This is a genomic window from Bradyrhizobium jicamae (assembly GCF_018130215.1).
In the GTDB taxonomy this organism is placed as follows: Bacteria; Pseudomonadota; Alphaproteobacteria; order Rhizobiales; family Xanthobacteraceae; genus Bradyrhizobium; species Bradyrhizobium jicamae_A.
Map to the genome: position 1 here is coordinate 113,880 of NZ_JAFCKQ010000002.1, position 113,662 is coordinate 227,541.

104 protein-coding genes, 2 pseudogenes and 1 riboswitch (2 of these 107 only partly in view) are annotated in these 113,662 nt (G+C 65.4%); of the genes and pseudogenes, 62 read left to right on the forward strand and 44 right to left on the reverse strand.

Translation table 11 applies throughout. The annotated features are described in order from the left end of the window. The 6 genes from JQ586_RS03575 to JQ586_RS03600 all read right to left on the reverse strand — a co-directional run. On the reverse strand, window positions 1–1,487 hold the 5' portion of the coding sequence (locus JQ586_RS03575) for an ABC transporter permease (RefSeq protein WP_212393117.1). Its footprint begins 724 nt before the window's first position; the window shows 1,487 of its 2,211 coding nt (coding positions 1–1,487); the start codon lies at window positions 1,485–1,487; its stop codon lies beyond the left edge, outside the window. Beyond that, window positions 1,480–2,262, reverse strand: coding sequence for an ABC transporter ATP-binding protein (locus JQ586_RS03580; RefSeq protein WP_212393118.1), 783 nt, complete (start codon window positions 2,260–2,262; stop codon window positions 1,480–1,482). Before JQ586_RS03580 ends, JQ586_RS03575 begins: the two co-directional genes overlap by 8 nt. Beyond that, entirely contained in the window at window positions 2,255–3,340 is a 1,086-nt protein-coding gene (locus tag JQ586_RS03585) for a branched-chain amino acid ABC transporter permease (RefSeq protein WP_212393119.1), read from the reverse strand. Before JQ586_RS03585 ends, JQ586_RS03580 begins: the two co-directional genes overlap by 8 nt. A gap of 1 nt (window position 3,341) precedes the next feature. After that, window positions 3,342–4,352: a branched-chain amino acid ABC transporter permease gene (locus JQ586_RS03590; protein WP_212393120.1), complete on the reverse strand. Its 1,011-nt coding sequence runs from the start codon at window positions 4,350–4,352 to the stop codon at window positions 3,342–3,344. A gap of 115 nt (window positions 4,353–4,467) precedes the next feature. Beyond that, window positions 4,468–5,295, reverse strand: a complete 828-nt coding sequence (locus JQ586_RS03595) for an AraC family transcriptional regulator (protein ID WP_212393121.1) — start codon at window positions 5,293–5,295, stop codon at window positions 4,468–4,470. 136 nt (window positions 5,296–5,431) lie between these two features. Further along, window positions 5,432–6,682, reverse strand: a complete 1,251-nt coding sequence (locus tag JQ586_RS03600; RefSeq protein ID WP_212393122.1) for an ABC transporter substrate-binding protein — start codon at window positions 6,680–6,682, stop codon at window positions 5,432–5,434. A gap of 344 nt (window positions 6,683–7,026) precedes the next feature. Here JQ586_RS03600 and JQ586_RS03605 point away from each other — a divergent pair, with 344 nt between their 5' ends. Continuing rightward, entirely contained in the window at window positions 7,027–8,121 is a 1,095-nt protein-coding gene (locus JQ586_RS03605) for a lactonase family protein (RefSeq protein ID WP_409410958.1), read from the forward strand. 542 nt (window positions 8,122–8,663) lie between these two features. Here the strand turns inward: JQ586_RS03605 and JQ586_RS03610 are convergent. Then, window positions 8,664–10,973: a TonB-dependent siderophore receptor gene (locus tag JQ586_RS03610; protein WP_212393123.1), complete on the reverse strand. Its 2,310-nt coding sequence runs from the start codon at window positions 10,971–10,973 to the stop codon at window positions 8,664–8,666. A 237-nt stretch (window positions 10,974–11,210) separates the two neighbouring features. Beyond that, a riboswitch (cobalamin riboswitch) is annotated at window positions 11,211–11,410 on the reverse strand. A gap of 183 nt (window positions 11,411–11,593) precedes the next feature. On the opposite strand from JQ586_RS03610, the gene JQ586_RS03615 reads away from it, so the two are divergent. After that, window positions 11,594–12,175 (forward strand): hypothetical protein, encoded by a 582-nt coding sequence (locus JQ586_RS03615; protein ID WP_212393124.1) that lies wholly within the window; start codon window positions 11,594–11,596, stop codon window positions 12,173–12,175. Here the strand turns inward: JQ586_RS03615 and JQ586_RS03620 are convergent. Continuing rightward, window positions 12,172–12,630, reverse strand: coding sequence for a thiolase C-terminal domain-containing protein (locus JQ586_RS03620; protein WP_212393125.1), 459 nt, complete (start codon window positions 12,628–12,630; stop codon window positions 12,172–12,174). The genes JQ586_RS03615 and JQ586_RS03620 overlap by 4 nt on opposite strands. On the opposite strand from JQ586_RS03620, the gene JQ586_RS03625 reads away from it, so the two are divergent. Then, window positions 12,620–13,261: a nitronate monooxygenase gene (locus tag JQ586_RS03625; RefSeq protein ID WP_212393126.1), complete on the forward strand. Its 642-nt coding sequence runs from the start codon at window positions 12,620–12,622 to the stop codon at window positions 13,259–13,261. The genes JQ586_RS03620 and JQ586_RS03625 overlap by 11 nt on opposite strands. 227 nt (window positions 13,262–13,488) lie before the next feature. Here JQ586_RS03625 and JQ586_RS03630 read toward each other — a convergent pair whose 3' ends face one another. From JQ586_RS03630 to tuf, 5 genes are all read right to left on the reverse strand, one after another. Then, entirely contained in the window at window positions 13,489–14,280 is a 792-nt protein-coding gene (locus JQ586_RS03630; RefSeq protein ID WP_409410955.1) for an ABC transporter ATP-binding protein, read from the reverse strand. Then, on the reverse strand, window positions 14,225–16,321 hold the full coding sequence (locus tag JQ586_RS03635) for an ABC transporter permease subunit (RefSeq protein ID WP_212393127.1): 2,097 nt from the start codon (window positions 16,319–16,321) through the stop codon (window positions 14,225–14,227). Before JQ586_RS03635 ends, JQ586_RS03630 begins: the two co-directional genes overlap by 56 nt. Window positions 16,322–16,330: 9 nt before the next feature. Next, window positions 16,331–17,260, reverse strand: a complete 930-nt coding sequence (locus tag JQ586_RS03640) for a branched-chain amino acid ABC transporter permease (protein ID WP_212393128.1) — start codon at window positions 17,258–17,260, stop codon at window positions 16,331–16,333. A gap of 37 nt (window positions 17,261–17,297) precedes the next feature. Then, window positions 17,298–18,545 (reverse strand): branched-chain amino acid ABC transporter substrate-binding protein, encoded by a 1,248-nt coding sequence (locus tag JQ586_RS03645; protein ID WP_212393129.1) that lies wholly within the window; start codon window positions 18,543–18,545, stop codon window positions 17,298–17,300. A 341-nt stretch (window positions 18,546–18,886) separates the two neighbouring features. Further along, window positions 18,887–20,092 carry an elongation factor Tu gene (gene tuf, locus JQ586_RS03650; RefSeq protein WP_212393130.1) on the reverse strand — a complete coding sequence of 402 codons (1,206 nt, stop codon included), beginning with the start codon at window positions 20,090–20,092 and terminating at the stop codon, window positions 18,887–18,889. 450 nt (window positions 20,093–20,542) lie between these two features. Between tuf and JQ586_RS03655 the strand changes: the two genes are divergently transcribed. The 6 genes from JQ586_RS03655 to JQ586_RS03680 all read left to right on the forward strand — a co-directional run bounded on the left by JQ586_RS03655 (window position 20,543) and on the right by JQ586_RS03680 (window position 25,726). After that, window positions 20,543–21,988: an FAD-binding oxidoreductase gene (locus JQ586_RS03655; protein WP_249147251.1), complete on the forward strand. Its 1,446-nt coding sequence runs from the start codon at window positions 20,543–20,545 to the stop codon at window positions 21,986–21,988. A gap of 10 nt (window positions 21,989–21,998) precedes the next feature. Continuing rightward, the gene (locus tag JQ586_RS03660; protein WP_249147252.1) at window positions 21,999–22,409 is read left to right on the forward strand and encodes a DUF4383 domain-containing protein; all 411 of its coding nucleotides are present in this window, start codon (window positions 21,999–22,001) and stop codon (window positions 22,407–22,409) included. Beyond that, window positions 22,406–23,503 carry a hypothetical protein gene (locus JQ586_RS03665; protein WP_212393133.1) on the forward strand — a complete coding sequence of 366 codons (1,098 nt, stop codon included), beginning with the start codon at window positions 22,406–22,408 and terminating at the stop codon, window positions 23,501–23,503. Before JQ586_RS03660 ends, JQ586_RS03665 begins: the two co-directional genes overlap by 4 nt. A gap of 67 nt (window positions 23,504–23,570) precedes the next feature. Further along, entirely contained in the window at window positions 23,571–23,780 is a 210-nt protein-coding gene (locus JQ586_RS03670) for a hypothetical protein (protein WP_249147253.1), read from the forward strand. Further along, window positions 23,777–24,775, forward strand: a complete 999-nt coding sequence (locus tag JQ586_RS03675) for an alpha/beta fold hydrolase (RefSeq protein ID WP_212393135.1) — start codon at window positions 23,777–23,779, stop codon at window positions 24,773–24,775. The genes JQ586_RS03670 and JQ586_RS03675 overlap by 4 nt, the downstream gene beginning before the upstream one ends. A 141-nt stretch (window positions 24,776–24,916) precedes the next feature. Continuing rightward, window positions 24,917–25,726 (forward strand): MgtC/SapB family protein, encoded by an 810-nt coding sequence (locus JQ586_RS03680; RefSeq protein ID WP_212393136.1) that lies wholly within the window; start codon window positions 24,917–24,919, stop codon window positions 25,724–25,726. A 56-nt stretch (window positions 25,727–25,782) separates the two neighbouring features. On the opposite strand, the gene JQ586_RS03685 is transcribed toward JQ586_RS03680, so the two are convergent. Next, window positions 25,783–26,472, reverse strand: coding sequence for a BLUF domain-containing protein (locus JQ586_RS03685; RefSeq protein ID WP_212393137.1), 690 nt, complete (start codon window positions 26,470–26,472; stop codon window positions 25,783–25,785). Between JQ586_RS03685 and JQ586_RS03690 the strand changes: the two genes are divergently transcribed. Next, a complete protein-coding gene (locus JQ586_RS03690) occupies window positions 26,453–27,049 on the forward strand; it encodes a hypothetical protein (protein ID WP_212393138.1) in 597 nt (198 codons plus the stop codon). The genes JQ586_RS03685 and JQ586_RS03690 overlap by 20 nt on opposite strands. Window positions 27,050–27,059: 10 nt before the next feature. Here the strand turns inward: JQ586_RS03690 and JQ586_RS03695 are convergent, their stop codons facing one another. The 4 genes from JQ586_RS03695 to JQ586_RS03710 form a co-directional block, all read right to left on the reverse strand. After that, window positions 27,060–27,734 carry an RraA family protein gene (locus JQ586_RS03695; RefSeq protein ID WP_212393139.1) on the reverse strand — a complete coding sequence of 225 codons (675 nt, stop codon included), beginning with the start codon at window positions 27,732–27,734 and terminating at the stop codon, window positions 27,060–27,062. A 33-nt stretch (window positions 27,735–27,767) separates the two neighbouring features. After that, complete coding sequence (locus JQ586_RS03700) at window positions 27,768–28,793, reverse strand: amidohydrolase family protein (RefSeq protein ID WP_212393140.1); 1,026 nt, start codon at window positions 28,791–28,793, stop codon at window positions 27,768–27,770. After that, on the reverse strand, window positions 28,790–30,124 hold the full coding sequence (locus tag JQ586_RS03705; protein ID WP_249147254.1) for an MFS transporter: 1,335 nt from the start codon (window positions 30,122–30,124) through the stop codon (window positions 28,790–28,792). Before JQ586_RS03705 ends, JQ586_RS03700 begins: the two co-directional genes overlap by 4 nt. Before the next feature lie 61 nt (window positions 30,125–30,185). Beyond that, window positions 30,186–31,169: a hydroxyacid dehydrogenase gene (locus JQ586_RS03710; protein WP_212393141.1), complete on the reverse strand. Its 984-nt coding sequence runs from the start codon at window positions 31,167–31,169 to the stop codon at window positions 30,186–30,188. 195 nt (window positions 31,170–31,364) lie between these two features. On the opposite strand from JQ586_RS03710, the gene JQ586_RS03715 reads away from it, so the two are divergent. Both JQ586_RS03715 and JQ586_RS03720 read left to right on the forward strand, forming a co-directional pair. Then, on the forward strand, window positions 31,365–32,318 hold the full coding sequence (locus tag JQ586_RS03715; RefSeq protein WP_212393142.1) for a LysR substrate-binding domain-containing protein: 954 nt from the start codon (window positions 31,365–31,367) through the stop codon (window positions 32,316–32,318). Between the two features lie 246 nt (window positions 32,319–32,564). Then, on the forward strand, window positions 32,565–32,915 hold the full coding sequence (locus JQ586_RS03720; protein WP_212393143.1) for a hypothetical protein: 351 nt from the start codon (window positions 32,565–32,567) through the stop codon (window positions 32,913–32,915). A gap of 20 nt (window positions 32,916–32,935) precedes the next feature. Here JQ586_RS03720 and JQ586_RS03725 read toward each other — a convergent pair whose 3' ends face one another. Both JQ586_RS03725 and JQ586_RS03730 read right to left on the reverse strand, forming a co-directional pair. Then, window positions 32,936–33,646 carry a type 1 glutamine amidotransferase gene (locus JQ586_RS03725; protein ID WP_212393144.1) on the reverse strand — a complete coding sequence of 237 codons (711 nt, stop codon included), beginning with the start codon at window positions 33,644–33,646 and terminating at the stop codon, window positions 32,936–32,938. 60 nt (window positions 33,647–33,706) lie between these two features. After that, window positions 33,707–34,702, reverse strand: coding sequence for a hypothetical protein (locus JQ586_RS03730; RefSeq protein ID WP_249147314.1), 996 nt, complete (start codon window positions 34,700–34,702; stop codon window positions 33,707–33,709). A 228-nt stretch (window positions 34,703–34,930) separates the two neighbouring features. On the opposite strand from JQ586_RS03730, the gene JQ586_RS03735 reads away from it, so the two are divergent. After that, a complete protein-coding gene (locus JQ586_RS03735) occupies window positions 34,931–35,491 on the forward strand; it encodes a cytochrome b (RefSeq protein ID WP_212393145.1) in 561 nt (186 codons plus the stop codon). 3 nt (window positions 35,492–35,494) lie between these two features. Here the strand turns inward: JQ586_RS03735 and JQ586_RS03740 are convergent, their stop codons facing one another. Next, a complete protein-coding gene (locus tag JQ586_RS03740; protein ID WP_212393571.1) occupies window positions 35,495–35,983 on the reverse strand; it encodes an Lrp/AsnC family transcriptional regulator in 489 nt (162 codons plus the stop codon). Window positions 35,984–36,109: 126 nt separating this feature from the next. Between JQ586_RS03740 and ald the strand changes: the two genes are divergently transcribed. The 7 genes from ald (at window position 36,110) to JQ586_RS03775 (ending at window position 43,385) form a co-directional block, all read left to right on the forward strand. Then, on the forward strand, window positions 36,110–37,225 hold the full coding sequence (ald, locus tag JQ586_RS03745) for an alanine dehydrogenase (RefSeq protein ID WP_212393146.1): 1,116 nt from the start codon (window positions 36,110–36,112) through the stop codon (window positions 37,223–37,225). A gap of 258 nt (window positions 37,226–37,483) precedes the next feature. Next, complete coding sequence (gene leuC / locus JQ586_RS03750) at window positions 37,484–38,872, forward strand: 3-isopropylmalate dehydratase large subunit (RefSeq protein WP_409410959.1); 1,389 nt, start codon at window positions 37,484–37,486, stop codon at window positions 38,870–38,872. 2 nt (window positions 38,873–38,874) lie between these two features. Then, on the forward strand, window positions 38,875–39,510 hold the full coding sequence (gene leuD / locus JQ586_RS03755; RefSeq protein ID WP_212393148.1) for a 3-isopropylmalate dehydratase small subunit: 636 nt from the start codon (window positions 38,875–38,877) through the stop codon (window positions 39,508–39,510). Beyond that, window positions 39,507–40,640: a 3-isopropylmalate dehydrogenase gene (gene leuB, locus JQ586_RS03760; protein ID WP_212393149.1), complete on the forward strand. Its 1,134-nt coding sequence runs from the start codon at window positions 39,507–39,509 to the stop codon at window positions 40,638–40,640. Before leuD ends, leuB begins: the two co-directional genes overlap by 4 nt. Beyond that, window positions 40,640–41,686 carry an ABC transporter substrate-binding protein gene (locus tag JQ586_RS03765; protein WP_212393150.1) on the forward strand — a complete coding sequence of 349 codons (1,047 nt, stop codon included), beginning with the start codon at window positions 40,640–40,642 and terminating at the stop codon, window positions 41,684–41,686. The genes leuB and JQ586_RS03765 overlap by 1 nt, the downstream gene beginning before the upstream one ends. Beyond that, entirely contained in the window at window positions 41,683–42,516 is an 834-nt protein-coding gene (locus JQ586_RS03770; protein ID WP_212393151.1) for an ABC transporter ATP-binding protein, read from the forward strand. Before JQ586_RS03765 ends, JQ586_RS03770 begins: the two co-directional genes overlap by 4 nt. Continuing rightward, window positions 42,513–43,385 carry an ABC transporter permease gene (locus JQ586_RS03775; RefSeq protein ID WP_212393152.1) on the forward strand — a complete coding sequence of 291 codons (873 nt, stop codon included), beginning with the start codon at window positions 42,513–42,515 and terminating at the stop codon, window positions 43,383–43,385. The genes JQ586_RS03770 and JQ586_RS03775 overlap by 4 nt, the downstream gene beginning before the upstream one ends. 28 nt (window positions 43,386–43,413) lie before the next feature. On the opposite strand, the gene JQ586_RS03780 is transcribed toward JQ586_RS03775, so the two are convergent. Then, on the reverse strand, window positions 43,414–43,620 hold the full coding sequence (locus JQ586_RS03780) for a hypothetical protein (RefSeq protein WP_212393153.1): 207 nt from the start codon (window positions 43,618–43,620) through the stop codon (window positions 43,414–43,416). Between the two features lie 186 nt (window positions 43,621–43,806). Here JQ586_RS03780 and JQ586_RS03785 point away from each other — a divergent pair, with 186 nt between their 5' ends. Continuing rightward, window positions 43,807–44,049: a hypothetical protein gene (locus tag JQ586_RS03785; RefSeq protein WP_212393154.1), complete on the forward strand. Its 243-nt coding sequence runs from the start codon at window positions 43,807–43,809 to the stop codon at window positions 44,047–44,049. A 106-nt stretch (window positions 44,050–44,155) separates the two neighbouring features. Here JQ586_RS03785 and garD read toward each other — a convergent pair whose 3' ends face one another. The 6 genes from garD to JQ586_RS03815 form a co-directional block, all read right to left on the reverse strand. Continuing rightward, the gene (gene garD, locus JQ586_RS03790; RefSeq protein ID WP_212393155.1) at window positions 44,156–45,697 is read right to left on the reverse strand and encodes a galactarate dehydratase; all 1,542 of its coding nucleotides are present in this window, start codon (window positions 45,695–45,697) and stop codon (window positions 44,156–44,158) included. Between the two features lie 33 nt (window positions 45,698–45,730). Continuing rightward, window positions 45,731–47,179 (reverse strand): aldehyde dehydrogenase family protein, encoded by a 1,449-nt coding sequence (locus JQ586_RS03795; protein ID WP_212393156.1) that lies wholly within the window; start codon window positions 47,177–47,179, stop codon window positions 45,731–45,733. A gap of 22 nt (window positions 47,180–47,201) precedes the next feature. Next, on the reverse strand, window positions 47,202–48,557 hold the full coding sequence (gene gudD / locus JQ586_RS03800) for a glucarate dehydratase (RefSeq protein ID WP_212393157.1): 1,356 nt from the start codon (window positions 48,555–48,557) through the stop codon (window positions 47,202–47,204). A 38-nt stretch (window positions 48,558–48,595) separates the two neighbouring features. Beyond that, window positions 48,596–49,537 carry a 5-dehydro-4-deoxyglucarate dehydratase gene (gene kdgD, locus JQ586_RS03805; RefSeq protein WP_212393158.1) on the reverse strand — a complete coding sequence of 314 codons (942 nt, stop codon included), beginning with the start codon at window positions 49,535–49,537 and terminating at the stop codon, window positions 48,596–48,598. Window positions 49,538–49,666: 129 nt separating this feature from the next. Next, window positions 49,667–50,572 carry a LysR substrate-binding domain-containing protein gene (locus JQ586_RS03810; RefSeq protein ID WP_212393572.1) on the reverse strand — a complete coding sequence of 302 codons (906 nt, stop codon included), beginning with the start codon at window positions 50,570–50,572 and terminating at the stop codon, window positions 49,667–49,669. 123 nt (window positions 50,573–50,695) lie between these two features. Next, on the reverse strand, window positions 50,696–52,033 hold the full coding sequence (locus JQ586_RS03815) for an MFS transporter (protein ID WP_212393159.1): 1,338 nt from the start codon (window positions 52,031–52,033) through the stop codon (window positions 50,696–50,698). A gap of 235 nt (window positions 52,034–52,268) precedes the next feature. On the opposite strand from JQ586_RS03815, the gene JQ586_RS03820 reads away from it, so the two are divergent. From JQ586_RS03820 to JQ586_RS03870, 11 genes are all read left to right on the forward strand, one after another. After that, window positions 52,269–52,904 carry a TetR/AcrR family transcriptional regulator gene (locus JQ586_RS03820; protein ID WP_212393160.1) on the forward strand — a complete coding sequence of 212 codons (636 nt, stop codon included), beginning with the start codon at window positions 52,269–52,271 and terminating at the stop codon, window positions 52,902–52,904. A 175-nt stretch (window positions 52,905–53,079) separates the two neighbouring features. Next, window positions 53,080–53,742: a DUF3313 domain-containing protein gene (locus JQ586_RS03825; protein ID WP_212393161.1), complete on the forward strand. Its 663-nt coding sequence runs from the start codon at window positions 53,080–53,082 to the stop codon at window positions 53,740–53,742. A 64-nt stretch (window positions 53,743–53,806) separates the two neighbouring features. After that, window positions 53,807–54,376 (forward strand): DUF2147 domain-containing protein, encoded by a 570-nt coding sequence (locus tag JQ586_RS03830; RefSeq protein ID WP_212393162.1) that lies wholly within the window; start codon window positions 53,807–53,809, stop codon window positions 54,374–54,376. Between the two features lie 142 nt (window positions 54,377–54,518). Beyond that, the gene (locus JQ586_RS03835) at window positions 54,519–55,544 is read left to right on the forward strand and encodes a histone deacetylase family protein (protein ID WP_212393163.1); all 1,026 of its coding nucleotides are present in this window, start codon (window positions 54,519–54,521) and stop codon (window positions 55,542–55,544) included. 88 nt (window positions 55,545–55,632) lie between these two features. Beyond that, window positions 55,633–56,403: a FadR/GntR family transcriptional regulator gene (locus JQ586_RS03840; RefSeq protein ID WP_212393164.1), complete on the forward strand. Its 771-nt coding sequence runs from the start codon at window positions 55,633–55,635 to the stop codon at window positions 56,401–56,403. Window positions 56,404–56,409: 6 nt separating this feature from the next. Further along, complete coding sequence (locus tag JQ586_RS03845; protein ID WP_409410960.1) at window positions 56,410–57,339, forward strand: Gfo/Idh/MocA family protein; 930 nt, start codon at window positions 56,410–56,412, stop codon at window positions 57,337–57,339. Window positions 57,340–57,341: 2 nt separating this feature from the next. After that, window positions 57,342–58,421 (forward strand): aldose epimerase family protein, encoded by a 1,080-nt coding sequence (locus JQ586_RS03850; RefSeq protein ID WP_212393166.1) that lies wholly within the window; start codon window positions 57,342–57,344, stop codon window positions 58,419–58,421. Between the two features lie 14 nt (window positions 58,422–58,435). Further along, complete coding sequence (locus JQ586_RS03855) at window positions 58,436–59,326, forward strand: SMP-30/gluconolactonase/LRE family protein (protein WP_212393167.1); 891 nt, start codon at window positions 58,436–58,438, stop codon at window positions 59,324–59,326. Between the two features lie 70 nt (window positions 59,327–59,396). Further along, window positions 59,397–60,125: a TetR/AcrR family transcriptional regulator gene (locus tag JQ586_RS03860; RefSeq protein WP_212393168.1), complete on the forward strand. Its 729-nt coding sequence runs from the start codon at window positions 59,397–59,399 to the stop codon at window positions 60,123–60,125. Window positions 60,126–60,160: 35 nt separating this feature from the next. Beyond that, a complete protein-coding gene (locus tag JQ586_RS03865; RefSeq protein ID WP_212393169.1) occupies window positions 60,161–61,027 on the forward strand; it encodes a hypothetical protein in 867 nt (288 codons plus the stop codon). Continuing rightward, a complete protein-coding gene (locus JQ586_RS03870; RefSeq protein WP_212393170.1) occupies window positions 61,027–61,971 on the forward strand; it encodes an NAD(P)-dependent oxidoreductase in 945 nt (314 codons plus the stop codon). Before JQ586_RS03865 ends, JQ586_RS03870 begins: the two co-directional genes overlap by 1 nt. A gap of 14 nt (window positions 61,972–61,985) precedes the next feature. On the opposite strand, the gene JQ586_RS03875 is transcribed toward JQ586_RS03870, so the two are convergent. From JQ586_RS03875 to JQ586_RS03885, 3 genes are read right to left on the reverse strand one after another with little or no spacing between them, the layout of a single operon-like run. Further along, window positions 61,986–63,443 carry an MmgE/PrpD family protein gene (locus tag JQ586_RS03875; protein ID WP_212393171.1) on the reverse strand — a complete coding sequence of 486 codons (1,458 nt, stop codon included), beginning with the start codon at window positions 63,441–63,443 and terminating at the stop codon, window positions 61,986–61,988. A gap of 26 nt (window positions 63,444–63,469) precedes the next feature. After that, on the reverse strand, window positions 63,470–64,495 hold the full coding sequence (locus tag JQ586_RS03880; protein WP_212393172.1) for a PdxA family protein: 1,026 nt from the start codon (window positions 64,493–64,495) through the stop codon (window positions 63,470–63,472). Between the two features lie 20 nt (window positions 64,496–64,515). Continuing rightward, on the reverse strand, window positions 64,516–65,820 hold the full coding sequence (locus JQ586_RS03885) for a cation:dicarboxylate symporter family transporter (protein ID WP_249147255.1): 1,305 nt from the start codon (window positions 65,818–65,820) through the stop codon (window positions 64,516–64,518). A gap of 150 nt (window positions 65,821–65,970) precedes the next feature. Here JQ586_RS03885 and JQ586_RS03890 point away from each other — a divergent pair, with 150 nt between their 5' ends. Next, window positions 65,971–66,936: a LysR family transcriptional regulator gene (locus JQ586_RS03890; protein ID WP_212393174.1), complete on the forward strand. Its 966-nt coding sequence runs from the start codon at window positions 65,971–65,973 to the stop codon at window positions 66,934–66,936. Between the two features lie 95 nt (window positions 66,937–67,031). Beyond that, complete coding sequence (locus tag JQ586_RS03895) at window positions 67,032–67,814, forward strand: SDR family NAD(P)-dependent oxidoreductase (RefSeq protein WP_212393175.1); 783 nt, start codon at window positions 67,032–67,034, stop codon at window positions 67,812–67,814. Between the two features lie 375 nt (window positions 67,815–68,189). Here the strand turns inward: JQ586_RS03895 and JQ586_RS03900 are convergent, their stop codons facing one another. Both JQ586_RS03900 and JQ586_RS03905 read right to left on the reverse strand, forming a co-directional pair. Next, window positions 68,190–69,935: a hypothetical protein gene (locus JQ586_RS03900; RefSeq protein WP_212393176.1), complete on the reverse strand. Its 1,746-nt coding sequence runs from the start codon at window positions 69,933–69,935 to the stop codon at window positions 68,190–68,192. Between the two features lie 165 nt (window positions 69,936–70,100). Next, entirely contained in the window at window positions 70,101–71,102 is a 1,002-nt protein-coding gene (locus tag JQ586_RS03905) for an AraC family transcriptional regulator (RefSeq protein ID WP_212393177.1), read from the reverse strand. A 228-nt stretch (window positions 71,103–71,330) separates the two neighbouring features. On the opposite strand from JQ586_RS03905, the gene JQ586_RS03910 reads away from it, so the two are divergent. The 4 genes from JQ586_RS03910 to JQ586_RS03925 all read left to right on the forward strand — a co-directional run bounded on the left by JQ586_RS03910 (window position 71,331) and on the right by JQ586_RS03925 (window position 76,576). Continuing rightward, window positions 71,331–73,037 carry an adenylate/guanylate cyclase domain-containing protein gene (locus JQ586_RS03910; RefSeq protein WP_212393178.1) on the forward strand — a complete coding sequence of 569 codons (1,707 nt, stop codon included), beginning with the start codon at window positions 71,331–71,333 and terminating at the stop codon, window positions 73,035–73,037. Window positions 73,038–73,040: 3 nt separating this feature from the next. Further along, on the forward strand, window positions 73,041–73,433 hold the full coding sequence (locus JQ586_RS03915) for an STAS/SEC14 domain-containing protein (protein WP_212393179.1): 393 nt from the start codon (window positions 73,041–73,043) through the stop codon (window positions 73,431–73,433). Window positions 73,434–73,658: 225 nt separating this feature from the next. Continuing rightward, complete coding sequence (locus JQ586_RS03920; RefSeq protein WP_312016924.1) at window positions 73,659–75,476, forward strand: sulfatase-like hydrolase/transferase; 1,818 nt, start codon at window positions 73,659–73,661, stop codon at window positions 75,474–75,476. Between the two features lie 38 nt (window positions 75,477–75,514). Beyond that, the gene (locus JQ586_RS03925; RefSeq protein WP_212393180.1) at window positions 75,515–76,576 is read left to right on the forward strand and encodes a transporter; all 1,062 of its coding nucleotides are present in this window, start codon (window positions 75,515–75,517) and stop codon (window positions 76,574–76,576) included. A gap of 93 nt (window positions 76,577–76,669) precedes the next feature. Here JQ586_RS03925 and JQ586_RS03930 read toward each other — a convergent pair whose 3' ends face one another. Further along, window positions 76,670–77,482 (reverse strand): enoyl-CoA hydratase, encoded by an 813-nt coding sequence (locus JQ586_RS03930; protein ID WP_212393181.1) that lies wholly within the window; start codon window positions 77,480–77,482, stop codon window positions 76,670–76,672. A gap of 386 nt (window positions 77,483–77,868) precedes the next feature. Between JQ586_RS03930 and JQ586_RS03935 the strand changes: the two are divergent. Both JQ586_RS03935 and JQ586_RS03940 read left to right on the forward strand, forming a co-directional pair. Next, window positions 77,869–78,521: pseudogene (locus JQ586_RS03935) on the forward strand (PilZ domain-containing protein). A gap of 2 nt (window positions 78,522–78,523) precedes the next feature. Beyond that, on the forward strand, window positions 78,524–78,838 hold the full coding sequence (locus JQ586_RS03940; protein WP_212393182.1) for a PilZ domain-containing protein: 315 nt from the start codon (window positions 78,524–78,526) through the stop codon (window positions 78,836–78,838). A 10-nt stretch (window positions 78,839–78,848) separates the two neighbouring features. Here the strand turns inward: JQ586_RS03940 and JQ586_RS03945 are convergent, their stop codons facing one another. Continuing rightward, complete coding sequence (locus JQ586_RS03945) at window positions 78,849–79,565, reverse strand: hypothetical protein (RefSeq protein WP_212393183.1); 717 nt, start codon at window positions 79,563–79,565, stop codon at window positions 78,849–78,851. A 191-nt stretch (window positions 79,566–79,756) separates the two neighbouring features. On the opposite strand from JQ586_RS03945, the gene JQ586_RS03950 reads away from it, so the two are divergent. From JQ586_RS03950 to JQ586_RS03985, 8 genes are all read left to right on the forward strand, one after another. Further along, on the forward strand, window positions 79,757–80,377 hold the full coding sequence (locus tag JQ586_RS03950; protein WP_212393184.1) for a trans-aconitate 2-methyltransferase: 621 nt from the start codon (window positions 79,757–79,759) through the stop codon (window positions 80,375–80,377). Window positions 80,378–80,392: 15 nt separating this feature from the next. Next, a complete protein-coding gene (locus tag JQ586_RS03955) occupies window positions 80,393–80,803 on the forward strand; it encodes a DOPA 4,5-dioxygenase family protein (protein WP_212393185.1) in 411 nt (136 codons plus the stop codon). 205 nt (window positions 80,804–81,008) lie between these two features. Beyond that, window positions 81,009–83,390, forward strand: a complete 2,382-nt coding sequence (locus JQ586_RS03960) for a bifunctional diguanylate cyclase/phosphodiesterase (protein ID WP_212393186.1) — start codon at window positions 81,009–81,011, stop codon at window positions 83,388–83,390. Between the two features lie 259 nt (window positions 83,391–83,649). Further along, window positions 83,650–84,621 carry a tlde1 domain-containing protein gene (locus JQ586_RS03965; protein WP_312016925.1) on the forward strand — a complete coding sequence of 324 codons (972 nt, stop codon included), beginning with the start codon at window positions 83,650–83,652 and terminating at the stop codon, window positions 84,619–84,621. Window positions 84,622–84,705: 84 nt separating this feature from the next. Continuing rightward, window positions 84,706–87,927 carry a CHAT domain-containing tetratricopeptide repeat protein gene (locus JQ586_RS03970; protein WP_212393188.1) on the forward strand — a complete coding sequence of 1,074 codons (3,222 nt, stop codon included), beginning with the start codon at window positions 84,706–84,708 and terminating at the stop codon, window positions 87,925–87,927. Window positions 87,928–88,748: 821 nt separating this feature from the next. After that, window positions 88,749–89,822 carry an aromatic ring-hydroxylating dioxygenase subunit alpha gene (locus JQ586_RS03975; RefSeq protein ID WP_212393189.1) on the forward strand — a complete coding sequence of 358 codons (1,074 nt, stop codon included), beginning with the start codon at window positions 88,749–88,751 and terminating at the stop codon, window positions 89,820–89,822. 3 nt (window positions 89,823–89,825) lie between these two features. Then, complete coding sequence (locus tag JQ586_RS03980; protein ID WP_212393190.1) at window positions 89,826–90,578, forward strand: GntR family transcriptional regulator; 753 nt, start codon at window positions 89,826–89,828, stop codon at window positions 90,576–90,578. A gap of 12 nt (window positions 90,579–90,590) precedes the next feature. Further along, window positions 90,591–91,571, forward strand: coding sequence for a PDR/VanB family oxidoreductase (locus JQ586_RS03985; protein ID WP_212393191.1), 981 nt, complete (start codon window positions 90,591–90,593; stop codon window positions 91,569–91,571). Between the two features lie 83 nt (window positions 91,572–91,654). Here JQ586_RS03985 and JQ586_RS03990 read toward each other — a convergent pair whose 3' ends face one another. Continuing rightward, a complete protein-coding gene (locus JQ586_RS03990; protein ID WP_212393192.1) occupies window positions 91,655–93,613 on the reverse strand; it encodes a bifunctional diguanylate cyclase/phosphodiesterase in 1,959 nt (652 codons plus the stop codon). Window positions 93,614–93,912: 299 nt separating this feature from the next. Between JQ586_RS03990 and JQ586_RS03995 the strand changes: the two genes are divergently transcribed. The 3 genes from JQ586_RS03995 to JQ586_RS04005 are packed head-to-tail and all read left to right on the forward strand — an operon-like array spanning window position 93,913 to window position 98,168. Further along, complete coding sequence (locus JQ586_RS03995) at window positions 93,913–94,908, forward strand: VOC family protein (protein WP_249147258.1); 996 nt, start codon at window positions 93,913–93,915, stop codon at window positions 94,906–94,908. Window position 94,909: 1 nt separating this feature from the next. Then, window positions 94,910–96,565 (forward strand): bifunctional 3-(3-hydroxy-phenyl)propionate/3-hydroxycinnamic acid hydroxylase, encoded by a 1,656-nt coding sequence (locus tag JQ586_RS04000; protein ID WP_212393194.1) that lies wholly within the window; start codon window positions 94,910–94,912, stop codon window positions 96,563–96,565. Next, a complete protein-coding gene (locus JQ586_RS04005; protein ID WP_212393195.1) occupies window positions 96,558–98,168 on the forward strand; it encodes a GMC family oxidoreductase in 1,611 nt (536 codons plus the stop codon). Before JQ586_RS04000 ends, JQ586_RS04005 begins: the two co-directional genes overlap by 8 nt. 11 nt (window positions 98,169–98,179) lie before the next feature. Here JQ586_RS04005 and hemE read toward each other — a convergent pair whose 3' ends face one another. After that, window positions 98,180–99,226: a uroporphyrinogen decarboxylase gene (hemE, locus tag JQ586_RS04010; RefSeq protein ID WP_212393196.1), complete on the reverse strand. Its 1,047-nt coding sequence runs from the start codon at window positions 99,224–99,226 to the stop codon at window positions 98,180–98,182. 122 nt (window positions 99,227–99,348) lie between these two features. On the opposite strand from hemE, the gene JQ586_RS04015 reads away from it, so the two are divergent. Then, window positions 99,349–99,552 (forward strand): hypothetical protein, encoded by a 204-nt coding sequence (locus JQ586_RS04015; RefSeq protein ID WP_212393197.1) that lies wholly within the window; start codon window positions 99,349–99,351, stop codon window positions 99,550–99,552. Between the two features lie 76 nt (window positions 99,553–99,628). Here JQ586_RS04015 and JQ586_RS04020 read toward each other — a convergent pair whose 3' ends face one another. Continuing rightward, window positions 99,629–100,354: a hypothetical protein gene (locus JQ586_RS04020; RefSeq protein ID WP_312016926.1), complete on the reverse strand. Its 726-nt coding sequence runs from the start codon at window positions 100,352–100,354 to the stop codon at window positions 99,629–99,631. Here JQ586_RS04020 and JQ586_RS04025 point away from each other — a divergent pair. Beyond that, window positions 100,346–100,480 (forward strand): annotated as a pseudogene (locus JQ586_RS04025) (pilus assembly protein); the annotation flags it as partial. The gene JQ586_RS04020 and the pseudogene JQ586_RS04025 sit on opposite strands and share 9 nt — an antisense overlap. A 14-nt stretch (window positions 100,481–100,494) precedes the next feature. On the opposite strand, the gene JQ586_RS04030 reads toward JQ586_RS04025, so the two are convergent. After that, complete coding sequence (locus JQ586_RS04030; RefSeq protein WP_409410956.1) at window positions 100,495–100,692, reverse strand: TadG family pilus assembly protein; 198 nt, start codon at window positions 100,690–100,692, stop codon at window positions 100,495–100,497. A gap of 424 nt (window positions 100,693–101,116) precedes the next feature. Here JQ586_RS04030 and JQ586_RS04035 point away from each other — a divergent pair, with 424 nt between their 5' ends. Continuing rightward, on the forward strand, window positions 101,117–102,004 hold the full coding sequence (locus JQ586_RS04035) for a LysR family transcriptional regulator (RefSeq protein ID WP_249147260.1): 888 nt from the start codon (window positions 101,117–101,119) through the stop codon (window positions 102,002–102,004). 10 nt (window positions 102,005–102,014) lie between these two features. Here JQ586_RS04035 and JQ586_RS04040 read toward each other — a convergent pair whose 3' ends face one another. Both JQ586_RS04040 and JQ586_RS04045 read right to left on the reverse strand, forming a co-directional pair. Further along, window positions 102,015–102,266, reverse strand: coding sequence for a SlyX family protein (locus tag JQ586_RS04040; RefSeq protein ID WP_212393198.1), 252 nt, complete (start codon window positions 102,264–102,266; stop codon window positions 102,015–102,017). Continuing rightward, a complete protein-coding gene (locus JQ586_RS04045; RefSeq protein WP_212393199.1) occupies window positions 102,223–102,975 on the reverse strand; it encodes a rhodanese-related sulfurtransferase in 753 nt (250 codons plus the stop codon). Before JQ586_RS04045 ends, JQ586_RS04040 begins: the two co-directional genes overlap by 44 nt. Before the next feature lie 168 nt (window positions 102,976–103,143). Between JQ586_RS04045 and ggt the strand changes: the two genes are divergently transcribed. From ggt to JQ586_RS04070, 5 genes are all read left to right on the forward strand, one after another. Then, window positions 103,144–104,730, forward strand: coding sequence for a gamma-glutamyltransferase (gene ggt / locus JQ586_RS04050; protein WP_212393200.1), 1,587 nt, complete (start codon window positions 103,144–103,146; stop codon window positions 104,728–104,730). A 33-nt stretch (window positions 104,731–104,763) separates the two neighbouring features. Continuing rightward, window positions 104,764–105,222 carry an FKBP-type peptidyl-prolyl cis-trans isomerase gene (locus tag JQ586_RS04055; protein ID WP_212393201.1) on the forward strand — a complete coding sequence of 153 codons (459 nt, stop codon included), beginning with the start codon at window positions 104,764–104,766 and terminating at the stop codon, window positions 105,220–105,222. A gap of 22 nt (window positions 105,223–105,244) precedes the next feature. Beyond that, complete coding sequence (locus JQ586_RS04060; RefSeq protein ID WP_212393202.1) at window positions 105,245–106,234, forward strand: D-2-hydroxyacid dehydrogenase family protein; 990 nt, start codon at window positions 105,245–105,247, stop codon at window positions 106,232–106,234. 98 nt (window positions 106,235–106,332) lie between these two features. After that, window positions 106,333–106,857 carry a cupin domain-containing protein gene (locus tag JQ586_RS04065; RefSeq protein ID WP_212393203.1) on the forward strand — a complete coding sequence of 175 codons (525 nt, stop codon included), beginning with the start codon at window positions 106,333–106,335 and terminating at the stop codon, window positions 106,855–106,857. Between the two features lie 117 nt (window positions 106,858–106,974). Continuing rightward, the gene (locus JQ586_RS04070; RefSeq protein ID WP_212393204.1) at window positions 106,975–107,712 is read left to right on the forward strand and encodes an enoyl-CoA hydratase/isomerase family protein; all 738 of its coding nucleotides are present in this window, start codon (window positions 106,975–106,977) and stop codon (window positions 107,710–107,712) included. A gap of 125 nt (window positions 107,713–107,837) precedes the next feature. Here the strand turns inward: JQ586_RS04070 and JQ586_RS04075 are convergent, their stop codons facing one another. Further along, complete coding sequence (locus tag JQ586_RS04075) at window positions 107,838–109,364, reverse strand: amidohydrolase family protein (RefSeq protein WP_212393205.1); 1,527 nt, start codon at window positions 109,362–109,364, stop codon at window positions 107,838–107,840. 230 nt (window positions 109,365–109,594) lie between these two features. Between JQ586_RS04075 and JQ586_RS04080 the strand changes: the two genes are divergently transcribed. The 3 genes from JQ586_RS04080 (at window position 109,595) to JQ586_RS04090 (ending at window position 111,734) form a co-directional block, all read left to right on the forward strand. Then, entirely contained in the window at window positions 109,595–110,626 is a 1,032-nt protein-coding gene (locus JQ586_RS04080; RefSeq protein WP_212393206.1) for an alpha/beta hydrolase, read from the forward strand. Window positions 110,627–110,798: 172 nt separating this feature from the next. After that, window positions 110,799–111,230 carry a VOC family protein gene (locus JQ586_RS04085; protein ID WP_212393207.1) on the forward strand — a complete coding sequence of 144 codons (432 nt, stop codon included), beginning with the start codon at window positions 110,799–110,801 and terminating at the stop codon, window positions 111,228–111,230. A 27-nt stretch (window positions 111,231–111,257) separates the two neighbouring features. After that, a complete protein-coding gene (locus JQ586_RS04090) occupies window positions 111,258–111,734 on the forward strand; it encodes a VOC family protein (protein WP_212393208.1) in 477 nt (158 codons plus the stop codon). 104 nt (window positions 111,735–111,838) lie between these two features. On the opposite strand, the gene JQ586_RS04095 is transcribed toward JQ586_RS04090, so the two are convergent. Beyond that, complete coding sequence (locus JQ586_RS04095; protein WP_212393209.1) at window positions 111,839–113,002, reverse strand: hypothetical protein; 1,164 nt, start codon at window positions 113,000–113,002, stop codon at window positions 111,839–111,841. A gap of 1 nt (window position 113,003) precedes the next feature. Then, a protein-coding gene (locus tag JQ586_RS04100) for a FecR domain-containing protein (protein WP_212393210.1) crosses the window boundary here: on the reverse strand, window positions 113,004–113,662 show its 3' portion. 46 nt of this gene lie beyond the right edge of the window; 659 of the gene's 705 nt are visible here — the last part of the coding sequence; the start codon falls outside the window, past its right edge; it ends in the stop codon at window positions 113,004–113,006.

A 113,662-nucleotide genomic window follows, 5' to 3' on the forward strand; every position in this document is an offset into this window, starting at 1 on the left:
GCATCGAGCCTGGCCTTGACCATGCCGACCAGCGCGTTGGCGCCGTTGGCGAGCACCGTGCGCGAGATCGAGTTGAGGCCCTGCACGTCGGTCACCGAATACATCATGGTGATGTCGGCGGGGCCGACATAGGGGCCGACATCGCCCGAGGCGACCGAGGAAATGATGAGTTTCGGCACGCCGACCGGCAGTGCGCGCATGCCGGGCGCGACCAGCGATGCGCCGCCGGAGCCGCCGGCCGAGATGATCCCGGCGACATTGCCCTGGCGGCGCAGCCATCGCTCGAATGCATCCGACATCGCCGTTACCGATGCGCCGCGATCAGTGCCGAACACGGCGGCACCGCCACGTCCGTGGTTCAGCGCGATCTCCTGCGCGGTGACGTCGCAACTCGACGCCTTGCCGGTGGTCGAGACGTCGACCAGCCGCGCGCGCAGGCCGCTCCCCGCAACGATGTCGCGGATGAAGCGCAGCTCCGCGCCCTTGGTGTCGAGCGTGCCGACGACGAGCACGACCGGCGGCCCGGACGTGCGGGCCGGTGTCGGCTCGCGCCGTTGCCGCGTTGCCTCCTCGAGCCGGGTCACACCGGCCGACTGCGTGCGCGCGGCGGCCTCGATCCGGGCGATCGGCACCGGCTGCGACCAGCGCGTCGGCAGCACCGGATTGGAGACGTAGATGCGGACCGGGCCCTTGCGTTCCGGCTGTGGCGCGCCCTCCGTTTTCGGCTTCGCCGGACCGGCCACGCCCTCGGTCTCGTCCGCGCCGTGCATGCCGACGCCGAGCAGGCGCTGCTGCAGGTCGCGATCGGCCGACAGGCGCGCGGACTCGATGATGCGGTTGATGCGGCCGTTGACCATGATGGCAACGTTCTGCGACACCGCCGTGGCCACGCCGATATTCTGCTCGATGACCAGAACCGAGATGTCGCCCTCATCGCCGAGGCGAACCAGCATCTCCTCGACCTGCGCGACAATGACGGGCGCGAGGCCCTCGGTCGGCTCGTCCATGATCAGGAGCTGCGGGTTGGTCAGCAATGCGCGGGAGATCGCGAGCATCTGCTGCTCGCCGCCCGAGAGCTGACTGCCGCCGTGGTTCCTGCGCTCGGCAAGGCGCGGGAAGGTGTCGTAGATGCGCTCGGTGGACCATGCGCCGCGACGCATTCCGGCTGCCAGCTGCAGGTGTTCGTCGACGGTGAGCGACCGCCAGAGGCGTCGGCCCTGCGGTACATAGCCGACGCCGAGCCGCGCGATGCGTGCCGGATTGAGCCGCGTCACCTCTTCGCCGCGGATGCGGATCGAGCCGGCGCTGGCGCGGACGAGACCCATGATCGCCTTGCACAGCGTGGTCTTGCCCATGCCGTTGCGGCCGACCACCGAGAACACGCCTGCCTCGAGCGTCAGGTCGACACCCTGCAAGGCGTGCGAATGCCCGTAATAGACATCGAGGCCCTTCACCTCGAGCGCGGGCACGGTGCGGCGGTCATTCATGGCCGCCTCCGAGATAAAGCTCCTGCACCTCGGGATCGGATTCGATCTCGCGCGGCAGGCCTTCCTTGAAGATGCGGCCGTTGTGCATCATCGTCACGCTCTCGACGACGCGCAGCGCGACGTCCATGTCGTGCTCGATGATGATGTAGCCGATATGCGCCGGCAGCGAGGTCAGGATCTCGATCAGCTCACGCCGCTCGGTCGGCGACAATCCAGCGGCCGGCTCGTCGAACAGGATGAAGCGCGGCGCGCCGGCGAGCGCGAGCGCGATCTCGAGCTGGCGCTGCTGGCCATGCGCCAGCTCGGCGACGCGCTGGTCCTTCACGGTGGTCAGATGCACGGCCTGCACCAGCGTCTCGGTCGCGTGCATCAGCGCATCGTTCTGACCCGGACGCAGGAACGAGAACCGGCCGCGCGATACACCCCGGCAGGCGAGATAGACATTGTCCTGCACGGTGAGGCCGGGAAACAGCGCCGAGATCTGGTAGGTGCGGCGCAGCCCGCGACGGATGCGCTCATAGGGCGGGAACTGGGTGATGTCCTCGCCGAAGAAGCGGATCGTGCCTGACGAGGGCGGGAAGTCGCCGGTGATGCAGTTGAACAGCGTGGTCTTGCCGGCGCCGTTCGAGCCGAGCACCGCGCGCCGCTCGCCGGGCCGCACCGTGATGGTGACGTCGGTGAGCGCCGCGAGTGCGCCGAACAGCCGCGTCACGCCGCGGAGCTCCAGTGCGGCGCCTGCGCCGACCGCGGACAACCGTTGTGCGACGCTATCCATGGCGGCCTCCGCCTGGCCGTGCCCCCGCCGACGCATCGCGGCGGCGCCAGCGCTCCCACAGGCCGATCACGCCGTCCGACGACCAGAACACGATGGCGAGGAAGCCAAGCCCGATCAGGAGGCGGAAGCGATTGCCGTCGAGCCCGACCTTGACCAGAAAATCGAGCGCGAAGGTGCGCAGCAGGACGAAGATGAGGGCGCCGATGAACGGGCCGATCGGCCGGGTGATGCCGCCGACGATGGCGATGATCAGGATGTCGATGCAGGCGCCGACGCTGACCGAGCCGGGCGAGATCTGCCGGTAGTTCCAGACCTGCAGCACGCCGCCGAGCGCGGCGACGAATGAGGCGAAGGCGTAGGCCGCGATGCGGTGCGCGTTGGTGTTGAAGCCGAGCGCGGCCATGCGACGCGCATTGTCGCGCACGCCCTGCAGCGCGAGGCCGAACGGCGCGCGCGAGACGTACTGGACCGCGAAGTAGCAGATCGCGGCGACGCCGAGGATGACGTAGTAGAAGGCAATGTCGGAACGCCAGTCGACGCCCCAGAATTGCGGCGTCGCCACGGTGTTGATGCCTGTGTGGCCGTTGAAGATCGCCCAGTTCTGGTTGGTGAAGTAGTAGAACGCCGCGCCGATCGCCAGCGTGATCATGATGGTGTAGATGCCCTCGGTGCGCACCGCGAGCGCGCCGCCGAGCGTGCCGAACAGCGTCGCCAGCGCCAGCGCCATCGGGGTCGCGAGCCACCACGGCCAGCCGAGGCTGATATTGGTATTGGCGCTGACGCCGAATACCGCGACCATGTAGCCGGCAAAACCCGCGATCGTCAGCTGCATCAGGCTGACCATGCCGCCATAGCCGGCGAGGAACATCAGGCTCAGCGCGATGATGCCGAGGATCAGCGTGGTGCCGAAGATCTCGATCAGGAAGAATCCGTTGGCGATCAGCGGCATGATCACGAGGATCAGCGCCACCAGCCAGGCCACCGGGTTCTGGAATTCCGGCCAGGCGCGGATGAAGGCGCGGCGTGCCGCTGAAGCGGATGCGTCGGGGCGAAGCTGGGTGCTCTGCAGCAACGACATTTCATCGCCTCGCGAGCAGGCCCTGCGGCCGCAGCGCCAGCACCAGCACCATGATCAGGAAGGTGACGACGATGGCGTAGGTCGGGATGTAGACCGAGCCGAGCTGCTCGGCGAGGCCGATGATGACGGCGCCGAGCGCCGCCCCCGGGATCGAGCCCATGCCGCCGACGATCACGACGACGAGGGAGGCGAGCAGGAAGCGGGTATCCTCGCCCGGCGAGAGCGACTGGAAGGTGCCGCCGACCACGCCTGCGATGCCGGCGAGCCCTGCGCCGAGCGCGAACACCAGCACGAACACCAGCTGGATCCGCACGCCGGTGGCGGCCAGGATGTCGCGGTCGTCGACCCCGGCACGCACGATCATGCCGATCCGCGTACGGTTGAGCGCAAGCCACATCGCGATCCCGATCACGACGGAGGCCACGAAGATCACGAGCCGCACCAGCGGATATTGCAGGTAGACCGGCTCGCCCGAGGACTTCACCGCCGTGATCAGCGGCAGAGGCACCGGACCGATCAGCCAGCTCGGGGTCTGCACCTGGTAGAAGTCGCCGCCGAATACCCATAGCATCAGGTCGGCGAACACGATCGACAGCCCGATCGTCACCATGGTCTGACGCAGGTCCTGCCCCTCCATGCGGCGGAACACCACGATCTGCAGGAGCACGCCGAGCAGTGCGACGCCGATGAAGGCGACGATGAAGCTCAGGATCCAGGACCCGGTCCAGGTACTGATGGCGTAGCCGATATAGCCGCCGAACAGATAGAGCGAGCCGTGGGCCAGATTGACGTTGCGCATCAGGCCGAAGATCAGCGTGAAGCCGCTCGCCACGAGGAAATAGAGCCCGCCGAGCGTGATGCCGTTCAGGATCGCGTTGAGGAACACGCGCTTGCGGCCAACGGCGGCTTCCAGTCCGGGTGGCCAGATCGCGAACACCAGCCACAGCAGGACGGCGACCGCGATGATGACGATCAGCGCCCAGACCGGATGGCGTTCGATGAATCGGGTCATCTCCCTCGCGTTCCCTCATGCGCGACCGTCTCAAAGGGCCGCGTTTCGGGCATCCTATCGAGGGCGAAGCGTGCGGATTTGATCGACAGTATCTTTATCGTGCCGCCGGACCCTCCTAGGGCCGCAACACCTTGGCGGCGCGGCGGTAATCGGTCGGGGCCATGCCGACATTGGCGGCGAAGAAACGGGTGAAGCCGCTTTGCGAGGAGAAGCCGAGATCGAAGCCGATATCGGCGATCGGCGCCTCGGTTGCGACCAGCGCATCCAGCGCCTGCTCCATGATCAGCGTGTTCATGTAGAGGTGCGGCGTGACGCCGGTCTGGGTGCGGAACAGCCGGTAGAAATGCGGCCGCGACAGGCCGGCCTCCCGCGCGATCGCATCGAGCTCGATCTCGGCGCCGGGGCTTTCCGACATCAGCTTGATCGACTTGCGCACCCGGAAATCGGTGATCGCGGCCGCCGCGCGCGCCTCCTGCGCCGGTTCGGAGGGCTGCCAGCTTTCCTCGTAGCAGGAATCGATCAGCTGTCGCAGCTCGCAATCGAGGCTGCGCAGCGACGGTGCACCGCACACCAGCGCTGCGGTGCGGCGGATCAGCTTGTCGAGCGCCGCGGTGCGCGGGAAGTAGGTGCGACCGAAGCGCAAACCCTGCGCGTTTGCCGCAGCCGGCGCGAACCACTCGGCGTTGACATAGAGCACGAAGAAGATCGCGCCGTGGTCCATGTCGGACGGCAGGAAGTTGTGCGGCTCCCAGGGGTTGACCGCGACCACGGACGAGTCCTTGAGCAGAAAGCGCTGCTCGGACACGTCGATCTGCGCCGGGGTGCCCCCGACATGAAAAATCAGGTGCCCTTCGCGGTGCGCATGCACGTTGAAGGGCCGGTTCAACTGATAGACCGTCGCGCGACCGAACCGGCCGTGGAAGACGGCAAGCGCCTTGCTCATGCCTTCCCTCCCGCGGGATGTTCTTGTCTTTTCGACCAGCGTTCATCATCCGCGGAAGGAAAGCAAGGGCGAGCAGGCCGCCTTTTGCTACCGCACAGGTCAGCCACGACCGGCTCGCTCGCACTGCAAAAAAGCGTCAGTACTTCTTGCACTCCGGAACGGTGCGGCTGGGCAGCCCGATCTTGGCGAACACCGCCGGATCGTAGCCCAGCGTCTGGTTGACGTTCGGGATCACCTTCACGACCTTGCTGAACAGCGCACCCTTGCCGTCGTCCACCACCTCGGTGACGAAGTTGGTGCCGATCGCCTGCCGGTTGGAGTCCAGCTTGATCTTGCCGTTGGGGGCGTCGATCTCGATTTTCGCCAGCGCATCCTTGAGCTTGGCCTGGTTGTTGGAGAGGTCGCCATTGACCTGGCGGAGCCCCAGGATCAGCGCCATGGTCGAGCCGTAGTAATTGGTCGCGAGCAGCGACGGGCTCGGGAAGCGCTTGTTGGGCGGGAAGGAGTCCTGATAGTCCTTCACGAACTTCTGCCAGCCCGGATCCTCCCAGGTGTCGGCCTGGCCGCTCGCCGCGATCGTGCCGATCAGCGCGTTCTTGGCGTTGCCCTTCGACGACAGGATGGTCTGGTCGATCATGATCGAGCCGCCCATCAGATGCGCCTTGCCGCCGGCCTGCTGGTACTGGTTCAGGAAATTGACGGCATCTGCGCCGCCGAGTCCGAGGTAGATCGCATCGACATCGTCGGGCAGTGCGGCGATGACCGAGGCGAAATCCTTGGTGCCGAGCGGCACCCATTGCCGGTTGGTGACCTGGCCGCCGGCGCCGCAGAACTCGAGCACGAGGCCGAACACCTGGGTGTAGATGAAGGAGTAGTCCTCGCCGACGGTCGCGATCTTGCGGTAGCCCTTGGTCTCATAGGCGTACTTGCCCAGCCCCACCTGCCACTGCGCGCCGTCCATGTTGTAGCGGAAGAAATTCGGCGACGGATCGACATAGGTCGTCTCCTGCGCGCCGGAGGCGGCGTTGACGAACGTCAGTTCGGGATGGGTTTTCGCAAAATTCTTCACCGCGATGCCCTCGTCGCCCGACAACGGCGACAGCAGGATCTGCACCTTGTCCTGCTCGATCAGCTTGCGCACCGCGCGTACCGCGGAATCGGGCGTCGCGTCGGTCGAGGCGATGACGAATTCCAGCTCCTTGTCGCCGACCTTCTTGCCGAGGACGTTGAGCGCGGTCTGGAAGCCGCGGATGCCGTCCTCACCGAGCACCGTGTATGTGCCCTCGAGCGTCGCGGTGACGCCCACCTTGATCTTCTCCTGAGCGAACGCGGTGCCCGATAGCAACAGGCTGCCCAACGCAATCAGTCCCACACTGCCTTTCAACATCGTGCTCCTCCCTGGCGCGTTTTCGCCGGCGTGCGCTTGTGGCGCGGACGTCCGGCTGTTGCGCGCAAGGCTAGCCGATAGCGGGCGGATCGCGGATGGCGTCGCCCTGCGCCGGCTTGACGGGCAGTCTCATTTTGATTGTTGCGCCGCAGCGGGGGCAGCGGCGCTTTGCCGCTGATATTGCCGGCGTTCGCATGGCCGCAGCGATGCTTTCCCGGCATCGATCGATAGCAATTCGGTTTTGGTGCGACCGCGGCTGCCTCGCTATCATCGGTTCGGCAACACAAGCCGGAGGAGGCCCCATGACCGGATCGACCAGGACCGGATCGACCAGGACCGGGTTGATGCGCGCGATCGCCATCGCGCTGCCGCTTGCGTTGACGGCGAACGTGGCCGAGGGAGGAGCGGCGATGGCCGATACGTTCGCCTATGTGGCCAATGCCGATAGCAACGACATCAGCGTGTTTCGTCTCGCGCCCGAGACCGGCGAGATGACGCCGGTGCAGACGGCGCAGCTTGTCGGCGTCGAGAAGACGGGGTCGTCGACCCCGCTCGCGGTGAGCTCGGACCGCCATATCCTGATCGCCGGCGTGCGCTCGCAACCCTATCTTGCGGTCAGCTTTGCGGTCGACCCGAACACCGGCATGCTCAGTCACATCGGCAACGGCCCGCTCGCCGACAGCATGGCGAACATCGCGATGGACCGCACCGGCAAGGTGCTGTTCAGCGCGTCCTATGGCGGCAACAAGGTCGCGGTCAGTCCGATCGAGGCCAACGGCGTGGTCGGCGCGCCGAGGCAGGTGATCCCGACCGGGCTGAACGCCCATGCCATCCTGCCCGATCCCGCCAATCGCTTCGTGTTCGCGACCAATCTCGGCTCCGACCAGGTGCTGAGCTTCAGTTTCGACGCGGCGCGCGGCACGCTCACGGCGAACGATCCGCCCGTCATCAAGGTTCCGGACAAGTCCGGGCCGCGGCACTTCGTGTTTCATCCGACCGGCAAGTTCGTCTATCTGGTCCATGAACTGAACGGCGACGTCGCCGTATTCAGCTATCACGGGCGTGACGGCATCTGGCAGGAGATCCAGCGCATCACGGCGCTGCCGTCCGGCTTCAACGGCAAGCCGTGGGCCGCCGACATCCACCTCACGCCGGACGGGCGTTTCCTTTATGCGTCCGAGCGGGGGTCCAACACGATCGCCGCCTTCAAGGTGGATGCCGCGACCGGGCAATTGACGCCGATCGGAAACGTACCGACCGAGCGGCAGCCGCGCGGCTTCAACATCGATCCGTCCGGGCGTTATCTCGCCGCGGTCGGCGAATTGTCCGACAGCATGACGGTCTACAATATCGATCCGGCGGGCGGCGCATTGACCAAACTGAAATCCTACCCGGTCGGGAAAAAGCCGAACTGGGTCGAGTTCATCAGCCTGCCGTGACGGGCTGCCGTCGCAGGGACGACACGGAATTTGTTGCATGACCCGTGAGCGCACATCCGCATTCTCGCGACATGATTGCCCGAGGCTTGCATCTCGTTTCGCTCTCTGACCTGGCAGAGGGCGCAGGGAAAGCCGGGTGCCGATCGCACCCATGGGCCCGGTGCAACAAAGGTAGCACCGGGGTAGGACCACAGGTGTAACCGGAAACAACCCGGCTTTCCCTGCGCGATGGGTTACTGCTTATACGTGCTCTCCCCGGCGAGACTGGGCTCTTTTGTCACCGCTTTCGCAAAGATGCTTTCGCACGCTTCACGAGAGGACACCTGCCACTAGGGCGTCAGGCCTGCACGATTTCGCCGTCCGCCTTGCGTGCCCTCGTCAGTCGCACGCGCAGCGTCCACCGCATCCCACACCACGTTCGTGACGATCGCGAGCCGCCCCTCATTCGGGTGGGACGGGAAATTCTATACATTGATTTGCCATTGCGATAAACCGAAATATTTTTCACGAGAGGGCTTGTGCCGTCGGGCAAATCAATGATTTCACCACTTTGCCGACGCCGATAGCTCGAACGTTCGCGGCGCACCGAGATAGACCTGATCCGGATAGCCCGGATCGGACCATTGCGCGTAGAGTGCGTTGGTAATGTTGCGGACGCGGAAGGTCACGCGCATCGTCTCCAGCCCCTGCCACCTGAGATCGCGGCCCGGGATGTCGACGAAGGCGTAGAGATCCGCCGTGGTGTAGGGCAGCATGGCCGTGAGGTCGTCCTCGAACAGATAGCGTTGGCCGACGTGACGGACGGAGCCGCCGATCTCGACTGGCCAGCGCCAATCGTTGAACCGGTAGGATGCGCCCGCAGTGATCACGATGGGCGCGACGTTCGAGGGCGTGTTCCCGGTCCAGACGTCGAAATCGCCATAGCGCGATTGCGTCAGGGCAACATTGCCCCAGATCTTGACATTGTCGATGGGGCGGACGGCCGCGGACAGCTCGACGCCCTTCGTGTGGACCTCGCCGGCGAGCGTCGAAACCGCGTTGGTCAGCGCTACGTAGACGTTGTTGCGAACGATGTCGTAGGCCGCAAACGTTGCTTCCGCACGCTTGTCGTCGGAGATCATCTTGAGCCCGGCCTCATAGATACGGGCGCTGGTCAATTCCAGCGACGTCCCCGGTGTCACCGAGAAGATGCCGGCGGCGGCGGGATCGTAGGCCGTCGCATACATGCCGTAGAGCATCAGGCCCTTGATCGGTTCGAAGGTAATGGCGCCCCGGTAGGACACCGGATTCCAGGTCGTGGAGAAGGGCTGACCCGCGGGGATCGAGCCATCGAAATTGACGCCATCGCGCGACAGCGTCAGGTCCTCGACGCGAATGCCACCGATCAGGGACAGCGTCGGCGTGAGCTTGAGCCGGTCCTCGACCGATATCGCGGCGTCGGTAAGATGGCTGTTGCGGACATCCGGCGACTGCACGCCGTAGACGCCGGGAACGGGATTGAGGACGTCCACGGAATCGTCGGGATATGTATTACCGCCTTCCTGCGTGAACGTGATGTCGTTGCGGCTCACGGAGAACTGGGTCGCGAGCCGGTTTTCCATGCCGAAGAACGACGTGTTCCAGATAACGTCGGTGTTGTCGCCGATGACTTGCTGCTTGTGCGTCACGAAGAACCGGTCGCGGTCGATCATCGATGTTGCAGTATCGAACGCGTAGGTCTCGCTGTCATACCAGTGGCGTCGTGCGCCGTAGGCATAGGCCTGGTTCTTGATCGTCACGCTGTCGCTGACGTTCCATTCGAATCCGCCGCGCAGCCACAACTCCTTCGCGCCGACGGAATTGTCCGCGACGTTGTAGTTCGTGTCCACCGTTCGGGAGTCGATGGTGACGGGAGCGATCACGGTGACGCCATCGAAGGTGTTGATCGCCGATCCGGCGACGACGCCGTGGGTCGAGAACGGCCCCGAGAACGTCGTTGTGGTCAACGGCGTGCCCCAATAGGCGTGACCATCGTCCTGCTTGTACTCGATCGCACCGAACACTTTGAAGGACTCGTTGACTCGGTAATTCAACTGTCCCGAGACGTTGCTGAGCTGCTGGTAGTCGCCGTCGATGAAGCTGTTGACCTTCGACGTGCCGATGTCGAAGCGGTAGTCGAGTCCCGGCAGCGTCGTACTGCCACCCGAGCCGAAATGGGTGCGGTAGGTGCCGAGCGAGTCGATCGACGTATCGAGCTGGTTCCTGATCGGCCCGGTAGTCGGCTGGTTGCTGACGTAATTGACGGAACCGCCGATCGCGCCGAGGCCCGACATGATCGATGAGGGTCCTTTGAGGAATTCGATCTGCTGCAGGCTCGACGAATCCATCACGCGAGAGGTGATGTCTTGCGGGCCGATCCAGATCCCGTTGTAGAGCACAGTGACTTCGCTGCCGGTGAAACCGCGCATCGAAAAGCTGCCGAACGCACCTCCCGCGTCGCCCGACAGCACACCGACGGCGCCCTGTGCGGCCTCGGTGGTGGTGCGGTATCCCTGCTCCTGCATCCGTTGCTGGCTGACGACTTCGACGCTTGCCGGCGTTTCATGCACGGTGAGGCCGAGTAGGGTCGCGCTGGCGGCAACGACGCCGCTGTTCAGTGGCGTGCTCGCCGTGACCGGAGCCGGTGCCGGCGTGGGTACCGGCGTTGGCGTACTCTGGTGCGCAGCGCGCCGGGCGCGCTTCGCCGGACCGCGGGTCTCCGCGTTGCGCTGGGCGGTATTGCCCCGTTGCGTCGGCGGGGAGACGACCACCGGGCCGAGCGGTTGCGCACTCTGCGCCCACGCCGGGTCGGATGTCTCGACCACCGCCAGCATGACCCCAAGCGCAATCGCTGAACCGGACAGCCAGCACGATTTGAACGAGATCAACCGTGAGGATGGCGCAGGAATGCGCGCACGAAACGAAACGTTGCCTGAAATGAACACGGTGGTGACCAACGGCGAATAATAAAGCCGTCACGTACATTCACCGCTGAAATCTGCCCTTCGCCCCTGACACGGCAGCTCTCTTCGGCTTTGCAACGCGCTGGAGCACCCCGCCCAATGCGTCAGTACATGACCACGACCGGTAGCAAGGTTTCCTGGCTCGCGGGTTGACGCCTTCGACCACCTTCCCAGGATCACAGTGATCCCAGTGGCTCAATTGTCGTCGGCTCGCCGCTTACAGTTGCGGGGGCAGCTGCGGCATTGTCCGCGAGGACGCACCGCATTCCCTTGAATGGCCTTTCGGCACTACCGGTTTCGAGACTGAACAGAGTTCCCCGGCGAGTCAAGCAAGGTGGTCTGGTCCCGATGCGTGAGGTCACGATATGTGGTACTTTGGCCACGCGACACTTGGCGAGTTCGAGGTCCCCGAGGTTGAGGTGCCAGTGTCTGCAAGCCGGCAGGTATCAATGCTCGCGGCTTGGACAGGATCGCGGCGGAAGGAGAAATTCATGGCTTTCAATATTCTGCCGTCTGCCGGCGGTGTCCGGCTGCGCCCGGTCGAAGCGCGCTACGCGCCGATGTTCTGCTTTGCGCTGTTGACCGCGTCGTGCGCGCTCGCCAGCCTTGTCCTGGCCTGCGCGACGCCCTTCGCTGCGTTCGCTGTCATCGCGGCGGCGGCGCTGCCGTTCCGCACGGCCATCCTGGTGGTCGTCGGAACGTGGCTGGTCAACCAGACCATCGGATTCGGCACGCTGCACTATCCGATCGATGCCCGGACGATCGCCTGGGGTTTTGTGATCGGGACAGCAGCGCTCGCCGCAACCGCGGCGGCATCGGTGGCCTTCCGCCTGCTGCCGCACAATCGCGCGCTGTTATCCTTCTTTCTCGCCTTCGTTTGCGGCTACGCCGCCTATGAGGTCACGCTGCTTGCGGCAACGCCGATGCTGGGTGGAGCAGGGGCGTTTACGCCGGCCATCGTGATGCGTCTTGGACTGCTCGGCGCCGTCTGGCTCGCCGGCCTCGTCGCGGTCTGCGAAATGGTCCGCGTGCTCCATCCATTCGGCCGCGGACGATCGTTGCGGGTGCACTAGCCGCGGCGTTCAGGCAAGTGCACGTAGCAGACGGCGCCCACGCCAACCATATGGGCGAGGCCGATCCGTGCGTCGCGGTGTTGACGGGGGCCGGCTTCGCCGCGTAGTTGCATCGTGATCTCGCCGATCTGGCCGATTCCGGTCGGACCGATCGGGTGCCCCATCGCGATCAGCCCGCCGGAGGGATTGACCGCACATCGTCCGCCGATGTCGAGTGCGCCTTCCTTGAGCATCGCGACGCCATGACCCTCCGGGCAAAGGCCGATGCCTTCGATGTAATGCAACTCCTCGACCGTGAACGCGTCGTGCAGTTCGATGATGTCGAGATCTTCTGGGCTGCGCCTGGCTTCTGCCAGCGCGAGTTCCACGGTCTCGCAGGTCAGCGCGGCATCGAAGCCGGTGCCGGGCGGGTAGACGCGCTCGCCGGCAGCGGCTGTTGCGCCGTTGCACGACATCGGCTGCCTGGTGTTTGCCGACATCGCGTCGTTGCGCCACGCCGAGAAGGCGATCGAAGCGGGCGCCGACGGCCTGATCCTGCTGACCGCAGGCGCCGGGGGCCAAACCGGCTGGGCCAACCCGTTTGCGTTTGTGCGTGCGGTCCGTGCCATGTTCGACGGTCCGATCGTGCTTGCCGGCGGGGTCACCGATGGCGCCTCGCTGGCGGCCGCGCGCGTGCTCGGCTGCGACCTCGCCTATATGGGCACGCGCTTCATCGCCGCGCGCGAGAGCATGGCCAGCGATGCGTATCGTCAGATGCTGGTCGACAGCACGCTCGATGACGTGATGCTCACCAAGGCCTTCACCGGTCTCGACGCCAGCATGTTGCGGCCGTCGATCGTTGCCGCGGGGCTCGATCCTGCCAATCTGGACGAGTCGATGTCCGAAGCTCGTGCCCGGGAAAAGTTTGGCGGCAAGAATCCTGGAGAGGGAGCGCGTCGCTGGATCGAGGTCTGGAGCGCGGGGCACTCCGTCTCGGGCGTCCGCGCAATCGGCGGAGCTGCCGAGCTGGTCGAGGACCTCGCCGAACAATACGAAGCGGCGTTCGCGGGGTGCGTTGCGCAAGCCGCGACACCGAGAAGTTCATGACGACCGCGCCGCGGCACCAGGTTTATTGGCGGACGACCCGGCCGGCGCGTACACGCCATCCGTACTTTACTGAGCAGCCTGCAGGCCCGGCTCGAACACAGTCGAGACAGGGCGCCCGACCGTTCTAGAGCAATTTCGGTTCTGATTGAATCAGAACCGAAGCTCTAGATTCTTATTTTGACGCGTTTTCTTCACGCGAACCGGTATCCACTTCGCTCGAAAACGCTCTACTCCCCGTTGGCGCCAACTGGGGCCGGTTCCGCCTTCATCTCGCCGAGATAGGCCTGCTGCACCATTTCGTTGTCGCGCAGGCTCTGGGCCGAGCCGTGCAGCACCACCTGGCCGGTCTGCAGGACGTAGCCGTAGTTGGCGATCGACAGCGCCATGTTGGCGTTCTGCTCGACCATGAAGATGCTGGTGCCCTGGCGGTTGATCACCTGGATGATGTCGAACACCTGCTCGACGAATGCAGGCGACAGGCCCATCGACGGCTCGTCCATGCACAGCAGCTTCGGGCGCGCCATCAGCGCACGGCCGATGGCGACCATCTGCTGCTCGCCGCCGGACAGCGTGCCGGCCTGTTGCTTGAGGCGCTCCTTGATGCGCGGGAACAGGCCGAACACCCGCTCCTTGTCGGCCTCGATCTCGACCAGATCGTCGCGCGTGAAGGCGCCCATCTCCAGGTTTTCCAGCACGGTCATGCGCGGAAACAGCCGGCGCGCCTCCGGCACCGGCGCAATGCCGCGCTTCACCCGCTGCGCCGTCGGCAGGTCGTTGATGCGCTCACCCGCATAGCTGATCGTGCCGCTCTTCGGCTTCACGATGCCGAGGATCGTCTTCATGGTGGTGGACTTGCCGCACGCATTGCCGCCAAGCAGGCAGACGATCTCGCCCTGGCCCACGCGATAATCGACGTCCTTCAGGACGTGAAGCTCGCCGTAATAGGTGTTGACGTCCTTGAACTCAAGAAGCGGCGGCGGCCGCTGCGACGGCGTCGGTTGTTCGTCCAAGATAGGCACGCAGCACTTCCTTGTTTGAATGGACCTGTTTCGGGGTGCCCTCGGCGATCTTCTCGCCGTGATCGAGCACGATCACCTTGTCCGCGATCTCGTTGACCACGTCGAGCTTGTGCTCGATCAGCAGGATAGTCACGCCACGCTGGCGCAGCTGCCGGATCTGATCCGCCAGTTCCAGCGTTTCCGTCGGATTCATGCCGGCCGTCGGCTCGTCGAGCAGCAGCAGCATGGGCTCCGAGACCAGCGCGCGTGCGATCTCCAGCCGCCGCCGGTTGGCGTAGGACAGCGAGAAGGCGAGGTGCTGCAGGCGTGGCATCAGCCGGTTGCCGAAGATGCGGATTATTTCCAGTGCGCGGGCGCGTGCGGCGGCCTCCTCGCGCTTCACGCGCGGCAGGCGCAGCACGGCGCCGACCGCCCCCGTCGAGGTGCGGGTATGGGCGCCCACCAGCGCATTCTCCAGCAGCGTCATGTGGGGGAACAGGCGCAGGTTCTGGAAGGTGCGCGCGATGCCCTTGTCGGCGATCCGGTGCGGCTTCAATCCGGTGACGTCCTCGCCTGCGAGCAGCACGTGACCGCCGTCCGGCCTGATGAGGCCGGTGATGAGATTGAAGAATGTCGTCTTGCCGGAGCCGTTCGGCCCGATGATGGCGACGATCGCGCCCGGCATGACGTCGAGATCGATGCGGTTCACGGCCTTGATGCCGCCGAACGATTTCGCCAGGCCCTTGATCTCGAGCAGCGGCCTGCCCGGATCAATGGTCCGCCGGTGCAGCGGCGCAAGCCCGGCCTCAACCTCGCTCCGCGACGGCATCGCGTTCTGCTGCTCGTAGGTCAGCGCGGTGACCGCGGTGCGCTCGGGAATGAGCCCCTGGCGGCGATAGAGCATCATCACGACGAGAATGATGCCGAAGATCAGCTCGATCGACTGGACCAGGTCGATCCTTTGCAGGAATTCGATGCCGGTCAGCTTGCCGAGCGCATGGATCCACTGTGTCAGGTCCTGCAGGAACCAGGATTGCAGCAACTGCAGCAGGAGCGCGCCGATCACCACGCCGGCGACGCTGCCGATGCCGCCCAGCACGATCATGACGAGGATCATGACCGAGACCGGGAACATGAACATCTCGGGCGAGGCGGTCTGCAGCTTGGCCACGTAGAACGTGCCCGTCACGCCGGCGAAACCGGCACCGATCGCAAAGGCGAGCAGCTTGAGCCTGGTCCGGTTGACCCCCATCGCCTCGGCGGCGATCTCGTCCTCGCGGATCGCAAGCCAGGCCCGGCCGACGCGCGACTGCTTCAGCCGCGTGCTGATGAAGATCAGCAGGACGATGAGCACCAGCCCGCAATAGTAGTAGGGCGTCGACAACACGCCGAAATCGTAGCCGAAGAATTTCGGCGTGTTGACGCCGCTGAGGCCTTGCGCGCCATTGGTGATGGTCGGTGTGTTGCGCGCCACGATCGGCACGATCTCGCCGAAGCCGAGCGTCACGATGGCAAGGTAATCGCCCTTGAGCCTGAGCGTCGGTGCGCCGAACACGATACCGAAGAAGGCGGCGACCAGGGCAGAGATCGGCAACATCAGCCAGAACGACACGTCGAAATGGACGGTGCCGGCGCCGCCCTCCGCGTTCAGGTGCTGGACCAGTCCGAGCCACTGGAACGGCTCCCAGAAGCTGCTCCACTGCGGCTGGATCTGGTAGGACGACAGCGCGCCGTAGGTATAGGCGCCGATGGCGAAGAACGCCGCATAGCCGAGATCGAGCAGGCCGGCAAAGCCGACCACGATGTTGAGCCCGAGCGCCAGCATGGCATAGGAGAGCGCATTCGCCGCGGCATCGATGTCGCCTTCATTGCCGTCGAGATAGGGGAAGGCGAGCGCCGCAATGAGGATGCCGGTGAGCAGGTAGGGACGGAACTGCTCGCTGGCGACGCGCGCACGGATGGCGGCGAACCGGCCCTGCGGGCGCGCGGTGGTCGGGGCTGCGATGCCGCCTGCGATGTCGCCTGCGATGTCTTGGGCGCGTTCGAGAGGTGAATTCGACACGCCGTCACCCTAGGATCTGGTCGGTGCTGCGCGGCCGAGCAGCCCCGAGGGGCGCAGCACCAGCACGAGCACCAACATTGAAAAGATGATGATGTCGGTCCAGCGCACCGCGATGTACTGGCCGCCCAGCGATTCGATGAGCCCGATCACCACGCCGCCCAGCATCGCCCCCGGGATGTTGCCGATGCCGCCGAGCACCGCCGCGGTGAAAGCCCGCAGGCCGGAGGTATAGCCGATCAGGTAGCTCGTGTAATTGTAGTAGAGCCCGAAGATCAGCCCGGCCGCGCCTGCGAGCGCCGACCCGAGGAAGAAGGTGATGATCACGACCCGGTCGACGTCGATGCCGACCATGCGTGCCGCTTCCTGGTCCTGCGCCATCGCCCGCATCGCCTTGCCCATCTTGGTCCGCCGGACGAAATAGTTCAGTGCGACCATGAGCACGAGCGAGATGGTCCACAGCAGCACCTCGCGCAGGCGCAGCGTGACACCGCCGAAGATCCACGCGGTGTTGGGCATCGGGTTGGAGTAGTTCTTCGAGTCTGCGCCGGCCCCGAGCAGCACGACGTTGTAGAGGATGTAGGACACGCCGATCGTGGTGATCATCGGCGCGGTGCCCGCCACACCGCGCAGAGGCCGTAGCGCGAACCGCTCGATCGCGACGCCGAGAATGCCCGATCCCAGCATCGTGACGACGAACACGGCGATCAGGATGCCGGCCAGCGGCAGCCCGTACAGGACATGCGACTGGCCGGCGAAGCCCATCGCCTCCAGCGTCCACATGGCGATGAACGAGCCCACCATGAAGACGTTGAAGTGCGCGAAGTTGATCAGCTCGATAATGCCGTAGACCATGGTGAAGCCGAGCGCGAGCAGCGAGTACATCGCGCCCAGACTCACACCGTTGATGATCTGCTGCAGCAGGATGTCCCAGTTGCTCATTGCCGGTCCCCTCGATGCGGCATCACGAGCCTCGAGCCTACGACTGCGGCGCAGGTTCGAGATACTTCAACTGGTGCGTGATGTCGTCAGCAGGGTATTTGTCGTCGTGGCGATACTGGAACACGCTGACGGTGCGGTCGAGGATGTCGCCGTTTTCGTCGAACGAAACGGTGCCTTGCAGGGTCTGGACCTTCGAGGCCTGGATCGCGTCGCGGATGTTGGAACGGTTCATCTCCTTGCCGCTCTTCGCCACGGTCTCGACCGCCGCGAGGATGACCTTTGCCGCGTCATAGGCGGTGATCGAATAATCGTCCGGGACCGCCTTGTACTTCTCCTGGAAGGTCTTGACGAAGCCGGCCGCCTCCGGGCTCTCGGTCAAATGCGGACCGGCATTGGTTCCGTACCAGCCCTCGACCGCCGGGAAGCCGCCGCCCTTGAGGAAGCTGCCGCCGGCCACGCCATCGCCGCCGGCCTTGATGATGTTCGGAATGGTCTCCGCCGCCTGCTTGGCGAGCTTGACGCCGGCCTGGGCGACGCCGCCATAGTAGAGCGCGTCCGGATGCAGCGCCTTGATCTTGGTCAGAGCGGTCGTGTAGTCGGCTTCCTTGGGATCGAGCTGGTCGTGGCCGAGCACCTCGAGACCGATCTCCTTCGCCCGTTTTTCGAAGGCATTCGCGAGACCGACGCCATAGGCACCGGAATCGTCGAGGATGTACACAGTCTTCACCTTCAGCTTGGCCTTGAAGTAGTTGGCCATGTTCGGGCCCTGGAAGGCGTCCGTCGTCACGGTCCGGAAGTAGACGGCCTTGCCCTTGGGACGGAACTGGGCGGCCATCTTCGGATCGGTGATGTCGGGATTGGTCGAGGATGGCGTGATGGTCGCCATGTCCGCCTGGCTGAGGATCGGCGACATCGCCTTGCCGCTGCCGCTCATTTCCGGCCCGATATTGGCGACGACCAGGGGATCGGCGACGAGCTTCTTGGTGCTGGTCGCGGCCTGGGCAGGATCATACTGGCCGGCGGTGGCCGTGCCGTCATCGTAGATGACCGGCTCGATCTTGTATCCGGCGATCCCGCCTGCAGCGTTGGCCTCGTCGAAGGCGATCATCGCCCCGTTCTTGATCAGGGTGGCGTCCTCGGCGTCGGCACCCGTGAAGGGCAGGATAATGCCGATCTTCACCACCTTCTGTTCAGCCAATGCGGCGCTTCCACCGGTCGCCGCGATGGCGGCGACCGCAACGGCCCCTGCATTGAAGGCACGGCGTGTATACTGGAACGGTTTCATGGGAGTCTCCTCATCAGGTCGTCAGGTGAGATCAAGTGAGAGCGCCTCGCGCAAAGCCTACATCCGATTTTTTCGTCCGTATATTTGACTTAAGCACCGCATCCGGAGTCAAGGGTTGTGAAAGCAACATTCAGGCCAGCCGCAAAGCGCGGTTGGTTCGCGGATGTGCTGCGATAACGAGATTGAGCAATTTGAGAAGTTGAGAGTTCAAGAACCAGCGGCGCAGCGCTGCCAGACCGGTTTTGTGCAGTGCGCTGAAATATTGGGCGCTGCGAAATGATCGAGGTCACGGCTCGCTGTCGCGAGAAATGGGGGCCTGGCTCTCACCAGGCCCCCATACGTCACTCCACGATCTCGGTCACGACCCCTGCACCGACGGTGCGGTTGCCTTCACGGATCGCAAAGCGCGAACGCGCCTCGAGCGCGATCGCCTTGTTGAGTTCGATCGTGAACTCGGCGCTGTCGCCCGGCATCACCATGTCAGCGCCATCGGCGAGCTGGACGGTGCCGGTGACGTCGGCGGTCCGGAAGTAGAACTGCGGACGATAGTTGGCGAAGAAGGGCGTATGCCGCCCGCCTTCGTCCTTCGTCAGCACATACACTTCCGCCCGGAAGGTCCTGTGCGACGACGCACCGCCCGGGTGCGACAGCACCTGACCCCGCTGCACGGTAGCCTTGTCGATCCCGCGCAGCAGGCAGCCGACATTGTCGCCGGCCTGCCCCTGATCGAGGATCTTCCGGTAGCTCTCGATGCTGGTCACGACCGACTTGCGGGTTTCGCCGAGGCCGACGATCTCGACCTCGTCACCGAGCCTGATCGTGCCGCGCTCGACGAGCCCCGTCACGACCGTGCCGCGACCCGCGATCGACTGGACGCCTTCGATCGGCATCAGGAACGGGCGATCCTTCGGCCGCTCGGGCAGCTCGATATAGCTGTCGAGTGCCTCGAACAGTTTGAGGATCGCCTGATCCGCCAGCGGACCCGTTTCGCCGCGCAGCGCCTGCATCGCGGCGCCGCGCACGACAGGCGCGTTGTCACCGTCGAACTGATATTTCGACAACAGATCGCGCACCTCGATCTCGACGAGATCGACGAGCTCCGGATCATCAGCGACATCGCACTTGTTCAGGAACACCACGATGCGTGGCACGCCGATCTGGCGCGCGAGCAGGATGTGCTCGCGCGTTTGCGGCATCGGACCGTCCACGGCGGAGACGACCAGGATCGCGCCGTCCATCTGCGCCGCGCCCGTGATCATGTTCTTCACATAATCGGCGTGGCCGGGGCAGTCGACATGCGAGTAGTGGCGCGCCGCCGTCGAGAACTCGACGTGGCTCGTCGCAATGGTCAGGATCTTCGAGTCGTCACGCGTACCTTGCGCGGCCGAAGCCTTGGCAACGTCCTGATAGGAGACGAATGCGCCCCAGCCGTGATCGGCTGAAACCTTCGTCATCGCTGCCGTCAGCGTCGTCTTGCCATGATCCACGTGGCCGATCGTGCCAACATTGCAGTTGGGCTTGAGGCGGATGAACTTCTCTTTGGCCATGGGACACCTGTGGTGTTCGAGCTCCCGTGCTGGGTTGCACGACTCGAGGCGCCGCGAGAGCTCGTTCGGCGCCCGGAGCCGCTTCCGCTCCGGGCCGCTTCACGATGTCAGGTGTGACGTGGTGAGGTCAGGTCCAAAGCAGAATAGCGGCGGACGAGGGCATTAGCCCTCCCGTCATCAGCACTGCTGCTCGCTGTGACTGCCGCATGTTGGATACCTGGGTCGCTCGCTCTACCAAAAGAGGCGTGTACATAAGGGCTGGCCGGGCCGTTGGCAAGGGGCCGGGGCGCCCGTCGCGTCGCGCCTCGCGTCGTCCGGCAGATCGGGTGTGACGGACCGCACGGCCATCGTGTCGCGATGGGGATTGCGCTCTCGCGAAGGCGCCCGCGGCTTGGTTCGCCCGACGCTTGTCGACTACAATCACAGGGCGATGATTCTGGGGAAATTCAATTGACGCTATCGAGACGATCCGTCCTCAAGGGCGGACTTGCGGCGGCGGTGGTCTCCGGCGGCGCGCCGGCCCGGGCCGAATTTGCGCCGCGGCCCATCATCAACGACGCCAGTCGGCTGAACCCGACATCGGTGGCGAAGCACATCGCCTTGAAGTCAGCCAGCACCGACGAGGTGGTGAACCGGGTCCGCGAGGAGATCGCCTCCGCGGCGGCGGAAGGGCGTCCCTTTGCGATCGGCACTGCCCGCCACTCCATGGGTGGCCAGTCGATCCCGAAAGATGGTGTGGCGATCACGCTGACGGGCGGGCCGATCGAGATCGATCGCACCAGCATGACCTATCGCGTCGGCGCCGGGATGCGCTGGTTCGAGGTGATCCGCGCGCTCGATGCGCAAGGCTTCTCTCCGGCCGTGATGCAGTCCAACAGCGACTTCGGAGTCGGCTCTACCTTCTGCGTCAACTCGCATGGCTGGCCCACGCGCTATGGCCCGTTCGGGTCGACCGTGCGATCTGCCAGAATCATGCTCGCCGGCGGGCAACTGGTCGAATGTTCGCGCAGCAAGGAGGCTGAGCTGTTCGCGCTGGCGATGGGCGGCTATGGCCTGCTCGGCGCCATCATCGATCTCGAGCTCGACATGGCGCCCAACGCGCTGCTGGAGCCGACCTATGCCCGGATGGATCCGTCGCGCTTCGCCGACGCCTTCATCAATGCGGTCGAGAAGGATCCGGCGGTGCGGATGGCCTATGGCAGGCTCTCGGTCGCGCGCGGGAGCCTGTTCGACGAGGCCTTGATGATCACCTATCGCCCGGCCACCACCCAGCCGTCGCCGCTTCCCGCCGTGGTCGATCACGGCGCGCTCACCGCCTTCTCGCGCGACGTCTACCGGTTCCAGACCGGCCGCGAATGGGCGAAGAATTTGCGCTGGTTCATGGAGGCTTCGGTCAATCCGTCGATTGCGGGAGCTGCGACACGCAACGCCCTGATGGCCGAGCCGGTCGTCAACCTCGCCTCTGGGGATCCCACCCGCACCGATATCCTGCACGAATATTTCGTCCCGCCTGACCGGTTCACCGGCTTTGTCGACCTGTGCCGGCGCATCATTCCGAAGGCCAGGGCCGAATTCCTCAATGTCACGCTGCGCTATGTCGATGCCGATCCCGTCGCGGTGCTGGCTTATGCGCCCGGGAAACGCATCGCGGCGGTGATGTCGTTCGCGCAGGAGATCGGTCCCGAGGGCGAGGTCGACATGATGGGGATGACCGAGGCGCTGATCGAGGGCGTGAAGGATCTCGGCGGCGCGTTCTATCTGCCGTATCGCCTGCATGCACGACGCGACCAGCTTCGCGCGATCTATCCCCGCACCGCGGAGTTCGTCGCCGCTAAGCGCCGGCTCGACCCTTCCCTCGTGTTCCGCAACATGATGTGGGACGCCTATTTCTCGTGAGGACATGCGAATGATCGATCGTTCTCGGCTGGCCGCCTGTCTGCTCGGCGCTGCATTGCTGTTTGCGGCCGCGACCGACTACATCCCGGCCTTCCTGGATTCCGAAGGGCGCGTGTTCGGGCTGTTCCATCTCGACATCTACAAGGACGCGCTGCATCTCGCCTCCGCGCTGTGGGCGTTTGCCGCCGCATTGATCTCGCGTCAGGCCTCGATCTTCTTCCTGCGGGTGTTCGGCGTGCTGTATTTCCTCGACGGCGTGATGGGCGTTTTCACCGGCTCCGGCTATCTCGACCTCAGCATCTTCATCGACGGCATCCGCTCGACCTCGACCTATGTGAAGGTGGCCTCGAGCGTGCCGCATCTGGCGCTCGGCGCGTTCGGCATCCTGACCGGCTTCTCCGCGCGGAGGAGCCTTGCATGAAATGGCTCCGGCGGATCGCGGCCGCCGTTGGCGTGGCCATCCTCCTGTTCGTCGCGTTCTGCGCGGCCGAGATCGGCTACGTCCAGTATGGCTGCACGCCCGACGGTGCTGCGCCGGCGGCGGCGGCCGGCTTCGCCATCGACGATCCCAAATACGCGCGCGCCGAGGGTGACACCTATCTCACCTATCCGGAATGGTACATCGTCTACGCCTATTCCGACCTCGCCGGCGTCACGCGCGCGTCCTCGGAATCGTCGTTCGACTATATCGGGAGCATCAGCGGATTCTGGTCCAGCCTGTGCGGGGCGCGGCGCTCCTCTTCGGCCGCGCGGCCGGCCTCGCAGGACCAGATGCTCACCGACTATATCATCGGCTCGAGCTTCACGGCCGAGATGGCGGTGCAGGGGCTTTATGAACGAACGATCGGCGCGCTCGCCGTCGCCTGGCGCGGGCCCAAGCCTGCCAGGGAGGACGCGTTCAACCAGGCGCTGCTCGACGACTACGCGAAGTTCCTCGAGCAGACGCCGTGGTACCAATATCCATTCTCCGACAAGCTCTCGGCCCTGTGGCACGACGTGCCGTTCGAGCCTTCGCTGCGCGCGATCGAGCGGCGCTTCTCGCTGTCGCTGCAATATGGCGTCAAGTCGCTCTATGCGAAGGCGATTGGGGCGCTCGCGGGCCTGTCGCCCGCCGACCTCGAAATCGGCAGCGTGGTGCTGGCGCCGTCGGCGCAGGCCTTGCCGACCGACAGCCGGATCCGCGTCGTGCGCGAGGTTCATGCCGGCGACGGGCGGCAGGGTGTCCTGATGATCACGCCGCGCTACCGCGAGTTCACCGGCATCATCCGCGAGGTCGGCGGCAAGGGCCTGTCGTTTGGCGAGATCGCCGGCAACACCAGGATCCTGACCACGGTGCTGGTGCCGCCCGGCGGCCTGCCGCAGGTCGCCGGCGCCAAATCCATCTTCGAAACCGACGTGCAGTCGATGCCCGGATGGCGCAGAGTGGGATACGATACCGGGGTCGCGGCCGTGGCGGCGCTTCCCGCCGCGGTCGAGGCGCACGGGGCCAGGTTCGAACATGCCTATGATTACTAGGGCACGTCGCCGTCTGTTTCGCTTTGCCGGTGGTGTTGCCGCTGTCCTTGCCGTCTGGTTTATCGGGATGGCGGCCGCCGCGCTGGTCGTGACGCCGACCGTGGTGGTTGCCTTCGGTGATCCTGGCCAGCTCGCCGGCGTTGACGGCGACCTCCTGGCATCCGGCCGCGGTTTCCTCGCGATGCGGACGGCCGATGACGACACCGTCAAATCGCTTTACCAACATAGCGCATGGCTGGTCTGGCCGGTGCTGACCGCGGGCTGCGGCCGCCGATGATGGGTTTGCTCAGGCGCATCGCGATCGGCGGGGTTGTCTCGCTGGTCGTTGTTGCCGGCATCGTCGCCGCAGGCCTCGGTGCGCTGCGCCTGGCGGCGCATATCAGGGAGACCGAGACCGCGGCCGATGCGGCACCCGCCGACGGCAAGTTCGTCGACAGCGGCCACGGCCGTATCTTCGTGATGGATCCGGGGCCGGCGGGCGGCATTCCGGTCGTGCTGTTTCACGGCACCGCGGCCTGGAGCGGACTGTGGTGGCGGACCACGGCCGCGCTGAAGAACGAAGGATATCGGCCGATCGCGCCGGATCTCCCGCCGTTCGGTTACTCCGAGCGACAGGGCGGCTACACCCGTTCCGAGCAGGCTGCGCGCATCGACGGAATGCTGACGGCGCTCGGCGCCGGCCGAGCGGTCGTCGTCGGTCATTCGTTCGGAGCCGGCGCCGCGCTTGAATATGTGTTGAGGCATCCGGATCGCACCATCGGGCTTGTCCTTGTCGACGCCGCACTCGGTCTGACACAGGCGCCGTCAGACGCGCCTGAGATCCTCGACAATCGCCCCCTGCGCGAGCTGCTCGTCTCGGCGACGGCGACCAATCCGCTGGCGACGCATGTCCTGCTCTCGAAACTGATCTATCGGAAGCAGGCGGCCGACGATGCCACGCTTGATATCCTCAAGGCGCCGATGCGCGTGGCCGGCACGACCTCCCATATCGCAGACTGGCTGCTCTATTTCGCAGGCTCCGACCGCGCGGCGCTGAGTTCGTCGCGCGCCGAGGTCGCCAGGATCGCCGTTCCGGTTGCGATGATCTGGGGTGACCGCGATGACGTGACCCCGCTTGCGCAGGCGAATGATTTTCGCTCGCTGGTCCCGCGTGCGTCGCTCAAGGTGCTCAGCGACGTCGGGCACATTCCGCAGATCGAGGATCCCAACGTCTTCAACGCGGCCCTGATCGCAGCGATCGGCGGGATCGTGGCGGCGGATCGGGCCCGCTGAGCAAGCCCGGCGCGGCGCGAAGGGGCAAAGCTTCGACCCGCTTTCCCGGTCCTGATGCCGGCGGCTCCGGAACAATCCGCGCTGTTCCCGATTGGAACAACGCGGAAAGCGGACCGGGTCGTCGAAGCGAGGGGGAGTGTCATGCCGGGAGAGCCGATCGGCCAGGGATGGCTCCAGCTTGGGGAGCTGGGCCTGGCGTTTGTCCTTTCCGCCATGATCGGTCTGGAGCGCGAGATCCGTCAGAAGAGCGCAGGACTGCGCACCTATACGCTCGTCGGGTTTGCGTCCGCTCTCTTCCTGCTCGTCTCGAAATACGGCTTCACCAATATTCTCGAGGCCAACCGGATCGTGCTGGATCCGTCGCGCATCGCGGCGCAGATCGTCACCGGAATCGGTTTCATCGGCGGCGGCGTCATCTTCGTGCGCAAGGACATCGTCCGCGGCCTGACCACGGCCGCGACCGTCTGGCTGACCTCGGCCGTTGGCATGGCCTGCGGCGTGGGCCTGCCGATTCTCGCGATCGCGGTCACCGCGGGTCATATGTTCATCGTCGCCGTCCTTCCCGCCGTCGAACGCCGGCTTCCCAAATCACGCTGGGCGCCGTCCCGGATTCACGTCACCTATCGCGGCCGACTGGGCGTGCTCCGGCAGGTCCTGACCCTCTGTACGCAGCACGATTTTGTGGTGTCGCGGGTGAACGTCGAGGGCGAGGGGGACCTGAACCGTCACGGCAGGCAATCGGGCGGACAGCAGGCGAGAGGCCACGGCAAGGAATGGGGCGACGAGACCGCGCCGGTCGAGGAAGCCGGCGACGGATCATCAGGCGCCGCCGATGTCGTGACGCTGCTGATGGAAGTGCGCGGGACAAGGTCCATTCCGAAGCTTGCGGCGCGAATCGCGGAAATTCCGGGCGTCGTTGCGGTGCAGGCCGGCGATGCGGAGTCCGAGTGAGATTGCGTGCGGCGGGGAGTTCCGGCCAGCGCGTGCGTGCGCGATACTGAAGATCGTCAGCCCGGGCCGCGAAACGCGGGGCGATCCAGCTCCTGATGCCAAACCAGGTCGGTCATCATTTCGATCAGATCGCAGCCGAGCTCGCCGCCGTCAATCGCCGACGGGTTGACGAGAAGGCCTTCGATCTTCGATGTCCAGACAGGGCCGACTGAAATCCCCGCATAGGCCATCGACCATTCGGAAAAATACCGAACACGGGCCGGCTTGAAACTGAGCAAGGTCACATCCCTGTGGCGCATGTCGCGCTGGATCGCGTCATAGATGGTCTCGACCGCGTTCTTGTCTCCCTCGAGAACCTGGGTGAAACAGCCTTCGCTGAACAGCAGTGCGCCGGTGACGCCGAGCCTTGCGTTCCTGGTCCGCGACGTCAGCAGAATATCGTTGATGATCCGATCCGCCGCGTCGTGGCTGACATGGCTGTTGCTGTGACTGACATAGATGAGGGAGTGCAGATCCTGCGGCATCTTGCACGCCTTTCGAAACAGTGGCTGCGGGTCGCGTGTCAATCCCGTCGAAGATACGCAGCGTGGCAGTCCGCAGGCAATGTCAGGCGCGGGCTCAAGATGTTCCAAAACAACGATAATTGTGGCGCCGCGCAGGGGGCGCCGTACTGGCATTCCGGATATCTGGAGGTTATAATTCGAAGCAGATTTGGCGGCAGGCAGGATGTCTTCTTTCGCACGCAAATATGGTCTCGCCATCGTGATGGCGATGCTTTGTCTCGGCGGGCAGCACGCCTCGGCCCAGTCCGGCCCGGTGAGATACTGGCTCCCCGGCGGGCTGTTCGGCTTCGGCGGTACTCCGCCTTCTTCTACCTACGGCGACTTTCCAGGCTTCGACGCCGGCAACGGCCAGGGTGGCAGCGGCTTCTCCTATCTGAGCAGCAATCTTCCGACCGGCTGGTTTGGCGCCGGCGAGCGCGGTGGTCTCGGTCTGAACGGCGCCTTCGGCAACTACTCGTATGACGGCGCGCAGGTCGGCTACAACTTCAAGGGCGCGGGCGACATGCCCGTCACGTTCTTCGCCGGCTTCGACAGCCTGAGGTACAATCCGCCCGGCGCGGGCGGCCCGCTTGCGCCCTTCAGCTCAAGCTCCAGCGTTCCCGCCGGTTTTGCCGCGCGTGCGGGCCTCGAATTCCGGCCGACGTCGAATGTCACGCTGCAACTCGGAGCCACGTTCGTGCAGTCGGGTTCGGAGCGCATGGACAGCGACATCAATTCGCCGCTGCTGCCCGGCCAGTCCCCGCTGTTCTTCGGCCGCTAAAACGGCAACATCAGTCCTTGTACTCGCAACCCAACCGCTGAAGGGTCTCGTCGACCCAGCGGCGGTCGGGAGTTCCGGCCAGGATCTGCTGGATGGCCTTCTCCTCCGTGGCCTTCTTGGCCTGCGTCAGCTTGCATATCTCCGCAGCCTCCGAATAGGGCACGCACAGCACGCCATCGTCATCGGCGACGATGAGGTCGCCCGGCTCGACGATCATGCCGTCGATCGAGATTGCGCAATTGATCTCGCCGGGGCCGTCCTTGTAGGGGCCGCGATGCGCGACGCCGGCGGCGAACACCGGGAACGATCCGGCGCGGATCGCACCGGCATCGCGGATCGAGCCGTCGATCACGAAGCCCGCGACGCCCTTCTTCTCGGCGAGCGTCGACATGATCTCGCCGATGATGGCGTTGACCAGCACGCCGCCGGCATCGACCACGATCACGTCGCCGGGCTCGGCGAGATCGATCGCCTTGTGCACCATCAGATTGTCGCCCGGCCTGGTCTTGACGGTGAGCGCAGGGCCGCCGAGCCAGCCGCCGGCGTGCATCGGCCGCAGCCGGTTGGTGCCGGCGATCCGAGACATCACGTCGCTGATATTGGCGACGGGCAGGGTGCGGTACTGCGCGACTGTTTCGGGCGGGACTTTCCACTTCGCCTTGTGAATTGCAAATCCTGTGGCCATCGGTTTTCTCCGGGGTTCTGCTTGACCGTGGGTTTACTGCGCGCGGCGGTCGAGATGGGCGTTGAGGCGGGGATAGACGCGGCGCGCGTTGCCTTCAAAGATCTTGGCCTTGTCTGCCGCGCTCAGGGAAAGCGCGTCGATGTAGCGGCGGGTGTCGTCGAAGTGATGGCCGGTCTCCGGATCGATGCCGCGGACCGCGCCGACCATCTCCGACGCGAACAGGATGTTCTCGACCGGGATCACCTTGGTCAGGAGCTCGATGCCGGGCAGGTGATAGACGCAGGTGTCGAAGAACACGTTCTTCAAAAGGAGCTCGTTGAGCGGCGGTCGCTTCATGTCCTGCGCCAGGCCGCGATAGCGGCCCCAGTGATAGGGCACCGCGCCGCCGCCATGCGGGATGACGAAGCGCAGCGTCGGGAAGCGCTTGAACAGATCGGAGGTCAGGAACTGCATGAAGGCGGTGGTGTCGCCGTTCAGGTAATGCGCGCCGGTGCCGTGGAAGCAGGGATTGCAGGACGAGGAGACATGGACCATCGCCGGCACGTCGAGCTCGACCATCTTCTCATACAGCGGGAACCACCATTCGTCGGTCAGGGGCGGATCGCACCAGTAGCCGCCGGCTGGGTCCGGATTGAGGTTGCAGCCGACGAAGCCGAGCTCGTTGACGCAGCGCTCCAGCTCGCCGATGCAGTTGTCCGGCCGCACGCCGGGACTTTGCGGCAGCTGGCAGACCGGAACGAAATTGCCGGGAAACAGGGTGCAGACCCGATGCACGAGGTCGTTGCAGATTTTGGTCCATTCGACACTGGTCGCTTCCTTGCCGACGTGATGCGCCATGCCGGAGGCCCGCGGCGAGAAGATGGTGACGTCGGTGCCACGCTCCTTCTGCAGTTTGAGCTGCGCGCCCTCGACGCTGGCACGGATCTCGTCGTCGGTGATGCCGAGATTGGTGGTGAGCGGGCGCCGCGTCCTGTCGGCGAGGCCGGCAAGCTGCTTGTCGCGGAACACGTGCAGCTTGGATGGTTCGGTGGTGTAATGTCCGTGACAATCGATGATCATGGCTTGGCCTTCTCCATTCGGATGATCTCGACGCGCCCTGCTCCATTATCATGGGATGGGCGTTCGGATTCGCTTGCGGATGGCTCCGTGGCCATCGTTCTGAGATCGATGCCCTGCTGCTCCGGCAGCATAAAAGCAGCACAAAACGCCGCCGCATAGCCGCAGATCGCGCAGAGCGCCATCGCGTCGCCGAGATGCATCCGGGTCGAGAGGATCCCGACGGTCGCGGGCACGATCGAGCCAAGGCCGCGGCCGGCGCTCAGGCCGAAGCCGGCACCGTTGGCGCGGATCGAGGTCGGAAACAATTCGGCGAAGGTCGGCATCAGGCCGGACGCGAGCCCTGCCTGCAGCGCGCCGAGGAAGAAGCCGAGCACGATCGTGATGTTCTGGCCGATCGGCAACTGGGTGTAGGCGGCGACATTGAGCGCCTGGCAGACCAGGAACAGCATGAAGCTCTTGCGGCGGCCGAGGCGGTCGGCAAGCAGACCGAAGGCGATCGGGCCGACGAACGAACCGAAGATGTTGACGCCGAGATAGCCTGCGGCGTGGGCGACGGGCAGATGCAGCCCGGTCTGCAAATAGGTCGGCAGCCAGGTGATCATCACATAGGCGGCGCCGAGCGTGCCCGTGGTGAAGAAGGTCGCGACCAGGGTCTTGAACAGATGCTCGCCGGTGAAGATGGTCCAGAATGCGCTGCCGTCAGACGTCGCGTTACGCGTTCCGGCCTGCTCGGCGAAGATCGCGGATTCCGGCACGAAGCGGCGAACGAAGAAGACGAGCAGTGCCGGCAGCACGCCGATCGCGAAGAAGACCCGCCAGGCCATGTCCTGCGACAGAAAGCCGAAGATCACCGGAAACAGCGCGACCGACAGCGCGTTGCCGACGGCATAGCCGCTCTGGATCGCTGCGGCGACGCGGCCGCGCATGCCTGACGTGACCACCTCGGCCACCAGCACGGCGCCGACCGCGGCCTCGCCGCCATAGCCCATGCCCTGGATGGCGCGCGCGACCAGCATGTACCAGAAGCCGTTGGCGAAGGCGGCGGCAAAGGTCGACAGCGCCACCAGCAGGATGGTGAACTGGAGCACGCGCACCCGGCCGAATCTGTCGGCCGCGATGCCGGCGATCCATCCGCCGATGGCGGTGCCGATCAGCGATGACGAGGCGAGGATGCCCGCGTCCGGGCGCGACAGGCCAAGCGTTGCGATCAGCGCCGGCGTCACCAGCGCGTAGATCGTGGTGTCCATCGAGTCGAGCGCCAGCCCGCCGAAGGCGGCGAAGAAGGTCTTGCGCTCGGTGGCGGTGAGCCTGGACAGCCACCCCAATGTCATGTTCGTCTCTCCCTGGTGTCGCGGCGTTCCTGTTATTGTCGTGCCGGTTCGTTCATGGGGTTCAGGGCGGATCGAGTGCCGCCGGGTTCACCACGTTGGCGCGATCGATGTCGCCTTGCGTCAAAACTGCCGCGATGTTGCGTGCCGCCTCGACACCCATTCGCGTGATCGCCGCGCCGGTCTGGGCCGATATGTGCGGCGTCACGATCAGGTTCGGCGCTTGCAGGATCGGCCGGTCTTTCGCGGGCGGCTCCTCCGCCAGCGTATCGAGACCGGCGCCGGCGAGGTGTCCGCTCTCCAGCGCCGCGCGCAGCGCATCCTCGTCGACAAGCGCACCGCGCGCAGTGTTGATCAGGATGGCGCCCGGCTTCATTGCGGCAATGCGCTCGGCATTGATGATGCCGCGTGTCGCCTCGGTCAGCGGAGCATGCAGGCTCACGATGTCGGAGACGGCGAGCAGTTCATCGAGGTCCTTGGCTTCGCTCGCCAGTGCCGGGTCGATGCGTCCCTTGTCCCGGCCGAGCGCCATCACGGTCATGCCGAGCGCGGTGGCCGTGCGTGCGACATGGCGGGCGATGCGGCCGAAGCCGATCAGGCCGAGCGTGCGGCCACGGACCTCGCGGCCGCGATAGGTCGGGCGTTCCCACGCGCCGGCACGGGTGCGAGCGTCGAGGCTGACGATGTCGCGGCCGAGCGCAAGGATCAGGGCGATCGTATGCTCGGCGACGGCAGGCGCGTTGGCGTCGCCCGCCACCATCACAGGAACGCGCCGCCTCGTCGCGGCCTCGACGTCGACGCTGTCGATCCCGGCGCCGTGCTTGGCGATCACCCGCAGATGCGGATTGCCGGCGATGACGTCAGCCGATATCAGCGGATTGCCGCGCATCAGCACCGCCTGCGTTGGAGCGCCGGCCATTTCGGCTGCGATGCGTTCGGGCGTGATCGTGCCTGGCATCAGCACGACTTCGGCGCCAATGTCCTTCAGGATACTGACGGCTGCGGGGGCGAGGTTGTCGCCGGTGACGAGAACGCGGAACACGGACATCTAGCGCCCGCTCCGATTTCGCATGGCTGATCGGCCCCGAACGCCGCGCCTCACGGCTGCAATCTCTGGCATCTTTCGCGCGTCTCCCCGTGTCGTCCCCTTGGAGGACAGGTCATTTGGCACCAGGATCGGGAAACGATCCGGAGAGGTCAAATACCTGTTTGACCCCTCACTTATAGGGAATCGGAATAAGCGATGGACTACAGGCAGCTTCGCTATTTCATCGCGGTGGCCGAGGAGCTTTCCTTCAGCCGCGCCGCCAGGCGCCTGCATGTCAGCCAGCCGCCGCTGAGCACCCAGATCAAGGCGATGGAGGACGAACTCGGGACGCAGCTTCTGGCGCGGACCCGCCGGGCCGTGGAACTCACCCAGGCCGGCAAGCTGCTGCTCGAGCATGCGCGGCGCGCCGTCGGCGAGCTTGACCTGGCGTCGGAGACGGTGCGGCGTGCGGCCCGCGGCGAGGCCGGCGTGGTCCGTGTCGGCTTCACTGGCTCGGTCCCGATGCTCGACATGTTCGCCGAGCTGTTCCGGACTTTCCGCACGCTCTATCCGAAGGTGCGAATCGAGCTGCGGCACATGTCGACCGCCAAGCAGCTCCAGGCGCTCGCCGACGCCGAGCTCGACGTCGCGATCATGCGCCCGCCGCTCGATTTCAGGGCGGGGGCGGACTTGCAGGTCCACAACATCTGGCACGACCGGATGATGGTGTTCCTGCCGACGCATCATCCGCTGGCCGGCCGGCCCGGGAAATTGAATGTGGCCGATCTCGCGGACTACGAATTCGTCGGCATGGCGGATAGCGGCTGCGGCGCCGGCGATCAGGCCGCGATGCTGTGCCGGCGTGCCGGCTTTGCGCCGCGCATGGTGCAGGAGGCGCATGAGCTGCGCACCGTACTGAGCCTGGTTGCGGCGGGGATCGGGCTCTCGATCCTGCCGTCCTGCTACCAGGATGCCGGCGTAGCCAACGTCGTCGCCAAGCCGCTGGACACGCCGGATGCCGAGAGCCGGCTGCTGGTCGGCATGCGCGCCGCCGACGCCTCGGTGCTGGCACGCCGCTTCGTCGATTGCGCCCTGCAAGTGTCGTCACGGCTGCTGCGGCAACACGCAGGCGATGACGTCACGAGCCCAGGCGTTGCCGCCAGCGGCTGACCCGATTCCGCGGCGACGATCAACCGGAGGCGCACCTTGCCTTCGCGAGCGGCTGCGAAACGGAAACCGCACGCGATACTTTCGTCGACAGTAGTCTCCCGGAATGCAGTTTGGCGCCGCTCTTGCATACCTTGTGCTGAGGTGGCTGGGGCGCTGACTCGTCATGCGATCGTCTGCCGCAGTCGTGCGGCGGGCGTCCAGGCGACGTTGGCACCCGCGGCCGAAGCCAACCGCGGAGACAACACCATGCACGCCATCACGCGTGCGGCATTGCTGCTCGGCACGATGTGGCTGGCATCACCGACGCTGGCGCGTGACGATGGCCGCTACGCCAATTCCCCGCTCAAATCCTGGTTCGAGAGCCTGCACAGCGACTTCGGACCGTGCTGTTCGGACGCCGACGGTTACTTCGTCGCCGATCCGGATTGGGAGTCCGATCATGGGCATTATCGCGTGCATCTCGACGACGAGTGGGTGGTGGTGCCGGATGAGGCCGTGGTGACCGAGCCGAACAAGGTCGGACGAACAATGGTGTGGAAACACTATATCGACGGCCATCCGCGCGTGCGCTGCTTCATGCCGGGCAGCATGAGCTGAGCGGCCGACGCTGTCGCATTTCATCCGCGCCGGCGCGTGAGGAAGCGAGTGATCGCGCCACCTAGTTTGTCGTGGTCGAGCGGGTCGGCGAGCGATGCCCTGGCGGTCGCAACCACCGCATCGGGCGCGACGCCTTCGCGCAGCTCACACAGCGCGTAGCCGAAGTCCGCGTCGAATTCCGGGTGCGGCTGCACCGACAGCGTGGTGCCGTTGGCATAGAGCAATCCGGCATGCGGCGTGAAGTCCGACGACATGATGGTGCGCGCCGATGCCGGCGGCGCGATCACCTGGTCCTGATGCGAGCAGACGACGGCGACTGCCTCGCCCGCGAGCAGCCCATTGTCGGGCGCCAGCCGATACACGTGACGTCCGATGCCCCAGCCCTTGTCCGACTTGCGCACGGTGCCGCCGAGCGCCTGCGCGATCAATTGATGGCCGAAGCAGATGCCGGCCATCGGGATGCTCCCGTCATGGGCGGCGCGCACGAAATCCTCGAGCGGCGCGATCCAGTCGAAATCGTCGTAGACGCCGGCGGCCGAGCCGGTGATCAGGATTGCATCGAGCCCTGCGGGATCCGGAAGCGTCTCGCCATTGGCGAGGCTCACGACGTCGGATTCGACCGACGCATCAGCGGCGCCAATCATCCGCTGAAACATCTCCGGAAAGGTGCCGTGGCGCTCGCGGAGCCGCGGACCGAGGAGGCCGGTTTCGACAATGGTGATGCGGGGCATCGGATACCGTAGTGGATCGGGCCCGAGGCTTTACCCCGAAAGCCCATCCCCGGCAATGGATCAGTTCCGGCGGGCTGGTGCCGTTTCGGCCGTCGCGGTGTGCTGCGCCGGAGATAGCGTGCTGACGATCCCCGGCGTCGTGCTGACGATCCCCGGCGTCGTGCTGACGATCGCCGGCGCCGTACTGACGATCGCCGGCTCGGTGCGGTAGCGCGGCAGTTGATCCTCGAGCGAATAGCCGACGCAGATTGCCAGTGATGACCAGACCGCCATGCTGAAATAGAGCGACATCCAGGCGATCTCTTCCCGCCATTCGGCGATGTCGTGGGTCACGACCCAGCGCGTGCTGACGTCGCGCAGGCCGTCCAGCGGGTGCAGCAGCGTGCCGCCGGCGGCGAGCTCGGCGCGCCAGCGGTTCAGATACATCGGAACGTCGATGGTCATCAGGAAGGCGAGATAGCCCGCGATTCCGACGATGGCGACGATGAAGGCCCAGCGCACCGGACCGGAGAACTCCGGCAACAGCCGGCACAGCGCGATCCCGATCAGGAAGAAGACGACGGCCCAGATCGAGTTCTCGATCGCGTTGCCGAGATAGTGGGTGGTCAGCACAGCGTACCAGGAGAAGCATTCCGCGATCAGGATCAACGGCACGATGATCCAGGCGATGGTCACGGTGGTCTCGGCGCCGGTCATGTTGCCGAGCTGATAGAGGAACATCGCCCATTGCGCGGCGAAGCACATCTCGGCGATCGTCGCGACGGTGCGACCGACGGCGACGCTCGACAGCCAGGTGTCGAACAGGCAGATGCGTTGGACGTCGGCGCGCGGCAGCACCGAGCGGAACGCGCAGCCGAACACATAGGCTGCGCAGAGCAGCAGCATCAGGCCGATGCCGGAGGTGCTGCTCAGGGTGCCCTTGGCCTGCTCGTCGAACTGGCGATACAGCGCGAACCACACCGCGATGTTGGCGCCGCTCACCAAGGTTAACAGGCCCCACCAGCGGACCACCGGATTCGACCAGGCCAGCGAAACCGGCCGTGCCCGCCACTCCATGCTCATTCACCGCTCCGCGTGTAACCGAATTGACATTGGATCGTAGTAATTCTGTCACAAAAGATGGGGGATCACGACTAAAAAATCTGTGTGCGGGGGCGGCGTGGAGGCCGTGTCACATTGGCCGTCCGTCTTCGCGATTGTGATCGAAGCTGATGTTTTGCCCGGTAGGCAGAGAAGGCGCGATCATCTACTCACGGCCTTCGTGAACCCGGCCCGAAGGCGATTGTGACAACGGAAGTGACGACCAGCTACGATCCGTTGTTGCGCAGGATCCATTGGGCGACCGCGATCCTGTTCATCGCCGCGATGCTGATCGGGTTATATTGCGGGCTGCAGGCCCCGGGAACGTCGCCCCGGCGTGAACTGCTTGAAGTGCACAAGTCGCTCGGAGTGTCGTTGTTCTTCCTGGCGATCCTCCGGCTGATGGTGCGGCTTGCGACGTCAGCGCCACAGGGGCCGGGGTCGTTCTCGCCAATGGTGCGGATCGCGGCGCGGCTCAATCACTGGGCGCTCTACGCCATCCTCTTCATCATGCCGGTCACGGGTTACATGTTCTCGTCGGCAGGCGGCTATTCCCTGCGGTATTTCTGGACCTTCAGCTGGCCGCGCCTGTTCGCGCACAATCAAACGGTCGAGCATGCCGGCGAGGTCGCGCACGGCGCGCTCGCCTATCTGGTCTATCTCGCGGTCGCACTGCACATCGCCGCGACGCTCTGGCATGTCGTCGTGAAGAAGGACGAGACGCTGGCGCGGATGTGGCCGCGCGCGAGCCGCAACCCGACCTGATTGTCAGCCGCGCAGCGCGGTTTCCGGAATGGTGCGGCGGACCACCTCGCGCATCGCGAAGCTGGAATGAATGCGGGCGACGCCCGGCATCCGTGACAGATGCTGCTTGTGGATGCGCTCGAAGTCGGCGATGTCGCGGGCAATGACCTGCAGATGATAATCGTCGCTGCCCGACATCAAATGGCACGACACGACATCGGGGCAGCGCGCGATCGCGGCCTCGAAGGCCGCGAGATAATCCTCGCTCTGCTTTTCCAGCGTGATGGTGACCACGACTGTCGTCACCAGGCCAAGCGCGGTCGGCTCGAGATCGGCGCGATAGCCGCGGATGACGCCGGTCTCCTCGAGATGGCGGATCCGCCGGGCGCATGCGGTTGGCGACAGCCCGACCTTCTCGGCGAGCTCGATCTGGCTGGCGCGGGCGTCCGAGACCAGCTCGGCAAGGATTCGCGAGTCGATGCGATCGAGACCGTCCACGCAGCTTTCCTCTATTTTTCTCGCCTTGTGCGAAGGATATGAGCGTAACCGGATGTGGGCAAGACGGAATTCGCTGAGAAACGCCACCTGACGAGGATTAGCCTCGGAGATAGCGGAAGCATTCAATCAAGGGAGCGGACCATGCGCGTCGGGGTGCCGAAGGAGATCAAGGTCGAGGAATATCGCGTCGGACTGACGCCGGCCTCGGTCCGGGAGTATGTGGCGCACGGCCATCAGGTCGTGGTCCAGCAAGGGGCCGGCGAGGGCATCGGCGCCGGCGACGACGCGTACCGGCTGGCCGGCGCTGCGGTCGTCGACACTGCCGAAGAGGTGTTCTCCGTCGGCGACATGATCGTGAAGGTGAAGGAGCCGCAGCCATCCGAATGGACGCGGCTGCGCGAAGGCCAGATCCTCTTTACCTATCTGCATCTCGCCCCCGACGTTCCCCAGACCACGGGGCTGATCGCCTCCGGCTGCACCGCGATCGCCTACGAGACCGTCACCGATGCGCATGGCGGGCTGCCGCTGCTGGCGCCGATGAGCGAGGTCGCCGGCCGGCTTGCGATCGAGGCCGCAGGCGCGGCGCTGCGCAAGTCCGCCGACGGCATGGGCAAGCTGCTCGGCGGCGTTCCGGGCGTGCCGCCGGCGCGGGTTGCGATCATCGGCGGCGGAGTAGTCGGCACGCACGCGGCGCGCATGGCAGCCGGGCTCGGCAGCGAAGTCACGATCCTCGACCGCTCGTTGCCGCGGCTGCGCGTGCTCGATGACATCTTCCTCGGGCGGGTCCGCACCCGCTATGCCACGCTGGAGGCGATCGAGCAGGAGATCGTCGCCGCCGACGTCGTGATCGGTGCCGTGCTGGTGCCCGGCGCCAGCGCGCCAAAGCTGGTCTCGCGGGCGCAGCTTGGCATCATGAAGCGGCGCGCGGTGCTGGTCGATGTCGCGATCGACCAGGGCGGCTGCTTCGAGACCTCGAAGCCGACCACGCACCAGGCCCCGACCTATCTGGTCGACGACATCGTGCACTACTGCGTCGCCAACATGCCGGGCGCGGTGCCCGTCACCTCGAGCCACGCGCTCAACCACGCCACCCTGCCGTTCGGCCTCGCGCTGGCGTCGAAGGGGCTGCGCGCGCTGGTCGAGGACCCGCATCTGCGCGCCGGCCTCAACGTCCATCGCGGCCGCATCACCAACCGCGCCGTCGCCGAGAGCCAGCATCTGTCGGTCGTGATGCCGGAAGAGGCGCTGGCGAGCTGAGCGAGTTTGGACCGGAGTAGTCCGGAACGTTTCAGTAGCCCGGATTGCGCTTCGCTCCATCCGGGCTACTGCTTTTGTCAAGCTGCACAAGCGCAGCCCTCCCGCGATGTCATGTTCGCCACTCCGCTCTGGCGGGGTGGGCGGCGATCGTGATTTGATGCCCCCAAGCGAAGCCGCGTCAAAAGCGGTGATCGGCGGCGAGTGCCGCTGCCGCAAGAACGCAGAGGGAGGACTGTCTTGGAAAAGACCGGTCGTACGATGCTGGCCAAGATCTGGGACCAGCATGTCATTGCCCGCTTGAGCGAAGACACCGATCTCCTGCATGTCGACCGCCATCTGCTGCACGATCTCGGCGGCTCGCGCGGCCTGCTCGACCTCAAGAGCCGTGGCCTCAAGGTCCATAATCCCGAGCTGACCTTTGCGACGCCCGATCACGCCATCTCCACGGCACATGGCCGGGCCGGGACCAGCAAGATCGGGCAGGACCTGCTGGCCGCGCTCCGGGCCGAGACGGCGGCGAGCGGCATCACGATGTTCGATGTCGATCAGCCCGGCCAGGGCATCGTCCATGTGATCGGGCCCGAGCTCGGCTTGAGCCTGCCCGGTGTCACCATCGTCTGCGGCGACAGCCACACCTGCACCCATGGCGGCCTCGGCGCGCTCGCCTTCGGCATCGGGTCGAGCGAGCTCACCCATGTGCTGGCGACGCAGGCGCTGATCCAGCGCCGGCCGAAAACACTGCGCGCGCGGTTCGAGGGCAAACTGCCGCTCGGCGTCACCGCCAAGGACATGATCCTGGCGCTGATCGGCCACATCGGCGCCGCCGGCGGCACCGGTTATGCGGTCGAATATGCCGGCAGCACGATCCGCGATCTTCCGATCGAAGGACGGCTCACGATCTGCAATCTCTCGATCGAACTCGGGGCCAAGATGGGCATGGTGGCGCCCGACGAGACCACGTTTGAATTCCTGCGCGGCCGCCCCTATGCACCGCAGGGCGCGCTGTGGGAGCAGGCGGTCACGGCGTGGCGTCAATTGCCGAGCGATCCGGATGCTGTGTTCGACCGCGAGGTCGTGATCGATGTCGAAAAGATCATTCCGCAGGTGACCTGGGGCATCAGTCCCGAGCATGTCATCGGCGTCGACGGCCGGATTCCCGATCCCGGGGCGGTCGACGATCCCGCACGTCGTGCCGCGATCGAGACGGCGCTGGAGTATATGGGCCTGCAAGCCGGTGCGCCGATCGCGGGCACGCCGGTGGACTGGGTGTTCATCGGCTCCTGCACCAACAGCCGGCTGAGCGACCTGCGCGCCGCGGCCGAAGTGGCGCGTGGCCGCAAGGTCGCCGCCGGTGTCCGCGCCTGGGTGGTACCGGGCTCGGAGACCATCAAGCGCGAGGCTGTCGCCGAAGGGCTCGACAAGATATTCACCGAGGCCGGTTTCGAATGGCGCGAACCCGGCTGCTCGATGTGCCTTGCCGCCAATGGCGAAGTGGTGGCGCCCGGGCAGCGCTCGGTCTCGACCTCGAACCGCAATTTCGTCGGCCGCCAGGGCCCCCGCGCGCGGACGCATCTGGCAAGCCCGGCGAGCGCCGCGGCCTCCGCCATCGCCGGCGCGATCACTGACGTCAGGATGATGGGGCGCTAGGGATGCCGCAACCGTTCAACAAGCTCACCGCGACGGCTGCGCCGATCATGCGCGGCAATATCGATACCGACGTGATCATCCGCATCGAGCGGCTGGTCGGCAATTCCGTGCGCGGCACGCTCGGTAAATGGGCGTTCGGCTCGCTGCGCTATCTTCCCGACGGCTCCGAGAATCCCGATTTCATCCTCAACCGCGAACCATACCGGCAGGCGGAGATCCTGGTCACGGGGCCGAATTTCGGCTGCGGCTCGTCGCGCGAGGGCGCGGTGTGGTCGCTGCAGGAGATGGGCATCCGCGCCGTCATCGGCTCCGGCTTCGGTGACATCTTCTTCGCCAACTGCTTCCAGAACGGAATTTTGCCTGTCGTCGTCGACAAGAGGATCGTCGATTCACTCGCCGCCGATATCGAGGCGACGCAGGGCGCGGGCAAGGTCTCGATCGATCTGGAGACGCAGACCATCGTCTCGCCGTCGGGCCAGCGCCATTCCTTCGAGATCGATCCGCGGCGGCGAGAGGGACTGTTGCAGGGGCTCGACGAGGTCGCGCTGACGCTCATGCGCGATGACGAGATCCGCGCCTTCCAGGCCTCCGACCGCGCGGCGCGCCCCTGGATTCACCTTGCAAGGACATCGGCATGAGCACGCAATCCAACATGATCAAGGTCGCCGTGGTCGGCGGCGAGGGCATCGGTCCCGAGGTTACGGCGCAGTCGCGCCGGGTGCTCGACTGGTTCGCTGCCAAGCGCGGCGCGCCGATGACGCTGCGCGAGGCGCAATATGGGCTGATCCCCTATCTCGCAACCGGCAAGGTGCTGCCGGAAGACACTGCCGAGGCGATGGACGAGGCCGACGCGATCCTGTGGGGCGCGACCGGTGGCCCCGAGACCAAGGAGGTGCCGGCGGCGGCGCGCAAGGCAGGCAGCCTGCTGGGCCTGCGCAGCAAATACGATCTCTACGCCAATTTGCGGCCGATCGTGGCTAGTCCTGCGCTTGCGGCATCTGCGCCGCTCAAGGCGGAGGTGCTCGACGGCGTCGATTTCGTCATCATCCGCGAACTGACCAGCGGCATCTATTTCGGCGAGCCGCGCGGCATCGAGACTTTGCCGGATGGCCAGCGCCGCGGCTTCAACACCGAGCAATACACCACCAACCAGATCCGCCGCGTGGCGCGGTCGGCGTTCGAGCTGGCGCGGACGCGGCGCGGCAAGGTCTGCTCGGTCGACAAGGCCAATGTGCTGGAGACCAGCGTGGTCTGGCGCGAGGAGGTGATCGCGCTGCACAGGGACGAATTCTCCGACGTCGAGCTGACGCATCTCTATGTCGACAATGCCGCGATGCAGATCGTGCGCGAGCCGCGGCAGTTCGACGTGATAGTGACCGGCAACATCTTCGGCGACATCCTGTCCGATTGTGCGGCGATGGCCTCGGGTTCGCTCGGCATGCTGCCGTCGGCCTCGCTCGGCCCGGTCGACCGCTACGGCCGGCGCAAGGCGCTGTACGAGCCGGTGCATGGCAGCGCGCCCGACATCGCGGGGCGCGGCATCGCCAATCCGCTCGGCTCGATCCTGAGCGTGGCGATGATGCTGCGCCTGACATTGAACCGCCCCGATGATGCTGACCTCCTCGAGAAGGCGGTGCAGACCGCGCTCGCCTCGGGCGCGCGGACCGCCGACATTGCCGAGGCCGGCACGAAGAAGCTTTCGACCGTCGAGATGGGCGATGCGGTGCTGAGCGCGCTCGACAGGGTCTCGGCCAGGGAGCACGCGTGATGGCTCGCATCTCCAGGCGTTCGGCATTGACGGTGATCGCCGCGAGCGGCACGGCTCTTGCGAGCAGGCACGCATGGGCCGACGCGATTCCGGGTCGCGTGATCTATCCGGTCGCGGTGCCGGTCTATCAGACGCAATTCGTCGCCGACCGTATCGGCTATTTCAAGGAGGCCGGGCTCGACTGCAAGCTCATCCAGGGTGGCAGCGGCGTGAAGACCCGCGAGATCATAGCATCATCGCAAGGCGATATCGGCATAGGTGACGTCACCCATCCGATGCAACTGACCAATCACGGCCGCGCCGCCCGCATCCTGCTGCCCGTGGATACGAGGTCGAACTCCGTGATGTTCATCCTCCGCAAGGACTTGAAGGACCAGGGCATCAACACGCTGGAGGCGTTTACACAGTGGAAGCGGCCCGACGGCCGCAAGCCGATCGTCTCGGTGTCCTCGCTCGGTGGCACCAACCATGTCTGGTCGTCCTACTACATGGAAGCCATGGGACTCGACGACAAGGTGACCTGGATCGGCACCGGCAATGTCGACACCATGCTGGGATCGCTGAAGTCGAAGCAGGTCGACATCCTCGTCTCTTCGCTGTCGCTGCTCAATGAAGCCCAGCAGCAGGGTTGGGGCGAGCTGCTGTTCGACGGCACCGACGAGACGATCTGGAACAAGTATATCGGCGGCAAGGTACCGGTGACAGCGCACTTCACGCTGCAGGCGACGATCGACAAGGATCCGGCCAAGATGCAAGCCTACGTCACCGCCTTGTGGCGGGCCGCGCAATGGATCAAGGCCCATAAGCCGACCGAGATCTACGACACCATCGAGCCCTATGTCGGCAGCACCTCGCGCGAGGCCAACCTGCTCGAGATATCGGCGATCCAGAAGGTCGCGGACTATGATGGCACGATCGACGCTGCGGGCTTTGCGCGGGGCGAAAAGGTCTGGTTTCGCGAGATGACCGGCATCAAGCCGCTCAAGATCGAGGACGTCGTCAACACGAGCCTCATCGAGGCGGCGCGAAAGGCCTATCCGGGTTGAGCGCGCTCGCGACCAGCGCAGCGCCGCAGCCGCGGCCGCCGGATACAAGGCGGGTCGAGGTCAAAGGGCTGAGCAAGTCGTTCCAGCTCGCGAAGACCACGATCGAGGCGGTCCGCAACGTCTCGTTCGACGTGCGGCGCGGCGAATTCGTCGCGCTGCTGGGGCCGTCGGGCTCGGGCAAGAGCACCGTGCTCAACATGATCGCCTCGCTGATCCGGCCGAGCGGCGGGGACGTCCTGATCGACGGCAAGCGCGTCGTCGCCGGCAAGGCGACGTCCAATGTAGGCTATGTGTTCCAGCGCGACACGCTGTTTCCGTGGCGGAGCATCGCCGACAATATCGGTTATGGGCTGGAACTGGCTGGCGTCGCGGCTCATGAACGGAAGGAGCGTATCGCGGAATGCGTCGCGCAAGCGGGCCTCAAGGGATTCGAAAGCGCTTACCCGTCGGCGCTGTCGGGCGGCATGCGCCAGCGCGTGGCGCTGATGCGGACCCTGATCGTCGAGCCGCAGATCCTCCTGATGGACGAACCGTTCGGCGCGCTCGACACCCACACCAAGATCGACATGCACGAGGTGCTGCTCAGGATCTGGGAGCGCGAGCAGCAGACGGTGCTGTTCGTCACCCACGATCTCGGCGAGGCGCTGACGCTGGCCGACCGTATCATCCTGTTCTCGGCGCGGCCGGGCCGCATCAAGGACATGTTCGAGGTCGACTTCGCGCGGCCCCGTGACGCGGTGAAGGTGCGCGAGACCCCACGCTATGCCGAGCTGTTCCAGCACATCTGGCACTCGCTCGGAGAGGAATTCGTCAAGGGCCGCAGCGCATGAGAGGCTTCAGCACGCTGAACACGGTCGCATGGCAGGCGCTGATCTGCATCGTGGTGCTGTCGGTCTGGCAATGGGGCTACGACCTGCATGGCAGGCTGCCGTGGCTGGTACCGGATTTGCTCGATCCCTACTTCATATCGAAGCCGTCGATGATAGCTGACAATTTCCTGATCCAGAGCTGCCTCACCTCGAAGCTCGGCACCTTCAACGGCTGGCTGAACGGCGACTTCGCAAAATGTCTGGCGCGCAACGAGAACAATCTCTGGGCCGCGACCGCGGTGACGCTGAAGAACACCTTCTTCGGCTTCATCGCGGGCGTGACCTCCGGCTTCGTCGCCGGGCTCGTGCTGGGACGCTCCGACCGCCTGAGTGCGATCTTTCAGCCCTTCATCACCGCGGTGAATTCGATCCCGCGGATCGCGCTGGCGCCGATCATCGTGCTGGCGTTCGGGATCGGCGATATGTCCAAGATCGTGACCTCCTGGATCGTCGTGGTCTTCCTGGTGTTCTTCAACACCTTCGAAGGCGCGCGCTCGATCGACGAGGGGTTCACCAACGCCGCGCGGCTGCTCGGCGCCTCGGAATGGCAGATCACCCGCACGGTGGTGATCCCCTCGACCATGGCCTGGGTGTTCGCCTCGCTGACACCGGCGATCTCGTTCGCGCTGATCGGCGTGATCGTCGGCGAGTTCATCGGCGCCGAACGCGGCATCGGCCGGCTGATCATCGAGTCGGAGGCACGGGGCGAAGCCTCGGGCATGATGGTGGCCGTCGTGGTGCTGATGCTGGTCGGTGTCGTGCTGTCGACGATCATCTGGCGCCTGCAGGCCTATCTGCTGCGCTGGCAACGCCAGAGGAGCACGGACTAAAGCGCGGCGAGTTGAGGTTAAATCGTCATCAGGCGGCGCCTCGGGCGCGCCGCGCCTCCGCAGCGGGAGCGTCGGCGGGTGACGTTTCGCCGTCGAGCCAATCCTGCTCTCGTGCCAATGCACGCCAGGCTGCTTCCATCCGCTTGTAGCGATTGAAGGTCGGCTCGTCGGTGGCGCGTTCGGCAAGCTGCGCGCAATTGTCCGCATTGTCGAGAAAATGCTGCGACTGCTTCATGAGATGTCCTCCTGTTACGGAGGACGTGGGGCAGCAATTCCGGCTATTCAACGCGTGGAACATGAGCATTTCGCCACACACGTGAATGTCCGTTCAGCGGGTTCCCCTGAGCTGCAGCGCAACCTGCGCAGGAACGGTTCGTCGCGTTCGACGTTTTCCACCACTCGCAGAGTGTGGAGGAGAGACATGAAGAAATACCTGTTTGCCGCGGCCATGGTCGGCGCGCTCGCCGCGCCTGCCTTTGCTGATGATGTCGGTGTTCGTGTCGGGCCGGTCGGTGCCGGAGTGACGGTGGGCCAGGCGCCCGAACATCGCGATCGTGACCGCACCGTCATCAAGGAGCGCGAGCCGCATGACCGCACCACGGTGATCAAGAAGCAAGACGATATGGGCAACCGCAGCAAGACCGTCATCCATCACGACGACTGATGGTTGATCGGGACATCTCGCCGAGAACGGCAAAAGCTCGCCGCTGACGATGTCGCGGCGGGCTTTTCTGTTCCGGAATGCCGGCGGCGTGGCGTCGCCTGTGTCTCTAGGTCACCGGCGCAGGATTGAACAGCGTGAGATCGTTGTGGATGCCCCAGCGATCCGACCACGGCCTGGTGCGGCCGCTGGCGACGTCGAGGATCAGGCGGAACAGGTCCCAGCCGGTTTCCTCGATCGTCTTGTCGCCGGTCGCGATGCAACCGGCGTCGAAATCGATCAGGTCCTTCCAGCGCCGCGCCAGCTCGCTGCGGGTCGCGACCTTGATGACGGGCGCGGCCGCAAGGCCATAGGGCGTGCCGCGGCCGGTTGTGAACACCTGCAAGGTCATGCCGGAGGCGAGCTGCAGCGTGCCGCAGATGAAATCGCTGGCGGGCGTCGCCGCAAACAGCATGCCTTTCTGGCGCGCCTTCTCGCCGGGTGACAGCACGCCCGTGATCGGACCGGAGCCCGATTTGACGATCGAGCCCAGCGACTTCTCGACGATGTTGGCGAGCCCGCCCTTCTTGTTGCCAGGCGTCGTGTTGGCGCTGCGATCGGCACCGCCGCGGGCCAGATAGGCATCGTACCACGCCATCTCGCGGATCAGCGCACGGCCGACGTCCTCATTGACCGCGCGGCGGGTCAGGAGCTGGATCGCATCGCGCACTTCGGTCACCTCGGAGAACATCACGGTCGCGCCGGCGCGCACCAGAAGATCCGCGGCGAAGCCGACGGCCGGATTGGCGGTCACACCGGAGAACGCATCGCTGCCGCCGCATTGCAGGCCGATCACGAGATCGGAGGCTGGGCAAGTCTCGCGCGTGCGGGTGTTGAGAACCTTCAGGCGGGCTTCGGCCTGGGTCATGATGGCATCGACGATCGCGCCAAAGCCGTCGAAGGCTTCGTCCTGCATCCGCACGATCGCGTCACTGACGCCTTCCGGCACCAGCCGCTCGGGCGCGAGTTTCTCGCAGCCGAGACCGACGACCAGGATCTCGCCGCCGAAATTCGGGTTGAGCGCGAGGTTCTGAAGGGTCCGGATCGGCACCACCGCGTCGGGCGCCGTAATCGCGACGCCGCAGCCATAGGCGTGCGTCAGCGGCACGACGTCATCGACGTTCGGGTATTTCGGCAGCAGCTCGGCGCGGATGCGCTTCACTGCATATTCCATCGTGCCCTTGACGCATTGCACGGAGGAGGAAATGCCGAGGATGTTCTTGGTGCCCACCGAGCCGTCGGGATTGCGATAGCCCTCGAAGGTAAACCCCTCCAGCGGCGGTAGCGGCGCGGGCACCGCTGTCGCGATCTCGAGCCTGTCGAGCGGTGGCGCTTCCGGCATGCGGATCCGCGCCTCATCGACCCATTCGCCCGCAAGGATCGGCGAAAGAGCCGTGCCGATCACCTCGCCGTAGCGGATGATCGGCGCGCCTTCGGCGATATCTTCCAGCGCGGTCTTGTGGCCCTGCGGCACGAAGGCGCGCAGCGTCAGGCCGCACGGAAATCGGGAGCCGGCGGGCAGGCCGAAATCATTCACGACGATCGCGACATTGTCGCGCGCGTTGAGCCTGATGTAGCGGGGCTGCTCCTTGGCGCCGATCGATTGGTCCATGACGCGTGCTCCTGAGGTTCGCTGCGGTGGGAATCAGCCCGGGAACGTGTAGGCCGTCTTCACCGTCGTATAGAACTCGCGGGCGTAGGCGCCCTGTTCGCGTGCGCCGTAGCTCGAGCCTTTGCGGCCGCCGAACGGCACGTGATAGTCGACGCCGGCGGTCGGCAGATTGACCATCACCATGCCGGCCTCGCTGTTGCGCTTGTAATGCGAGGCGTATTTCAGGCTGGTGGTGCAGATGCCGGAGGCGAGGCCGAACTCGGTGTCGTTGGAGATCGCGAGCGCCTCCTCGTAGTCCCTGGCGCGGATCACGCAGGCGACCGGGCCGAAGATCTCCTCGCGGGCGATGCGCATGGTGTTGCTGGCCTCGGTGAACAGCGCGGGCTGCAGGTAGAAGCCGGGCGTCTCGCGGTTCAACAGCTCGCCGCCCCAGTGCAGGCGGGCGCCTTCGTCCTGGCCGATCTTGATGTAGCGGAGGTCCTGGTCGAGCTGGCTCTGGTCGACCACGGGGCCGACATGCACGCCGCTCTTCAACGCGTCGTCGACCGCGAGCCCCTTCATCCGCTCGGTCATCGCCGCGACGAAGCGGTCATGAATGCCCGAGGTGACGATCAGTCGCGAAGAGGCCGTGCAGCGCTGGCCGGTCGAGAAATAGGCGCCGTTGACCGCGACCTCGACGGCGACCTTGAGGTCGGCGTCGTCGAGCACGACCAGCGGGTTCTTGCCGCCCATCTCGAGCTGGAACTTCTTCATGGGATTGGAGAGCACGCAGGCCTGCGCGATCTTGCGGCCTGTCTGTACCGAGCCGGTGAAGGAGATCGCAGCAACATCAGGGTGCTCGAGCAGGGTCTGGCCGACCACCGAGCCGGAGCCAACGACGAGGTTGAAGACGCCGGCCGGAATGCCGGAGCGCGCAATGATCTCGGACAGCGCATGCGCGGAGCCCGGCACCAGCTCGGCCGGCTTGAAGACGACGGTGTTGCCGTAGCAGAGCGCCGGCGCGATTTTCCAGGCCGGGATCGCGATCGGAAAATTCCACGGCGTGATCATGCCGACGACGCCGACCGGTTCGCGGGTGATCTCGACATCGAGGCCGGGACGCACCGACGCGCCCTTTTCGCCGGTCAGCCGCAGCGCCTCACCGGCGAAGAACGCGAAGATCTGCCCGGCGCGCGCGACCTCGCCGATGCCCTCGGGCAGCGTCTTGCCTTCCTCGCGGGCGAGCAGGCGGCCGAGCTCTTCCTTGCGGGAGAGGATTTCAGACGAGATCCTGTTCAGCGCATCGAAGCGCTCCTGCGGCGTCGAGCGCGACCAGGCCGGGAACGCGGCTTTGGCTGCGGCGATCGCCTTCTCGGTCTGCGCCTTGTCGGCCCTGGCATATTCGCCGACGACGTCCTTGGTGTTGGAGGGGTTGATATCCCGCGTGATGCCTGTTCCGTCGACCCATTCGCCGGCGATGAAGTTCTTCTGCAAGACCGTCATTGGTTCTCTCCAACCCTTGTTTTTAACGCACGAGGCAGGGACGCTTGTCGTCGAAGGTCCAGCCGGGGATCAGGAACTGCATGGCGAGCGCGTCGTCGCGGGCGCCGAGCCCATGCTGCCTGTATAGCGCGTTCGCAGCTTCAATGGCACCGCGATCGATCTCGATGCCCAGGCCGGGACGGTCCGGGATCGCGATCTTGCCGCCCCGGATCTGCAATGGCTGTTTGGTCAACGCCTGGCCGTCCTGCCAGATCCAGTGGGTATCGATCGCGGTCACCTTGCCGGGCGCGGCGGCGCCGACATGGGTGAACATCGCGAGCGAGATGTCGAAATGGTTGTTGGAGTGCGAGCCCCAGGTCAGGCCGTTGTCTCGGCAGGTCTGCGCCACCCGCACCGAGCCCTGCATCGTCCAGAAATGCGGGTCGGCGAGCGGAATGTCGACCGCGCCCAGCCGCAGCGCGTGGGAGAGCTGGCGCCAGTCCGTCGCGATCATGTTGGTCGCGGTCGGCAGCCCGGTGGCGCGGCGGAACTCGGCCATGATCTCGCGGCCGGAGAAGCCGGCTTCGGCGCCGCAGGGGTCCTCGGCATAGGCGAGCACGCCATGCATGTTGCTGCACAGGCGGATCGCCTCGTCCAGCGACCAGGCGCCGTTGGGATCGAGGGTGACGCGGGCATTCGGAAAGCGTTTTGCAATTGCGGCGACGGCCTCGATCTCCTGCTCACCGCGCAGCACGCCGCCCTTGAGCTTGAAATCGCTGAAGCCGTAATGCGCCTGCGTGGCCTCGGCGAGCCGCACCACGGCGTCGGGTGTCATCGCCTCCCGGTGACGCAGGTTGAACCAGTCCGGCTTGCCGGTCTCGCCCTCGACATAGGGCAGACTGGTCTTCCTGATGTCGCCGACGAAGAAGAGATAGCCGAGCGTCTCGACGCTGGCGCGCTGCTGGCCTTCGCCGAGCAAGGCTGCAACGGACAGGTTGAGATGCTGGCCGAGCAGGTCGAGCAGCGCGGACTCCACCGCCGTGACCGCGTGAATGGTGACGCGCAGGTCGAACGTCTGCTTGCCGCGGCCAGCGGCGTCGCGGTCGGCGAAGGTGTCGCGCATCGACGCCAGGATGTTGTTGCAGGCCCCGATGGTCTGGCCGACCACGAGGTCGCGGGCGTCCTCCAGCGTCTTCCTGATCTTCTCGCCACCGGGTACCTCGCCGACGCCGGTGTGGCCGGAATTGTCTGTGAGGATGACGAGGTTGCGGGTGAAGAACGGCGCATGCGCGCCGCTCAGGTTGAGGAGCATGCCGTCGCGGCCGGCGACCGGGATCACCTCCATCGCGGTGACGACGGGGGCACCGGAAAAGCCGGCGCGGATCGTGTTCTGAATCATCTGCTCCTCCCTCGGTCTTCGTCTTTTGCCGGCTCGGTCTATTCTGCCGCCTGTTGCGCCGCTGTCAGCGGCAACTTCGCCACCAGTGCCGCGAGCTCGGCCAACTCCTGCTCGGTCAGGTCGGTCAGCGGCGGCCGCACCGGGCCGGAATCGCGGCCGATCACCTTCATGCCGGCCTTGATGATCGAGACCGCATAGCCCTTCTTGCGGTTGCGTATCGCGATCAGTGGCAGGATGAAATCCCTCAGGCCTGCATGGATGGCCTGATGATCGCGCCGGCGCACCGCGGCATAGAAGCTGGTGGCAAATTCCGGCACGAAGTTGAACACGGCTGACGAATAGGTCGTGACGCCCATGTCGAGATAAGGCAGCGCGAAGGTTTCCGCAGTCGGCAGCCCACCGACATAGGTCAGGCGGTCGCCGAGCCTGGTGTAGACCCGGGTCATCAGTTCGATGTCGCCGATGCCGTCCTTGTAGCCGACGAGGTTCGGGCAGCGATCGGCCAGGCGCGCCAGCGTGTCGGGCTGCAGGATGGCGTTGTCGCGGTTGTAGACGATGACGCCGATCTTCACCGAGGCGCACACCGCCTCGACATGGGCAGCGAGGCCGTCCTGCTCGGAATGCGTCAGGTAGGGCGGCAGCAGCAAGAGACCGTCGGCGCCGGCCTTTTCCGCGCCGATCGCGATCTCGCGCGCGATCGCGGTGCCGTAGCCGGTGCCGGCGAGCACGGGCACGCGGCCCCTGGTCTCCTCGACCGCGACCTTCACCACCTGCGGGACCTCCGACGGGGTCAGCGAGAAGAACTCGCCGGTGCCGCCGGCGGCGAACAGGCCGGCGACGTCATGGCCGCACAGCCAGTCCATGTTGCTGCGATAGGTCGCCTCGTCGAAGGAAAGATCCGCCTTGAACGGGGTCACGGGAAAGGAGAGGAGGCCGCCGCCGATCTGCCGGGCCATCTCCTGAGGGGTCATCTTGCTCATGGCGCCACTCCTTGGAAGAGCTGATGGGATCAAGGATGCGCGAGCAGCGCGCGTCCACGGCGCCTTTTCTAGGAAATGGTTCGATGCAGGTCCAAGCCAAACGCGGTATCGAACGATCCAATATCTGCATCAATCGCCGCGGACATAGGGCGCGGCGATCTCCGTTGCGATCTCGATCAGCGACGGCAGCAACTGGTTCTCGTGGTCGCGCCGCCAGACCAGGAACAGCTCGACGGGCGCAGGCCCGCGCAGCTTAAGCGGCTTCAGCCTGACGTCCGCGATCTTCAGGCTCGCGGCCGCTTCCGGCACGATCGATACGCCGAGCCCGGCGCGCACCATCGCGAGGATCGAATGGATCTGGCTGAGATGCTGGACATAGCGCGGCAGCACGTCGGCGCGCGTGAACAGCGCCACCAGCAGATCGTGGAAGTAGCGGCTCTCATAGGGCGAGTACATCACGAAGGGCTGGTCGTCGAAATCCTTGATCGTGAGGGTTTCGGCATTCGCCAGCGGATGCTTCTTCGGCAGCGCTGCGAGCAACGGCTCGGCCACCACACGCCGGCTCGCGAGCTCGGGCCGGGCAATCGGCGGCCGCAGCAGACCGGCATCGATCTGGCCGGTCGCGAGCGCCTCGAACTGGTCGCCGGAGACCATTTCCTTCAGCGAGAAATCGACCTCGGGCAGGCGGGCACGCGCGGCCGCGATCAAATCAGGCAAAAAGCCGTAAGCGGCCGCTGCGGTGAAGCCGATCTTGAGCGAGCCGGTCTTGCCGAGCGCGATGCGCCGCGCGACCTGGGAAGCGGACTCCGCGAGCTTGAGGATGCGCCGCGCTTCGGGCAGGAAGCTGCGCCCCGCAGGGGTCAGCCGCACCGAGCGGCTGGTGCGCTCCAGCAGCGGCGCGTCGATGATGTGCTCGAGGACCTGGATCTGCCGGCTGAGCGGCGGCTGGGTCATGTTGAGTCGCGCCGCGGCGCGGCCGAAGTGCAGCTCCTCGGCCACCGTGACGAAACAGCGGAGCTGGTTCAGGTCGAACATCGATGCCTGCCCGGAATTGATGAGGCGAGGTTTTGTACGTTCTAGCATCGATGCCTCCTGACGGCCAAGAAGACAAAGACGGCGGCCGAAGCCGCCGTTGACCTGTCGTTGCGTGAAGGTGGCTCACGCCGGCTTCAACTGCACTCGCGTGATTTCGCCGACGATGAAGAGGTAGGCGATCGCCGCGACCAGCGCATTGGCGCCGACGAACACCAGAGCACCGTTGAAGGAGCCGGTCGCCGCGAGGATGTAGCCGATCACGATCGGCGTGGTGATGCTGGAGAGGTTGCCGAACATGTTGAACAGTCCGCCGGAGACGCCGCCGGCTTCCTTCGGCGAGGTGTCGGAGACGACGGCCCAGCCGAGCGCACCGATGCCCTTGCCGAAGAAGGCGAGCGCCATGAAGCCGACCACCAGCGCCTGTCCGTCGACATAGTTGCAGCCGATGATCGCCATCGACAGCAGCATGCCGCCGACGATCGGGATCTTGCGCGCCATGGTCAGCGAGCCGGTGCGGCGCAGGATGAAGTCCGAGATCACGCCGCCGAGCACGCCGCCGATGAAGCCACACAACGCCGGCAGCGTCGCGACGAAGCCCGCCTGCAGGATCGAGAGGCCGCGTTCCTTGACGAGATAGACCGGGAACCAGGTCAGGAAGAAATAGGTCAGCGTGTTGATGCAGTACTGGCCGATATAGACGCCGAGCATCATCCGGTTGGAGAGGAGCTGGCGGATGTGGTCCCACCTCGGGCCGCTGTCCCGTGTCTTGGCACCTTTCGCGGCGTCCATGTCGACCAGCGCACCGCCGTCCCTGATGTAGTTGAACTCGGCCTCGTTGATCGCGGGGTGCTGCTTCGGCTCGTAGATCGTCTTGATCCAGGCGATGCCCATGATGAGGCCAAGGCCGCCCATCACATAGAACACGTGGCGCCAGCCATATTCATGCGCGATCCAGCCCATCAGCGGTGCGAAGATCACGGTGGCGAAATACTGCCCGGAATTGAAGAAGGCCGAGGCAGTGCCGCGCTCATTGCCCGGGAACCAGGCCGCCACGATGCGTGCATTGGCCGGGAATGACGGCGCTTCGGCGAAGCCGACCAGGAAACGCAGCCCGAAAAGCAAGATGACGGCCGTTCCCGCGGCCAGGAAGCCGACCAGGCCCTGCATTGCCGTGAAGATCGACCAGATGATGATGCTGATCGCGTAGACCCATTTGGAGCCGAAGCGGTCGAGCAGCCAGCCACCCGGCACCTGCGCGATCACATAGGACCAGCCGAAAGCCGAAAACACGTATCCCATCGCGATCGGGTCGAGATGCAGTTCCTTGGAGAGGGCGGGACCGGCGATCGACAATGTCGCGCGGTCGGCATAGTTCACGGTGGTGACGAGAAACAGCATCGTCACGATCAGGAGCCTGACGCGCGATCTCCGCACGTCGGTGGCCGATACAATTGCGCTCATGGGCGCCTCCTCGAAATTTCCTCGAGGACTGTCCTAGAGAGCGACATGCGAGCGGTCCAAGCCGAACCGTGAATTGATCGATGCCGATTTTGAATTGATCCGGGTTGGATCATACCGCGCGTCCTGGGGCATTCCCGGGAGGCTTGCCGGCAAATCCTGACCATCAAGCCGCTTGACACCGGGTTCCGGTCGCTTCAACGAGCAAGCCTGCCCGCCCGGAGTTCTCGAATCGACAATGGACAATCCTTCCCGGTCAGAACGATCCCGCAACGCGGCGCTGCAGGCCGCGATCACGATCATCTCGCGCGACGGGCCGGGCCGGCTGACGCTCGACGCGATCGCGCGTGAAAGCGGGCTGAGCAAGGGCGGGCTGATGCACCAGTTCCGTACCAAGCAGGCGGTGCTGAAGGCGCTGCTCGAGCAGCAGATGACCCAGTTCGACGAGTTCTCCCGCCGCTACATGGAAAACGCGCGCGCAACCTCCGCGCAGCCTCAACTGGCGACGGAGCTCGCCACCATGCGGGAAGCGACAGTGAAGCCGAATTCGGCGGCGCTGGCTCTGCTCGCGGCGATCGTCGAAGAGCCGAGCCTGATGAACGCGCCCCGCGAGGTCGACGTCGAGCACACCAACGCGATCAAGGCCGAGGCGAGCGACCCGGAGCTGGCGATGCTGCGCTGGGCGGCGGCGAGGGGGCTGTTGCTGACGTCCTTGCTGGGCGTTTCGCCGCTGACCGACGCCGAGCGCGACCGGCTGTTCGCGCGCCTGCTCGACGACAAGCAGTGGGCCGCGCTGGAGCAGCCCGCTGCCGCGCGTGCGGCCAAATCGGCTTCGCCCGCGCGGCCGTCCCGGAAACCACGCGCCCGGACCTGACCCAACCGAGCAATTCGCGGCCCCTCCGTTTCGATCGATTTTTGTACTTTACAAACCGCCTGGTCGGTTTTATTGAATCGTGCATCAGGCCGACCGGGGTCATCGGGGCGACATCTCCGGCGGCGACGGGCCCACAGCACGAGGCTGTCCCGCACGGCCGTCAAAGGAGACTGGAATGGATAGCTCGATCGCGATGCGCGGTCTGGGATTGCTGGCGCTTGGCTCCTTGATGGCAGGCTGCGCCAGCGTCGCGCCGGTGGCGTATTCGGACGTGGCCTCCTCGTCCTACATGGCGCCGGATCCATCCGACACCACGGGCCGCGTACCTTTTCGCTACAACACCCAGGTCGACTGGCGAAGCTACACCAGGGCGATCCTCGATCCCGTCGTGATCTATCGCGGCCGCGATCACCAGTTCGGCGACATGTCCGACAGCGACAAGGCCGAGCTCGCCGCGCACATGCAGACGAGCTTCAGGACGAAGCTTGCCGGCCGCTTCACGATGGTCGACAGCCGCGGCCCGAACACGATTCGGGTCCGGCTGACCCTGACCGGCGCGGTCACCAACACGCCAGTGCTGGGCACGCTGTCGCGGTTCGACATGGCCGGCGCTGTCTACAACGGCGTGCAGGCGGCGCGCGGCGGCGAGGGGACGATGACCGGATCGGTGATCTATGCCGTCGAGATCTTCGACGCATCGACGGGACGCCTGCTCAGCGCTTACGTCACCAAGCAGTACCCGGACGCCTACGACATCAGGGCCAGCATCGGCCCGCTCGCCGCGTCATTCGCCGGGATCGACAAGGGCGCCGAGAGCCTGGCGACGCAGTTCAGGTGAGACTCCTTTTCTTAAAGCGCCGCGAGGCCGAGCGCTTGTGTGAGACAAACGAAGGGTGCAACAGATGAATTTCCTGGTTCGATTGATCCTGCGCGGCATCGTTGCCGTTATCCTGATGAGCACGATCAGCCGCGCCGAGGCGGCGAGCCCCGTCGATCCAAGCGGCACCTGGATGACCGAGGACGGACGCGCGCGCATCAGGCTAGAGCGCTGCGGCGCGGCGCAGCAGCACATCTGCGGCTATATCGTCTGGATGAAGGATCCGCTCGACGAGCGCGGTCAACCGATGCGCGACAGCTCCAATCCGGACGCCTCCAAGCGGGCGCGCAGCGTGCTTGGCCATCAGCTGATCATGGGGCTGAAGCCGACGCCGGAGGGATGGTTCGACGGCGACATCTACAATGCCGAGGACGGCAGGTCCTATTCCGTAATGCTGTGGCGCGATTCCCCGGACCGGTTGAAGCTGAGGGGATGCATGCTGAAGCTGCTCTGCCAGACCCAGACCTGGAAGCAGACCAACGATGTGCTGCCGGGACAACTGGTCGGACTGACCGGCGATCCCGGTGGACCGAGGGCGGACAAGGAATGGGCCAAATTGCCCGTCGCGAAAACGGCGACGGCGGGAGCCAGATAGGCCAGATCGCGAGCAGCTTCCGCATCCTGCTCGATTTGTTGAGGGCATCCCTGTTGCGGCGTAACGGGGCAGGCGAATAACCTGTCGACAATCTGCGCGGTGTGGCTCATCGAGCTAACCCGTCAGCGAACAGGAGATTCCCGTGAAGGCCGTCTACAGCGAAAAGCACCGCAGCCATGATCCGCAATTCTTCCTGGTGCGCGGCGTGGTCAGGCGCACCACCGAGCAACCCGAACGCGCCGATCGCCTGCTCGCGGGATTGAAGGCGGGCAAGCACTCGCTGGTCGAGCCCGCTGCGTTCGGACAGGGGCCGCGCGCTCGCGTGCACAGTCCGGAATATCTGAGCTTCCTTGCAAACGCCTTTGAGGAATGGACCGCGCTCGGCGATTCCGGACCGGAGATGATCGCGAACATCCACCCGGTGCGCAATGCCGCGACCTATCCGACGCACATCGTGGGCAAGCTCGGCTGGCACACCGCCGACACCGCGGCTCCGATCGGGCCGGGCACCTGGGCCGGCGCCTGCGCGTCGAGCGACGTCGCTACGACTGCAGCGCAGATGGTGCTCGACGGCGAGGATGCGGTCTACGCGCTGTGCCGTCCGCCCGGCCATCATGCCTATCGCGATATGGCCGGTGGCTTCTGCTTCCTCAACAACAGCGCGATCGCGGCCGAGCATCTGCGCCAGAAATACGAACGTGTCGCAATCCTCGATGTCGACGTGCATCACGGCAACGGCACGCAGGGCATCTTCTATGAGCGGCCCGATGTCTTCACCGTCTCGATCCACGCCGATCCCTCGTTCTTCTATCCGTTCGTCTGGGGCTACGCACATGAGCGCGGCGCAGGACAAGGACTCGGCGCCAATCTCAATATTCCGTTGCCGCGGGCGACCGGCGACGACGGCTACATGCAGGCGCTCGCGGCTGCGGAGAAGGCGATCCGCGCCTTCGCGCCTGGTGCCCTCGTGGTCGCGCTCGGCCTCGACGCGTCCGAGCACGATCCGCTTGCGGGCCTTGCGGTCACCACCGACGGGTTCCGTCGCATCGGCGAGGGGCTGGTCCGGTTCGGCCTGCCGACCGTACTGGTGCAGGAGGGCGGCTATCTCTCCGATATCCTCGCTGCCAACCTCACGGCGGTGCTGGGCGGATTCGAAGCGGCACGCTAGGCAAAAGTAAGATTATATGACTAGGAATCGGCGCTGACTTGTGGTCATCCTTGCGACGGCATCAGCCGATCAAAGGGGCAGCCGATCGATGAACTCCGGCTTGGTGATCATTCCAACGCCGCGCGCACATTCCAACCACGCCGAGGTCGCGCGCAGCATCGGCGTCGACATCATCGCCGGCCGCTACCCCGAGGGCACGCGGCTGCCGGGCGACGCCGAGCTGACTTCGACATTCGGCGTCTCGCGCCCGGTGCTGCGGGAAAGCATCAAGACCCTCGTCGCCAAGGGCCTGCTGACGACCAAGGCGCGGGTCGGGACCGTCGTGCGCGGGCGCAATGCCTGGAACATGTTCGATGCCGATGTGCTGGCCTGGCATCTCGACGTCGGTATCGACAAGCAGTTCCTGGGCGATCTCGCCGAGATCCGCCTTGCGATCGAACCACGCGCGGCGGCATTGGCCGCCTTGCGCCGGACCGAGGCCGACATCGCCGAGCTGCGTCGTTGCATCGAGATCATGCGGCGCGAGCCCTCCGATTCCGATGCCTTCACCGATGGCGACCTGGCCCTGCATATCGCGGTCGCCAGCGCGTCCGGAAATCCGTTCATGCGCTCGGTCGACGGCGTGATCGAGGCTGCGCTGCGTGCCTCCTTCGTCGTCAGCGCGCCGGTCGATCCGGCCGACCGCGAGCTGGTATTGAGCTGGCACCAGCGGATCGTCGATGCGATCGCCGACGGCCAGGCCGATGAGGCCGCCGCGGCGATGACCGCGGCCATCTTCCACGGCATCCGCCGCCACGGCGCGGCGGTGGTCGATCCTGCCTTGTACGACCCCTCCGCCGCGGGCAAATCCGATACATGAGACCACATCGTGAGTGAATCGCTTCGCATCGCCGTCGTCGGCTTTGGCGAGATCGCGCGCCGGCAGCACGTGCCGGCGATCGCCAGGACGGCGGGTGCAGCCCTCGTCGCCGTTGTCGATCCCGTGACGCAGGCAGGCCTGCCGCACTTCCGCGATCTGCAGGCGCTGTTGCGTGAGGGGCCCGAGATCGACGCGGTCGCGCTGTGCACGCCGCCGCAGGTGCGCCGCGCCCAGGCTGCAATCGCGCTTGCGGCGCGCAAGCACGTCCTTCTGGAAAAGCCGCCGGGCGCTGCCGTCAGCGAAATCACGCCGTTGATCGCGGCCGCGCACAAGGCTGGGCGGACGCTGTTCGCGAGCTGGCATTCGCGCTACGCGCCCGCGGTCGAACCGGCGCGGCATCTGCTGGCCGGCCGCAGGATCACCAAGGTGACGATCATCTGGAAGGAAGACGTGCGTGTCTGGCACCCCGGCCAAGCCTGGATTTTCGAGGCAGGTGGCTTCGGCGTGTTCGATCCCGGCATCAATGCGCTGTCGATCCTGACCCGCATCCTGCCCCAACCGGTGTTCGTCAGGAGAGCGGAGCTCGCCGTTCCGTCCAACCGGGAGGCGCCGATCGCGGCTGAGCTCGAACTCTCCGACGAAGGCGGCGCGCCTGTTCGCGCCGAGTTCGATTTCCGCCAGACCGGCCCGGCGACCTGGGAGATCCTGTGCGAGACCGATGCGGGACCGGTGGCGCTGTTGAGAGGCGGAAGGCAATTGCGGGATGGTGACAGGGTGATCGTCGACGCCGACAAGGATGAATATCCAGCGCTCTATCGCCACTTCCTCGCGCTCACGGCGGACGGCACATCCGACGTCGATCTGGCGCCCTTGCAGCTCGTTGCGGATAGCTTCATGCTGGGGCGTCGGCGCTTCGTCGATGCGTTTGAGGAATGACAATGACGACAGCCGGCATCGATCGTGCGCCCTTCGGCAAATTGCCCGATGGTTCGGAGGTCGAACGGCTGACGCTGCGCGGCGAGCATGGCTTTGCAGCCACGATCATCCCCTTCGGCGCCGCGCTGCAATCGCTGGTGACGCCGGATCGCGGCGGGCATTGCGACGATATCGTGCTCGGCCATGACGACCTCGACGGCTATCTCGCCCAGCGCAAATTCTTCGGTGCCACGATCGGGCGCTTTGCCAACCGGATCGCCGGTGCGCGCTTTGTGATGGATGGGGCGGCGGTGACGCTCGACGCCAACAACGGCCCCAACGCATTGCATGGCGGCGTGCAGGGTTTCGATCGCCAGCTCTGGCGGATCGTCGAGTTCACCGACAGTCCGGGGCCGACGCTGGTGCTCGAGCGCCAGAGTCCGGATGGCGAGGAGGGCTATCCGGGCAATCTCGAGACGCGCGTGACCTATCGCGTGCGCAGCGGAATGGAGCTGTCGGTGACCTTTGAGGCGACGACCGATCGCCCGACCTGCATCAACCTCACCAATCACAGTTTCTTCAATCTCGACGGCGCGCGTTCGGGCACACAGATCGTCGATCACCGGCTCATGATCGCCTCCGATCACTTCCTCGCCGTCGACGCGACGGCAATCCCCCTGCCGGTGCCGCCACGATCGGTCGCGGGCACGCCGTTCGATTTCCGAGAATCAACGGCGATCGGCGCGCGGATCAGGATGGACGACGAGCAGCTTCGCCTCGGCCGCGGCTATGACCACAATTACTGCCTGGCTTCAGGCTCCGGCCTTCGCCTTGCCGCGCGCCTCGACGCACCGCGCAGCGGCCGGGTGATGCAGCTCTTCACCGACCAGCCGGGACTGCAGTTCTATTCGGGAAACTTCCTTGACGGCTCGACATCGGGCAAGGGCGGCCTGCTGTACCGGCAATCGGATGCGCTGTGCCTCGAGCCGCACGCCTGGCCGGATACGCCGAACCGCCCCGACTTCCCGTCGGCACGGCTCGATCCCGGGCAGATCTATCGCCGCACCATCGTCTACCGGTTCTCCACCGATCAGGCATCATGACCTCGGAGCGTCCCATGGATGAAACGGTCGAGGAAGTGCCGGCCTCGGTGCTGTCGACTGAGCGCTGCCATCTCGGCGAGGGGCCGACCTACGATGCCTCGACCGATATCGCCTGGTGGTTCGATATCCGCGAGCGCCGCCTGTTCGAGCATCGCTTCGCGAGCGGCGCGACCATCGTTCACGCGCTGCCGAGAATGGCGAGCGCATTGGCGCGGATCGACGCGGCGCGCCAGCTCGTCCTCGCCGATGACGGGCTCTACGTGCGGCAGGTCGCCGACGGCCGGCTGGAATTGTTCGTGGCGCTGGAGGCCGACAATCCGGTGACGCGCTCCAATGATGCCCGCGTGCATCCGTCGGGCACATTCTGGCTCGGCACCATGGGGCGCGGTGCGGAGAAGGGGGCGGGCTCGATCTATGCGCTGGATCGCGGCCGCATCACGCGGCTCTATCCCGGCATCACCATCCCGAACGCGATCTGCTTCTCGCCTGCGGGAGACATCGGCTATTTCGCGGATACCGCGATCAACGTGCTCTACCGCGTGCCGCTCGATCCGGCCAACGGATTGCCGGTCGGCGAGCCTGCGCCGTTGATCCGGCACCACGGTGTCGGCGGCCTCGACGGTGCCGTCGTCGATGCCGACGGGTTGATCTGGAACGCGCGGTGGGGCGGCGGGTGCGTCGACATCTACGATCCCGCGGGCCGCCGGCTGCGCTCGCTGCGGGTCCCTGCGCGGCAGTCGAGTTGTCCCGCCTTTGTCGGCCGCGACTTCTCGCGCGTGCTGGTCACCTCGGCCTGGCAGGACATGGACGAAGCGCAGCGCGCCGCCGATCCCGAGCATGGCAGGACCTTCCTGCTCGACGCCGCCGCGCGCGGCCGCGCCGAGCCGGACGTCAGATTGTCCTGATGGAGAAGCACCGAGAGGTGCCGCGCCGGCATTGTTGACGCGACCTGATTCCTTGTACGATAGTACAAATATGGTCCGCAAGCCCGCCAAGGCCGACGTGAAGGTCGCCGGCACCCGCAAGCCGAACATGCGCGAGGCGATCCTCGCCGCGGCGGAGGAATTGTTCTCGACCTATGGCTTCAATGCAGTGTCGGTGCGCGACATCGCGCAGGCGGCCGGCGCCAATCCCGGCAGCGTGACCTATCATTTCAAGACCAAGGACGGCCTGCTGCTCGAGATCTATCGCCGGCATTGCGGGCCGATGAACCTGCGCCGCTCCGAGCTGCTGGCGGCCGCGCGCCGCGTGCGCGACCTGCAGGACCGGCTGGAGGCGATCGTGCGCGCCTATGTGCTGCCGGCCTTCACCTCGGGCAGCGATCTCGCCGGTGGTGGCACCCGCTTCACGCGACTGCGTGCGGTGATGTCGGCCGAGGGCAACGAGGTGGTGCGGAAGATCATCGCGCAGACCTTCGATGACACCAGCAACGCCTTCATCGATGCGATCCATGAGAGCCTGCCGCACATCCCGCGCACCGACATCGTGTGGCGCGGCCACTTCCTGCTTGGCGCGCTCTACTACACGCTGGTGACGCCCGAGCGCGTCTCCCGCCTGTCGCGCGGCAGCGCCGACGGGTCAGACGCCGGCCACGCGATCGAGCAGATCGTGCGTGCGACCGTGGCTTCGCTGCAGGCTGCACCGCTCGATCAGGCCGCGCCCGCGCGGCGCAAGACACCCGTCCCGGTCAAGGGCCAGGGCTGAATCAAGGCTGAGATCGCTATCTGGAGCGCGCTGAAATGGACAGGCTTCGGCTGCATACCGTGCTCGGCAATCACAAGCACGTCGAGCGGGTGAAGAGCGGAGCGCTGCGCTCCGATCTGTTCGACCTCGCATTCTCCGAGTTCACGCCGACCAATGCCGCGTTCAAGCCGATGGTGCGCGAGCTCGCCTTCGACGTCTGCGAGATGGCCATCGTGACCTATCTGATGGCAAAGGTGCACGGCAAGCCGCTGCTGCTGCTGCCGGCCGCAATGGTCGGTCGCTTCCAGCACGGCTACGCGCTCTGTCGCGCCAGCGATCCGCTCGCGCCGACCGGTCTCGAAGGCAAGCGGGTTGGCATCCGCTCATTCACGACCACGACGGGAGCGTGGATGCGCGGCATCCTTGCCAACGACTACGGCGTCAGTCTCGAACGGATCAAATGGGTCACGTTCGAGGACGCGCATGTCGCCGAATATGTCGACAGAACCGAGCGGGCTCCGCCGGGCAAGACCATCGTCCAGATGCTCAAGGACGGCGAGCTCGACGCGGTGCTGGGTGAAACGTCCAGCGATCCGATGCTGCAGTCATTGTTCGCCGATCCTGCCGCCGAGGCCGCGCGCTGGTACCAGCGGCACGGTGTCGTGCCGGTCAATCATCTGGTGGTGGTGAAGGAGGCGCTGGCGGCGTCGCGGCCGGACGTGGTGCGCGAGCTGTACGATCTCCTCAAGCGCGGCAAGGCGGACGCCGGTTTGCCTGCTGGTCCCGATCTGCTGCCATTCGGCGTCGAGGCGAACCGGAAGCCGCTCGAGTTCGTTATCGACTATTGCGTCCAGCAGGACCTGATCCCGCGGCGCATCTCCGTCGACGAACTGTTCGACGACACGACACGGGATTTGAACTGATGACAGTCTCCAGCGATCCGAAAAAGTGGCAGGTCGGCCTGGTCGGCTACGGCGAGGTCGGCCGTATCCTGGCCGAAGATCTGCGCAAGCAAGGCATCAAGGTCCTCGGATACGACATCAAGCTCGATCGCGAGCAGGGCAAGCCGCTGCGCGAGCACGCAGCCGGCATTGGCGTCGAGCTGGCGCCAAGCCACGCCGACCTTGCTGCGCGGGCCGACTTCATCGTCTCGGCCGTCACGGCGAGCCAGGCGGTGCCGGTCGCGCAGGCCTGCGCGGCTGCGATCAGGCCGGGCGCCTGGTATCTCGACTTCAACTCGGCGTCACCAGGCGCCAAGCAGCGCGCGGCGGCCGTCATCGATGGCGCCGGCGGCCGCTATGTCGAGGGCGCCGTGATGACCTCGGTGCCGCCGTACCGGATCAAGGTGCCGCTATTGATCGGCGGCCGCGGCGCGCGGGAGCTCGCGCCGCACCTCGTCGCCCTCGGTTTCGCGGCCAGGGTCGCGAGCGACGAACTCGGCGTCTCCTCGGCCGTCAAGATGTGCCGCAGCATCATGATCAAGGGCCTGGAGGCCATGGTCATCGAAAGCTTCACCACGGCGCGCGCCTATGGCGTCGAGGATGCGGTGCTGGCCTCGCTCAGGGAGACATTTCCCGGCATCGACTGGGAGAAGCAGGGCGCCTACTTCTTCCAGCGCGTCATCGAGCACGGCCGGCGCCGCGCGGAGGAGGTGCGCGAGGTCGCGGAGACCGTGCGCGATGCCGGGCTTGCGCCCTGGTCCGCGTCCGGCACCGCCGAACGGCAAGCCTGGATCGCCGATCTCGCCGACGAGGGCGTGTTCGGGATCAGGGGAACGCCTGAGTTCGCCCGCAGCACCGATTGGCGCGTCGAGGCCGACCGGATCCTGGCCCGGCTCGACACGGGATCACGCAAGGCGACGGCGTGACGCCTTCAGGTGTCTCAGGTCGACACCGACATCTTGGCGATCTCGGCCGCGCTCGGCAGGCTTTCGACGTTCCAGCATGCGTCGATGACGCGACGCGCCGCCTCGGCGGAAATGATGCCGTCGGCGAGGTCGGCGAACTTGGTCTCGAGCTGCTTGTCGGTCATCGGAACCTCGACGCTGCCGATGGCGTGCGCAATGTAGCGATGCAACGTGCGTCCGTCCTTCAGCACGATGGTCATGTCGACCTGGGCCGGATCGATGCCCGGCGTGATGACAGGCATCACCTTCGAGCGCAGCGCGACGATGGTCGGATCGGTCACCGCGCGGTCGCTGAATTGTTTTTCGCCACCGGCGCCTTCGACCAGCGCAACCGCGACCGCATGATAGATGCTGAACTTGCCTTCGAGCCCTTCGCGCGGCGTCTTCTTGCCGGTCAGCTCGAGCACCAGCGGATGCACCTTGAGATCGACGCGCTCGATCTGGTCGGCCGTGAGCTTGTTCTCGTTGCGCAGCTGGATCGCGGCGTCGATCGCCGGATGCATCACGATGCCGCAGGCGAACGGCTTGTAGGTGTTGAGCGCGGCCTCGTAGCGCTTGCCGAGATCGCCGAGGATCTCGTTGTAGTCCTGCTTGGTGCTGATCGTGTTGGCCCAGCCGCGCTTGGCCTCGATCATGCTGTCGGAGGAGGTGAAGTTCTTCGACGCGAGCGTCGCGGCGAAGATGCCGTTCGCTGCGGCGCGGCCCGGATTGAAGCTCTTGTTCATCGAGCCGAAGGATTCGCGCAGGCCCACCGGCTGTGACGCGGCGAGACCGATTGCCCACACCATCTGCTGTTCGTTGAGGTTCATGAGCTTGCCGACGGCAGCAGCCGAGCCGAACACGCCGGCGGTGCCGGTGATGTGCCAGCCGACGTCGTAATGATTGGGATAGACGGAGTTGCCGATCCGGCACTCGGTCTCGACTCCCAGCACCAGCGCGTTGAGGAACTCCTTGCCCGACACCGGCTGCATCTCCGACAGCGCGAGGATGGCGGATGCCACCGGTCCGGCCGGATGGATGATCGTCTTCAGATGGGTGTCGTCATAGTCGAAAATATGGCTCGACACGCCGTTGATGAAGGCGGCGTTCATGATGTCGAAGCGTTCGCGGCGCCCGAACAGCGAGGCCTGCGCCGGACCCGAGAACGGCGCGAGCGCCGATACCGCGATGTCGACGGTCTGGTGACGCGATCCGCCGATCGCAACGCCGACCCAGTTCAGCAGCGTGCGGATGCCTTCCTTGCGGACATTGTCCGGCAGGTCCTCGTACTTGGCGTTCACGATGTAGTGCGCGAGCTTGCGCGTCACGTCCTTGGAAGGCGCTGGCTTGGCCGGCTCGGCCGGTGTCTGTGCGAGCGCGGTGGTCGCGGCCGACGCGACGAGGGGAATGGCGGCTGCGGCCTGCAGCAATGATCGGCGGTCGGTGATCGACATGGTGGTTCTCCCGAAATGGAGCGGCGTCAGGCCGCTTGCGATTGTGCGCCCTTCGCCGCCACCAGCTGGGCGGCGAGCCGGATCGCGCTTTCGAGCGCGCCGGTCTTGGCAATGCCCTGGCCGACGATGTCGAACGCGGTGCCGTGCGACGGGGTCGTGAACACGGTCTCGAGCCCGGCTGTCACTGTAACGCCGCGGTTGAAGCCACGGAGCTTGGTCGCGATCTGACCCTGGTCGTGATACATCGCGACCACGCTGTCGAACTCGCCGGCGAAAGCGCGGATATAGACCGTGTCGGCCGGGTAGGGGCCGCTGCAGGCAATGCCCCGCTTGGCCGCCGCCTCGACGGTCGGGCGGATCATCTCGATCTCGTCGCGGCCGAACAGCCCGTTCTCGCCGGCATGCGGATTGAGCGCCGCGACCGCGATGCGCGGCCGGGCGATGCCGGCCTTCTTCATCATCCGGTCGGCGAGCTCGATCGCTTCGGTGATGGTGGCCGGCGTGATCGCCTCGATCGCCTCGCGGAGCGCCTGGTGGCCGGTCACCCGCGACATCCATTGGCCGTCCAGCACGTTCATCTCGGAGAAGTAGCCCTGATGCCCGAGCAGGCTCGCAAACATCTTGTGCTCGTCGGGGAATTTCCAGCCACCATCGAACATCGCGCGCTTGTTCAGGGGCGCAAAGGTGATGGCGTCGACCTCGCCCGCCCTCGCAAAGTCGATGGCGCGCGCCAGGGTTTCCCCGGTAAGCCGCCCGGATTCGGCGCTCACCTTGCCGATCGGGAACTGCGCAGGGTCGGTGTTGGCGAGATCGACCAGCTGCACGGCGCCGCTCTGCCACGCCGCGTCTTTCGGCGAGGTGATCCGCTCGACCTCAAGCTTCACACCCGCATGCACCATGCCCATCTCGAGCACGCGGGCATCGCCGACCACCACCGGGCGGGCGACGTCGGACAGTCTGCCCTCGGCGAGGATGCGCGCGGTCTGCTCGGGGCCGATGCCGGTGCAATCGCCCGGCACCAGCGCGATGGCGGGGAGTATCGTGTCGGTCATGTCTCTCTTCTCGTCTTCGGTTAGGGCGTGGGGGCCACGGATCTGGACCAGGCCTGGGAATCGAATTCGCCGTCCCATTTGGCGACGACAATGGCTGCGACGGCGTTGCCGATCGTGTTGGTGATGGCGCGTGCCAGCGACATGAAACGATCGATGCCGAGCAGCAGCGCCAGCCCTTCGGCGGGCAGGCCCGCAGCGATCACGGTTGCGGCAAGCGCAGCGAACGCGCCGCCGGTGACGCCGGCCGCGCCCTTGCTGGTGAACAGCATGATGGCGAAGATGCCGAGCTGCTGCGCCGGCGGGATGTCGATGCCGTAGACCTGGGCGATGAACATCGTGCTCAGCGGCAGCGTGAGCGCCACGCCGTCGAGGTTGAAGGAATAGCCGGAGGGGATCACGAGGCCGGTCACCGCGCGTCCGACGCCGGCGGCCGGAAGCTTCTCCATCATCCCGGGTATGGCCGTCTCCGAGGATGAGGTGCCGAGCACGACCAGCAGCTCGGTGCGCAGCAGGCGGAGCAGGTCGAGCAGGCTGATATCCACCAGCCGGCACAGCGCGCCGAGACCTACGAAGATGAAGATCGCCATCATCGCCCAGGCGGTACCGACCAGCAGCGCGAGCGCGTAAAGCGTCGCAAGCCCGAACTTGGCCACGGTGAACGCCATCGCGCCGAACGCGCCGATGGGCGCCAGGGCCACCACGACATGGACGACGCTGAACACGAGTTCCGTGATCCGTTCGAGGCCCGCGCGCAGCGCAGCTCCTCGCTCGCCGAGCAGCAGCAAGGCAATGCCGCAGATCAGCGCCAGCACCAGCACTTGCAGCACGTCGCCGCTGGCAAAGGCGCCGACAAAGCTGTCGGGGATCATGTGCTGGAGATAGGCCGACAGCGACCCGACATGGGCCTGGGCGTATTTGGTGACGCTTTCGGCCTGCTGCGCGGTGGCATGCGCGACGCCGGCGCCCGGCCGCACCCAGCGGACCGCGACAAAGCTGAACAGCAGGCAGAGGGTCGTGACCGCCTCGAAATAAACCAGCGCCTTGAGCCCGATCCGCCCGACCGCCTTGATGTCGCCGACCTGGGCAATCCCTGTAACGACGACCAGGAAGATCAGCGGGGTGATCGTCATCTTGACCAGCGAGATGAAGGCGTCCCCGAGCGGCTTGAAATCGGCGGCAACGGCCGGAAACAACGCGCCGGCGATCACGCCGAGCGCGGCGCCAACCGCCACCTGAACATACTGCCGGCGCCAGAGCGGCGTTCGCGCACGCGCATGAGCCGGCGCCGAGACCTGTGGGGAGAGCGGAGCTTCGGCGGCCTGCAAGATCGTAGTCCTCCCGGCGATGACCGCCATGCATCGTGGCTGGTCCGTTCGCGCCATTGGCGTTGAGGCGACTTTGGACCAGTGGCGCCGCGGAGGCTAATGCCGTATCGGCATGATTTGAGGACAAAACGTCATCATGGACCTGACGTCATGGACTTGACCTGGATCGAGGACTTCCTTGCGATCGCCGAGGGCGGCGGGTTTTCCCGTGCGGCCGAGCGCCGTCATGTCACGCAGCCGGCGCTGAGCCGCCGCATCAAGGCGTTCGAGGAGTGGATGGGAACGCCGTTGTTCGAGCGCTCGACCCACACCGTGGTGCTGACCCCGGCCGGCGAGGCGTTTCGGCCCGTGGCGGAAGACGTGTTGCGCCGGGTCTATGGCGGGCGCGACGAGGCGCGCGAAGTGGCGCGGCTGAAGGCCGAGACGGTCTGCTTTGGCGCCACCCACGCGTTGTCGCAGACGTTCTTCCCTGGTTGGATCCGCAGCAATGAAGGCACCAGGGCGAACGCGGCCGTTCAACTGGTGACGGCCAATTTTGCCGGCTGCGAGAAGCTTCTGCTCGAGGCCCAGATCCACTTCCTGCTGGCCCATCATCATCCGTCGATGGCAACCCGGCTCGACGAGGAGCGGTTTCGCCATCTCGAACTCGGCCGGGAGACGCTGCTACCCGTCAGCGCCCCTGCGACAGAGGAGATTGGACGCCGAGGCCGGCGCCGTCCTCAGGCGAGGGCCCGTCACCTGCTTCCCGGTTCGACCGACGCGGCGCTGCCCTTCCTTGCCCATCATCCCGGATCCGGCATCGGGCGCATCGTCACGGCCTTCCTGGCCGGCAAGACGCCGACCGCGCGGCTGGCTCCGAGCTTCTCCGCTCCGACCATGCTGCTGATCGACATGGCGCGCGAGGGGCGCGGCATCACCTGGGCGCCGCTGAGCCTGGTGCAGCGCGACCTTGCCGACGGCCGGCTGTTGCGTGCCGGGGATACGGATTGGGACATCGACATCAGCATCTGCCTGTTTCGATCGCGCGCCCGCTTGACCAAGGCGGCAGAGGCGTTCTGGAGCGCGGTTCAGAAGGGCAAGCGCAGAGACCTATCGCGTGGTGCCGCCGCGCGATAACGCCCTTCGCGACCTGTGAGGGCGAATCCGTCGCGTTCCATGTTGCCGCATGTTGCGCTATTGCTCCGGCAACGTTTTACCCTGGAGGCAGTCCCGTGAAGTTTTCCGGCAAGGTTGTCGCCATCACGGGCGCCGCGCGCGGCATCGGCAGGGCCTGCGCCGAGCGCTTTCTCGCGGATGGCGCCAAGGTCGTCATCTCTGACGTCGATGGGACTGCGCTCGCCAGGGCGGCCGGCGATCTCGGTCATCCCCATCGCCTGCGCGCCGTCGAGGCCGACGTCAGCAGGCGCGCCGATGTCGACCGGATCGTCGCCGCGGCAGCGAAGGAATTCGGCCGGCTCGACGTCATGGTCAACAACGCCGGCGTCGCGCACAACCGCGACTTCCTTGAAATCAGCGAAGCCGAGTTCGACGATGTGATGGGGATCAACCTCAAGGGCGCGTTCTTCGGCGTCCAGGCCGCGGCCCGCCAGATGATCGCGCAGGGCGGAGGGGGCGTCGTCGTCAACATGTCTTCCGTCAACGCCCTGCTCGCGATCCCCTCGCTTGCGACCTACGCGATGTCCAAGGGCGCGATGAAGCAACTCACCTCGGTCGCCGCGGTGGCGCTGGCCCCGCACGGCATCCGCGTCGTCGCGGTCGGGCCCGGCACGATCCTGACCGAAATGGTGGCGACCGCGATCTTCTCCTCGGAGGAGGCGCGGCGCAGCGTGCTGTCGCGGACCCCCGCCGGCCGTTGCGGCGAACCGGGCGAGGTCGCTTCCGTCGTTGCATTCCTCGCCAGTGAGGATGCGTCCTACATCACCGGCCAGACCATCTATCCGGACGGCGGACGGCTGATCCTCAACTATACGGTGCCGGTCGGCGACCGGAACTAGGGCGCTTCCGGGGCGGAGCCTCAACCCGGATCAACCGGGCGTTTCATACCGCGGAGCGTTGGTTCAGTTCAGCAATTCGAGCTTCCGCATTTCCTGCAGGCGGGTCAGGCAATAGTCCCGGTACAGCGCGTTGATGAAATCCCACATGACCGAATCCCCTCGTGGTCCAATGTCGGAAAGCTAGGCCGGGTTTGTTTCCGGCCTGCTTCGTGCGTACCGGAAAATGGTTTCGCCCGGCCAGAGGCGGGCATAAGGCAGGGGGGCATTGCCAGTCTCAGCCCGGCTTACGGTCAAGCCCTGGTGAGCGAGAAGGGATGCGCCGTCAGCCTCCCCCAAACACAGGCGCGGTACGGGGAGAGGCCGAGCTAGTTCGCTTCAATCGGCGCCGCGGCAATCGTCCTTGCCCTGCCCGCGGCCGCACGAGCCGCGGTCATGGGCTTCCTCATTCCGGCCGAAGCCGGTACCCGGCGTGAACGACACGCCGCGGAGCGCCTCGCCAGCCTTGGCGGTGCGCAGCGTGACGAAACTCTCACCGGCCGGCAGCGCGGTGGCGGAAAGCGTGTCGGTGATCATCACGAGTTCGTTCGGATCCGCGCCCTGGTCGCCGCTGCCGCTCACGGTCGAGGTGATTGCCCAGATCGTCGCGCTGCCGTCACGGTTGACGCGGCCCGTGATGTTGCGGAGGCCGTCGGTTGCGGGCACCCATGGCAGCTTGGTTGCAGTGTTGGTGCCCGTCGGATAGTTCTCGATCGTATAGGGCACGCCGAGGCCAAGTCCCGCCTGCAGCGTGTAGGCGAGCGTCCAGGTCGTGCCGTTGAACACCCACTTCTGCAGCCCCGCGCCGGTCTGCGACGCGGCGGCGGTGTAGGTGTTCGACGCGGCATCATACGTTGTCGCGCCATTGCCCTCGTCGGCGACGTAAAGCGTCCTGGCGTCCGCGAACCACACCCCGAACGGGAACGATGTCGCAGTCTTGGCCAGATTGGTCGGGAAGCCGCTCAGCACGCACATGTTGTAAGGCGTGACACCCGCCGTCTGCACTGTCTGCGCGTTGTAGAAGATCGGCGTCGCCGGCAGCGATGCCGAGGCGCTCGGCACGCCCGTGCCGTTCGGGCACGCCTTCGGATTGCCATTGGCCGCGTTTCCGGAGGTGTCGACGAAATAGACGGTGTTGACGCCGTTGCCGCCGCTGCCCTTGGTCATGTAGACGACGTTGTCGAACACGGTCAGGCCGCGGAAGTTGGTGTCCTTGCCGATCTTGTCGATCGGCTGGCCGAGTTCGGTGACATTGAAGCTGCCGACCGGCGTCGGCTGTCCGGGATCAGGCTGCTGGGCGAGCGGCACGTCGGCTTCCGTCACGATCTGGGCGCCCGTGCCGACGATCACGCCGACCGGCTGCGTCTTGCCGCCGTTGCCGGCGTTGCCCGCCGTGTAGAAAACCTTGCCGCCATGCCGGTCGTTCAGGATCGCGGCGCGGCCGTTGTTGCCGCTGTAGGCGTTGGTCTTGGTGAAGTGGAAGTGGCCCTGTTCGTCGACTTCGGCGACCACGCGATAATATGAGCTCGGCACCGGGTTGGTCGGATCGACCACGAACGGCGTGTTGGAGTTGGACACGTCGATCGCGCCGATCGGGGCGAGATAGCCCATGAACGACACCGTGCGGTGATCGAGCGACAGGTTGAGCGAGAGTTCGGATTTCGACGAGAAGCTCGTGACCATCTGGTCGTTGTTCGACGAGATGCCGCGCTCGGAACTGTTCGGCACCTCGAGCGACTGCACGTGGCGACCGTCGAGCTGCAACTCGTCAAGCACGATCCTTGCGGTAAGGCCGAACGAGCCGTCGACGAGGTCGTTGTTGAACACGGTCGGATAGGTGCCGTCCGCCGTGGCGGTCACGCAATTGGGGGACACGCAGTTCGGCGGCAGCTGGGTGACGCCGGGCGTGATGGTCGCGGCGTTGTTGACGAACAGGGCGCGGCTCAACAACAGATGGCCCGGCCCGAAACGAACGTCATCTGCGCGGGCGAAACCGCTGGCGAGCGCGGTGGAGGCGAGCAGCGTGATTGCAACGAGGGGTTTGGACAGCGGACGCCCGACAAGGCGTGATCCGTTGGCGATCATCGTCATTCTCCCAATGTCGAATTTTTTGCAAGGCGAGGCGTGGCGCCGCCCACCATGTCGAGATGCCGGCGCGCGCAATTTGCGGGCGGACTGTTACAGGAATGCGAACGAGATGCGACGACGGTGGATAGCCCCCCGCCTGGTCAACGTCGGGCGCGGGGAGCTTTACGACGCTTCCAGCGAGCGCCGTAGGGTGGCGGAAGGCAGCTCACCGAAAGCTCGCCGGTAGTAGCCGGAGAAATGGCCGAGATTCCCGAAGCCGCATGTATAGGCAACCGTCGTCACCGCCGTCGAGGCGTCGCCCTCTTCGAGCATTCTCCGCGCATGGCCCAGTCGAATCCGCTTGGCAAAATCCATCGGTGAGTAGCCGCGGCTTTTGCTGAACGAATGGAAAAGGGTGCGTGCGCTGACGCCTGTCACCAGCGCAAGGGCCTCGATGGTGAGAGGCTGGTCCCAGTTGGCTTCGATATAGGCTTCGGCCCGATGAACCTGCCACGAGGCTGCCGACTGCGGACGGCGATGGAGGAGGAGACTGTAGTTGCTGTCATTTGCTGTCAGGAACGAGACCATGACCGCTTGCTCCAACTCTGCCAGTCCCAAAGGGTCAAGACCGGACGCCGAGGAATCCAGGCTATCGACCAGGAACATGAACAGTCGCCGGAGGTTTTCGGTCGCCGGGCGGCGGAAATCGGCTTGCTCGGCAAATCTGAGCGGCTCGCGCACGGCCGCGCCCGTCATTGCCTCGAGCTTTGTTGCCAAGGCGTTCGGTCGGACGCTCAGGAGAAGGTGCTCGAACCCGGCGCCATAGTCGAGCCGGACCGCTCCCGAGGGGGAACCGATCAATCCCCTGCCGGCACCGATCTCGACCTCACCGCGACCCGTGGACGCCCTCGCACGGCCGGCGAACGAAAACAGCAACGCATATGAATCGAGATCGGGGATCCTGATCTGCGCGGTTGTCCCGAGCCTGCTGTAGGCGAGCGCAATGCCATCAAGCTGGCACCTGTTGGCGATCACGCGGATGGGCTTTTCCGCGCTGCCGAGTTCGAATTTTGCGCCCGGAAAGAACCGGCCAACCCCTCGTTCGAGCACGCCGAGGTTGCTCGTATTGAGGTGCTGAAATGCCCTCAGCGGAACGGCGTGATACGCCGCCGGATCATAGTCCATCGGACAAACCAGTTCAGGGAAAGCCCCGAGCAAAACTGCTTAAAAATAGAAATGCAGCTTATGGCCTGGCCCTTCAGGTCGTACACCCGGGAAATTACGGAGATTTGGGTCGTCTCCGGGCCGCAGCGATCGCGCTTGCGCGATTTGAGTAGTCAAAGCTTCGCCCGGGCCAGATAGTTGCTCCCGTAACTTCCTCGGTAGATTTCACGGCGCGGCGGTGCGGCGACCATGACCATTCGCAAGAAGATATTTATGCTTGCAGGCATCCTGCTGGCGCTCTTTGCCGCAGTCGTCGGCGTTCTGGCTTTCGTCCAGAAGCTCGACAGCGATCAGCTCGCCAATATTTCACAGTATGAGCTGCCCCTTTCGAGCCTCGTTGCCGAGTTCGATGTCTACACCGACAGGTACGAACTGGAGGTTCTGCGCGCCTTGAGTTCGGCTGGCGGCGACGGGACGGCTCGCGACGCCGCCGCGGCGGCGGCGCGGCAGACTGCTGAAGACCTGCGCGGCGTCATCAAGACGGGTGGGGCGCTGATGTACAAGGCGACCCGGGATCCCGCCTACCAGATCGAGACACGCGTCGAGCTGGCGCGGATGGCGGGCGTCCTCAAGTATATGAGCCGGAGTCTGGAAGACTTCCTCTCCGTCGGAGAGACCACCCTGGCCGCTGTTTCGCAGGGCCGCCTCGACGAGGCGCGCGCCGCGTCGCTCGGGTTTGCGAAGTTTGGTCAAATGTTCGGTCCCGACCTCACGCAAATCCGCCACGAGCTTGCCGAGCTGACGAACGGGTCGACCCGCGCCGTCCTCGCGCGTCAGCGACTGGACACCTACCTGACCTTCGCGGTCTTTCTGGCGGCCTGCGCCATCGGTCTCGGTGTCAGCGCCGTGGGTTCGACCCAGGTCGTCTCCAGCCTTCGTCAGCTCGTCGTCAGCGCCAAGGCGATCGAATCCGGGAAGGTCACGCAGCCGGTGGTGATCCGTACCCGCGACGAGGTGGGCGAGCTGGCGCTTGCCTTCAACCGGATGATCGAGGAGCTGGGCGAGCGGGACCGTCTCAAGGATACGTTCGGCAAATTCCTCGATCCGCGGCTCGTCAGCCGGTTGATTGCCAGCGGTGCCGATCAGGCCGAACGGCGGAGTCTCACGGTCTTCTTCTCGGACATCAAGCAGTTCTCCGGCATCAGCGAGCAGCTGACGGCCAGCAGCGTGGTCAATCTCCTCAACAACTATTTCGGCGCCGTTGCCAACGTCATTCACGATCACCGCGGTGTCATCGACAAGTACATTGGCGACGCCGTCATGGCGTTTTGGGTCCCGCCGTTCTCCACCGGAGACGACCATGCCAGCGATGCCTGCCGCGCCGCACTGGCGCAGCAGCAGGCGATCGCAACGCTGCGTAGCCAGCTGCCCGAGATCACCGGAATGCGGCGCAACGCGCCCGACATCGTGATCCGGATGGGCATCGCAACGGGAGAGGCCGTTGTCGGGACGATCGGATCGGAATCGGCGCGCTCGTACACGGTGATCGGCGATACGGTCAACCTGGCATCACGACTCGAAAGCATCAACAAGGTCTACGGCACGTTGATCCTTGTCAGCGAGGAAACCTACCGGCTGGCACAGATGGCCGTGGAGGCGCGCGAGGTCGATCGGATCATCGTGGCCGGCAAGACGGAGCCGGTCCGGATCTACGAGTTGATGGCACTGGCGGGAGAACTCGAGTCAGCAAGGGCCGAGCTGCGCGACGCTTTTTCCGGCGGGCTTGCTGCATATCGCCGGCAGGACTGGGACTGTGCGCAAACGCAGTTTGAAAGCTGCCTGCGCAACGACCCGGATGATGGACCGACACGCCTGTTTCTCGAACGCATCGCAGTGATGCGAAAGTCGCCGCCTCCGACGGATTGGGACGGCGTCTGGCGACACCTCCACAAATAGCTGATGGCAGCGCAGGTGCCGCGCCCGGAACCGATGATCCTGCACCTGCGAGGCCACGTCCGGATGGTGGATTTTCTTGCGACGGGCGGTCTCGCCGACCAGGCCTCGCCGCCGTTTTCGAGCATCCTGTTCGATTGGTCCGACATCATTTCCTGGAGCTTTCAGCCGCCGACCAAACCGGAGGTTCGGAGCTGGCTGGTGGTTGCGAATTCGATCGACCGGCTCGCCATCGTGCACCACCGCGCCTGGAAACGGCAGGCCGCATGGTTCGCGGCGCTGCTCAGGACAGGAGATTGTCGGGTTCGCTCGTATCACCCGCACGATTACGACCGCGCCCTGGACTGGTTGATGGACGACAACCGGGGAGCCTGTAACCCCGGAGATTGCCGCTCCTGAATGCCGTCGCTTCGGCCGCCTGGGTTTTGCCGCCCCGCTTGCGGTTTTTGAGTAGCGGCGCTCGAGAAGTTCCGTGAAACTCGATCGTCGACGGGAAAACGTCAGGGCGTCGCGTGGACACCGCGGCGAGCTTTGCACAATTTGAGTAGCCGGCCTTGGCCCAGCTTCGATTGAGTTCGATTTGCCGGGGTAGTGAAATCGACGTGAATTGCTGATTCGGTTCGTGTGTCAGGCCTGTTCATCCAAGGATGTAGAATGAATGGCGACAGCAGGAGTAAAGGCAGTTCGAGGCGGGAATTTCTCGGTCTGACCGCCGCATTGGCCGGCGGCGCAGGGGTGGCCAGCTTCGATTCTGCGCTGGGGCAGACAGCACAGGTCCAGGCTCCGGCCGACCAGCCGCGCAAGCGGACCAGCCGCGGCAAACCCAACATCCTCTTCATCTTCACGGACCAGGAGCGCTACACCCAAAAATGGCCGTCGGGCTTGTCGCTGCCGGCCCACGAGCGGTTGCAGAAAACCGGCGTGACGTTTCACGGTCACTATTGCCCGGCCGTGATGTGCACGTCCTCGCGCGCCGTTCTGTTGACCGGTCTGCAGACGCCGGACAACCGGATGTTCGAGAATTGCGACGTGCCATGGGTGAAGAACCTCTCCACCAGGATTCCGACGATCGGGCACATGCTGCGCAAGGCCGGCTACTACACGGCCTACAAGGGGAAATGGCATCTCAACCGCAAGTTCGACAGTGAAGAGCCGGATCGGCTGTTTACCAAGGAGATGGATGAATACGGCTTCTCCGATTACTTCTCTCCCGGCGACATCATTGGTCATACCCTCGGCGGCTACCAGTTCGACCCGCTGATCGCCTCGAGCGCCGTCACCTGGCTGCGGCGCAACGGACGTCCGCTCGCCGACGACGACAAGCCCTGGGCGCTGTTCGTCAGCCTGGTCAATCCGCATGACGTCATGTACTTCAACACCGATCGCCCTGGAGAGAAGGTGCAGGACACCGGGGCACTCATCAAGCATGCGGCGCGCGCTCCCGAGCACCAGCTCTTCAAGGCCACCTGGGACGTCGCGCTGCCAAGGAATATCAACGAGCCCTTCGATGCCCCGGGGCGCCCGAAAGCTCACGGCGAGTTCCTGAAGGTATGGGACTATGTGCTGGGGCATATCCCGCTCGAGGAAGAACGCTGGCGGCGCTTCCACGACTACTACATCAATTGCACCCGCTCGGTTGACGCACACGTCGACCGCATCCTCAACGAACTGGATGCGCTCGGCCTGTCGGACAATACCGTCATCTGCTTCACGTCGGATCACGGTGAGATGGCCGGAGCGCACGGTCTGCACGGCAAGGGCCCGTTTGCCTACGAGGAGACGGTGCATCTGCCATTCTACATGGTTCATCCTGACATCAGGGGCGGACAGGATTGCCGCGCACTGTCGGGGCACATCGATGTGGTGCCGACGCTGCTGTCGATCGCCGGGGTGCCGCCCGAGAAATCGGGCGACATCGCGGGCCGTACCCTGCCCGGCAAGGACATGACCAAGGTGCTGACAAATCCGGGTGCCGCGGACGTCCATGCGCTGCGGGAGGCGATCCTGTTCACCTATAGCGGGCTGGGCGCCAACGACAGCACGCTGTGGCGGGTCGTTTCCGAGGCCCGCGCCGCGGGCAAGAAACCAGCGGTTGCTCTCCTCAAGAACGGCTTCAAGCCCGATATGAAGAAGCGGGGCAGCCTGCGCGCGGCGTTCGACGGGCGCTACAAGTTCACGCGCTATTTTGCTCCGGGAGAGCGCAATCGCCCCTCCAGTCTTGCCGAATTGTACAGGCACAATGACGTAGAACTGTTCGATCTGAAGAACGATCCCGGCGAGATGACCAATCTTGCGGTCGATCAAGCAGCGAACAGCGAGTTGCTCGACGCCATGAGCGACAAGCTCGAGCGCATCATCAAGACCGAGATCGGTGTCGACGATGGGCGGGAAATGCCAAACATACCGCTGGTCGAGTGGACCATCGAGAGAGTCGATTTGTAGGCAAGGCGGTGCTCGAACTGTCAAACGAGGAGTGGGGCATGATCAACGGAAAGGCGAACTGGGACTTGCGGCGCCGGGCGCTCCTCTGTGCGCTCGTCGCGGGCTCAACCGCGCTTGCAGTTTCCCCGGCACGGTCGGACGAGGCCGGCATCAGCGCGTGGCTTCCCGGCACATTCGGATCGATGGCAGCCGTGCCGACGGGGCCGGGATGGTCGGCCGCAACGGTCTATTATCACACCTCGGTCAGCGCGAGCGGCAACGTCGCAGCCTCGCGCGAAATCGAAATCGGAAGGTTCACTCCGACTGCGACCGCATCCCTGTCGGCCAATCTGAACGCCACCGGCGATCTCTTCTTCTTCGCCCCGACCTACACGTTCGCAACGCCGGTGCTGGGGGGACAGGCAGCGGTCGGCTTCACCGGCGTGATGGGGCGCGCCGATTCGAACCTCAATGGCACGCTCGCCGCGACCATCCCGCCGTTCGGCCTGCTCCGGACCGATTCGATCAGCGACTCCGTGACCGGAGTTGGAGACCTGTATCCGATAGCAACCCTGAAGTGGAATCAGGGGGTCAACAACTGGATGGTCTATATGAGCGGCGACGCGCCGGTCGGCACCTATGACCACACGCGGATCATCAATCTCGGGATTGGTCACGGCTCGATCGACGGCGGCGGCGGCTACACCTACTTCAACCCGCAGACCGGGAACGAGTTTTCCGCGGTTGCTGGATTCACCTACAATTTCAAGAACACGGCCACCGACTATCAGAATGGCGTCGACTTCCATCTGGATCTGGCAACGTCGAAGTTCGTGTCAAAGCAGGTCTTTGTCGGGCTCGTCGGCTACGCTTACGAACAACTGAGCGGCGACAGCGGATCGGGCGCGAAGCTCGGCCCGTTCAAGTCGCGCGTCGAGGCGATCGGACCGCAGATCGGCTATGTCTTCCCGATCGGCACGATGCAGGGTGTCATCAACGCGAAGGGCTATTGGGATATCGAAACCGAGAATCGCGCGAAAGGCTGGAATACCTGGCTGACATTTGCCATCACCAATCCGCCACCACCGCCGCCGGCCGCCGCGAAGCTGATCACCAAATAGCAGGATGCGCCACGCTCCGGTGCAGGGCCTCGAGGCAAGGCACGGCCCGTCGAGGTCCGACCTTTCAGGTCCTTGCCGTCGCGCGTCGCGAGATCAGCGCCCCTTGAACTGCGGCTTGCGCTTGTCCATGAAGGCCTGACGGCCTTCGCGAAAATCCTCGCTGTCCATGCAGTCGATGCCGACCTGCCTGATCGCGGCCATGTCGCGGTCACCGGGATCCTTCAGCACCTGGGCGATGGTTATCTTGGCGGCCTTGATCGCGAGCGGCGCGTTGCCGGATATGGTGCGTGCGATCTCCATGGTCGCATCCCACAATTCTGCATCCGGCAGCACGCGGTCGACCAGCCCGATCCGCAGCGCTTCCTCGGAATCGATCCGCATCCCCGTATACATGATCAGCCGCGCCCAGGAGGGGCCGACCAGCGACACCAGATGGCGCAGGCCGTCATAGCCATAGGCGATGCCGAGCCTGGCGGCGGGAATCCCGAACTGGCCGCTCGTGCCGGAGATCCTGATATCCGCGAGCATCGCGACCTGCATGCCGCCGCCGAGGCAGAAGCCGCGGATGCAGGCAATGGTCGGCTTGGGATAGTCGGCGAGCAGGGCGCGCTGGGCCGCGCTTCGCCGTGAATATTGCTCCGAGGCTTCCGCATTGTGCCTGGTCTTCTCGAACTGGCTGATATCGGCACCCGAGACGAAGGCCTTGTCGCCGGCGCCGACCAGGATCACGACCCGGACCCCGGGATCATCACGCAACGCCGTCAACGCCTCGCCGAAGCCTTCCCACATCTCCAGCGACATCGCGTTGCGCTTGTCGGGATTGTTGAAGGTGATGACGCCGACCCCGTCGGTCACGCTTTGCAGGATCTTGCCGTCGGCGAGGGATTTCTGGGGAATGTCGAGCATGCGAGGGTCCGGTTCGATTTTCGAGCGTTGGGCGCAAGTCTAGCGGAAACCGCTGACCAGTCATCCGCAGGAAACGGCGACCTGCCTTTCCGCGAAAGGCAGGCACGAATGCATCCCCGTAGTTGTGCGGTATGAAAAATAAACTTCTGCGCAACGGTTATGCCTTAGAGTTCCGCGGCCCCTCTCCGTGCGGGTTCAGTCTTCATTAGCAATTCACCGGTACAACCGTACGGCACCAGCGCGCCGGGATCGACCGTGCGCCGCATTGTGGCGCAGGCCACGGCATCGCTGCCGGACCGCGTCGGTACGGGCGGCCAGCCGGGCCGGCTAGGAAAGTCAACCATCCAAAACTCGCACGATCAGATCGCGTCCAGTGGGGACTTGCCGTGTCTGTTGAAAGGTTTCTCAAGCAGCGCGCGGTCAGGATCATCGTCGACGGCAGCTACACGCTGCCCAACTGGTATGACCCGGAAGGGCGGCTGCGCACCTTCGCCTGCCGCACCACGCGCGTCTCGCCGTTCCGCATGATCGTCGACGTCCCGGTGGTCGGCAAGATCGGCGACCGCCTGACCGCCTATTTCGAGGAGTTCGGCACGTTCGACGGCTGCATCACCGACACCATGAACGGCAGCTTCCTGTACGAGCTCGAGATGACGCGCGCGATGCGCGAGAAGTTCGCCGACAAGCTGACCTGGATCAGAAGAAGCAGAAGGATCCGAGCCTGCTCGAGGCGCGCGACAATCCGCGTTTCGTGCCATCGGCGCCGCACGCGGTCCTGACGCTGGGGGACGGCAGCATCAGGGGCTGCTTCCTGATCGACCTCTCGCTGTCGGGCGCGGCGGTGTCGTCCGAGGTGCAGCCGCCGATCGGCATGCCGCTCGCGATCGGTGGGTGCATCGGGCGTGTGGTCAGGCACCTGCCCAACGGTTTTGCCATCAAGTTCGTCGACAGCCACCGGCAGGCCGATTTGTTGCGCCTCATCTCGCGCAGGAGCCGGGAGCTTCTGCCGGCATCCGCCGATACCGGGACGGCAGCATAGAAATGGCCAGCCACGAGCGACGACTGTCCCAGCGCGTCCGGTTCGAGCATCCGATGCCGGCGCAGATGATGGCGATCGACGGCACCTGGCGCCGTGAGTGCACCATCGACGATGTCTCGGAGGAAGGTGCGAAGCTGACCGTCGGATCCTCGATCGAGGGATTGCATCTGAAGGAATTCTTCCTGCTGCTCTCGTCGACGGGACTTGCCTATCGGCGCTGCAAGCTGACCTGGGTCAACGGTGACCAGATCGGCGTGACGTTCCTTCGCCGCGGCAAGGCGGCGGCGCGGGCTGCACGCGGCGAGATAATGGTCTAGTTGCTGTCGATCACGCCAGATCGGCCGGATCCTCGGCGGACTGTATTCGTAACGCCGTGTCTGCCGTCGCAGCATCACGTGTTGCGGCCAGCGCGATCTCGCGCCCGAGATTGGTGCATTCGGCCCACAGCAGGAAGAACACCAGCGGCGGCCGCTCGCGTGCGTCGAGCAACTGCCGGCACCGCTCTGCCGCGCCGTCGAGCGCCCACCATTGCCGCGCCACCACCATCACCTTGCGGAAACTGCGCAGGGTGCCGGAGAATTTCTGCGGATCGGCGCCGGAAATGCCGCTGCAATGGTTCAGCCAGTTCAGCGCGGCATAGATCGCGATCCCGTAGTCGTCGATTGCCGTTCCGGTGAAATCAATCACCGTATTCTCGTGCGGCTGCTGGCGCAGAAAGGCGTCGACCATCTCCGCCTGGCGCGCGGGATCGACGAGCAGGGAGGGGTCCTGCCGGGGCACCATCGGGACATAGCGCATGGCCTCGAGCCGCGTATGCTCCCAGATCCCGCGCGCGTCCCCCTTGATGTCGCCCGCCTTGCGCTTGCAGGCCGGATAGACCAGCACGCCATTGTCGGCGAGGTCGAGATAGCGCGGCACCGCCTTGTCGAGGGCCTCGAGCATGGACAGGGGATCGGTCAGGCCGCCGAAACCGAAATCGGCTTCCTGGTCCGACGCAGGCGTCTTGGCAGTCGAATTGGTGCGTGTCCAGCCGAAGGAAGCCATGCGGATGCCTTAGCTCAACCTGGCTTCAGGCTAGATGGAAAATCCCGCAAAGCAAATGCTGCATTTGCGGCCGCAGCGACGCGGCACGCCGCGCGCCCGCGGGGTTGACGCCGAAAATCACTGCTCCTAAGTCACAGGGGACGGCGCCCGGCGCGGATGGTTCGCGTCCGCCTTTTGCTCACAGGCCCCTCATGACCGGTTCCGACCGCCAATCGCATTGGCAGACCGTCTACCTGACCAAGGGTGAGCAGGACGTGAGCTGGTCGCAGGCGGATCCGCAGCCGTCGCTGCGCCTGATCGAATCGGTCGTCGCCGGCCGTGATGCCGCGATCGTCGATATCGGCGGCGGCGCGTCGCGCCTTGTCGACGCGCTGCTGCAGCACGGCTTTGCTGCATTGACGGTGCTCGATCTGTCCGAAGCCGCGCTCGCGAGCGCAAGGGTGCGCGTCGGCGCGGCCGGCGACACGGTGCAGTGGATCGCCGGCGATGCGACGGTCTGGCAGCCGCAGGAGGCCTTCGACGTCTGGCACGATCGCGCGGCGTTCCATTTCCTGGTCGAGGAGCGCGACCGCGCCGCCTATCTCGATCGGCTGCATCGGGGCGTCAGGCCTGGCGGCCACGCCGTCATCGCCACCTTTGCGCTCGACGGTCCGGAGAAATGCAGCGGCCTGCCGGTCGCGCGTTATGATCCCGCGACGCTGAGCCGGACCATCGGCCCGGCCTTCGAACTGATCGCGCACGAGCCGCATCGGCACGTCACGCCATGGGGCGCGACGCAGTCGTTCCAGTTCAGCGTGCTGCGGCGGATATAAAGGAGAGGTGACGAGATGACGGATGCGGCACGGACCATCGGCGAGATCGCGAGCTATCACGCCCATGTCTATTACGACCCCGCCACCAGCCGGGGCGAGGCGGAGCGGCTGCGCAACTGGATCGGTGAACGCTTCCTGGTCACGCTCGGGCGCTGGCATGACGTCAAGGTCGGTCCGCATGACCAGGCCATGTATCAGGTGGCGTTTGCGACCGAACTGTTTCCGACCCTGGTACCCTGGCTGATGCTCAACCATGGCAGCCTGAGTATCCTGGTCCATCCCAACACGACCAATCCGCGCCGCGATCATCACGCCGATCCGCTCTGGATCGGCGTGCCGTTGGCCGTCCATGCCGACAAGCTGCCCGAGGAGGCCGAGGAGGAGCACGCGCCTGCGCCGAACACGGTGCCGACGCTGCGTCCCTGAACGCCCACGCTGCATCGCATCCGGAGAGCTGAGACGCGTTCTCGTCAAGCGAAACGGTATCCCCTTCATCCGTAACGCTTTGACTCGATAAAATTCACGCCAATTTCACTACAACCAAGTCGTTTCAAACTCATCGCGTTTTGCAACGTGAGGTTAAGTCACGGTTCCTACGCTGGCCCGGCAGTTTCATTCGGGGCGTATTGGAATGTTCTTTTCGTTTCGAAGCTGGTCCCTCTGGCGGGTGGTCGGACCTCTGCTCGCGATCGTGCTGCTGCAGGCCAGTCTTGCGGCCGGCAGTCTTCAAGTCATGTCCGCGGTGCGCGCCTATGTGGCGGGCGAGGGGTTCTGGTCGAAGGGACAGAAGGACGCCATCCACTATCTGCAGATCTATGTCAGCACCGGCGCGCCGGAATATCTGCACAAGTTCGACGCCGCGATCGAGGTACCCTTGGCCGATCGCACCGCCCGGCTCGCGCTGGAATCCTCGGGCAATCATGACGCCGTGGCCCGTGCCGGTTTTGCCAGGGCCGGCAATCATGAGGACGACATCGGCGGTCTGATCTGGCTGTTCAAATATTTCCGCAACCTGCACCACGTCGCGGGCGCGGTGACGGCGTGGCGGAATTCGGATGCGCTGCTCGACCAGCTGATCCAGATCCGCCGCGAAGCCGAGAACGACATTGCGCTGCACGATCCGTCCGCTGCGACCATCAGGCACTGGTCGGAACGGATCGGCACGGTCGACGCGGCGCTGAGCAGACTCGCCGTCGATTTCTCCGATCACCTCGGCAAGGCCTCGCGCCAGGTCTCGTCGCTGCTGCTGCTTGTCAACGCCGTGATCGGCGCATGCCTCGCCGGCATCGTTCTGTTCCACACGCGCCGCATGCTGCAACGCCGCTGGCTCGCCGAGACCGCGCTTGCGGTGGAGAAGGAGCGCGCCCAGCTCACGCTGGCCTCGATCGGCGACGCCGTGATCGTGACGACGCCGGACGACCGCGTCAGCTACATGAATCCGGCCGCTCAGCAGCTCATCACGGCAGGGGAGGACGCAACCGACCGGCCGGTGTCGTCGCTGTTCTGCATCGCCGAGCAGCCGGTGCAGGGCTCGTTCCGGTCGATCGAGGCCGACAGCGAAACCCGGGCGCCGCAACGGCTCCTGGTGCGGCCCGACCAGACCAGCGTGCCGGTCTCGGTGGTCGAGACCCCGATCACGCATGTCGGGCAATGGGCCGGCCGCGTCATGATCATCCATGACATGACGGCGGAGCGTCGGCTGGTCGAGGAACTCGCCTGGGCGGCCTCGCATGACGCGCTCACCGGGCTCGCCAACCGGCGCCAGTTCGAGTTCGAGCTTCATACCCTCATGTCGGGCCCGCCGGACACCGACGCCGATCTGATGTTGATCGATCTCGACCAGTTCAAGATCATCAACGACACTTGCGGCCATATGGCCGGCGACCGGCTGCTCAAGCAGGTCGCCAAGCTGCTGGCGGGCGAGGTCGGCAGCAGCGGGCTGGTTGCGCGTCTCGGCGGCGACGAGTTCGGCATTCTGCTGCGCGAGGGCCGCGGCGGCCGGCGCGAAACCGCCTCCGATATCGCGGAGCGGACCCGGGCCGTGGTCGAGCAGACGAGCTTCGTCCATGAAGGGTCGGCTTTCCGGATCAGCACCAGCATCGGTCTCGTCAGGCTCGACGATTGCGCCGGCGTGCAGGACGCGCTGCGCCTTGCCGACGTCGCCTGCTTCCTCGCCAAGGACAAGGGACGCAACCGCGTCCAGGAGCATCGTCCGTCGGATACCGATCTGGCCGTGCGGGTCGCCGAGATGAGCTGGGTCCAGCGCATCCGCAAGGGATTGGAGGAGGAGCGCTTCTGCCTCTACGAGCAGGAAATCCGCCCTGTCAGCGGCCTGCTGAAGGGTCATGAGCGGCGCGAACTGCTGCTGCGGATGCGTGACGAAAGCGGCAGCCTGGTGCCGCCCGGCAGCTTCCTGCCCGCCGCCGAGCGCTACGGGCTGATGCCGCTGATCGACCGCTGGGTGGTGCGCCGCGCTTTCGAGATCATTGCGGAGCGCCAGGGCAGCCTGCGCAAGATCGCCGGCTACGCCATCAATCTCTCCGGAACCACCATCGGCGACGGCGAGTTCGTCGAATTCGTCGCCGGCCTGTTCGCGCAATTCAACGTTTCGCCGACACTCGTCTGCTTCGAGATCACCGAGACCAGTGCGGTCGCCAATTTCGATGAAGCCCAGAAGTTCATCGCGCGGCTTCGCGAGATGGGCTGCAGCTTCTCGCTCGACGATTTCGGCACCGGGATGTCGTCGATCGCCTATCTGAAGCACCTGCCGGTCGACTTCATCAAGATCGACGGCGCGTTCGTGAAGGAAATCCTGCACAGCAAGGTTGATCGCGCGATGGTCGAGATGATCACCAAGACCGCGAAGATCATGCAGAAGCAGGTGGTTGCCGAGTTCGTGGAGAGCGTCGCGATCCTGGACGAGCTGCGCCAGATCGGGGTCGATTACGTCCAGGGCTATGCGATCGGCAAGCCGGTCCCGGTCTTCACCCTGCGGGAAGAGAAGATCGCCTGAAGGGCACGATTCGTCCCGGATCGAGACGCCGGCCGGGCGTTTCCCCCGCCTTGCCACTGATTCTCAAGGATTTTTTCTGCCTGGCCGCCCAAAAAACGTGTCGGTCTCGAATATGCCTTACTCTCGTTCCCTGATATGATGAGTATTCGGTGAATCCCACATGGGCCGGCACAGGCCCTCAAGAACACCGACTTGGGGATGGATGGGTCAACGAACGACGAAAGTTGCCGGGCGCCGGTATAGCCGCGGCGTGTCCTTGGTGGGCAGCACGGTCTTTGCCGTGGGCGCGCTCGCCTTGTCGTCCGGCCTTGCCGCGTGGCTGGTCGGTTTTGACCCCATCGCCTGGCTGCACGGTCCGGCTCTCGCCAACACCTCCGCCGCGCTCACCTTCGACGATCGCTTCGGCTCCCGCTCCACGCTGAGCACGGCGTCGCTCTATTATCCATCGCGCCGCGGTGCCCGTTCGGACCGCGGCGATTTCAATGCCGAGTTCGATCATATCGAGGACGCGCTGGCCGGCCAGTTGCGCGAGACGCAGACCGATCTGCCGAGCCAGTCGCAGCCTGCGGCCGCGACGGCTGAGCCGACCGTCGCCGCGATCCCGATGCCGCGATCACGGCCGGCCGAGGCCAATCTGGCTGCGCGCAACGATCAGCCGGCCTCGCCACCGCCCCCGGTGCAGCAGGCCGACAGCCGGACGTTCCTGCAGAAGATCGCCGACCTGATGCCGGCCAAGCTGCAGCTGGCCTCGCTCGATCCGAATGACGTCGTGCTGTCCGGTCCGAGCCTCGATCTCGGCGCGCTGGGCTATGACAGCACCACCGCGGTCTACGACATCACCGCCCGCATCGTGTACATGCCCGACGGCACCAGGTTCGAGGCGCATTCCGGTCTCGGCAATCTGCTCGACGATCCGGCGCATGTGAGCGCCCGCAATGCCGGCGCGACGCCGCCCGGCATCTACGAGATGAAGCCGCGCGAAAAGCTGTTCCACGGGGTGCCCGCGCTGCGCATGACCCCGATCGAAGGCAGCGACACCTTCGGCCGCGTCGGCCTGCTGGTCCACCCGTACATGCTCGGGCCGAACGGCGATTCCAACGGCTGCATTTCGGTCAAGAACTACGACCGGTTCCTGCAGGCCTATCGCAACGGCACGGTCAAGCGCATCGCCGTCGTGACCAGCGTCAAGGACACGAAGTCGGCCGCGAGCCACTCGCCGTCGAACTCGTAGATCGCGCGTTCCGCGCCGGCGATCGAATCCGCCTTCCCAACAAGCTGACCGTCTGCGAAACATGGTGACCTCCGCGAGGTCGCCGTGAAAGTCGAACGCCGCCGCTTGCGCAGAACCATCGTCACGGCCCTCCTGTTCGGCGCCGTCGGCCTTGCGTGCACTCGACCGGCCGTTGCCGCCAGCGCAATCGATACGCTGGCAGCACAGATGAACGAGGCCGGAAACGCGGGCCGCAACGCGGACGGGCTGAACATCGCCCGGCGCCTGGAAGAGCTGGTGCGGCGCCAGCAGGGCACCGACAACATGAACTTCGCCGGTGTGCTGCACAACGAGGGCATGTTCCTGCATAACCTCGGCCGCTACAAGGAAGCCGCAGATCGCCTCAACGCCGCGCTCGCGATCAAGCTGCACTTTCACGATGCCGCCTCGATCCTGCGGACCTCGAACATCCTGATCAGTTCGTTGATGATGCTCGAGCGGCGATCGGATGCGCTCGCCGCAGGCAGGCAGGCACTGGCGGTCGGCACCGCCGCCTTCGGCCCTGATGATCCCAGGCTGGCCGGTGCACTGGAGTCGATGGGCACGATCGCGCGGGCACAGGAGAACTACGGCGACGCCCGGGACTTTTTCGAACGCGCGCTCGCGATCAAGCAGAGGTCGCCGAACATATCGCCGCCCGAGATCGCGACGGCGCTCGACGATCTCGGCGATCTCTACGGCCTGCAGGGACGTTTCGACGATGGCGAGAAGCTCTTGAAGCAGGGCCTTGCTACGCTCGACCAGGCCTATGGCGCGCAGGCCGCAGGCGCGCCGAACTATCTCAACATCCTGAACGACCTCGGTAACCTCTACAACGACGCTGGCCGCCTGCAGGACGCCGAGGCGACCTTGCGCAAGGCCTATGCGCTCGGACGTGAACGCGCCGGCGAGGACGACCCGAATGTCAGCTCGATGCTGGGCAACCTCGCCAACGTCCTCAACAAGCAGTCGCGCTACGCCGAGGCGGAGGTGCTGTTCAACCGGACGCTGCTCTCGCGGGAAAAGACCTTCGGGCCTGATCATCCGGCCGTGGTCTACGCGCTGAACAATCTCGCCAACAACTATGCCGATCAGGGGCGTGCCGCGGATGCGCTGCCGCTGCAGCAGCGCGTGCTCGCGATCCAGGAGAAGATCGCCGGCCCCGACAGCCCGGATGCCGCCCGCGTCCTGATGGCGATTGCAAGCACCTATAACGAGACCGGCCGTGCGGCCGAGGCGGCGCCGCTCTATCAGCGTGCCCTGCGGATCTTCTCGGAGAAGCTCGGCAGCGACAGCACCTTCACCGCGGACGCGCTGGGCGCGATCGGACGGCAGCAGCTCGATGCGGGACAGTTCGACGCGGCCGGCCAGAGCTTTGCCCGGGCGCTCGCGATTCAGGAGAAGGCGTTCGGCCGGGACCACGCCAGCCTGCTTCCGACGTTGCGTGCCCAGGGCCTGCTGGCGCTCCGGACCGGGGATTACGCAGCCGCCCGCAGTGCGCTCGAGCGCGCGCTGGCGATCGCGCTGGCGAAGCTTGGTCCCGATCATCTGACGACGTCGGCGATCCTGATCAACCTGTCCGACGTGTCGGCCGGCGAGAACAAATGGGCCGAGGCGCTGGCGACGCTTCGACGGGCCGCGGAGCGTCTTGCGGGCCGCGTCGGCAGCGGCGAGGCGACAGGCCTCCTCGTCGATCTCGACGGCCATCTGATCCGGGCGGTCTGGAAGGTCTCCGACGGAAAGCCCGATGATCAGCAGATCAACGAGGCCTTCACCTCGGCGCAACGCCTGCACGAGACCAGCGCAGCCTCCGCGGTCACGTTGATGTCGGCGCGGTTTGCCGCCGGCAATGATGCGGTTGCCGCGGCGGTGCGCCGTCAGCAGGACCTCAAGGCATCGCTCGACAGCCTGGACAAGCGCATCACGACGGAGCTCGGCGCGCCGGATGGCAAGCGCAATGACGGCCTGATCGCGAGCCTGCGCACCGAGAGCGGCGGCGTCCGCAAGTCGCTGGAGGAGACGGCGGCGCGGATCGCGCGCGAGTTTCCGGCCTATGCCGAACTCTCAAGCCCGGTTCCGTTGTCGTTGTCGCAGGTGCAGGCGCTGCTGAAGCCGGACGAGGCGGAGCTGCTGTTCCTTGCGATGAGCGATCGCAGCTTCGTCTTTGCGGTCACCCGGGAGCATGTCGGGATGCGCGCGATCGCGTTGCGCGCCGATGGGCTGGCCGATCGCGTCGCAGGCTTGCGGAGAGGCCTGTTCAATGGCGTGGCGGAGGTTGCGCCGTTCGATCTCGATGCATCCCACGAGCTCTACGCCGCGCTGTTTTCGCCGATATCCGACATCATCGCCGCGAAGCCGAAGCTTTTGATCGTGCCGACGGGCGCGCTGACCAGCCTGCCGTTCCAGGTGCTTGTGACGCGCACGCCCGATCCCGCGACGGGACAATCCGATCGCTACAGATCGGCGGCGTGGCTGATCCGCGACAAGGCGATCGACGTCCTGCCGTCCGTGAGCAGCCTGCGCGCCTTGCGCGTCTATGCCAGGGCCTCGCGCGCCAGCAAGCCGTTCATCGGCTTCGGCGATCCCGTGCTGCAGTTGGACGGCGGCAAGACCAGGATGTCGCGCAATGTCGATCCCTATTCGACCTACTACAAGGGAACCACGGTCGACATCGATATGCTCCGCAAGGGCCTCGCACCCTTGCCGGAGACTGCCGGCGAGCTGCTGGCGGTTGCGCATCAGCTCGGCGCCTCCGATGCCGACGTACGACTCGGCGCGGATGCGACCGTGACCAATGTGAGGCTCGCGCAGCTCGATCAGTACCGGGTGATCGACTTCGCGACCCACGGCCTCGTCGCCGGCGAAGTGAAGGGCTTGAGCGAGCCGGCGTTGGTGCTGACCTTGCCGGCGCGTCCGACCGCCGACGATGACGGGCTGCTGACATCGAGCCGGGTTGCGCGATTGACGCTGGACGCCGACTGGGCGGTGCTGTCGGCCTGCAACACCGCGGCGGGCGACAGGCCCGGCGCAGAAGGTCTGTCCGGGTTGGCCCGCGCGTTCTTCTACGCCGGCGCGCGGGCGTTGCTGGTGTCGCACTGGCCGGTTGATTCCGGTGCGGCGGTGAAGCTCACGACGGGCGCATTCTCCGAACTCGCCCATCATCCGGGGATCGGGCGGGCAGAGGCCCTGCGCCGATCGATGCTGGCCTTGATCAACGATCCATCCGATCCGAGGAATGCCGAGCCCGCACTATGGGCCCCGTTCGTGCTGGTCGGCGAGGGCGGCTAGCTCGTCTCATTCGTCGTTGGCTCATCCGCACCGTGGGCCCCTGGCACTGATTTGCCCGACGGCGCAAGCCTCGATTGCGAAAATATTTCGGTTTATCAGCATACCAAATCAGTGTATAGAATTTCCCGTCTCACCCGCTCGAGGGGCGCTCGCGATCGTCACGAACGTGGTGGTGGGATGCGGTGGACGTTGCGTGCGTGACTGACGAGAGCGCATGAAGCGGACGGCGAAATCGTGCAGGCCTGACGCCCTAGTGGCAGGTGTCTCCCGCGAGATGCGAAAGCATCTTCGCGAGACGGTGACAAAACAGCCCAGTCTCGCCGGGGCGAGCACGTATAAGCCGTAACCCATCGCGCAGGGAAAGCCGGTTGTTTCCGGTTACACCTGTGGTCCTACCCCGGTGCTACCTTTGTTGCACCGGGCCCATGGGTGCGATCGGCACCCGGCTTTCCCTGCGCCCTCTCCCAGAGAAGAGGGCGAAACGAGATGCAAGCCTCGGGCAATCATGTCGCGAGAATGCAGAGCTACGTCCTCATCCACTGCTGTCACGCCCGCGAAGCGATCCAGTAAGCCGCGGCCTATCGGCTCAAGCACAGCCGCCTCTGGAATGCTGGATCGCCCCTTTTTCGGGTGATGCTGAGTTTATCGCGACCGCGCGCCACAAACTCTGCGTCGTCCTGGCGACCAGGACGATGGGAATAACTTGTTTCAAGAGAATGTATACCAAAATGGCCTGATTCGGCCATAAATCGAGGAGTATTGCCAAATCCTAAGCAATATTGTATACAGATAGTATCCAAGAGGATGTCAGGGAGCGCCCGATGCCAAAATCCTTCCCGATGAATGCCTGGTACGCGGCCGGCTGGGATGCCGAGATCAAGCACGCGCTGTTGCCGCGCACGATCTGCGGCAAGCATGTCGTGATGTACCGGACGGGCGACGGCGAGGTGGTGGCGCTGGAGGATGCCTGCTGGCATCGCCTGGTGCCGCTGTCGAAGGGGCGTCTGGATGGCGACACCGTGGTCTGCGGCTATCACGGCCTGAAGTACAATGCGCAGGGTCGCTGCACATTCATGCCCTCGCAGGAGACCATCAACCCGTCGGCCTGCGTGCGCGCGTATCCCGTGGTCGAGCGCCACCGATTCATCTGGCTGTGGATGGGCGATCCCGCGCTCGCTGATCCCGCGCTGGTGCCCGACATGCACTGGAATCACGATCCGGCCTGGGCGGGCGACGGCAAGACCATTCATGTGAAGTGCGACTATCGGCTGGTCGTCGACAACCTCATGGACCTGACGCACGAGACCTTCGTGCACGGCTCCAGCATCGGCAATGATGCGGTCGCCGAAGCGCCGTTCGACGTGACCCACGGCGAGAAGACCGTGACGGTGACGCGCTGGATGAAGGGCATCGAGGCGCCGCCGTTCTGGGCCAAGCAGTTGCAGAAGCCGGGGCCGGTCGACCGCTGGCAGATCATCCGCTTCGAGGCGCCGTGCACGGTCAATATCGACGTGGGGGTCGCGCCGGCCGGATCAGGCGCGCCGGAGGGCGATCGTTCGCAGGGCGTCAACGGCTATGTGCTGAACACCATCACGCCCGAGACCGAAAAGACCTGCCATTACTTCTGGGCCTTCGTGCGCAATCACCGCATCACCGAGCAGCGCCTGACCACGGAAATCCGCGACGGCGTCTCCGGCATCTTCCACGAGGACGAGATCATCCTGGAGGCGCAGCAGCGCGCGATGGACGAGAATCCCGATCGCGTGTTCTACAACCTCAACATCGATGCCGGCGCGATGTGGGCGCGGCGCGTCATCGACCGCATGCTGGCCAGGGAAAATCCCATGCAAAATCCCCCGCAAAACCCGCCGCAGCACCAGCAGGCGGCGGAGTAGGCCATGGGGGAGCGCGAGGCCGATCGCTCCGTGTCGCAGACCGTGCGGGCGCAGCTCGCACTGCGCGACCTGATCCTGTCGGGCGGCCTGCGTCCCGGCGAACGCATCTCGGAATTGCAGGCAGTGGAAACCACCGGCGTGTCGCGCACGCCGGTGCGGATGGCGCTGGTCCGCCTGGAGGAAGAAGGGCTGCTGGAGGCGATCCCTTCGGGCGGGTTCATGGTCAAGGCGTTCTCCGAGCGCGACATCCTTGACTCGATCGAACTGCGCGGCACACTCGAAGGTCTTGCCGCGCGCTTTGCCGCCGAGCGCGGCGTCTCCGCGCGCGATCTCGAACCTCTCAGGGAGTGCCTCAACGAGCTCGACGGCCTGGTGCGCCAGGACCCGATCTCGGTGGAGGCGTTCTCGTCCTATGTCGCGCTCAATGCGCGCTTCCATACCCTGCTGACCGAGCTGTCGCGCAGCCCGCCCCTGATCCGGCAGATCGACCGCGCCTCGGCGCTGCCGTTCGCCTCGCCGAGCGGCTTCGTGATGGCGCAATCCGCGCTGCCCGAAGCGCGCCAGATCCTGCTGATCGCGCAGGATCACCATCGTATCGTGGTCGACGCCATCGAGAACCGCGAAGGCGCGCGAGCCGAGGCGATCATGCGCGAGCACGCCCGCCTTGCCGCGCGCAACCTGCGGCTGGCGCTGCGCAACCGCACCCATCTCGATCTGCTGCCGGCGCTGGCGCTGATCAGGTCGGCGGCCGACTGAGCGGAGAGATTCATGCGCTTCATCGAAACCTGGACGCCGGCAACCATCATCGCCACGCGCGACCTGACATCGGGCATCCGTGAATTCGTCCTGCGTCCGGATGGCTTCACTGCGGAGCCCTATCCGGTCGGCAGCCATATCCAGGTCGGCGTCACGATCGACGGCCGGCCCGAGACGCGCTCCTATTCGCTGGTCGGCGAGATGGACCCGCAAGGCTATCGGATCGCGGTGCGCCGCGCGCCTGACACGCGGGGCGGTTCGCGCTACATGTGGTCGCTGCGGCCGGGCGCCCGTCTCAACATCACGCTGCCGGCGTCGCTGGTCCAGCTCGACTGGACGCGCCGTCATGTCTGCCTCGTTGCCGGCGGCATCGGCATCACCCCGATCGTCGGCGCCGCGCAGGCGCTCGCCCGCCGCAACGCCGACGTCACGCTGCATTATGCGGTGCGGTCGCGCGCTGATGCCGCCTACCTCGATGTGCTCGAGGCCCTGCTCGGTGATCGCCTCACCGTCCATGCCGGCGACGAGGGCCACAGGCTCGATCTCAACGGCGTGTTCGCGACGCTGCCGAAAAATGCGATGACCTTGTTCTGCGGTCCGATCCGGATGCTGGATGCGGCACGGCATGCCTGGGAAGCGGCCGGCCGCCCGATGACCGACCTGCGCTACGAGACCTTCGGATCAAGCGGCCTGCTGCCGACCGATGAATTTCGTGTGCGGCTGAAGGGCGAGGGCGTCGAGTTGGTGATCCCGCGCGACCGCTCGATGCTTGATGTGCTCAGCGAGGCCGGGCACGAGGTGATGAGCGACTGTCGCCGCGGCGAGTGTGGCGTCTGCGCGCTCGACATCGTCGATGTCGACGGCGAGATCGACCATCGCGACGTCTTCTTCAGCGATCACCAGAAGCGGGAGAGCCGCAAGATTTGCGCCTGCGTCTCGCGCGTCCGCGGCACCATCACGGTGGATACCTTGCGCCGTGCCGATGCGGTCTGATTGCCGGAGCATTTTCGAGCGTGAAGAAAACGCGCCAAAAACAATCCGGAGCTTCGTTCAAATCCCGTCGGAATGGAATGGCCCTATGCGGCGTGCACGGATTGCGGCCTGGCGTCGAGCAGGCCGGAAATCTCGCGCGCCGACATCGGCCGGCCGATCAGGTAGCCCTGAACCTCGTCGCAGCTGGTCTGCCTGAGATAGTCGAGCTGGTCGGCGGTTTCGACGCCTTCGGCCACCACGCCGATCTGCAGGTCCTGCGCCAGCGCGATCACCGATTTCACGATCGCGGCGCAATCCGGCTGGGTCAGCATGTCGCGGATGAAGGACTGGTCGATCTTGATGCGGCTGAACGGCAGCTTGCGCAAATAGGTCAGCGAGGAGAAGCCGGTGCCGAAATCGTCGAGCGCGACCGTCACGCCGAGGTCGAGCAGCGCGTTCAGGATCGACGGCGCCGACCCGTATTTCGAGATCAGCATCGATTCGGTGATTTCGATCTCGAGCCGATGCGGCGAGACGTTGGCATCGGCGAGCGCCTGCACGATCGTCTGCAGGATGCTCACGTTGTGAAACTGGACCGCCGAGAAGTTCACGGCGATCCGGATCTGGTCCGGCCAGCGCGACAGCGTCGCGCAGGCACGGCGGATGACCCACTCGCCGAGCTGATGGATCAGCCCGGTTTCCTCGGCGATCGGAATGAACACACTCGGCGGGATCAGGCCGCGGATCGGATGCTGCCAGCGCAGCAGCGCCTCGAAGCCGGTGATGCGGCCTTTGCGGATGTCGAGGAACGGCTGGTAGACGAGGAACAGCTCGTCGGCCTCGATGGCGCGTTCGAGGTCCTGCTGCAGGGCGCGGCGGTCGCGCGCCGATTTGTCGTCATCGGCCTCGAAGAAGCAGATGGTGCCGGGCCCGGATTTCTTCGCCCGGTAGAGCGCGATGTCGACATGCTTGAGCAGGTCATGCGACGTGGTGCCGTCGCGCGGCGCCAGCACGATGCCGATGCAGGTGGTGCCCGCGATCTCGCAGCCGTCGATCACGAACGGGTCCGCAAAGGCCGCGACGAACTTCTCGGCGGTCGCGAGCGCGTCGCCCGGCCTTGCCAGGTTGGACATGACCAGCGCGAACTCATCGCCGCCGATGCGCGCAACATGCTCGGCTGCGCGCGTGCAGCGCTGCAGCCTGGCGGCGACCTGGACCAGGAACTCGTCGCCGGAAGGATGGCCGAACCTGTCGTTCACCTCCTTGAAGCGATCGAGATCGAGCAGAAGCACCGCGAATTCCTCGCCCGACCGGGCGAGCCGCGTCAGGGCGGCTTCGAGCGTCTCGTTGAAGGCGACGCGGTTCGGCAGATGGGTCAGCGGGTCCCGCCGCACCGTCCGTTCGGCTTCGTGCTGGGCGATGACGCGCCGCCTGAACTCGAGAGAGTTGACGAACACGCCGCGCAGCAGCACCGCGCCGTAGACCACGACCAGGACGGCCATCAGGAGATAGACGAAATCGCCGTCCCTGCCGAGGCAGATCGCGGTGCCGATGAAGATCGGCGCGGTGAATGCAATCGCCGCGATCGGTATGGTGGCGAAGGCGAATGCGCCGCCCGCCAGCATTCCGGCGCAGAGGCAGGTGATCACCAATTGACCGCCGCTCGACGCGTTCGCGAAAAAGGCGACCGGGACAATGCCCCAGGCCGCGCCGAGCGCCAGCGCGTTTCGCACCAGGCGGTACATGGTCTGGCGCGATACGAATTGCGGCTTGGCGATGCGCCGTGCGGCTCGCGCCTGCAGGCCGAAGAAGGTTGCTGCGCTGATCACCGCGGCCGCCCAGATCAGGGCGAAGACCCAATCGGGCGATTGCCACAGCGCGACCGCGAGCACCATGGCGTTGCAGGCATTGGCCAGCATGATGCCGACCGAGTAGCCGAGAACCAGCGAGACCTGCTCGGCACGGATGTGGCCTGCGAGCAATTCATCCGTCGGTGGTGCGCCGAAGGCTGCCAGGTCGCCCGCGAACAAGGTCGCGAAATATGATCTCAGATAGTTACGCATCCCAACGCTGCTTGCGCGAACCGGGCCCCCGCACCGGACCCAAGAATTCTCCGCAAACCTTTGACAAATTATGAACTATTGGAATCCGTCGCTTCATGGTCGGGGTGCTGCCGGTTCCCGGCGTCCGGCATCGCTAACAAATCGATACAAATGCCCGGAACCGGCGGCGTGCGGCCGATCCGCCCAATCGATCGACCAGGGCGGCATACTTTGCGACCGGCCACACCCGCTTGATCCCCGGGTGGTTTTTCGCGATGACTGAAGGTTCCCGCGACGAAAAGAAGCCAGAAGGTGCGCGCATGAGCCTCCCGACCACGAACCATGATCCGGGATTTCGCATCACGCGGGCGAGCCACGTCATCCTGACCGTGCGCGACCTGGTCGCGAGCCGGCAATTCTATGAAAGGGTGATCGGCCTGATCCTGACCGCCGAGGAGGACGGCGCACTCTATTTCCGCGGGGTCGAGGAGGCCTGTCATCACAGTCTTGTGCTGCGCAAGGGCAGTGACGCCGGTTGCGCGCGGCTCGGCCTGCGGGTGTTCCAGGAGGCCGATCTCGACCGGTTGAAGGTCTTCTTCGAGGCGCGTGGTTGCCCCGCTGTTTGGGCCGAGGTGCCGCATCAGGGGCGAACGCTGCACGCGGCCGATCCCGCCGGCACGCCACTCGAGTTCTGCGCGATCATGCCGGTGGTGCCGCGCATGATCACCAGATTCACCCGTCACGCCGGCGGCTCGGCGCTGCGGCTCGACCACTATCAGGTGCTGACGCCGGAGGTACGCAAGGCCTGCGAGTTCTACACCGCGGCGGGCTTTCGCCTCAGCGAGTATATTGCCCCCCGCGGGACCTTCGATCTGCGCGGCGTGTTCCTGCAGCGCAAGGGCAATCCCCACGATATCGTGTTCTTCAACGGCGCCGGTCCGCGGCTGCATCACTTCGCGTTTCTCGCGCCTGAAGTCCATCACCTTCTCTCCGCCTGCGATCTCGCTGGTGAACTCGGCTACGGCGCTTCCGTCGAGCGCGGCCCGGGACGACACGGTCCGGGACATGCGATGTATGTCTATATGCGCGATCCCGATGGCCATCGCGTCGAGCTGTTCAATACGCACTACCAGATCATGGATATCGAGAACGAGCCCGTCGGCTGGGACCCGTCCGACCACACGATCTCCTTCCCCTGGGGCCTGCCGGCGCGGCAGGCCTGGTTCGAGGAGGCTACGCCGTTTGCCGGCGTTGCGATCCGCGAGCCGGAGACGAAGCCGAGGCCGCTGACGCTCGAGGCGTATCTTGGGAAGTAGCATGCCCTTGTCCGCCGAGCCCGCGACCCACGATGTGGCGATCGTCGGCCTCGGGCCGGTCGGCGCCATCTTCGCCAATCTGCTCGCGCAGGAAGGCCTGAGCATCGCGGTCGTCGAGCGCGCCGCCGGGATCTACGACAAGCCGCGCGCGATCACGCTCGATCACGAGGCGCTGCGGGTGCTGCAGGCGATCGGGCTCGGCGCGTTCATGGAGCAGGCGATCGCCCCGCACAACGGCTCGCACTATCTCGGCGTCGACGGTGAGCTGATCAAGATCTTCGATCCGATGCCGCCGCCATTCCCGCTCGGCTGGACCCCGAACGTCACCTTCGTGCAGCCGGAGATGGAGCATGCGCTGCGCGACCGGCTCGCCGGTTCCGCGAATGCAGAGCTTGCCCTCGCGGCTACCGGGATGTCGCTGCGTCAGGACGACGACGCGGTGATGCTGACGGCCCGGCGCGAGTCCGGCGAGGAGCTGGTGATCCGTGCGCGCTATCTGGTCGGCTGCGACGGCGCCAACAGCTTCGTGCGCAAGCAGCTGGGCGTTGGACTCGAAGACCTAGCCTTCGACGAGTGGTGGATGGTGGTCGATACGCTGACCAGCGAGCCCGACAAGCGGCCCGCGAAAACCTTTCAATACTGCTGGCCGGGGCGCCCCGGCACCTTCGTGCCCGGCCCGCGCAATCTGCGACGCTGGGAGATCAAGCTGCTGCCGGGCGAGGATCCCGAGGCGGCCGGCGCGCCTGATAATGTCGTGAAGCTGCTCGAGGGCTTCACCGATATCTCCGATCTGACCATCTGGCGTTCGGCGGTCTATCGCTTCCACGCGCTGCTCGGGCAGCGCTGGCGCGACCGCCGCGTGCTGCTGATGGGGGACGCCGTTCACCAGACGCCCCCCTTCCTCGGGCAGGGATTGTGCGCCGGCATCCGCGATGCCGCCAATCTCGCCTGGAAGCTCAGGATGGTGCTGCGCGGCGATGCGGACGATACGCTGCTCGACAGTTACGAGATCGAGCGCAAGCCGCATGTCCGGGCCGTCGTGGCCAGCGCCAAGGAGTTCGGCAAGATCATCGGCGAGCTCGATCCCGTCGCCGCCGCAGCACGTGACGTACGGTTGCGCGCCGACCTCAAGGCAGGCAGGGCGGAAACGATCAGGCAGAAGTTCATCCCGGATCTCGCCTCGGGCCTGATCGCATCGGATGCGAAGCTGGCCGGGCGGCTGTTCGTGCAGCCGCATGTGATGGCGCCGGACGGAAGCATGGGCCGGCTCGACGATCTGCTCAAGCCGGAATTCGCCATCGTCGCGGCAGCCGCAACGCCGATGGCCTGGCTGTCGGATGCGTCTCGTGCCGCCTGGCGGCGTCTCGCCGGCGAGCGCGTCGTCATTACGACGTCGGGCGAGAGCGCGGACGCCGATGGTGTCTTGACCGTCGTCGAGCGTGACGGGCTGTTTGCAGGCTGGATGCGGGACAATGCCGTCGCGGCGGTGATCGTGCGGCCCGACCGTTATGTGTTCGCCGCCGCAGACAGCGCCAACGAGCTGAACATGCTCGTGGAGCAACTGCTCCAGAACCTCAGCGCAGGGCGCCAGTCTTTTCAAGACGTCGCTTTGTCTGTACCACCGGACCAAAGAACATCCGGGGGAAACCGTGAATAATAATGATGCCGCCGAATTCGATTATGTCATCGTCGGCGCCGGCTCGGCCGGGTGCGTGCTGGCCAATCGCCTGAGTGCCGACGGCAAGCATTCGGTGCTGTTGCTCGAGGCCGGACCGAAGGACACCAATATCTGGATCCATGTCCCGCTCGGCTACGGAAAGCTGTTCAAGGAAAAATCCGTCAACTGGATGTACCAGACCGAACCCGAGCCCGGCCTGAACGGGCGGCAGGTGTTCCAGCCGCGCGGAAAGGTGCTCGGCGGTTCGAGCTCGATCAACGGCCTGCTCTATGTGCGAGGCCAGCACGAGGATTACGACCGCTGGCGCCAGCGCGGCAATGCCGGCTGGGGCTACGACGACGTGTTGCCCTATTTCCGCAAGGCGGAGAACCAGCAGCGCGGCGCCGACAAGTTTCACGGTGCCGATGGACCGCTGCCGGTGTCGGACTGGCGACATCACGATCCGCTCTCGGAAGCCTTCGTCGTCGCGGCTGCGGAGGCCGGCATTCCCACCAATCCCGATTTCAACGGTGCGACCCAGGAGGGCGCCGGCTTCTTCCAGACCACGACGCGGCGCGGCAGGCGTGCCAGCACGGCGCGGTCCTACCTGCGTCCAGCGATGACGCGCGGCAATCTGCGGGTCGAGACCTCGGCGTTGGCGCAGCGCATCCTGTTCGAGGGCAGGCGTGCCCGAGCCGTGCAGTACAAGCGGGAGGGGCAGCTGCGCACTGCAAGGGCACGCAAGGAGATCCTGGTGTCGGGCGGCGCGTACAACTCGCCGCAATTGCTGCAGCTCTCCGGCGTCGGCCCGGCCGATCTCCTGAAGCAGCACGGTATCGAGGTGGTGCTCGATGCGCCCGGCGTCGGCAATGACTTGCAGGACCACATGCAGGTGCGGCTCGTCACGCGCTGCGCGCAATCCGTCACGCTGAACGACATCATCAACCATCCGGTCCGACGCGTCATGGCGGGGCTGCGCTACGCCGCGCTGCGCAAGGGGCCGCTGACGATCGCGGCGGGCACCTCGGGCGCGTTCTTCAAGACCAGTCCGCGGCTGGCATCGCCCGATATCCAGATCCACTTCCTGCCGTTCTCGACCGACAAGATGGGCGAGAAGCTGCACCCGTTCTCGGGCTTCACGGCGTCGGTCTGCCAGTTGCGCCCGGAGAGCCGCGGCTCGCTCAGGATCAGAAGCGCGGATGCGGGCGTGCCGCCCGAGATCCGCATCAACTACCTTGCAACCGAAACCGATCGCCGGGCCTTCATCGACGGCATCCGCATCCTGCGCAAGATTCTCGCCGCGCCGGCCCTGAAGTCCTATGTCGTGGCGGAGGTCGATCCTGGCGCCAAGGTGGTCAGCGACGATGATCTGCTCGAGTTCTGCCGCCGCACCGGCAGCACCGTCTATCACCCGACCTCGACCTGCCGGATGGGCAGTGACGCGCTCGCCGTGGTCGACCAGCGGCTCAAGGTGCGCGGTATCGACGGCTTGCGCGTGGTCGACGCCTCGATCATGCCGGACCTGATGTCAGGCAACACCAACGCGCCGACGATCATGATCGCGGAGAAGGCATCCGACATGATCCTGGAGGATGCGCGGTAGCATGCGAGGCCCTATCCCCGGTGCGCCCTGACCCGCTTCACCATCTGCTCGACATGGGCGATCGGCGTTTCCGGCTGAATGCCATGGCCGAGGTTGAAGATCAGCCGCCCCTTGCCGAAATTGTCCAGCACGTCGTCGACGGCTCGGTCGAGCGCGGCGCCGCCGGCGATCAGCGCCAGCGGATCGAGATTGCCCTGCACGGCGACGCGCGGCTGCACCCGCTCGCGCACCATCGCGGGATCGGCGGCCCAATCGATCGACACGGCGTCGACGCCGGTCTGCTCCACATAATCGGGCAGCATGCCAGCCGCGCCGCGCGGAAAGCCGATGATCCGGGCGTTCGGGACCTGCTTGCGCACGCCGGCGACGATGCGCCGCGCCGGCTCGATCGACCAGCGTGCGAATTCGCGCGGCGGCAGCACTCCGGCCCAGGTGTCGAAGACCTGCAGGCAGTCGGCGCCGGCCCGGAGCTGGCCGACGAGATATTCGATCGAATTCTCCACCAGGACGTCGATGATCCTGCCGAACGCTTGCGGGTGGCGATAGGCGAACAGGCGGGCCGGCGCCTGGTCGGACGTGCCCTGTCCGGCGACCATGTAGGTCGCGACCGTCCACGGAGCGCCGCAGAAGCCGATCAGCGCGACATCAGGTGCGAGCTCGCGCCGGACGCGGCGCAATGCCTCGTAGACCGGCTCGAGCTTGGCAAAATCCGCCCGTGCCGCGAGCGTCGCGACCTGCTCGGGTGTCGCCAGCGGATCGAGCCGCGGGCCTTCGCCGGCCTCGAAGCGCACCGAGCGGCCAAGCGCGTAGGGCATCACCAGAATGTCGGAGAAGATGATCGCGGCGTCGAAGCCGAACCGGCGGATCGGCTGCAGCGTGACTTCGGCGGCGTGGTCGGGCGTGAAGCAGAGCTCGAGGAAGCTGCCGGCCCTTGCGCGCAGCTCGCGATATTCGGGCAGATAGCGGCCGGCCTGCCGCATCATCCACAAGGGTGGAACGGTTTGTCGCCGGCCCGACAGGACCTCGATGAACGGTTTCGATGCGGAGGCCTGTGACACGCGAAAGTTCCTGATCCCGGGCAAAATTTGCAGACCCTGATACACGGTGCGTCGCGACGGGCCAAGGCGGTTCTGGAACCCGCATGCGAACGGGGGCGTTGTTTCCGACAATGGAGGACGACATGGCCGAGAAGTTCAATCCCGCGGCGCATGACAAGCACGCCGAAAAGCCGCGCGAAGCGCAGGCGGCCGACCGTGAGCGCCACACCAGGCTGAAAAAAGGCCTGGAGGACACCTTTCCGGCGTCCGACCCGGTCAGCGTGACGCAGCCTGCACCGTCGAAGCACGATGGCGATCGCGACGGCAAATCGCCTGCGAGAAGGTGACGGCGTGTGCCGCTAACTGCGTTGCGAACCGAGTTCAATCACGCGGCGAAGCGTTCGCCGCGGTCCCGATCGCGGCCTAGTTCACCAGCACCGCGCCGTCGCAGCGGACGCCCATCACCCACGCGTCGGCCTGGCCGATGCCGACGCCCAGCATCGCAAGCACGGATGCGAGCACCTGATCGACCGGGCTGGTTACGCCGTGCAGGATTCCCGCCACCGTTGCACCCAATCCCGGAACCGGAAGCCCGAGCGGGCCGGCATTGACCGTGAGCGAGAGGTCGCCGAGCAGGCTCCCCGTCAGCGATGTGAGAAAATTGGTCGTCGTCACCGTCTTCTTTGCCAGCGACTGAATGTCGCTGTAGCTGAAGGTGACGCCGGTCGGCGCGGTGTTGCCCATGCCGGCATGGGCGAGTCCGGCGACTGTGACGCCACCGACGTTGACCAGCGTGGCCGGTGGCGGATTTGGCTTGGTCGTGAAGTTGGTCATTTCGGCAAGGGTGACGCCGCCGATCCAGGCATCGATGATCCCCGGGGTCACCCCAAGCGTCACCATCGACGTGTTCACGTTCGGGCGGCCGCACGACACCGCGTTGAGGGTCGCGGTGCCCGAGGCGACTTCGACATAAACCGGCAGGTTGATCGTCGAGACAGGGCCGCTGCCGAGAACCTGGATCGACACCAGGATCCTGGTCTGGGCGGTATGCACGCTCGCACCCTGGCTGCCCATCTCCACCCAGCCCGCCAGATACGAGCCGAAGACGACGATGCCGAAGACGAAAGCGAGAAACAGACGATGGTACACGGCGTTCAGCAGCTCGCCGCCGAGGCGGCGCGCTCATCGGTCGCGGGGATAACCGACACCGAACGCAACAGCCTCGCCATGAGCTACGTCGCCGCGAACGCGTCGGCCTATCCACTGCTGGTGCCCCGGCAACCTCACGGTCAGCGATAGCTGCTCTTGCCGGTCAGGTACCGGGCGAAATAGAGCGGCGTCTGGGTGCTCAGTGTGATCCGCGCGGCATTGGCGGCGCCGACAGCCGGAGTCACGAACCTGGATTGCGGCGCGATCCCGGGGTTTGCCGGGTAGGTCCCGAGCTGGACGTTGACCAGCGCGCTGGCCGGATAATTGTTTTGCGTCACCGTCGCGGTGGCGGCATTGGTCGCATTGGTCAGGTTGCTGGCGGCGACGATCGAGGCGAGGTCCGCGGTGCTCTTCGTCTGGTGCGCAACGTTGCGGGCCTTAGATTAAGGAAAACTATGAAAACGGTTCCGCGAATCAGAAGCGGTGATCGACTCGGATGGACGCACCAAGCCTGATGGGGAGCGCAGTGACCTATGAAGTGATCAAGAAATCTGATGCGTTATCCGCAGAACTACGGAGAGCTTGCCGCAAGCAGCCGCTAAATGCGGTCGGTGGTGCACCGTAACACTACGTGGTAATGCACGTCGCAATGCACATGCCGTAAATTGCGGCTAAACCAAAGTGCAACCAAATGTTAGTATAGCTCAATCACATAATATGGAGACCGCAATTGCGTCCCGTGCTGAGATTGGAGGGCTCGCGATGCACCGACCACGTCAATTTTTGAATATTCCGACCGAGATCGTTCGTACGGTTGTTGCCATCGCCGAAACCGGAAGCCTGTCGAAGGCGGGGGAGCGACTTGGCCTCAGCCAGCCGGCGATAAGCTCGCAAGTCAAGCGGCTGCAAAGCCTGGTGGGCGGTGCACTCTTCGTCAGGACCGCGAACGGGACCACAACCACCGAGCTCGGCAAGGTTGCGGTGCAGCAGGCACGGCGTATCCTGGAAGCGAACGATCAATTGCTCCGGCTCGGCGGAAACAATGAAGGGCCGCAACCGCTCCGGATCGGCGTCAGCACCTTGCTCGCTGACGAGCTGATGAAGACCCAGGCCGCCGAAGATCTCACCGATACCTTCATCCACGCCGATCTGTCGCCGACCATCGTCCGCGGACTGATCGACGGCTATATCGACGTCGCCTATGTCTACAGCTTTCCGTTGATCGACACAGAGGATGATGTGACGATCGCGCAGGAAATCGAAGAGCATTCGATGTGGGTCCGGTCACGCGACTTCGTCCTGCGGCCGGGGGCTCCGATCCCTATCCTGGCATGGCCGGGCGATGACTGGATGATCCGTACGCTCACCAAGCACAACATCTCGTACAAGATCGTGTTCCGGTCTCCGAACCACCAGTTGCGGCTCGAGGCGGCGCGGGCCGGCTTCGGCCTGACGGCGATGCCCGAGCGGATGGTGCCCTCGTTCCTTCTTTCGGCGAAGGATTATTATCTGCCTGATCTCCCGACCCACAAGCGCCTGTTGTGCGTGCGTCAAGGCCTGGAAGGGAGCCGCGCGACGGCGCTGGTGCAGCGGCTGTCGACCCTGTTGTTCAAGGGCACAAAGCCGATGCGGCAGGTCGGCAGACTGTAAGCTGCGCCGCTCAATAGTGCGGGGGGCGCTCGCTGGCGGCGCCCGGCGCATGTCGCTCGGCATCCTGAAGGCGCTCGCGCAATTCGGCGACCTGGCGTGTCAGCGCGTCGATCTGCTTCCATTGTGCCGTGATGGTCTGGTTCAACGTCTCGATGGTCTCGTCCTGGTAAGTCAGCCGGACTTCCAGCGCATCGATCCGTTCGCCGAGCCTGGCGACGTCAGTCACGGGCCGCGCCCTCGGATTTGCGCTCACGCAGGCCATGGCCGAGCGCGACACGTTCGTCGAACACAAAGCACTCGCCGCGCCAGCGGCTGTCCTGCTTCGGCGTCTCCTCGAGATATTTCAGGATGCCGCCCTTGAGGTGGTAGACCTCGGCGAAGCCGTGCGCGAGCAGGTAGGCGCTCGCCTTCTCGCAGCGGATTCCACCGGTGCAGAACATCGCGATCTTCCGGTGCCGCAGGGGATCGAGGCGCCGCGCGGCAAACTCCCTGAACTGCCCGAAGCTCGCGATGCTGGGATCGACCGCTCCCTCGAAGGTGCCCATCGCGACCTCGAAGGCGTTGCGGGTGTCGAGCACCAGCGTGTCGGGTGACGCGATCAGCGCGTTCCAGTCGGCAGCGTCGACATAGGTGCCGACCCGCCGTGTCGGGTCGACGGTGGTGTCGCCGAGCGTCACGATCTCCTTCTTCAGCCGCACCTTCAGCCGCTGGAACGGCATCTCCACGGCTTCCGAGAATTTCAGCTCGAGGTTGTCGAGGCGGCCATCGAACAGCGGCCCGTGTCGCAACTCCGCGACGAAGGCGTCGATGCCATCGTCGGTGCCGGCGACCGTGCCGTTGATGCCCTCATGCGCCAGCAGCACGCTGCCCTTGAGGCCAAGTTCAGCGCACCGCGCGCGCAGCGGCTCGCGCAACGCGCGGAAATCCGGCAGCGCGGCGAATTGGTAGAGGGCGGCGACCTTGAGGGGCATGGCCGGGGGTTTATCAGGCCGGCTGGACCTGCGAAACCCCGCGAAGCCATGCGCTATCGGGATGTTTCCTCTGGCATGCCAAGCATTGCCCTGTCAGCGATGAATGTGCCATGTACTCTCACCCGCCCCATCCGCATCAGCACATCACGACCGAGTGAGCACTCAACTATGAGGAATTTCCATTTCGCCGGCCGTTCCACGGTCCATGCCCAGAACGCGATGGTGGCGACCTCGCATCCGGAGGCGGCGCTCGTGGCCATCGAGGTGATGCGCGAGGGCGGCACGGCGGCGGACGCGGCGGTCGCGGCCTGCGCACTGCTCGGCGTCATCGAGCCGCAATCGACCGGCATCGGCGGCGACTGTTTTGCGCTGGTCCAGCCGCGGGGCGAGGGCAAGATCACGGCCTACAACGGTTCGGGCCGCGCGCCGATGGCGGCGACGGTGGATTGGTATCTCGATCACAATATTCGCTCGGTGCCGCTGACCTCGGCGCATGCGGTCAGCATTCCCGGCGCGATCGATGCCTGGGACGTGATCCTGCGGGATCACGGCAGGTTCGGCTTCGATCGGCTGCTGCAGCCTGCGATCAAGGCGGCCGAGGAAGGCTACGTGGTCGCCCCGCGCATCGCCTTCGACTGGAAGAATGGATTCGAGAAGCTGAAGAACGGCACCAACACGGAGCGCTATCTGCTGCCGCACGGGAAGCCGGCCGTGGCCGGTGACGTGATCCGCCAGCCCGAGCTCGGCAAGACGCTGCGCGCGATCGCGAGAGAGGGCCGCGATGCCTTCTACTCCGGCGAGATAGCGGCCGACATGGTCGAGACCTTGCGCCGGATCGGTGGCCTGCACACGCTGGAGGATTTTGCCGCGCATTCGACCGAGGCGACGGCGCCGATCGGCACATTGTACAAGGACCATGACGTCTGGCAGTGCCCGCCGAACGGTCCTGGCATCACCATGCTGGTGATGCTCAACATCCTCTCGCGCTTCGACCTGACCAGGTTCAAGCCGCTCAGCATCGAGCGCTTCCATCTGGAGGCGGAAGCCGCGCGCATCGCCTACATGATGCGCGAGCAGTACATCGGCGATCCCCAGCACGCCCATGTCGACGTCGCCGGCATCCTGTCAAGGGAATTCGCCGACGAGCACGTCAGGAACATCCGGATGGACCGGCTGCTCGATCTGCCCAACGTCGCGCCGCCGATGAACCCGTCGACGGTCTACATCACGGTGGTCGACAAGGACCGCAACGTCTGCTCCTTCATCAACTCGATCGCGCATTCCTTCGGCTCGGCGATCGTCTCCGACAAGAGCGGCATCCTGTTGCAGAACCGCGCCGGCGGTTTCCGTATCCAGCCGGGTCACCCCAATTGCATCGCGCCGGGAAAGCGCCCGCTGCATACCATCATCCCGGCGCTCGTGACCAGGAATGGCCGTGCCGTGATGCCGTTCGGCGTGATGGGCGGGCAGTATCAGCCGGTCGGCCAGACCCATGTCTTGACCAACATCCTCGATTACGGCTGCGACGTGCAGGAAGCGATCGACATGCCGCGCGGCCTGCACTACGAGGGCGTCTACCAGCTCGAGGACAGCGTGCCGGCCGAGATCGTCGAGGGCCTGAAGAAGATCGGCCACAAGACCACCAGTGTGGTCCCGCCGCTCGGTGGCGGCCAGGCGATCTGGATCGACTGGGACAAGGGCACGTTGACCGGCGGCTCCGATCCGCGCAAGGACGGCTGCGCACTGGGTTACTGACCGACCGCCGTCAATCAAGGAGAGAGACCCCATATGCGATCGTCCCGACGCTCGATCATCAAGACCGCCCTGGCCGGCCTCGCCGCCGCCATCTCCACGCCCGCTGTCGTCGGTACGGCAGCGGCCCAAACCGCAGGAAAGCCCATGACCACAGCTTCAGGCCTCCAGATCATCGACGGCAAGGTCGGCACCGGCGCATCGCCGAAGCCCGGCCAGACTTGCGTGATGCACTACACCGGCTGGCTCTACGAGAACGGCCAGAAGGGCAAGAAGTTCGACTCCTCCGTCGATCGCAACGAGCCGTTCGAATTCCCGATCGGCCAGGGCCGCGTGATCAAGGGCTGGGACGAGGGCGTCGCCACCATGAAGGTCGGCGGCAAGCGGACGCTGATCATCCCGCCGAACCTCGGCTATGGCGCGCGCGGCGCCGGCGGCGTGATCCCGCCGAACGCCACGCTGATGTTCGACGTCGAACTGCTGGCGGTGAAGTAACCGCAAAGGGGGAGGCGCAGCCGTGAAGATCTCGATCCTCGACGATTATTTCGACACGCTGCGCACCCTCGATTGCTTCCACAAGCTCGACGGCCATGAGGTCGCGATCTGGAACGACCACGTCCAGGACGTCGAGGCGCTCGCCGAACGGCTGCGCGAAACCGATGCGCTGGTGCTGATCCGCGAGCGGACGCAGATCCGCACCCCGCTGCTCGAACGTCTGCCGAGGCTGAAGCTGATCAGCCAGCGCAGCGTCTATCCGCACATCGACATCGACACATGCACCCGGCTCGGCATCATCGTGTCGTCAGGCCAGCACGCGGATACGCCGTCATACGCCACCGCGGAGTTCACCTGGGGCCTGATCCTCGCGGCGATGCGCGCGATCCCGCAGCAGATGGCGGCGCTGAAGGCCGGCAAGTGGCAGATCGGTGTCGGCCACACCCTGCGCGGCAAGACGCTCGGCATCTACGGCTATGGCCGCATCGGCGCCGTGGTCGCGGGCTACGGCAAGGCGTTCGGCATGAAGGTGCTGGTCTGGGCGCGCGAGGCGGCACTGGAGAAGGCCCGCACCGACGGCTACGAGACGGCAGCCAGCAAGGCGGATTTCTTCGCGCGGTGCGACGTGCTATCGCTGCACATGCGCCTCGTCGACGCCACGCGCGGCATCGTCAAGGCGGAAGACCTCGCGCGCATGAAGGAGACGGCGCTGATCGTCAACACCAGCCGCGCGCCGCTGATCGAACCGGAAGCGCTGGTCGACGCGCTGCGGGCCGGGCGGCCCGGCATGGCCGCGGTCGACGTCTACGAGAAGGAGCCGCTGCGCGACACCTCCGATCCGCTGCTCAACATGGACAACGTCGTCTGCACCCCGCATCTCGGCTACGTTTCGCGCGATGAGTACGAGATCCAGTTCACCGACATCTTCGACCAGATCGTGGCCTATGCCGCTGGTACTCCGATCAATGTGGTCAATCCGGACGTGCTCGCCAAGTCGCGGCCGGGGATCTGACCGGCGCACCGGCCCATGTTGCGGATTTTCCGCTCGCCTGCGCGGGCGCTTTTCGCTAGCGTTCCGGCCACGAAACCTGAACTCCGAAAGCAAGAACGATGAGCGGTTCCCACGATCACACCCACCCACACGACCACGATCATCACCATCATGACGACGAGCGCTGGAAGCACGACGGCGTGCGCGTGATTCCCGGCAGTCAGCTTGATCCGAACGTGCCGTCGACCGCCGGCATGGACCGCAAGGCCGCGATCAATTTCGCACGTGTCGGTGCGCAGAAACTATGGGCGGGCACCGTCAGCATCAAGCCGGATGCCAAGACCGGCGCGCATCATCACGGCCATCTCGAAAGCATCATCTACGTAGTGAAGGGCAAGGCGCGGATGCGCTGGGGCGAGCGGCTGCAGTTCACTGCCGAGGCCGGCCCCGGCGATTTCATCTTCGTGCCGCCCTATGTGCCGCATCAGGAGATCAACGCCAGCCGCGACGAGGTGCTGGAATGCGTGCTGGTGCGCTCCGACGGCGAGGCGGTTGCGATCAATCTCGACATCGAGCCGGTGGAGAAGCCGGAGACCGTGCTGTGGATCGACCCTGTGCACCGGCATCCCGACGAGAAGAAATAGCAAATCCTGCAGCGTCATTCCGGCGCGATGCGGAGCAATCTCACGCAAAGAGCTCGGGATCCCGGGTTCACGCGGTGTGCGCGCACCCGGAATGACCGCGCAAAAGGGGAGGCTTCCATGTCACTCGTTCGCTACGAGAGCGCCGGCCATGTCGCGACCATCACGATGGCGCGCAGCGACAGGCACAATGCGCTCAACAACGCGCTGTGCACCGGGCTGCGCGACGCCTGGCTGCGCTTCCGCGACAGCGATGATCGCGTCGCGGTGCTGGCCTCGTCGGAAGAGCAGTATTTTTCCGTCGGTGCCGACGTCGGTGACCTCCCCGCCAACATGTGGCACGCCGTGCCGGGCCTGGGTGTGGAACTGGACAAGCCGGTGATTGCCGCGACCTCCGGCTGGGTCGTGGGCGGAGCCTTCGTGTTGGTCCAGATGGCCGATCTCTGCGTTGCGTCGGAGACGACGCGGTTCATCTATCCCGAGGGAAAAGTCGGCACCACGGCGGGCGGCGTCTCGTCGGTGATGGCGCGGATGCCGCACAAGATCGCCATGGAATTCTTGCTGGTCGGCGAAGAAATGCGGGCAGATCGGGCCTTCCAGATCGGTTTCGTCAACAAGATCGCGCCGAAAGGCCAACACGTCGCAATGGCGCAGGAGATGGCGGCGAAAATCGCCGGCAACGCGCCGCTGGTGGTCCGCGCGCTGAAGAAGCTCGCCCGCGAGGCGATGCCGAAGGGGCCACTGGAGACGGTCGCCGACGTCCGGCGGCTGCTCGACGAAGTCCGGGACAGCGAAGATCTCAAGGAAGGCGTCAAGGCGTTCAGCGAGAAGCGCAGGCCGAGATTTACGGGGAAATAGAGCCAGAAGCTGCTCTCGCGACAATCGTCATTCCGGGGCGATGCGCGGCATCGAGCCCGGAATCTCGCACAACAATTTCGAGATTCCGGGTTCTCGCTTCGCGAGCCCCGGAATGACGGGTGTGGTTACGCAAACACGCTGTGATCGATCACTTCGTTCGGCACCACGTAACCGTAGCGCGTGTTCGACGGCTCGGCGCCGGCCTTCTCGTACTTCTCCTTCATCATCGCGAAGCGATCGCCCTTCAGCTCCAGCATCGCGCGCTTCGGCTGGATGTTGTAGAGGCGCGCATTGTTGTCGCCGAAGATCGCCGATTTCACCGGTCCGTCGGCCGCGCCGAGCGGCGCATAGCCGAATTTCTTCTGCATCGCCTCGGGGATCTCCAGCCGTCGCAGACCCTCGATCTGCCATTGCGGTGCGCCGGTCCACAGCGCGTCGGTGCCCCAGCAGACGTGATCGACGCCGAGTCCCTTGATCAGGGTGCCCATCAGCGCGGCGCAGACATTGGGTTCGGCGACCAGCGTGGTCGCGAACAGCTGCCCGACATCGCCATAGACATTGTTGACTCCGTATTGCGCGGGGATGTCGGCGAGATCAGAGGTCCAGGCGATGCGGCCGGTGCGTTCGAACTCGTCGAGCGCCACCTTCGGGTTGCCACCGACATGACGATAGGCCGAGTGATAGATGATGAAGTTGAGCTGCGGCCAGTCCTTGGCCGCCTGGCCAACATCGGCGACATCGGCAAAGCCGCGCAGGTTCGGATACTGCTTCTCGATTCCGGGCGGGAACAGGCCCTTGTGGATGCAGACATTCCTGATGCCCGCCTGCACCATCTTCTCGTAACCCTTGTAGGCGACTTTCTCGTCGTCCATGCGCCAGGGATAGCGGCTGATCTCCTTGTGGGTGTTGTCGCCGATCGTGTAGCCCTTGCAGGATTCCGGCTTCAGCGCCAGCGCCGCGTCGAGCTTGCCGAGCCAGCCGGGCTGTCCCGGCGTGAAGATCGCGTGGCAGAACACGCGGCGCGAGCCGGCCTCGTCGTTGATCTTCCGACGGGCGTCGGCCATCTGTTCGTTGGTCAGGAACCAGTCCTGCTCGATATCAGACGGCGCCGACGAGATCAGCGCGATCTTGGTGTCGGAATCGAGAAACATCTCCTTCTTGTAGTTGTTGAATTTGAGGTCCTCTATGGTCTGCTCGTGGTCGTTGAGCTCCCTGTTCCAGCCGGCCTTGCCGACCGCCTTGCGCATCTCGACGAAGCCCATGATGCGGGTGTCGTCGCGCAGGAAATGCGTGTGCATGTCCATGATGAACTGGTCCTTCAGGGAGCTGGCGCGCGCCTCGGCCATCGCCGGTGTCGCAGCCTCCGCCGGCGTAACGTCGAACAGCTCACCGTAGACCTGGTTCATCGCGACAAAGGATGCCGCCATGCCGGCCGCGGTCTGGAAGAATCGTCGGCGGTCGAGGCCCTGTCTGCCGCCGAGATCGTCGGCCATCGCAAGCAGCCGCGCCTCGACCTCGCGCTGACGCTCATTTTGCGGATCAGGATAGAATTCGTCGCTGGAGACGATCTGCGTCGGGATCGGCGTCCGGTACCGGCACAGTTCGGAGGGCATCAAGGCGGCAAGTTCGTCTTCCGTCAGATTGCTGCTCATCATTTGCTCCCGCATTGCGCCGGATGTTTCCGGTCGGACTGCCGCGGAGACTAGGCTCAGACTCCATGCGTCGTCCGCGCTGAACTCCAGCAGCCGCGTTCACAAGATCGTGCAGCCAATTTGTCATTGTGAGATGCCGTCATCATGGGTTCACTCGCGACCGCGCACGCCCACTGCTATGTTCGAACGTGCAAGTCGGACGAAGAATCCGAACCGCAGGGAGGTCCGTCATGACGCATTCCGATCCATCGCGCTCCGACCAGTCGCGCCGCGCCGTCATCAAGGGGCTCGGCATTGCGACCGCGGTCGGTATGCTCGGCGAGGCATCGGCGCAGGCCCCGGCGGCCGTCGCTGCCGAAGGCGAGATCTGGAGCAGCGAGTACTGGGCGAAGAAGGGCGATATTCCCCTGTGGATGTTCCGCAAGCGGGTCGGCGCGCCGAAGCCGGGGGAGCCGGCGCGGCCGGTCGTGTTCTTCGTCCACGGCTCGTCGGTGACGTCGAGGGCGTTCGATCTGACGGTGCCGGGCAAGGGAGAGTATTCGCTGCTCAACGCATTCGCGCGCTTCGGCTTCGACTGCTGGACCATGGACCATGAGAACTACGGCAGGTCGGGCCGCACCTCGGGCAATGCCGACATCGCAAGCGGCGTCGAGGACCTGAAGGCCGCCGTCGAGGTCGTGGCGCGCGAGACCGGGCAGGTCAAATATCACTTCGTCGGCGAATCCTCCGGCGCATTGCGGGCCGGGGCCTATGCGATGGCCGCACCCGGGCGCATCGACCGGCTGGTGTTCGCAGCCTTCACCTACAAAGGCGAGGGTTCACCGACGCTCGCAAAACGCGCCGAGCAACTCGCCTATTACCGCACCCACAACATGCGCAAGCGCGACCGCGACATGATCCGCTCGATCGCCACCCGCGACAAGCCCGGCACGTCGGATCCCGCGGTCATCGAGGCGCTGGCCGATGTCGAGATGCAGTTCGGCGATCAGATCCCGACTGGTACCTATCTCGACATGACCGCCAACCTGCCGGTGGTGCATCCCGAGAAGGTGCTGGCGCCGGTGCTCCTGGTGCGCGGTGAATATGACGGTATTGCCGCCGTCCCCGACCTGGAGGAATTCTTCAACAAGCTGCCGAACGGAGACCGGCAGTTCATCATCCTGCCCGGCACCGCGCATTCGGTGGCGCTGGCGACCAACCGCGAGCTGTTCTGGCATGTGGCGCGGGCGTTCCTGACCATGCCGGCGCCGATCGTGACGTGAGGAAGCGCAGTCATTCCGGCGCGATGCGCAGCATCGAACCCGGAATCTCGAGGTTCCGGATTCGTGCTTCGCACGCCCCGGAACGACGGGTCGATTTTTCTACGACGCCATGTCGGAAGTCAGCCATGCGGTTCGTCCTCGGGGCACAACCCGCCAAAAAGGAGAGCCCTTCGTGGCCAAAATGATCTTCGTCAACCTGCCGGTCGGCAATCTTGCCCGCGCCACCGCCTTCTATGAGGCGATCGGCGCGACCAAAAATCCGCAATTCTCCGACAACACCGCCTCCTGCATGGTGATCTCGGAGACCATCCACGTCATGCTGCTGACGCACGACAAGTTCCGGCAGTTCACGCCGAAGCCGATTTCCGATGCCAAGACTTCAAACCAGGCGCTGTTCTGCCTCTCCGCCGACAGCCGTGACGCGGTCGACGGGACTGTGACCAAGGCGAGCGGCGCGGGCGGCACCGCCGATCCGTCCCCGAGCCAGGACTACGGCTTCATGTACGGCCGCAGCTTCGAGGATCCCGATGGTCACATGTGGGAAGTGATGTGGATGGATGTCGAAGCCGCGACCAAGGCGCCGGCCGCCGCGGCGACCGCCTGATCGCGTCGCACGCAAGGAGCGCCCGAGATGTCAAAAGTGTCCCCCTGCCTGTGGTTCAACGGTGAGGCCGAAGAGGCCGCGAATTTCTACGTGTCGCTGCTGCCTGATTCCCGGATCGAGCGCGTCCAGAACAACCTCGCCGACGGTCTGGCCGGAAAGGCAGGCACGGTGCTGTTGGTCGACTTCACGCTTGCCGGTCAGCGCTTCATGGCGCTGAACGGCGGCATGAAGATGGAATACACCCACGCGGTCTCGTTCGTGATCGACTGTGCCGATCAGGCGGAGATCGACCGGCTCTGGGACGCGCTGCTGGCCCATGGCGGCAAGGCCGAGCAATGCGGCTGGTTGCGTGACCGCTACGGGGTGTCCTGGCAGATCGTGCCGGCGGAGTTTCGCCGACATATCGCCGGTTCGGACCAGGCCGGCGCCGCCCGCGCGATGCAGGCGATGCTCGGCATGGTCAAGCTCGACATCGAAGCGTTGCGCAAGGCCTATGAGGGCTAATCGGCGGCGTGGCGGCACATCACACTGTCGTCGCCCGGCTTGACCGGGCGATGCAGTATTCCAGGGACGGTCGCGTTCACTTGCAACGGGGCATCCGGTGGGGGCTAGTAATTGATCCGCAATCCCACGCCGCCGTGGATCGTGTTGCCGACCGGCTGCGGGCCCGCGGTGCCGTTGAGGAAGAGGTCGGCGACCCAGCCCTTGCTGATGCGGAAGCCGAGCCTCCCGCCATATTCGAACCAGCCCTGGTTGCCCATGGTGGGGACGATGGTGCCATCGCCCGCGACGGTAGCGACGATGCCGGAATGGGTGGCGAAGGATTGCACCCAGCCGCCATTGATGTTGGCCTCGACATTTGATCCGAACAGATGCGTCCACTGGCCGCCGACCTTCACCAGGTTGGTGCGGTCGGTGCCGTCGGCGATCGACGCATCGAACGGATTGAACGCGAGAGTGGGATCGCTATAACCCTGGATTCGCTGCCACAACTGCCAGATCTCGACCGAGGCCGCGACCTCATCGCGCGGCGACAGGCGGCTGATCCAGCCCGCGCGCCCATAGACGCCGTAGTTCTCGCTCGACGTCTCGCCGGTGACCGACACCGCGCCGAGGCTCGTCGTGTAGCTGCGGGTATAGCGCACCTTCTCGAACGGCGAGAGGATGGCACCGATGTCGAAGAACGGCCGCGACGACCCCCAGTCGACGAAATCGTAGCGCAGCGCGAAAGCGCCGATCGGCGCGCTGGTCACGTTGTAGCCGCCCTCGCTGTACTGCGTGTAGGCGATGCCGGCGAGCAGCGACAAATTCGGCGTGATGGTCTTGCGGCCGTGGATGCCGGCCGAGAACGACCCGGCCGAACCGAACGCGCTGACGCAGTCGTCGCAATTGATCTGCTCATTGACGCCGAGCAGCACCGAGCCGAGCACGCGGTTGGTGATCATCTGGTTGAAGCGCTGATTGGCAAGCTGGTCGATCGAGCTCCCACTCGATGGCGCGCCGGTGATCGGCGTCGATGTTGGCGTCGGAGTGGGAGTAGGAGTAGGTGTCGAGGAGGGCGTGACTGTTGGGGTCGGCGTGGGTGTCGGAGAGCCCGACGGTGAGGGGGACGGCGAAGGGGAGGGACTGGGGGACGGCGATTGACAGTTGGTGCACGCGGCGGCGATTGCGGCTTGAGCCGACGCGGACGACGGCCGCGCTGCTGCCGCAATCAACGACAACGAAGCGGTTAATGCGGCAGCCAGGATCAGCCTGTGGGTGCGCGGGGCCATGCTACCGTCCGCACAGCATGCCGGTGGGATCGACGTCGCCCGGTGGCGGCGAGGCATCGGCAAACTGGGTGACCGAGCAGAGGCCCGCCGCCTGGCTGCACATCGCGGCGAATGTCCAGGGCGAACTGCTGGTCTTCTGGATCGTGCTGTGTCCCCCGGTCGAGGTGATGATTGCCGTGTCGCCGGGCTGGCTGAGGTCGATGCACTGGTGGCTGGTGGTGCAGACCGTCGACGCGCCTTCCTGCAGCACCACGGTGGTCCTGCCCCGCTGCGAGAGGATGTCGAGGATGGTGCCACGAACGCCGATCGTCGCCAGCGGCGTCGTGATCTTGTAGGCGGCCTTTTCCGAATTGCCGGTGACGAAGCGGAACGCGCCCGACGTCAGGCGGATCGCCACGTCGCGATAATGATGCTCGTCGTCGAACACGGTGCGGTCGAGCTTGATCGACGCGCTCGGCCCGAGCGAGAGGTTGGTGCTGTCGGCCATCACCAGCCGCGTCGCGCTGTTCGCGCCGGTGCGAACGGTCTCGTCGCGCAGCAGCGCGTCGCCGACATTGATCGGCGTGGTTGTTGCCGCGACCTTGACGACCTCGTTCTTGACGACGGCCGCCTCGCCGACGCGGGTCTGCGCCTCGACGGGCCGTACCGCCAGCGCGAGGA

Excerpts from the sequence above, each read along its gene's own strand:
- JQ586_RS03580 (WP_212393118.1), bottom strand. The coding sequence starts at position 2,262 with ATGGATAGCGTCGCACAACGGTTGTCCGCGGTCGGCGCAGGCGCCGCA.
- JQ586_RS03585 (WP_212393119.1), bottom strand. The coding sequence starts at position 3,340 with ATGTCGTTGCTGCAGAGCACCCAGCTTCGCCCCGACGCATCCGCTTCA.
- JQ586_RS03590 (WP_212393120.1), bottom strand. The coding sequence starts at position 4,352 with ATGACCCGATTCATCGAACGCCATCCGGTCTGGGCGCTGATCGTCATC.
- JQ586_RS03595 (WP_212393121.1), bottom strand. The coding sequence starts at position 5,295 with ATGAGCAAGGCGCTTGCCGTCTTCCACGGCCGGTTCGGTCGCGCGACG.
- JQ586_RS03600 (WP_212393122.1), bottom strand. The coding sequence starts at position 6,682 with ATGTTGAAAGGCAGTGTGGGACTGATTGCGTTGGGCAGCCTGTTGCTA.
- JQ586_RS03605 (WP_409410958.1), top strand. The coding sequence starts at position 7,027 with ATGCGCGCGATCGCCATCGCGCTGCCGCTTGCGTTGACGGCGAACGTG.
- JQ586_RS03610 (WP_212393123.1), bottom strand. The coding sequence starts at position 10,973 with ATGCTGGCGGTGGTCGAGACATCCGACCCGGCGTGGGCGCAGAGTGCG.
- JQ586_RS03615 (WP_212393124.1), top strand. The coding sequence starts at position 11,594 with ATGGCTTTCAATATTCTGCCGTCTGCCGGCGGTGTCCGGCTGCGCCCG.
- JQ586_RS03620 (WP_212393125.1), bottom strand. The coding sequence starts at position 12,630 with ATGTCGTGCAACGGCGCAACAGCCGCTGCCGGCGAGCGCGTCTACCCG.
- JQ586_RS03640 (WP_212393128.1), bottom strand. The coding sequence starts at position 17,260 with ATGAGCAACTGGGACATCCTGCTGCAGCAGATCATCAACGGTGTGAGT.
- JQ586_RS03645 (WP_212393129.1), bottom strand. The coding sequence starts at position 18,545 with ATGAAACCGTTCCAGTATACACGCCGTGCCTTCAATGCAGGGGCCGTT.
- tuf (WP_212393130.1), bottom strand. The coding sequence starts at position 20,092 with ATGGCCAAAGAGAAGTTCATCCGCCTCAAGCCCAACTGCAATGTTGGC.
- JQ586_RS03660 (WP_249147252.1), top strand. The coding sequence starts at position 21,999 with ATGATCGATCGTTCTCGGCTGGCCGCCTGTCTGCTCGGCGCTGCATTG.
- JQ586_RS03665 (WP_212393133.1), top strand. The coding sequence starts at position 22,406 with ATGAAATGGCTCCGGCGGATCGCGGCCGCCGTTGGCGTGGCCATCCTC.
- JQ586_RS03670 (WP_249147253.1), top strand. The coding sequence starts at position 23,571 with ATGGCGGCCGCCGCGCTGGTCGTGACGCCGACCGTGGTGGTTGCCTTC.
- JQ586_RS03675 (WP_212393135.1), top strand. The coding sequence starts at position 23,777 with ATGATGGGTTTGCTCAGGCGCATCGCGATCGGCGGGGTTGTCTCGCTG.
- JQ586_RS03680 (WP_212393136.1), top strand. The coding sequence starts at position 24,917 with ATGCCGGGAGAGCCGATCGGCCAGGGATGGCTCCAGCTTGGGGAGCTG.
- JQ586_RS03690 (WP_212393138.1), top strand. The coding sequence starts at position 26,453 with ATGTCTTCTTTCGCACGCAAATATGGTCTCGCCATCGTGATGGCGATG.
- JQ586_RS03695 (WP_212393139.1), bottom strand. The coding sequence starts at position 27,734 with ATGGCCACAGGATTTGCAATTCACAAGGCGAAGTGGAAAGTCCCGCCC.
- JQ586_RS03700 (WP_212393140.1), bottom strand. The coding sequence starts at position 28,793 with ATGATCATCGATTGTCACGGACATTACACCACCGAACCATCCAAGCTG.
- JQ586_RS03705 (WP_249147254.1), bottom strand. The coding sequence starts at position 30,124 with ATGACATTGGGGTGGCTGTCCAGGCTCACCGCCACCGAGCGCAAGACC.
- JQ586_RS03710 (WP_212393141.1), bottom strand. The coding sequence starts at position 31,169 with ATGTCCGTGTTCCGCGTTCTCGTCACCGGCGACAACCTCGCCCCCGCA.
- JQ586_RS03715 (WP_212393142.1), top strand. The coding sequence starts at position 31,365 with ATGGACTACAGGCAGCTTCGCTATTTCATCGCGGTGGCCGAGGAGCTT.
- JQ586_RS03720 (WP_212393143.1), top strand. The coding sequence starts at position 32,565 with ATGCACGCCATCACGCGTGCGGCATTGCTGCTCGGCACGATGTGGCTG.
- JQ586_RS03725 (WP_212393144.1), bottom strand. The coding sequence starts at position 33,646 with ATGCCCCGCATCACCATTGTCGAAACCGGCCTCCTCGGTCCGCGGCTC.
- JQ586_RS03730 (WP_249147314.1), bottom strand. The coding sequence starts at position 34,702 with ATGGAGTGGCGGGCACGGCCGGTTTCGCTGGCCTGGTCGAATCCGGTG.
- ald (WP_212393146.1), top strand. The coding sequence starts at position 36,110 with ATGCGCGTCGGGGTGCCGAAGGAGATCAAGGTCGAGGAATATCGCGTC.
- leuC (WP_409410959.1), top strand. The coding sequence starts at position 37,484 with ATGCTGGCCAAGATCTGGGACCAGCATGTCATTGCCCGCTTGAGCGAA.
- leuD (WP_212393148.1), top strand. The coding sequence starts at position 38,875 with ATGCCGCAACCGTTCAACAAGCTCACCGCGACGGCTGCGCCGATCATG.
- leuB (WP_212393149.1), top strand. The coding sequence starts at position 39,507 with ATGAGCACGCAATCCAACATGATCAAGGTCGCCGTGGTCGGCGGCGAG.
- JQ586_RS03765 (WP_212393150.1), top strand. The coding sequence starts at position 40,640 with ATGGCTCGCATCTCCAGGCGTTCGGCATTGACGGTGATCGCCGCGAGC.
- JQ586_RS03775 (WP_212393152.1), top strand. The coding sequence starts at position 42,513 with ATGAGAGGCTTCAGCACGCTGAACACGGTCGCATGGCAGGCGCTGATC.
- JQ586_RS03780 (WP_212393153.1), bottom strand. The coding sequence starts at position 43,620 with ATGAAGCAGTCGCAGCATTTTCTCGACAATGCGGACAATTGCGCGCAG.
- JQ586_RS03785 (WP_212393154.1), top strand. The coding sequence starts at position 43,807 with ATGAAGAAATACCTGTTTGCCGCGGCCATGGTCGGCGCGCTCGCCGCG.
- garD (WP_212393155.1), bottom strand. The coding sequence starts at position 45,697 with ATGGACCAATCGATCGGCGCCAAGGAGCAGCCCCGCTACATCAGGCTC.
- JQ586_RS03795 (WP_212393156.1), bottom strand. The coding sequence starts at position 47,179 with ATGACGGTCTTGCAGAAGAACTTCATCGCCGGCGAATGGGTCGACGGA.
- gudD (WP_212393157.1), bottom strand. The coding sequence starts at position 48,557 with ATGATTCAGAACACGATCCGCGCCGGCTTTTCCGGTGCCCCCGTCGTC.
- kdgD (WP_212393158.1), bottom strand. The coding sequence starts at position 49,537 with ATGAGCAAGATGACCCCTCAGGAGATGGCCCGGCAGATCGGCGGCGGC.
- JQ586_RS03810 (WP_212393572.1), bottom strand. The coding sequence starts at position 50,572 with ATGTTCGACCTGAACCAGCTCCGCTGTTTCGTCACGGTGGCCGAGGAG.
- JQ586_RS03815 (WP_212393159.1), bottom strand. The coding sequence starts at position 52,033 with ATGAGCGCAATTGTATCGGCCACCGACGTGCGGAGATCGCGCGTCAGG.
- JQ586_RS03820 (WP_212393160.1), top strand. The coding sequence starts at position 52,269 with ATGGACAATCCTTCCCGGTCAGAACGATCCCGCAACGCGGCGCTGCAG.
- JQ586_RS03825 (WP_212393161.1), top strand. The coding sequence starts at position 53,080 with ATGGATAGCTCGATCGCGATGCGCGGTCTGGGATTGCTGGCGCTTGGC.
- JQ586_RS03830 (WP_212393162.1), top strand. The coding sequence starts at position 53,807 with ATGAATTTCCTGGTTCGATTGATCCTGCGCGGCATCGTTGCCGTTATC.
- JQ586_RS03840 (WP_212393164.1), top strand. The coding sequence starts at position 55,633 with ATGAACTCCGGCTTGGTGATCATTCCAACGCCGCGCGCACATTCCAAC.
- JQ586_RS03850 (WP_212393166.1), top strand. The coding sequence starts at position 57,342 with ATGACGACAGCCGGCATCGATCGTGCGCCCTTCGGCAAATTGCCCGAT.
- JQ586_RS03855 (WP_212393167.1), top strand. The coding sequence starts at position 58,436 with ATGGATGAAACGGTCGAGGAAGTGCCGGCCTCGGTGCTGTCGACTGAG.
- JQ586_RS03860 (WP_212393168.1), top strand. The coding sequence starts at position 59,397 with ATGGTCCGCAAGCCCGCCAAGGCCGACGTGAAGGTCGCCGGCACCCGC.
- JQ586_RS03865 (WP_212393169.1), top strand. The coding sequence starts at position 60,161 with ATGGACAGGCTTCGGCTGCATACCGTGCTCGGCAATCACAAGCACGTC.
- JQ586_RS03870 (WP_212393170.1), top strand. The coding sequence starts at position 61,027 with ATGACAGTCTCCAGCGATCCGAAAAAGTGGCAGGTCGGCCTGGTCGGC.
- JQ586_RS03875 (WP_212393171.1), bottom strand. The coding sequence starts at position 63,443 with ATGTCGATCACCGACCGCCGATCATTGCTGCAGGCCGCAGCCGCCATT.
- JQ586_RS03880 (WP_212393172.1), bottom strand. The coding sequence starts at position 64,495 with ATGACCGACACGATACTCCCCGCCATCGCGCTGGTGCCGGGCGATTGC.
- JQ586_RS03890 (WP_212393174.1), top strand. The coding sequence starts at position 65,971 with ATGGACTTGACCTGGATCGAGGACTTCCTTGCGATCGCCGAGGGCGGC.
- JQ586_RS03900 (WP_212393176.1), bottom strand. The coding sequence starts at position 69,935 with ATGATCGCCAACGGATCACGCCTTGTCGGGCGTCCGCTGTCCAAACCC.
- JQ586_RS03905 (WP_212393177.1), bottom strand. The coding sequence starts at position 71,102 with ATGGACTATGATCCGGCGGCGTATCACGCCGTTCCGCTGAGGGCATTT.
- JQ586_RS03910 (WP_212393178.1), top strand. The coding sequence starts at position 71,331 with ATGACCATTCGCAAGAAGATATTTATGCTTGCAGGCATCCTGCTGGCG.
- JQ586_RS03915 (WP_212393179.1), top strand. The coding sequence starts at position 73,041 with ATGGCAGCGCAGGTGCCGCGCCCGGAACCGATGATCCTGCACCTGCGA.
- JQ586_RS03925 (WP_212393180.1), top strand. The coding sequence starts at position 75,515 with ATGATCAACGGAAAGGCGAACTGGGACTTGCGGCGCCGGGCGCTCCTC.
- JQ586_RS03930 (WP_212393181.1), bottom strand. The coding sequence starts at position 77,482 with ATGCTCGACATTCCCCAGAAATCCCTCGCCGACGGCAAGATCCTGCAA.
- JQ586_RS03940 (WP_212393182.1), top strand. The coding sequence starts at position 78,524 with ATGGCCAGCCACGAGCGACGACTGTCCCAGCGCGTCCGGTTCGAGCAT.
- JQ586_RS03945 (WP_212393183.1), bottom strand. The coding sequence starts at position 79,565 with ATGGCTTCCTTCGGCTGGACACGCACCAATTCGACTGCCAAGACGCCT.
- JQ586_RS03950 (WP_212393184.1), top strand. The coding sequence starts at position 79,757 with ATGACCGGTTCCGACCGCCAATCGCATTGGCAGACCGTCTACCTGACC.
- JQ586_RS03955 (WP_212393185.1), top strand. The coding sequence starts at position 80,393 with ATGACGGATGCGGCACGGACCATCGGCGAGATCGCGAGCTATCACGCC.
- JQ586_RS03960 (WP_212393186.1), top strand. The coding sequence starts at position 81,009 with ATGTTCTTTTCGTTTCGAAGCTGGTCCCTCTGGCGGGTGGTCGGACCT.
- JQ586_RS03975 (WP_212393189.1), top strand. The coding sequence starts at position 88,749 with ATGCCAAAATCCTTCCCGATGAATGCCTGGTACGCGGCCGGCTGGGAT.
- JQ586_RS03980 (WP_212393190.1), top strand. The coding sequence starts at position 89,826 with ATGGGGGAGCGCGAGGCCGATCGCTCCGTGTCGCAGACCGTGCGGGCG.
- JQ586_RS03985 (WP_212393191.1), top strand. The coding sequence starts at position 90,591 with ATGCGCTTCATCGAAACCTGGACGCCGGCAACCATCATCGCCACGCGC.
- JQ586_RS03990 (WP_212393192.1), bottom strand. The coding sequence starts at position 93,613 with ATGCGTAACTATCTGAGATCATATTTCGCGACCTTGTTCGCGGGCGAC.
- JQ586_RS03995 (WP_249147258.1), top strand. The coding sequence starts at position 93,913 with ATGAGCCTCCCGACCACGAACCATGATCCGGGATTTCGCATCACGCGG.
- JQ586_RS04000 (WP_212393194.1), top strand. The coding sequence starts at position 94,910 with ATGCCCTTGTCCGCCGAGCCCGCGACCCACGATGTGGCGATCGTCGGC.
- JQ586_RS04015 (WP_212393197.1), top strand. The coding sequence starts at position 99,349 with ATGGCCGAGAAGTTCAATCCCGCGGCGCATGACAAGCACGCCGAAAAG.
- JQ586_RS04035 (WP_249147260.1), top strand. The coding sequence starts at position 101,117 with ATGCACCGACCACGTCAATTTTTGAATATTCCGACCGAGATCGTTCGT.
- JQ586_RS04040 (WP_212393198.1), bottom strand. The coding sequence starts at position 102,266 with ATGGCCTGCGTGAGCGCAAATCCGAGGGCGCGGCCCGTGACTGACGTC.
- JQ586_RS04045 (WP_212393199.1), bottom strand. The coding sequence starts at position 102,975 with ATGCCCCTCAAGGTCGCCGCCCTCTACCAATTCGCCGCGCTGCCGGAT.
- ggt (WP_212393200.1), top strand. The coding sequence starts at position 103,144 with ATGAGGAATTTCCATTTCGCCGGCCGTTCCACGGTCCATGCCCAGAAC.
- JQ586_RS04055 (WP_212393201.1), top strand. The coding sequence starts at position 104,764 with ATGCGATCGTCCCGACGCTCGATCATCAAGACCGCCCTGGCCGGCCTC.
- JQ586_RS04065 (WP_212393203.1), top strand. The coding sequence starts at position 106,333 with ATGAGCGGTTCCCACGATCACACCCACCCACACGACCACGATCATCAC.
- JQ586_RS04070 (WP_212393204.1), top strand. The coding sequence starts at position 106,975 with ATGTCACTCGTTCGCTACGAGAGCGCCGGCCATGTCGCGACCATCACG.
- JQ586_RS04075 (WP_212393205.1), bottom strand. The coding sequence starts at position 109,364 with ATGAGCAGCAATCTGACGGAAGACGAACTTGCCGCCTTGATGCCCTCC.
- JQ586_RS04080 (WP_212393206.1), top strand. The coding sequence starts at position 109,595 with ATGACGCATTCCGATCCATCGCGCTCCGACCAGTCGCGCCGCGCCGTC.
- JQ586_RS04090 (WP_212393208.1), top strand. The coding sequence starts at position 111,258 with ATGTCAAAAGTGTCCCCCTGCCTGTGGTTCAACGGTGAGGCCGAAGAG.
- JQ586_RS04095 (WP_212393209.1), bottom strand. The coding sequence starts at position 113,002 with ATGGCCCCGCGCACCCACAGGCTGATCCTGGCTGCCGCATTAACCGCT.